The sequence below is a fragment of the Thalassospira australica genome, assembly GCF_044790785.1.
Lineage (GTDB): Bacteria > Pseudomonadota > Alphaproteobacteria > Rhodospirillales > Thalassospiraceae > Thalassospira > Thalassospira australica_A.
On record NZ_CP085258.1, the window covers coordinates 2,608,014 to 2,715,000 of the forward strand.

Annotated in this window: 88 protein-coding genes (2 of these 88 only partly in view); 44 read left to right on the top strand and 44 right to left on the bottom strand. The window is 55.8% G+C overall.

Annotated features, from left to right (window positions below):
- The 13 genes in view from LG297_RS12320 to LG297_RS12380 are tightly spaced (each overlapping or abutting the next) and all read left to right on the top strand, a layout consistent with a single transcriptional unit that may run on beyond the window.
- Nucleotides 1-424 carry the 3' portion of a hypothetical protein gene (locus tag LG297_RS12320; protein ID WP_404420640.1) on the top strand. It extends 176 nt beyond the left edge of the window, so the window shows 424 of its 600 coding nt (coding positions 177-600); the start codon falls outside the window, past its left edge; the stop codon is at nt 422-424.
- Complete coding sequence (locus tag LG297_RS12325) at nt 421-2,109, top strand: AMP-binding protein (protein WP_404420642.1); 1,689 nt, start codon at nt 421-423, stop codon at nt 2,107-2,109. Before LG297_RS12320 ends, LG297_RS12325 begins: the two co-directional genes overlap by 4 nt.
- Entirely contained in the window at nt 2,106-3,794 is a 1,689-nt protein-coding gene (locus LG297_RS12330) for a glycosyltransferase family 2 protein (protein WP_404420644.1), read from the top strand. The genes LG297_RS12325 and LG297_RS12330 overlap by 4 nt, the downstream gene beginning before the upstream one ends.
- Nucleotides 3,787-5,349 (top strand): histidine ammonia-lyase, encoded by a 1,563-nt coding sequence (gene hutH / locus LG297_RS12335; protein WP_404420646.1) that lies wholly within the window; start codon nt 3,787-3,789, stop codon nt 5,347-5,349. The genes LG297_RS12330 and hutH overlap by 8 nt, the downstream gene beginning before the upstream one ends.
- Nucleotides 5,346-5,753 carry a thioesterase family protein gene (locus tag LG297_RS12340; protein WP_085645993.1) on the top strand — a complete coding sequence of 136 codons (408 nt, stop codon included), beginning with the start codon at nt 5,346-5,348 and terminating at the stop codon, nt 5,751-5,753. The genes hutH and LG297_RS12340 overlap by 4 nt, the downstream gene beginning before the upstream one ends.
- A complete protein-coding gene (locus LG297_RS12345; protein ID WP_404420649.1) occupies nt 5,750-6,385 on the top strand; it encodes an outer membrane lipoprotein carrier protein LolA in 636 nt (211 codons plus the stop codon). The genes LG297_RS12340 and LG297_RS12345 overlap by 4 nt, the downstream gene beginning before the upstream one ends.
- On the top strand, nt 6,385-8,706 hold the full coding sequence (locus tag LG297_RS12350) for an MMPL family transporter (protein ID WP_404420651.1): 2,322 nt from the start codon (nt 6,385-6,387) through the stop codon (nt 8,704-8,706). Before LG297_RS12345 ends, LG297_RS12350 begins: the two co-directional genes overlap by 1 nt.
- Complete coding sequence (locus LG297_RS12355; protein ID WP_404420653.1) at nt 8,706-9,944, top strand: NAD(P)/FAD-dependent oxidoreductase; 1,239 nt, start codon at nt 8,706-8,708, stop codon at nt 9,942-9,944. The genes LG297_RS12350 and LG297_RS12355 overlap by 1 nt, the downstream gene beginning before the upstream one ends.
- Nucleotides 9,926-10,591: a DUF3261 domain-containing protein gene (locus LG297_RS12360; RefSeq protein ID WP_404420655.1), complete on the top strand. Its 666-nt coding sequence runs from the start codon at nt 9,926-9,928 to the stop codon at nt 10,589-10,591. The genes LG297_RS12355 and LG297_RS12360 overlap by 19 nt, the downstream gene beginning before the upstream one ends.
- A complete protein-coding gene (locus LG297_RS12365; protein ID WP_404420657.1) occupies nt 10,588-11,817 on the top strand; it encodes a beta-ketoacyl-[acyl-carrier-protein] synthase family protein in 1,230 nt (409 codons plus the stop codon). The genes LG297_RS12360 and LG297_RS12365 overlap by 4 nt, the downstream gene beginning before the upstream one ends.
- Nucleotides 11,814-12,302, top strand: a complete 489-nt coding sequence (locus tag LG297_RS12370; protein ID WP_404420659.1) for a hypothetical protein — start codon at nt 11,814-11,816, stop codon at nt 12,300-12,302. The genes LG297_RS12365 and LG297_RS12370 overlap by 4 nt, the downstream gene beginning before the upstream one ends.
- Nucleotides 12,299-13,024, top strand: a complete 726-nt coding sequence (fabG, locus tag LG297_RS12375; RefSeq protein ID WP_404420661.1) for a 3-oxoacyl-ACP reductase FabG — start codon at nt 12,299-12,301, stop codon at nt 13,022-13,024. Before LG297_RS12370 ends, fabG begins: the two co-directional genes overlap by 4 nt.
- Nucleotides 13,021-14,265 carry a beta-ketoacyl-ACP synthase gene (locus LG297_RS12380; protein ID WP_404420663.1) on the top strand — a complete coding sequence of 415 codons (1,245 nt, stop codon included), beginning with the start codon at nt 13,021-13,023 and terminating at the stop codon, nt 14,263-14,265. Before fabG ends, LG297_RS12380 begins: the two co-directional genes overlap by 4 nt.
- Before the next feature lie 48 nt (nt 14,266-14,313).
- Here the strand turns inward: LG297_RS12380 and LG297_RS12385 are convergent, their stop codons facing one another.
- From LG297_RS12385 to LG297_RS12455, 15 genes are all read right to left on the bottom strand, one after another.
- Nucleotides 14,314-14,724 carry a RidA family protein gene (locus LG297_RS12385; RefSeq protein WP_404420665.1) on the bottom strand — a complete coding sequence of 137 codons (411 nt, stop codon included), beginning with the start codon at nt 14,722-14,724 and terminating at the stop codon, nt 14,314-14,316.
- Nucleotides 14,717-15,148: a thioesterase family protein gene (locus LG297_RS12390; protein WP_247795289.1), complete on the bottom strand. Its 432-nt coding sequence runs from the start codon at nt 15,146-15,148 to the stop codon at nt 14,717-14,719. Before LG297_RS12390 ends, LG297_RS12385 begins: the two co-directional genes overlap by 8 nt.
- Before the next feature lies 1 nt (nt 15,149).
- Nucleotides 15,150-15,839: an ABC transporter ATP-binding protein gene (locus tag LG297_RS12395; protein WP_404420667.1), complete on the bottom strand. Its 690-nt coding sequence runs from the start codon at nt 15,837-15,839 to the stop codon at nt 15,150-15,152.
- 2 nt (nt 15,840-15,841) lie between these two features.
- Nucleotides 15,842-16,591: an ABC transporter ATP-binding protein gene (locus LG297_RS12400; protein ID WP_404420669.1), complete on the bottom strand. Its 750-nt coding sequence runs from the start codon at nt 16,589-16,591 to the stop codon at nt 15,842-15,844.
- Nucleotides 16,584-17,570 carry a branched-chain amino acid ABC transporter permease gene (locus LG297_RS12405; protein WP_404420671.1) on the bottom strand — a complete coding sequence of 329 codons (987 nt, stop codon included), beginning with the start codon at nt 17,568-17,570 and terminating at the stop codon, nt 16,584-16,586. Before LG297_RS12405 ends, LG297_RS12400 begins: the two co-directional genes overlap by 8 nt.
- A 1-nt stretch (nt 17,571) precedes the next feature.
- A complete protein-coding gene (locus LG297_RS12410; protein WP_404420673.1) occupies nt 17,572-18,489 on the bottom strand; it encodes a branched-chain amino acid ABC transporter permease in 918 nt (305 codons plus the stop codon).
- A gap of 95 nt (nt 18,490-18,584) precedes the next feature.
- The gene (locus LG297_RS12415) at nt 18,585-19,724 is read right to left on the bottom strand and encodes an ABC transporter substrate-binding protein (protein WP_097053467.1); all 1,140 of its coding nucleotides are present in this window, start codon (nt 19,722-19,724) and stop codon (nt 18,585-18,587) included.
- Nucleotides 19,725-19,862: 138 nt separating this feature from the next.
- Complete coding sequence (gene kynA, locus LG297_RS12420; protein WP_404420675.1) at nt 19,863-20,732, bottom strand: tryptophan 2,3-dioxygenase; 870 nt, start codon at nt 20,730-20,732, stop codon at nt 19,863-19,865.
- On the bottom strand, nt 20,729-21,922 hold the full coding sequence (gene kynU, locus LG297_RS12425; protein WP_404420677.1) for a kynureninase: 1,194 nt from the start codon (nt 21,920-21,922) through the stop codon (nt 20,729-20,731). The genes kynA and kynU overlap by 4 nt, the downstream gene beginning before the upstream one ends.
- Nucleotides 21,919-23,553 carry an AMP-binding protein gene (locus LG297_RS12430; RefSeq protein WP_404420679.1) on the bottom strand — a complete coding sequence of 545 codons (1,635 nt, stop codon included), beginning with the start codon at nt 23,551-23,553 and terminating at the stop codon, nt 21,919-21,921. The genes kynU and LG297_RS12430 overlap by 4 nt, the downstream gene beginning before the upstream one ends.
- A 19-nt stretch (nt 23,554-23,572) precedes the next feature.
- Entirely contained in the window at nt 23,573-24,742 is a 1,170-nt protein-coding gene (locus tag LG297_RS12435; protein WP_404420681.1) for an acyl-CoA dehydrogenase family protein, read from the bottom strand.
- Entirely contained in the window at nt 24,742-25,554 is an 813-nt protein-coding gene (locus LG297_RS12440; protein ID WP_404420683.1) for an enoyl-CoA hydratase family protein, read from the bottom strand. Before LG297_RS12440 ends, LG297_RS12435 begins: the two co-directional genes overlap by 1 nt.
- Nucleotides 25,547-26,038 carry a MarR family winged helix-turn-helix transcriptional regulator gene (locus LG297_RS12445; RefSeq protein WP_404420685.1) on the bottom strand — a complete coding sequence of 164 codons (492 nt, stop codon included), beginning with the start codon at nt 26,036-26,038 and terminating at the stop codon, nt 25,547-25,549. The genes LG297_RS12440 and LG297_RS12445 overlap by 8 nt, the downstream gene beginning before the upstream one ends.
- Before the next feature lie 2 nt (nt 26,039-26,040).
- Nucleotides 26,041-26,799, bottom strand: coding sequence for an SDR family NAD(P)-dependent oxidoreductase (locus LG297_RS12450; protein ID WP_404420687.1), 759 nt, complete (start codon nt 26,797-26,799; stop codon nt 26,041-26,043).
- A 3-nt stretch (nt 26,800-26,802) separates the two neighbouring features.
- Nucleotides 26,803-29,097, bottom strand: coding sequence for a bifunctional salicylyl-CoA 5-hydroxylase/oxidoreductase (locus tag LG297_RS12455; RefSeq protein WP_404420689.1), 2,295 nt, complete (start codon nt 29,095-29,097; stop codon nt 26,803-26,805).
- Nucleotides 29,098-29,286: 189 nt separating this feature from the next.
- Here LG297_RS12455 and LG297_RS12460 point away from each other — a divergent pair, with 189 nt between their 5' ends.
- The 3 genes from LG297_RS12460 (at nt 29,287) to LG297_RS12470 (ending at nt 32,789) form a co-directional block, all read left to right on the top strand.
- The gene (locus LG297_RS12460) at nt 29,287-29,907 is read left to right on the top strand and encodes an HNH endonuclease (protein ID WP_404420691.1); all 621 of its coding nucleotides are present in this window, start codon (nt 29,287-29,289) and stop codon (nt 29,905-29,907) included.
- Between the two features lie 78 nt (nt 29,908-29,985).
- Entirely contained in the window at nt 29,986-30,822 is an 837-nt protein-coding gene (locus LG297_RS12465; protein WP_404420693.1) for an alpha/beta hydrolase, read from the top strand.
- Complete coding sequence (locus LG297_RS12470; RefSeq protein WP_404420695.1) at nt 30,822-32,789, top strand: 3-hydroxyacyl-CoA dehydrogenase NAD-binding domain-containing protein; 1,968 nt, start codon at nt 30,822-30,824, stop codon at nt 32,787-32,789. Before LG297_RS12465 ends, LG297_RS12470 begins: the two co-directional genes overlap by 1 nt.
- Nucleotides 32,790-33,215: 426 nt before the next feature.
- Here LG297_RS12470 and iolG read toward each other — a convergent pair whose 3' ends face one another.
- From iolG to LG297_RS12515, 9 genes are all read right to left on the bottom strand, one after another.
- Nucleotides 33,216-34,205 (bottom strand): inositol 2-dehydrogenase, encoded by a 990-nt coding sequence (gene iolG, locus LG297_RS12475; RefSeq protein WP_404420697.1) that lies wholly within the window; start codon nt 34,203-34,205, stop codon nt 33,216-33,218.
- Between the two features lie 53 nt (nt 34,206-34,258).
- Nucleotides 34,259-35,062, bottom strand: a complete 804-nt coding sequence (gene iolB / locus LG297_RS12480; protein WP_404420699.1) for a 5-deoxy-glucuronate isomerase — start codon at nt 35,060-35,062, stop codon at nt 34,259-34,261.
- Nucleotides 35,062-35,967 carry a myo-inosose-2 dehydratase gene (gene iolE, locus LG297_RS12485; RefSeq protein WP_404420701.1) on the bottom strand — a complete coding sequence of 302 codons (906 nt, stop codon included), beginning with the start codon at nt 35,965-35,967 and terminating at the stop codon, nt 35,062-35,064. Before iolE ends, iolB begins: the two co-directional genes overlap by 1 nt.
- 4 nt (nt 35,968-35,971) lie before the next feature.
- On the bottom strand, nt 35,972-37,801 hold the full coding sequence (iolD, locus tag LG297_RS12490) for a 3D-(3,5/4)-trihydroxycyclohexane-1,2-dione acylhydrolase (decyclizing) (protein ID WP_404420703.1): 1,830 nt from the start codon (nt 37,799-37,801) through the stop codon (nt 35,972-35,974).
- Nucleotides 37,798-39,711, bottom strand: coding sequence for a 5-dehydro-2-deoxygluconokinase (gene iolC, locus LG297_RS12495; protein WP_404420705.1), 1,914 nt, complete (start codon nt 39,709-39,711; stop codon nt 37,798-37,800). Before iolC ends, iolD begins: the two co-directional genes overlap by 4 nt.
- Nucleotides 39,711-40,490 (bottom strand): ATP-binding cassette domain-containing protein, encoded by a 780-nt coding sequence (locus tag LG297_RS12500; protein WP_404420707.1) that lies wholly within the window; start codon nt 40,488-40,490, stop codon nt 39,711-39,713. Before LG297_RS12500 ends, iolC begins: the two co-directional genes overlap by 1 nt.
- Nucleotides 40,490-41,587, bottom strand: coding sequence for an ABC transporter permease (locus LG297_RS12505; protein ID WP_404420709.1), 1,098 nt, complete (start codon nt 41,585-41,587; stop codon nt 40,490-40,492). Before LG297_RS12505 ends, LG297_RS12500 begins: the two co-directional genes overlap by 1 nt.
- A gap of 75 nt (nt 41,588-41,662) precedes the next feature.
- The gene (locus tag LG297_RS12510; protein ID WP_404420711.1) at nt 41,663-42,604 is read right to left on the bottom strand and encodes a sugar ABC transporter substrate-binding protein; all 942 of its coding nucleotides are present in this window, start codon (nt 42,602-42,604) and stop codon (nt 41,663-41,665) included.
- Nucleotides 42,605-42,800: 196 nt separating this feature from the next.
- Nucleotides 42,801-43,625, bottom strand: a complete 825-nt coding sequence (locus LG297_RS12515; protein ID WP_404420713.1) for a MurR/RpiR family transcriptional regulator — start codon at nt 43,623-43,625, stop codon at nt 42,801-42,803.
- A 109-nt stretch (nt 43,626-43,734) separates the two neighbouring features.
- On the opposite strand from LG297_RS12515, the gene LG297_RS12520 reads away from it, so the two are divergent.
- Nucleotides 43,735-44,862, top strand: coding sequence for a Gfo/Idh/MocA family protein (locus LG297_RS12520; protein WP_404420715.1), 1,128 nt, complete (start codon nt 43,735-43,737; stop codon nt 44,860-44,862).
- Nucleotides 44,863-44,881: 19 nt separating this feature from the next.
- Here the strand turns inward: LG297_RS12520 and LG297_RS12525 are convergent, their stop codons facing one another.
- A complete protein-coding gene (locus LG297_RS12525) occupies nt 44,882-45,862 on the bottom strand; it encodes a helix-turn-helix transcriptional regulator (protein ID WP_404420717.1) in 981 nt (326 codons plus the stop codon).
- Nucleotides 45,863-46,600: 738 nt separating this feature from the next.
- Here LG297_RS12525 and LG297_RS12530 point away from each other — a divergent pair.
- The 3 genes from LG297_RS12530 to LG297_RS12540 all read left to right on the top strand — a co-directional run bounded on the left by LG297_RS12530 (nt 46,601) and on the right by LG297_RS12540 (nt 50,768).
- Nucleotides 46,601-47,875: an SRPBCC family protein gene (locus LG297_RS12530; RefSeq protein WP_404420719.1), complete on the top strand. Its 1,275-nt coding sequence runs from the start codon at nt 46,601-46,603 to the stop codon at nt 47,873-47,875.
- Nucleotides 47,872-48,990, top strand: a complete 1,119-nt coding sequence (locus LG297_RS12535; protein WP_404420721.1) for an FAD-binding oxidoreductase — start codon at nt 47,872-47,874, stop codon at nt 48,988-48,990. The genes LG297_RS12530 and LG297_RS12535 overlap by 4 nt, the downstream gene beginning before the upstream one ends.
- 149 nt (nt 48,991-49,139) lie before the next feature.
- A complete protein-coding gene (locus tag LG297_RS12540) occupies nt 49,140-50,768 on the top strand; it encodes a BCCT family transporter (RefSeq protein ID WP_404420723.1) in 1,629 nt (542 codons plus the stop codon).
- An 89-nt stretch (nt 50,769-50,857) separates the two neighbouring features.
- Here the strand turns inward: LG297_RS12540 and LG297_RS12545 are convergent, their stop codons facing one another.
- Nucleotides 50,858-51,919 (bottom strand): GlxA family transcriptional regulator, encoded by a 1,062-nt coding sequence (locus LG297_RS12545; RefSeq protein WP_404420725.1) that lies wholly within the window; start codon nt 51,917-51,919, stop codon nt 50,858-50,860.
- Between the two features lie 184 nt (nt 51,920-52,103).
- Between LG297_RS12545 and LG297_RS12550 the strand changes: the two genes are divergently transcribed.
- The 4 genes from LG297_RS12550 to LG297_RS12565 all read left to right on the top strand — a co-directional run bounded on the left by LG297_RS12550 (nt 52,104) and on the right by LG297_RS12565 (nt 57,340).
- Nucleotides 52,104-52,853 carry an electron transfer flavoprotein subunit beta/FixA family protein gene (locus LG297_RS12550; protein ID WP_404420727.1) on the top strand — a complete coding sequence of 250 codons (750 nt, stop codon included), beginning with the start codon at nt 52,104-52,106 and terminating at the stop codon, nt 52,851-52,853.
- Nucleotides 52,854-52,870: 17 nt separating this feature from the next.
- Nucleotides 52,871-53,806: an electron transfer flavoprotein subunit alpha/FixB family protein gene (locus LG297_RS12555; protein WP_404420729.1), complete on the top strand. Its 936-nt coding sequence runs from the start codon at nt 52,871-52,873 to the stop codon at nt 53,804-53,806.
- 35 nt (nt 53,807-53,841) lie between these two features.
- Nucleotides 53,842-54,699, top strand: a complete 858-nt coding sequence (gene purU, locus LG297_RS12560; RefSeq protein WP_063092665.1) for a formyltetrahydrofolate deformylase — start codon at nt 53,842-53,844, stop codon at nt 54,697-54,699.
- A 79-nt stretch (nt 54,700-54,778) separates the two neighbouring features.
- Nucleotides 54,779-57,340: an FAD-dependent oxidoreductase gene (locus LG297_RS12565; RefSeq protein WP_404420732.1), complete on the top strand. Its 2,562-nt coding sequence runs from the start codon at nt 54,779-54,781 to the stop codon at nt 57,338-57,340.
- Between the two features lie 87 nt (nt 57,341-57,427).
- On the opposite strand, the gene fdhA is transcribed toward LG297_RS12565, so the two are convergent.
- Complete coding sequence (gene fdhA, locus LG297_RS12570; RefSeq protein WP_404420734.1) at nt 57,428-58,618, bottom strand: formaldehyde dehydrogenase, glutathione-independent; 1,191 nt, start codon at nt 58,616-58,618, stop codon at nt 57,428-57,430.
- Nucleotides 58,619-58,938: 320 nt separating this feature from the next.
- Between fdhA and LG297_RS12575 the strand changes: the two genes are divergently transcribed.
- Complete coding sequence (locus LG297_RS12575; protein WP_404420736.1) at nt 58,939-60,096, top strand: hypothetical protein; 1,158 nt, start codon at nt 58,939-58,941, stop codon at nt 60,094-60,096.
- A 3-nt stretch (nt 60,097-60,099) separates the two neighbouring features.
- Nucleotides 60,100-61,062 carry a hypothetical protein gene (locus LG297_RS12580; protein WP_404420738.1) on the top strand — a complete coding sequence of 321 codons (963 nt, stop codon included), beginning with the start codon at nt 60,100-60,102 and terminating at the stop codon, nt 61,060-61,062.
- Between the two features lie 477 nt (nt 61,063-61,539).
- Here the strand turns inward: LG297_RS12580 and LG297_RS12585 are convergent, their stop codons facing one another.
- A complete protein-coding gene (locus tag LG297_RS12585) occupies nt 61,540-61,947 on the bottom strand; it encodes a hypothetical protein (RefSeq protein ID WP_404420740.1) in 408 nt (135 codons plus the stop codon).
- A gap of 155 nt (nt 61,948-62,102) precedes the next feature.
- On the opposite strand from LG297_RS12585, the gene LG297_RS12590 reads away from it, so the two are divergent.
- From LG297_RS12590 to LG297_RS12605, 4 genes are read left to right on the top strand one after another with little or no spacing between them, the layout of a single operon-like run.
- Nucleotides 62,103-63,356, top strand: a complete 1,254-nt coding sequence (locus LG297_RS12590) for a sarcosine oxidase subunit beta family protein (protein WP_404420742.1) — start codon at nt 62,103-62,105, stop codon at nt 63,354-63,356.
- Nucleotides 63,357-63,367: 11 nt separating this feature from the next.
- Nucleotides 63,368-63,688, top strand: coding sequence for a sarcosine oxidase subunit delta (locus LG297_RS12595; protein ID WP_007089806.1), 321 nt, complete (start codon nt 63,368-63,370; stop codon nt 63,686-63,688).
- The gene (locus LG297_RS12600; RefSeq protein ID WP_404420744.1) at nt 63,685-66,678 is read left to right on the top strand and encodes a sarcosine oxidase subunit alpha; all 2,994 of its coding nucleotides are present in this window, start codon (nt 63,685-63,687) and stop codon (nt 66,676-66,678) included. The genes LG297_RS12595 and LG297_RS12600 overlap by 4 nt, the downstream gene beginning before the upstream one ends.
- Nucleotides 66,679-66,709: 31 nt before the next feature.
- On the top strand, nt 66,710-67,261 hold the full coding sequence (locus LG297_RS12605; protein ID WP_404420746.1) for a sarcosine oxidase subunit gamma: 552 nt from the start codon (nt 66,710-66,712) through the stop codon (nt 67,259-67,261).
- Between the two features lie 317 nt (nt 67,262-67,578).
- On the opposite strand, the gene LG297_RS12610 is transcribed toward LG297_RS12605, so the two are convergent.
- The 7 genes from LG297_RS12610 to LG297_RS12640 all read right to left on the bottom strand — a co-directional run bounded on the left by LG297_RS12610 (nt 67,579) and on the right by LG297_RS12640 (nt 75,986).
- Nucleotides 67,579-68,961: a M20 family metallopeptidase gene (locus tag LG297_RS12610; protein ID WP_404420748.1), complete on the bottom strand. Its 1,383-nt coding sequence runs from the start codon at nt 68,959-68,961 to the stop codon at nt 67,579-67,581.
- 66 nt (nt 68,962-69,027) lie between these two features.
- Nucleotides 69,028-70,614: a gamma-glutamyltransferase gene (locus LG297_RS12615; RefSeq protein WP_404420750.1), complete on the bottom strand. Its 1,587-nt coding sequence runs from the start codon at nt 70,612-70,614 to the stop codon at nt 69,028-69,030.
- The gene (locus LG297_RS12620; protein WP_114110841.1) at nt 70,611-71,576 is read right to left on the bottom strand and encodes an ABC transporter ATP-binding protein; all 966 of its coding nucleotides are present in this window, start codon (nt 71,574-71,576) and stop codon (nt 70,611-70,613) included. The genes LG297_RS12615 and LG297_RS12620 overlap by 4 nt, the downstream gene beginning before the upstream one ends.
- Nucleotides 71,576-72,589 carry an ABC transporter ATP-binding protein gene (locus LG297_RS12625; RefSeq protein ID WP_404420752.1) on the bottom strand — a complete coding sequence of 338 codons (1,014 nt, stop codon included), beginning with the start codon at nt 72,587-72,589 and terminating at the stop codon, nt 71,576-71,578. The genes LG297_RS12620 and LG297_RS12625 overlap by 1 nt, the downstream gene beginning before the upstream one ends.
- Nucleotides 72,590-72,600: 11 nt before the next feature.
- Nucleotides 72,601-73,524 carry an ABC transporter permease gene (locus LG297_RS12630; RefSeq protein ID WP_404420754.1) on the bottom strand — a complete coding sequence of 308 codons (924 nt, stop codon included), beginning with the start codon at nt 73,522-73,524 and terminating at the stop codon, nt 72,601-72,603.
- 1 nt (nt 73,525) lies between these two features.
- Nucleotides 73,526-74,443, bottom strand: coding sequence for an ABC transporter permease (locus LG297_RS12635; protein ID WP_404420756.1), 918 nt, complete (start codon nt 74,441-74,443; stop codon nt 73,526-73,528).
- Between the two features lie 25 nt (nt 74,444-74,468).
- A complete protein-coding gene (locus LG297_RS12640; protein WP_404420758.1) occupies nt 74,469-75,986 on the bottom strand; it encodes an ABC transporter substrate-binding protein in 1,518 nt (505 codons plus the stop codon).
- A gap of 179 nt (nt 75,987-76,165) precedes the next feature.
- On the opposite strand from LG297_RS12640, the gene LG297_RS12645 reads away from it, so the two are divergent.
- Entirely contained in the window at nt 76,166-76,945 is a 780-nt protein-coding gene (locus tag LG297_RS12645; protein WP_404420760.1) for an IclR family transcriptional regulator, read from the top strand.
- A 463-nt stretch (nt 76,946-77,408) separates the two neighbouring features.
- Here the strand turns inward: LG297_RS12645 and LG297_RS12650 are convergent, their stop codons facing one another.
- Nucleotides 77,409-78,575, bottom strand: a complete 1,167-nt coding sequence (locus tag LG297_RS12650; RefSeq protein ID WP_404420762.1) for a mandelate racemase/muconate lactonizing enzyme family protein — start codon at nt 78,573-78,575, stop codon at nt 77,409-77,411.
- A gap of 116 nt (nt 78,576-78,691) precedes the next feature.
- On the opposite strand from LG297_RS12650, the gene LG297_RS12655 reads away from it, so the two are divergent.
- Nucleotides 78,692-79,588 (top strand): LysR family transcriptional regulator, encoded by an 897-nt coding sequence (locus LG297_RS12655; RefSeq protein ID WP_404420764.1) that lies wholly within the window; start codon nt 78,692-78,694, stop codon nt 79,586-79,588.
- 68 nt (nt 79,589-79,656) lie between these two features.
- Here LG297_RS12655 and LG297_RS12660 read toward each other — a convergent pair whose 3' ends face one another.
- The 5 genes from LG297_RS12660 to LG297_RS12680 are packed head-to-tail and all read right to left on the bottom strand — an operon-like array spanning nt 79,657 to nt 86,273.
- Nucleotides 79,657-80,736 carry a tartrate dehydrogenase gene (locus LG297_RS12660; protein WP_404420766.1) on the bottom strand — a complete coding sequence of 360 codons (1,080 nt, stop codon included), beginning with the start codon at nt 80,734-80,736 and terminating at the stop codon, nt 79,657-79,659.
- A gap of 45 nt (nt 80,737-80,781) precedes the next feature.
- Nucleotides 80,782-82,086, bottom strand: coding sequence for a glycerate kinase (locus LG297_RS12665; protein ID WP_404426953.1), 1,305 nt, complete (start codon nt 82,084-82,086; stop codon nt 80,782-80,784).
- Between the two features lie 7 nt (nt 82,087-82,093).
- Entirely contained in the window at nt 82,094-83,170 is a 1,077-nt protein-coding gene (locus LG297_RS12670) for a tartrate dehydrogenase (RefSeq protein ID WP_404420768.1), read from the bottom strand.
- 51 nt (nt 83,171-83,221) lie between these two features.
- Nucleotides 83,222-85,291: a tripartite tricarboxylate transporter permease gene (locus LG297_RS12675; protein WP_404420770.1), complete on the bottom strand. Its 2,070-nt coding sequence runs from the start codon at nt 85,289-85,291 to the stop codon at nt 83,222-83,224.
- 34 nt (nt 85,292-85,325) lie between these two features.
- Entirely contained in the window at nt 85,326-86,273 is a 948-nt protein-coding gene (locus tag LG297_RS12680) for a tripartite tricarboxylate transporter substrate binding protein (protein WP_404420772.1), read from the bottom strand.
- Nucleotides 86,274-86,854: 581 nt separating this feature from the next.
- Between LG297_RS12680 and LG297_RS12685 the strand changes: the two genes are divergently transcribed.
- The 9 genes from LG297_RS12685 to LG297_RS12725 all read left to right on the top strand — a co-directional run bounded on the left by LG297_RS12685 (nt 86,855) and on the right by LG297_RS12725 (nt 98,397).
- A complete protein-coding gene (locus LG297_RS12685; RefSeq protein WP_404420774.1) occupies nt 86,855-87,769 on the top strand; it encodes a LysR family transcriptional regulator in 915 nt (304 codons plus the stop codon).
- A gap of 885 nt (nt 87,770-88,654) precedes the next feature.
- Complete coding sequence (locus tag LG297_RS12690; RefSeq protein WP_404420776.1) at nt 88,655-89,170, top strand: RNA polymerase sigma factor; 516 nt, start codon at nt 88,655-88,657, stop codon at nt 89,168-89,170.
- 94 nt (nt 89,171-89,264) lie between these two features.
- Complete coding sequence (locus tag LG297_RS12695; protein ID WP_404420778.1) at nt 89,265-90,308, top strand: FecR family protein; 1,044 nt, start codon at nt 89,265-89,267, stop codon at nt 90,306-90,308.
- A 347-nt stretch (nt 90,309-90,655) separates the two neighbouring features.
- Nucleotides 90,656-92,950, top strand: a complete 2,295-nt coding sequence (locus LG297_RS12700) for a TonB-dependent siderophore receptor (RefSeq protein ID WP_404420780.1) — start codon at nt 90,656-90,658, stop codon at nt 92,948-92,950.
- Between the two features lie 131 nt (nt 92,951-93,081).
- Nucleotides 93,082-93,846: an ABC transporter ATP-binding protein gene (locus tag LG297_RS12705; protein ID WP_404420782.1), complete on the top strand. Its 765-nt coding sequence runs from the start codon at nt 93,082-93,084 to the stop codon at nt 93,844-93,846.
- A gap of 113 nt (nt 93,847-93,959) precedes the next feature.
- Nucleotides 93,960-94,805, top strand: coding sequence for an ABC transporter substrate-binding protein (locus tag LG297_RS12710; protein ID WP_404420784.1), 846 nt, complete (start codon nt 93,960-93,962; stop codon nt 94,803-94,805).
- Nucleotides 94,806-94,849: 44 nt separating this feature from the next.
- On the top strand, nt 94,850-96,808 hold the full coding sequence (gene fhuB / locus LG297_RS12715; RefSeq protein WP_404420786.1) for a Fe(3+)-hydroxamate ABC transporter permease FhuB: 1,959 nt from the start codon (nt 94,850-94,852) through the stop codon (nt 96,806-96,808).
- On the top strand, nt 96,772-97,590 hold the full coding sequence (gene fhuF, locus LG297_RS12720) for a siderophore-iron reductase FhuF (RefSeq protein ID WP_404420788.1): 819 nt from the start codon (nt 96,772-96,774) through the stop codon (nt 97,588-97,590). The genes fhuB and fhuF overlap by 37 nt, the downstream gene beginning before the upstream one ends.
- A gap of 84 nt (nt 97,591-97,674) precedes the next feature.
- A complete protein-coding gene (locus tag LG297_RS12725; protein ID WP_404420790.1) occupies nt 97,675-98,397 on the top strand; it encodes a sigma-70 family RNA polymerase sigma factor in 723 nt (240 codons plus the stop codon).
- A 71-nt stretch (nt 98,398-98,468) separates the two neighbouring features.
- Here the strand turns inward: LG297_RS12725 and LG297_RS12730 are convergent, their stop codons facing one another.
- A complete protein-coding gene (locus tag LG297_RS12730; RefSeq protein ID WP_404420792.1) occupies nt 98,469-99,779 on the bottom strand; it encodes a lysine N(6)-hydroxylase/L-ornithine N(5)-oxygenase family protein in 1,311 nt (436 codons plus the stop codon).
- A gap of 13 nt (nt 99,780-99,792) precedes the next feature.
- Nucleotides 99,793-102,402 (bottom strand): amino acid adenylation domain-containing protein, encoded by a 2,610-nt coding sequence (locus tag LG297_RS12735; protein WP_404420794.1) that lies wholly within the window; start codon nt 102,400-102,402, stop codon nt 99,793-99,795.
- Nucleotides 102,403-102,708: 306 nt separating this feature from the next.
- Between LG297_RS12735 and LG297_RS12740 the strand changes: the two genes are divergently transcribed.
- From LG297_RS12740 to LG297_RS12750, 3 genes are read left to right on the top strand one after another with little or no spacing between them, the layout of a single operon-like run.
- Nucleotides 102,709-103,791 (top strand): GNAT family N-acetyltransferase, encoded by a 1,083-nt coding sequence (locus LG297_RS12740; protein ID WP_404420796.1) that lies wholly within the window; start codon nt 102,709-102,711, stop codon nt 103,789-103,791.
- Complete coding sequence (locus tag LG297_RS12745; protein WP_404420798.1) at nt 103,791-105,149, top strand: MATE family efflux transporter; 1,359 nt, start codon at nt 103,791-103,793, stop codon at nt 105,147-105,149. The genes LG297_RS12740 and LG297_RS12745 overlap by 1 nt, the downstream gene beginning before the upstream one ends.
- Nucleotides 105,146-106,342, top strand: a complete 1,197-nt coding sequence (locus LG297_RS12750) for an aminotransferase class I/II-fold pyridoxal phosphate-dependent enzyme (RefSeq protein ID WP_404420800.1) — start codon at nt 105,146-105,148, stop codon at nt 106,340-106,342. The genes LG297_RS12745 and LG297_RS12750 overlap by 4 nt, the downstream gene beginning before the upstream one ends.
- Nucleotides 106,343-106,418: 76 nt before the next feature.
- Here LG297_RS12750 and LG297_RS12755 read toward each other — a convergent pair whose 3' ends face one another.
- Nucleotides 106,419-106,987, bottom strand: partial view of a DUF418 domain-containing protein gene (locus LG297_RS12755; RefSeq protein WP_404420802.1) — the 3' portion only. It continues 598 nt past the right edge of the window; the window shows 569 of its 1,167 coding nt (coding positions 599-1,167); its start codon lies off the right edge, out of view — the gene reads right to left on this strand; it ends in the stop codon at nt 106,419-106,421.

Here is a 106,987-nt window from a genome sequence, read left to right on the forward strand (position 1 = left end):
CGCCGCCGGTCTTGCGGTTCTGGTCGCAGGCATCGTTACCATCGGCGGCGTTGCAAGCGAACTTCTCGCCATCCGTTTCTATCCGGTAATCGTCAGCCTGACGATGGGATCGGTCTTTACCGTCACGCTCTTTACCGACAAACCGATGGTCGAACGCCTTGCCCGGATGAGGATGCCCGATCTTGACGATTACTCGATTGCCTATACCCGCAAACTGACCAAAATCTGGATCGGGTTCTTTGTCACCAATGCGCTGATTGCGGGCTGGACGGCGCTTTATGCCAATATGGAAATCTGGACGCTGTATAACGGCCTTATTTCCTACATCCTGATGGGCCTATTGTTCATTGGCGAATGGCCGGTCCGGCGCATGCTCCGTGCCCGCCATGACCGCAAAACCGCAAACGGCACGGAATCCCCATGACCGGCTTTATCGAAAACCTGCATGATCCGCAAAACGCCGCCACCGCCCTTTGCATCGAAGGCGACCGGGTATTTCGCGTTGGCGATCTGCGTGCCGATATCGACCGCCTTTGCCCCACCCTGTCCGCATCTTCGCGCATCGCCATTCATTGCCAGTCGGCCCGTCTGTTCCTGATGGCGATCACCGCGGCATGGCGTGCGGGTGCGACCGTAATTTTCCCGGCAACCGACCGTCCGGCCTACCTTGATGGCATTGTCGATCAGTTCGATCTTTATCTGGATGATGCCGCGATCCTCGAAAGACTTGCCACCGCAACCGCCGCAAACACCTGCTGCAACATGACGCTGCCCGCCGCATCCGATTGCCGCGCGGTGTTCTTTACCTCCGGCTCGACCGGGGATGCCAAACCGATCCCTAAAACACTGGCCCTGATCGAAGCCGAGATCGCCATACAGGAACCGCTTTGGCAACCGCACATCCCGCCGGGCGCGCGCATTGTCGGGCTGGTATCCCATCAGCATATCTATGGCCTGATTTTCCGCATCGTCTGGCCGGTGATGACAGGCCGTGTCTTTACTGCCGATCCCGCCCCCTATTGGGAAATGATGCAGGGCGATATCAATACCGGCGATGTCCTGATCACAAGCCCCGCGCACCTCAAAAACCTGCATCCCGATCTGGCCGGTGTGCCGCGCCCATCCCTGATCTTTTCATCGGGTGGCCCGCTTGACCTTGCCGCCGCGACCGAAACCACTGCCATGCTCGGCACCTGCCCGACCGAAATTTACGGCAGCACCGAAACCGGCGGCATCGCCCATCGCCAGCAGACCGGCGACAACTGCCCGTGGCATCCGCTGCCCGGTGTCGACATTGGTCTGAATGATGCCGGATGCCTGCGCGTGCGCGCCGCCCATATCGCGGGCGATGACTGGTATCAGACCGAAGACATCGCAAAGATCGATAACACAACCGGCACCTTCACCCTGCATGGCCGGGCCGACCGGGTGGTCAAGGTCGAAGGCAAACGCATTTCGCTGGGCGCGGTTGAACGCCATCTGCGCCAAAGCCATCTGGTCGAAGACGCCGTTGCCCTGATCCCCGATGATAATGACCGCCGCCTTGGCGTGGTGGCCGTGCTGTCGCCTGCCGGCCGCGATATGCTCGCCGATATCGGGCGGTTTCGCATGGGCCGCCAACTCCGGCGTGAAATCGCCAAATTCGAAGACGACGCAGCCTTGCCGCAACGCTGGCGCTTTGTCGATCAGCTACCATCCGACAGTCAGGGCAAACGTCCGCTTCATTTGCTGCGTGCCCTTTTTGCCGATATGGAACCTCTAACGCCTGAAATCGTTATACAAAATCGCGATGATGACCGCGTCAATCTGGCGCTGCGCCTGCCCACGGATCTGCTTTATTTCCGTGGCCATTTCCCCGGCATGCCGATCCTGCCCGGTGTCGTGCAACTGCACTGGGCCGTGGATCAGGCCGCAACGCTTTTTGATGTCCCGGTCACCATCGGCGAAGTGACACAACTGAAATACCGAAAGCCGATCAAACCCGGCTCGACCGTGATGCTGGAACTTGATTGCGACCGCGACAGTGCGAAAATCAAATTCCGCTATCATTCCGACGCCGAAGGCGATCACAGCTCCGGTATTCTGAAATGGCGCGAGGCTGCCTCATGAAAATCTGTGCCGTCATCCCGACCCATAACCATCATGACGTCCTGGCTGACGTCGTGTCGCGCATCCGCGAATATGATCTGCCGGTGATCATCATTGATGACGGCTCGAACGCGCAAACGCATGATGTTGTGGCCGCCCTGCATGATCCCGAAAATGGCGTCACATGTCAGCACCTGCCCGAAAATGGCGGCAAGGGGGTTGCGGTAATGGCCGGTCTTGCCCTGGCCGAACGCGCCGGTTTCACCCACGCCATTCAGGTCGATGCCGACGGGCAGCATAATCTTGACCGCATTGCCGAAATGATCCGCATCGCCCGCGAAGATCCCGCCGCCCTCATCACCGGGCTGCCGGTCTATGATGACAGCATCCCGCAAAAACGCCGCATCGGGCGCTGGGTATCCCATGTATGGGTCTGGATCGAAACATTATCCACCCACATCCGCGACAGCATGTGCGGCTTTCGCGTGTACCCGGTTTCCGAAAGCCTCGCCGTCTGGCGCGAAGAAGGCTGCGGCCATAAAATGGATTTCGATACCGAACTGATGGTGCGCCTGTATTGGCGCGGTGTCCCCGTCCGCCATGTCCCGACCGAAGTCACATATCCCGAAAACAACACCTCAAACTTCCGCATGTGGAAGGACAATGTCCTGATCACATGGATGCATACCCGCCTGTTTTTCGGTATGCTGGCCCGCCTGCCCGGCTTCATCGCGCGCGGCGGTCGTTTCGGTCCGAAAACCGGTACGGACCGCAATCAAAGCCACTGGGCGGAAATTGACGAACGCGGCATGTATTGGGGCATCCGGTTCCTTGGCATGGTTTATCGCTATGGCGGGCGCAGGCTTTGCATGGTGGTGATGTTTCCGATCATCGCCTATTTCTTTGCCACAGGGCGGATTGCGCGCCGCGCATCGCAGGATTTCCTGACCCGGATTGCCGCCATCACCAATCAACCCAAACCGGGCCTGCGTGACAGTTTCCGCCATTTCATGAATTTCGGCGAAAGCGCGCTGGATAAAATTGCCGCATGGTCGGGCGAAATGAAGATCGACGATCTGGACCTGCCCGATCACGCCGACAGCCTGTTTGCCTATATCCCGCGCGATCAGGCAGTCATCCTGTTCGTATCCCATTTCGGCAATATCGAACTGGTGCGTGCGATTGCCAGCCGCGACCGCGATTTTCGCGTCAATGTGCTGCTGCATCAAAAAAACGCCGCCCGTTTTGGCCGGGTCTTGCAAAAATTCGCCCCCGAAAGTCAGGTCGATCTGATCGAAGTCACCGATATCGGCCCCGATACCGCGATGCTGCTGCGTGAAAAGGTCGAACGCGGCGAATGGATCGTGATTGCCGCCGACCGCGTTGCCATCGGTGCCCGCGATAAATCGGTACGTGTCCCGTTTCTGGGTGATCCGGCCCCCTTCCCGCAGGGGCCGTTTGTTCTGGCCCATCTGCTGCAATGCCCGGTCTATATGGTTGCGGCATGGCGCAATGGGAAACGCTTTGAAATCGCGTGGGAAAAACTGGCCGATAAAATAACCCTGCCGCGCGCCAATCGTACCGGCAAAATCACCGAATATGCCGAACAATATGCGGGCTGGCTTGAAAAGCTTGTTGTTACAAAACCGCTGCAATGGTTCAATTTCTATGACTTCTGGGCGAATAAAAAGGACGACAATGAATAACAGCCGCACCACTGTCCTGTTTGGCGAGGAAAACCTGCGCATCGAAGATATCGTTGCCCTTGCCGAACAACGTGCCCTGCCCGTCCTGTCATCCGACCCGGAATTCACCACGCGCATTCAGGCCGGGGCCGATTTCCTTGATCGGGAATTGCGTGATCACGGCCATATCTATGGTGTCACCACCGGCTATGGCGATTCCGTATCGCGCCGCGTGCCGCCCGAACTGGTCGCCGAACTGCCGCTGCATCTCAGCCGGTTTCACGGCTGCGGCCTTGGCGATATTCTGGCCCCCGATCAGGCGCGCGCCGTCCTTGCCGTCCGCCTCGCATCCCTTTGTACCGGCTATTCCGGTGTCAGCCTTGATCTTCTGCGTCAGCTTGCCGGATTGCTCGAACATGACATCACCCCCCTGATCCCCGAAGAAGGATCGGTGGGCGCCAGCGGCGATCTGACCCCGCTTTCCTATGTGGCCGCCGCCCTGATCGGCGAACGCGACGTGCTGTATCGCGGCCGGAAAATGACCGCCCTTGATGCGCTTGCATCCTCCGGGTTAACGCCGTTAACGCTGCGCCCCAAGGAAGCCCTGGCGATCATGAATGGCACATCGGTCATGACCGCGATGATGTGTCAGGCGTTCGTGCGTGCTGATTACCTTTGCCGCCTGACCGCACGCATCACAGCACTTGCCTCCATCGGGTTGCTCGGCAATCCCGCCCATTTTGACAAACGCCTGTTTGCCGCCAAACCCCATCCGGGGCAGGCCCGCATTGCCGCCTTTATCGAAACCGACCTTGCCGATCTGGGCACCAATTATGCCCCCGCCCGGTTGCAGGACCGCTATTCGCTGCGCTGTGCACCGCATGTCATCGGCGTTCTGGCCGACATGATGCCGACCTTCCGCGCAACGCTTGAAACCGAACTTAATAGCGCCAATGACAACCCGCTGATCGATGTCGAAGGCGAAACCATCCTGCATGGCGGGCATTTCTATGGCGGCCATGTTGCCTTTGTCGCCGATGGCATGAAAACCCTGATCGCCAATCTGGCCGATCTGATGGACCGGCAGATGGCGCTTCTGGTCGATACCAAGTTCAATCACGGCCTGCCATCGAACCTGTCGGGATCGGATGCCAGCCGCGCCTCGATCAATCACGGGCTCAAGGCCGTGCAGATCGGCGTTTCCGCCTGGACGGCAGAGGCATTGAAAAACACCATGCCCGCCAGCGTCTTCTCCCGTTCGACCGAATGCCACAATCAGGACAAGGTCAGCATGGGAACGATTGCCGCCCGCGATTGCCTGCGCATCCTGCAACTGACCGAACAGGTCGCCGCTGCCAACCTGATTGCCGTCAAACAGGCGATCACGCTGCGCCTTAACAACGGTGACATCAAACCGGAACAGCTTGGCAGCGACATCACCGCCTTCCTTGATGCGCTTGGCAATGACATCCCGTTTATCGCCGAAGACGAGCCACTCGAAGCAACCCTTCGCCTTCTGATCGACCGCATTCAATCGCGTCAATGGGCGCTTTATGGCGGGGGTCTGGCATCATGATCAGTGCATCCGTCACCGAAACGGTGCAATTCTATCACCTTGATCCGATGAATGTCGTCTGGCACGGCAATTACGTGCAGTTCTTTGAAAATGCCCGCTGCGCGCTTCTGGATCGGATCGACTACAATTATCCGCAAATGGATGCGTCGGGCTATGTCTGGCCGGTGGTGGATATGCGGGTCAAATATGTCCGCCCCTGCACCTTCGGGCAAAACATCACGATCACCGCGACGCTCCGCGAATATGAAAACCGGCTTAAAATCGACTATCTGGTCAGCGACAGCAAAACCGGTGAAAAACTGACCAAGGGCTTCACCATTCAGGTCGCGGTCGAAAAATCCAGCGGCGAAATGCTCTATCGCAGCCCCGATTTCTTCATCGAAAAGATGGAGGCCCTTGTTTGATCCCGATCCGCCGCCTGATCGCCCCCCTCGCAACCGCCGCCCTGCTGGCCGCAGGCATGACCGGCACCGCACGGGCGGATAATATTCCGGCCCCCTCCACCATCAATCAGGATCAATATCTCGGCGGTTCCTTCACCATGGACCGCCATCTTGACGGCTTTGAAAAACCGCTCACCTCGAACGGTGATTTCGTTCTGTCCCCGACAAAGGGTCTGGTCTGGCGCACGTTGCAACCCTTCCCCGGCACCACAATCCTTGATGATCACGGCATCACCCGGATCGATGATCAGGGCAACCGCGATGAGTTGGCCCGCGGTGATCAGTTCCGCCAGTTTGTCGAACTGATTTCGGCCGTTCTTGCCGGGAACTGGCAACCGCTTGAACAGCGTTTTGACATCGCCAAAGGCACGACCGAAAGTGACGCATGGCAAGTCAGCCTGACGCCCAAAGACGGCAGCACCATCCAAAGCCAGATCACCAAAATCACCGCCACCGGCACAGATTTTGTCGAAAGCGTTCGACTGGAAAAACCGACCGGCGATCATGATGCCATCACCCTTTCCGATCAGGCATTGCAAACCCTGCCCCTGCCGCCCGAATTTGCCGCTCTTCTGACCGGCGCGGCTCAGTAATGGCGTTGCGCGCAACCCTCTGGGCCATGTGCCTGATCGCGATGGCGGTTTTTACCGCGTGGCAATTGCGCGGCGGTCATACCGGGATTGATGCCGATATCCTGTCCCTGATCGGGCAGGAAAATGCCGACCAAAACGGGCCGCAAAGTGACATCGCCACCGTCCGCCATCTGCTGGCAAATGATGGTCGGCAGGTGATCTTCATGCTTTCGCACGCCAACCGCGACACGCTTGAAACCGCCGCCACTGATTTCGCGGACCGGATCGCCGCCCTTGATGGCACGCAGGGCATCACCCTGCCCGGTCACAACAATGATCGCTTCACCGATCTGATGGCGCTTTATAGCCCGCACGCCAACAGCCTGCTATCCCCGTCTGATCGCGAAAAACTGGCAGATGGCGACGCCGAAACCCTTTATCGCCGCGCCATCCAGAACCTCTATTCCCCGGCAACAACGCTCAGCAGCCAGTCGCTGAAACAGGACCCCTTTGCCCTTCTGCCCGCCTTCCTGTCCGACCTTGGTGCCAAGCTTGGCACCGGCAATGACGTGATCACCCGCGACGGGCAATTTTACCTGCCGGTCATGACAAGCCTGTCGCCCGATCTGCGAAGCTCTGGCAACGATCAGAAATGGGTCGCAGATGCCAATACCGCCCTGCAATCCGTCACCGATGCCACACCCGGCCTGAGCACCGCCAAAACCGGCCAGATATTCTTTGCCGTGGCAGAAGCCACCCGCGCGCAATCCGATGTGCAACGCATCGCCATCATCGCGACCATCGGCGTCCTTGTGATGATCGGGCTGGTGTTCTACTCCCCCATCCCGCTTCTGGCCGCCCTTCTGGTCGTCGGCAGCGGCCTTTTGGCAGGCCTTGCCGCCGTGGTCGCGATCTTTCCGGCGATCCATGCGATTGCGCTGGTGTTTGGCGCGACCATGATCGGCATTTCGGTTGATTATGCCCTGCATTACCTTGTGCTGCGCTCCAATCCCGGATCACCCACGGACCGGCTACGTAAAATCAGACCGGGGCTAAGCCTTGGCCTTCTGACATCCGTGATCGGCTTTGGCGCGCTATCGCTCAGCCCCACCCAATTGCTCTCCCAGATCGCGGTTTATTCCGTCGCCGGTCTGGTGGCGGCCTATTCTTCGGTGCTGTTCCTGTTGCCCCTGATCCCGGCCCGCAATGTCCGGGCGTCCTCGCCGATCCGCAAACTGCATGATGGCTTGCAAGTCGCCCTTGGCAAAACATTTGCCCCGATCCGCGTTCGCCTGATCGCAAGTGCCGCCATCATCGTCACCCTTGCCCTTGCGGCCTTCCTGATCCCCGGCAATAACGATATCCGCCAGTTCGGTCACGGCAATGACGCCCTGATAGCGGACGCCGGTAAAATCGCCGATATCCTTGGCCTTGGCGGCAGCCCCGTCTTCCTCCGCATTGACGGGGATGATCCCCAAGCCCGCCTTGAAACCGGCGAAGCAGTACGCGATGCCCTGACACCACTGATCGCCGATAACCGCCTTGGCGGCATGATCGGCCTGTCCGATCTGATCCCCTCGATTACCCGGCAAACCGAAAACCGCGATCTGGTCACAACCGCGCTTTATGATCGCTTTGGCACGGCCCTGTCCGATCAGTTGCCGGTCACTGTCACCGCACCGGACATGGGTGCCGATTACCTTGTCCCCGATGACACCGCGGCAAGGACATTGCCCGAAATCGCCCGCCTGCATTCCAGCAGATCGGACATCATCCGGCTTCGCAACGCCACCGATATCGATGCCATCCGCAACGCCCTTGCCGATATCCAAAACGTCACCCTGATCAACCCACCCATCGCGATCAGCAACCAGTTTGCCGCCTATCGCCTGTGGGCATGGATTGCCTTGGGGGGCGCACTTTGTGTTGCCGCCATCCTCGCGGTTTTACGCTACGGGCTTCAAACCGGCACTTGCGTTTTTGCCGCCCCCGCCGGGGCGATCCTGTTTGCCGTGATGGGCGGTTATGCCTTTGGTATTACCCAAAGCTTCTTTACCACCATGGCGCTGTTTCTGGTCTTTGCCATCGGGGCGGATTATGTGCTGTTTCTGGCCGAAAGCCGCAACGCAACCCATGATGACGACACGCGCCTTGCGGTGTTGCTGTCGCTGATCAGCAGTGTGCTGGCCTTTGGTCTTCTCGCCACATCATCCGTGCCGCTGGTGCGCGATATCGGATCGGTGATTGCAATCGGCCTGATCGGGGCATGGTTCCTTGCCTTCTGGATGACCGCACCAACACATTATAACGCGCAAACCCGACATAAAAGGGAACAAGAATAGTGAGACCCGATTGCGATATCGCCATCATCGGTGCCGGGCCTGCCGGATCGGTCATTGCCAAATTCCTGCATGATGCCGGCATGGCTGTTACCGTGCTCGAAGCCGAAACTTTCCCGCGCTTCGTGATCGGCGAAAGCCTGCTGCCCAATTGCATGAATGTGCTTGAACGTGCCGGGCTTCTGGATGCGGTCGCCGATGCCGGGTTCCAGTTCAAAAACGGTGCCGTCTTCGAATGCGGCCCCCAATATATGTCGATTGATTTCCGCGAAAATTTCGAACCGTCCGATTGCTGGGGCACCACGTTTCAGGTGAAGCGGGCCCGCTTTGACCAGATTCTGGCAACCGAAACCGCCCGCGCCGGGGTCGATATCCGCTTTGGCCATCGCGTCACATCGGCACATCTTTCCGATGGCGATTGCCGCCTTGGCTTCACCGATGAAAACGGCAATCCCGGCGAACTCCGCGCCGGGTTCGTGGTCGATGCCAGCGGCTATGGCCGCGTCCTTCCCCGGATGCTCGGCCTTGCCCGCCCCGGTAAGTCGATTGAACGCCGCGCACTTTTTACCCACATGCGCGATCACATCATCGATCCCGGCTATGACCGCGAAAAAATCCTGATCACGGTGCATCCGACCCGTCATGAAATCTGGTACTGGCTGATCCCGTTTTCCGATGGCACCGCATCCATCGGCGCGATCTATCCCGATAATGATCCGGCCTTTGCCGGCATGTCTGATCAGGACATTTTCAATCAGTTGATCAACGACACACGTCTCGGAAGCCTGCTTTCCAATGCCGAACCGATCCGCGACCTTAATTCCATCGCCGGATATAGCGCACAATCGGAAAAACTTTTTGGCGATGGTTATGTGCTGCTTGGCAATTCGGCGGGCTTCCTTGATCCGGTCTTTTCATCGGGTGTCACCATCGCCATGCATTCCGCCGAACTGGCCGCCAAGGCCTTGATCGCGCGTCATAATGGCAAGTCTGTTGACTGGAACCTGGATTTCGCCGCCCCGCTGTCAAAGGGGGTCGATACGTTCCGATCCTATGTCGATGCATGGTATGATGGACGGTTACAGACGATTATTTTCAATCAGCCCGATGACGATTCACAACTGAAACGTATGGTCGTATCGATCCTTGCAGGTTATGCATGGAATATGGAAAACCCGCTGGTCGCCAAAACCGAACGCTATCTTGAGATGTTGCACGATCTATGCGCTCCGTCGTCGTAAAAACCCTTGTCGCTGGCATGCTTGCCACAGGTCTGAGCGCCTGTGAAACAATGAACATGCCCGATCTGTCGATGCCCGACTTTTCCCTGCCCGATGTCTTTACATCGGCCCCGGCACAGACCGTGATGCTTGACGAGGGCTATGAATTCACCCTGCCCGAACAGCCATGGACCAATGATGACGCCATCGACGTCACCCAGCAGGTCACGGCAAACTGGCAAACCGCCAACAGCAGCGAAACCGGAACCGGCACCTTTCAGGCCCGCCTGTCCCTTGAACGCGATCACGCCCGCATCGTCATGATCGATGATCTGGGCCGTCGCGCGATTGATATCGACTGGACGCCCGATGCCCTGTCGGTCCAAACCGCAGACTGGCTGCCCGCAACGCTTGATGCCAAACGCATGCTGGCCGATATCGTCATGGTCTATTGGCCGCTCGATATCGTGCGCGATGCCCTGCCGGGCAATATGTCGATCCGCGAAACCATGGGCGAAAGGATGCTTCGCATGGATAACAGTGGCCGCGCCTATGCCCGGATTGAACGCCCGATCCGCGATGTCTGGCAGGGTGTGGCGAAGCTTCGCAATGAACGGTTCGGCTATGCCATCACGATCCAATCGAAACGGACGGAACCGTCATCATGACGCCGGGTTCGCTCTATCTTTCCGCCCTTGGCATCGTATCGGCCCTTGGCAGCGGGATCGATGAAAGCCGCGCGACCCTGTTTGGCAATCGCCCGGCAGACATGATCGCGCGAGATGGCTTCCTGCCCGATCGCACCACGATCCTTGGCACTGTCGCGCATGATCCCGAACCACTGCCAGATCCCCTTGCCCGCCACGATACCCGCAACAACCGCCTGCTTTGGGCCGCAACCCGGCAGATCGAAACCGATATCACCAATCTGATCGCCGATATCGGCCGCGACCGGATCGGTGTCATCATGGGCACCAGCACATCGGGCATCGAAGAAGGCACAAGCGATTACGAAGCCGCCCTTGATGGCGGGGCCTTTCCCGAAACGTTTGTGTATAGCCATCAGGAAATCGGATCACCCGCCGATTTCCTGCGCGATGCCTTTGATCTTGGCGGACCGTCTTACGCAATTTCGACGGCATGTTCATCAAGTGCCAAGGCCTTCGCCGCCGGGGCGCGCCTGATCAATGCCGGGCTGTGCGATGCGGTTCTGGTTGGCGGCGCCGATAGCCTCTGCCGCCTGACCGTGCGCGGTTTTGATGCCCTGCAATCGGTTTCAAACGGCATCTGCAACCCCATGAGCATCAATCGCGACGGCATCAATATCGGCGAAGGGGCCGCGATCTTCATCCTGCGCCGCGATGCGCATCCGGGTGCGGGCGCGATTGAACTTTTGGGGGTCGGTGAAAGCTCCGACGCCCATCATCCCAACGCCCCGCATCCCGATGGCCGGGGGGCCGCCATGGCAATGCAAAACGCGCTGGCAAACGCCAGCCTCACCCCCGCCGACATCGCCTATATCAATCTGCACGGCACCGCGACCCCGCTTAATGACGGCATGGAGGCACGTGCGGTCTGCGATGTTCTCGGCGCCAACGTCCCGGCAAGCTCCACCAAACCGATGACCGGTCATACGCTGGGTGCTGCGGGCGCCATCGAAGCCGCGATGCTGTGGCTATCGCTTTGCGATGCCGCCAATGGTGCGCCCCTGCCGCGTCATATCTGGGACGGTGCATCTGATCCCGAAATTCCCGATATCAATCTGGTGACCAAGCCGGGCACCAGATTGCCACCCGCGGATCGGTTGGCAATGATGAGCAACTCGTTTGCCTTTGGCGGCAGCAACGTCTCGGTCATTCTTGGCCGGGGCTGGAACCGGGGGGACCGCGCATGAATGCGTCTGTAAAACCCGCCTTCCCACCCGTCGAAACACTGGTGCCCCATGCCGCACCCATGCTTCTGATCGACCGCGTTCTGAATGCCGACGCCGAAAGCCTGACGGCAGAGGTCCACATCACCAAGGACAGCCTGTTCTTCACCCCCACGCACGGCGTCCCCGCCTATGTCGGGATCGAATATATCGCACAGTCGGTCGCCGCCTATAGCGGCTGGCGCGCCCAATCGGCGGCCCCCGGCACAGCACCCAAAATCGGTTATCTGCTCGGCACGCGCAAAATGACCATGGCGTGCGATGGCTTTGCCGATGGCGATGTGCTTGTCGTCCATGTGAAAAACATTTTCGAAGACGGCGAAATGGGTGTGTTTGACGGCGAGGTTCGCAAAGGTGACGAAACCCTTGTGACCGCCCGCATCAATGTCTATCAGCCAGACGACACCGCAGAAACCCCAACCAGCAACCAAGAAACGACAAAGCCATGACAGAAACCATTCTGGTAACAGGTGCCAGCAAGGGGATCGGTGCCGCCACCGCGCGCCGTCTTGCAAGGGACGGTTTTGATATCATCGTCCATTATCATTCCGATCAAACCGGTGCCGAAGCCGTCCGTGATGACATCATTGCCCTTGGCCGCAATGCCCGCCTGATCCGGTTCGATATCGCTGACCGCGACGCGACGCGCACCGCAATCGAGGCCGACATTGCCGATCATGGCGCGCCCTATGGTGTGATCCTCAATGCCGGGCTGACCCGCGATGGACCGTTTCCCGCCCTTGAAGACGACGATTGGGATCGGGTTCTGCACACCAATCTGGATGGCTTTTACAATGTGATCAAACCGCTGATCATGCCGATCATTCAACGGCGCAAGGGCGGGCGGATCGTTGCGCTCACCTCCATCGCCGGGATCGCTGGCAATCGCGGGCAGGTCAATTATGCGGCATCAAAGGCCGGGATCATCGGGGCGGTCAAATCACTCGCCCTTGAACTCGCCAAACGCAAAATCACCGTCAATGCCGTCGCCCCCGGCGTGATCGAAACCCAGATGACCGGCGACCTGCCCGCGGACGAGGTCAAGGCGATGATCCCGATGCGCCGTTACGGCACAACGGATGAAGTCGCGGGCACCATCGCATTTCTGTGCAGCCCCGATGCGTCCTACATCACGCGCCAGGTCATCAGTGTGAATGGGGGCATGCTATGAGCAACACCACCTCCACCCGCCGCGTGGTCGTCACCGGCATGGCGGGCATCACCGCCCTTGGTGATAATTGGGAAACCATTTCATCGCGCATGGCGGCGGGTGAAACCGGCATCCGGCGCATGGATGACTGGGATGGCAAATATGATCTGCGCACCCGCCTTGCCGCCCCGGTGCAGGATTTCACGCTCAAGGGCAAATTCAGCCGCAAACAGCTCCGCAGCATGGGCCGTGTTGCCCAGATGTCGGTCGATGCCACCGACAAGGCATTGGAAATGGCGGGTCTGCGTGACGATACCGCGATCCTGCAGGGTGGGCGTCTTGGCATTGCCTATGGCTCATCCTTCGGAAGCACCCCGCCCGTTCTCGGTTTCACCCGCCTGATGGAACATGGCGACAGCAACGCCATCACCGCCACCAGCTACATCCAGATGATGAGCCACACCGCTGCCGTCAATATCGGCGTGCTCTATGGCATTTCCGGGCGCATCATCCCGACCTCGACCGCCTGCACATCGGGCAGCATGGGGATCGGATATGCGTATGAGGCAATCAAATTCGGCATGCAGGATCTGATGATCGCCGGCGGGGCGGAGGAACTCTGCCCCACCATGGTCGCCGTATTCGATACCCTGTTTGCCACCAGTACCAGTAACGACGCCCCGGAACTCTCCCCGCGTCCCTATGATGCAAGGCGCGATGGTCTGGTAATCGGCGAAGGGGCCGGAACGCTTATTCTGGAAGAATATGAACACGCCAAGGCCCGCGGGGCCAAGATTTACGGCGAAATCGTCGGCTTCGCCAGCAATTCCGACGGCGCGCACATCACCCAACCCGCAGCGGACAAAATGGAAGTCGCCCTTCGCCAGTCGCTTGAAAGTGCCGGGCTGTCGCCATCCGATATCGATATCGTCAACGGCCACGGCACCGCCACCGATCATGGCGACCTTGCCGAAAGCAGGGCGACCCGTGCCGTCTTTGACCGCGCCATTCCGATCCACACGCTCAAGGGCCATTTCGGCCATAGCCTCGGCGCATGTGGTGCCATCGAGGCATGGCTTGGCCTTGAAATGATGCGCGAAGGCAAATTTGTCGCCACCGCCAATCTTGAACAGGTCGATCCCGATTGCGCCGAACTTGATTACATCTTTGGCGACGCCAGAAACCTTTCGGCCGAACATATGATGAGCAACAATTTCGCCTTTGGCGGTATCAACACGTCCCTGATCTTCCGGCAAATCTAGGGTTGCCCATCACAACAAAAACCCCGGCATCTGCCGGGGTTTTGCGTTTCAGGCGGCGTTCTTGTCCGCCGGGATCGATGCCGTCGCCTCGATCTCGATCAAGGCCTCGTCTTCGACAAGCGCACTGACGACAACCATCGTCATCGCCGGGAAATTCTTGCCAAGCACCCGGCGATAGGCCTCGCCAACCTCGCGCTGTTTCGCAAGATATTCCTTCTTGTCGACCACATACCATGTCAGCCGCGTCAAATGCTCCGGCCCGCCACCGGCGGCCTCCAGCACATCGACGATATTACGCAACGCCTGTTCCATCTGACCGACGAAATCCTTGGCGACAAAGACCTGATCAGCGTTCCAGCCGATCTGCCCGCCGATATAAAGCGGCACCCCGTCGGCCAGCACGCCATTTGCGTAACCCTTGGGCGGTTTCCATCCGTCTGGCTGAATGATTTTATGCATCTTTTTCTACCATTTCATTGATTTCGTTGTCGATTTTGGCACGCAAATCATCGGGCCACGGCACCGATTTACCGGCACCTCTTCTGGTAAACACCAGCGTCGCTGTCATCGAAAGGCGTTGCTCGTCGCCACAGACAGCCGTGATTTCAAGATCAAGGCTCGACCGCCCCAACCGTTTGGGCACCAGCCGGAATTCAAGCATCTCGCCAAGGCGGCTTGGCGCATTAAACGCAATCTGAAGCCCGGCGGTCGGCACCGCCACCTCGTCCACCCCATGCATCTGTGCAAAGCTGAACCCGATGCGATCCTCGAACCATTCTTCGACCGTCGCATTGATCATTTCGAAATAGCGCGGATAAAAAACGATCCCCGCCGGGTCGCAATGCTGAAACAGGACTTTCTGGGCATAGGTGAATGTCGTCATCTCACACCCCCAGATACCGGTCGGCAAGCTCGTCACTCAGTTCATCCACCGCCCCCGTCCATGCGGTAACGCCCTTTTCGACGACCACATAACGGTCCGCAACACCGGATAATTCCTTCAATGACTTGTCAACGACAAGGATCGACAACCCCGATTGCTTCAACCGGTTGATCGCAGCCCAAATCTCTTGGCGCACCACCGGCGCCAGCCCCTCGGTCGCTTCGTCAAGGATCAGAAGCCTTGGGTTGGTCATCAATGCCCGACCAATGGCAAGCATCTGCTGCTCCCCACCCGAAAGCGTCATCGCCTTCTGGTCGCGCCGCTCGGCAAGCCGTGGGAATAAATCCGCCACCCGGTCAAAATCCCATTCCCCGGCCCGTGCGGCTGCCATCAGGTTTTCCATCACGGTCAATCGGGCAAAGCACCGCCGCCCTTCGGGGACAAGCCCGATGCCAAGGCGTGCGGCCTTGTGCGATGGCAGTTTCGCAAGATCGGTATCGGCAAAGCGGACCTCCCCATCCCGGTGACTCATCATCCGGCAGATGGTCTTGATCGTCGTGGTCTTGCCCATGCCGTTGCGCCCCATAAGTGCAACCGCCTCGCCCTCGTTCACGATCAGATCCACGCCGAACAATGCCTGCGACGCACCATAAAAGGCGGTGATGCCCGATACTTCCATAAGTACGCTCATGATCAGGCCTCCTCCCCCAAGTACGCCCGCTTGACGTCCGCATTCCCGCGAATATCGTCAACCGTGCCGGTCGCAATCACCCGCCCATAGACCAGAACCGAAATCCGGTCGGCCAGCGCAAAAACCGCGTCCATATCATGTTCGACCAGAAGGATCGGCGCTTCTGCCCGCAACCCGTCAAGGAAGCCCGTCAGGCGTTTCGATCCTTCCGGCCCCATGCCCGCCATCGGCTCGTCCAGCAAAAAGGCACGCGGCTTAAGTGCTAACGCCACCGCCATTTCAAGCTGCCTGCGTTCGCCGTGTGAAATGTCGGCCGCCCGCATCTGGGCCCGGTCGGCAAGCCCGACCCGCTCCAGCTGCGCCATCGCCGGTTCAATCAACGACGCATCGCTTAACACCGGCCTGAAAAACCGGAAGATTTTCCCGCTGACCGATTGCTGCGCCAGAACCACGTTCTGAAGCACCGAAAATTCCGGCATAAGCGATGACACCTGAAATGTCCGCGCCAACCCCATGCGGGATCGTTCCACCGCATCCAGATCATTGATATCGCGCCCGGCAAAGCGGATGTCGCCGCTATCGGGTTTGATCTCGCCTGCGATCTGCTTGATCAGGGTGGATTTCCCCGCCCCGTTCGGCCCGATCAGGGCATGGATTTCACCGGGGAAAAGGTCCAGCGACACATTGTCACTCGCCAGCAACGCCCCGAACTGCTTGGTGACATTCGATAGGGAAAGAATGACTTCAGGCATGTTTGCGCTCCCCCGCCAGAAGGCCGATCAGGCCACCGCGTGCAAACAGCACCACCACCAGCAACAGAATACCCAGCGGCAATTGCCAATATTCGAACATGCCGCCCAGAAGATGTTCCAGAATGATGTAAAGTGCCGCCCCGGCAACCGGGCCAAACAGCCGCCCGACCCCGCCAAGAATGACAAACACCATGATTTCGCCCGACATATGCCACGACAGCATCGACGGGCTGACAAACCGGTTCAGATCGGCATAAAGCGCGCCGGCCCATGCGGTAATCATCGCCGAAATCACAAACGCCACCAGCCGCACCCGGAACGGCGCAATGCCAATCGCCATCATCCGCTGGCCATTTTGCCGCGCCCCGTGCAGGGCCAATCCAAACCGCGACCGGATCAGCACCGCCGAAAATGCCAGTGTAATCCCCAGCATTGCCGCGCACAGCCCAAAGAAGCTGATCGGATCAAGCGTGTTCAGGCCCGGAAAGCCGTTGCGCACATAGATCGAAAGCCCGTCTTCCCCGCCATAGGCCGGCCAGGAAATCGCGAAATAATAAATCATCTGCGCAAAGGCCAGCGTGATCATGATGAAATAAACCCCGCTGGTCCGAAGCGTGATCGCCCCGATCAGAAGGGCGACCAGCGCGGATGCGATCAATGCCACGATCCAGATGACAATCATCTGCGTGCTGCCGTTGATTTCAAACGGCGCCGTCATGATCGGCTCGTAATTCAGCGCATGGCTGGCAAGGATACCGGCGGCATAGCCCCCGATCCCGAAAAATGCCGCATGGCCAAACGAGACAAGCCCGCCAAAGCCAAGCGCGATATTAAGCCCGACCCCCGCCATGCCAAGGATCGCAACCTTGGTCGCAAGGGTGATGATAAACGTCTCGCCCGTGATCTGTGCGATCACCGGCACCGCAATCAGCAACGCGGCCAGAACAATATTAAGGATGGTTTCGCGGTTCATGCTCATATCAGGCTTCCGTCCCGAACAAACCGCTTGGCCGCAGGAAAAGCACCAGCGCCATAACGATATAAATCAGCATCGATGCAAGCGCGGACCCAATCGCCGTCGCACTTGCCGGATCGAAAAATGCCTCGAACCCGATGGGCAGCAAAAACCGCCCCATCGTGTCGGTAAAGCCGACCAGTAACGATCCGACAAGCGCGCCCTTGATCGACCCGATCCCGCCAATCACAATCACAACGAATGCAAGGATCAGAACCGGCTCGCCCATGCCGACCTGAACCGATTGCGTCGTGCCGACAAACGCACCCGCCAACCCAGCCAGGGCCGCACCCAGCGCAAAAACAATCGTGTAAAGCCGGTCGATATTGATCCCCAGTGCGGCAATCATTTCACGGTCGGCTTCCCCGGCGCGAATGCGCGTGCCAAGCCGCGTCTTGCCGATCAGGGCAAAAAGACCGGCGGCAACCGCCAGCCCCGCCGCAATAATCGCCAGCCGGAAAACCGGATATTGCGCCCCGCCGGGCAAAACAACCGTGCCCGACAGCATATCGGGAACATTTAAAAACAGCGGGAAGGAGCCGAAAATCCACCGGGTGCCTTCGGAAAAAATAAGAATAAGCGCAAATGTCGCCAGCACCTGGTCAAGGTGATCGCGTTTATAAAGCCTGCGGATCACCAGCATCTCAACCAGCGCCCCGGCAAGCGCGGCTGCCATCAGGCTGGCGACAAGGCCAAGCCAGAACGACCCCGTCCACGCCGCCACCGCCGCGCACGCAAACGCGCCCACCATATAAAGCGACCCGTGCGCCAGATTGATCAGCCCCATGACACCAAAAACAAGCGTCAGACCCGACGCCATCAGAAACAGCATGACCCCCGACTGAAGGCCGTTCAGAAGCTGCTCCAGAAATAAAGAAAACATAAAGGAAAACTCCGTCGCAAGATGGCGGGCATCGGCCCCGGAAACCGGGCACCAATGCCCGCCGAACCTGCCAGTCTATGAAACAGACTTCGTCGTTACATCGCACATTCCGACGCATAGGCATCGGCATGATCGGTCAATGCGGTGCCAACAATCTTGTTGGTCAGCACGTCGCCTTCCTTCACCACTTCACGAACATAAATGTCCTGGATCGGGTGCTGGTTCGGGCCAAAGATGAATTTGCCGCGCACCGAATTGAAATCAGCCGCCCGCAACGCGTCACGGAACGCATCCTTGTCATTGACGTCGGCCTTTTCCATCGCCGACAGCAGCAGGTTGGCCGTATCAAACCCGTATGATGCATAGATCGACGGCAGGCGGTCATATTCCGCCTGGAAGGTCTCGACAAACGCCTTGTTGGTGTCGTTGTCGATGTCTTTGGACCAGTTGGCGGTGTTCTTGATGCCAATTGCCGCATCACCAATCGCGCCAAGGATACCCTGATCAAGCGAGAATGCCGGCCCGATCAGCGGAATATCCACACCCGACTGCGCGTACTGTTTCATGAACGCAATGCCCATGCCGCCCGGCAGGAAGAAGAACACGCTATCCGCACCCGATGCACGGATCTGCGCGATTTCGGCGGCATAGTCGGTCTGACCAAGTTTGGTATAAACCTCGCCCGATACATCCCCCAGATAGAACCGCTTGAACCCGGCGATAGAATCCTTGCCCGCCGGATAGTTCGGGGCCATCACAAAGGTTTTCTCGTAACCGGCACTGGTCGCATAACCGCCTGCGGCTTCATGCAAATTGTCGTTCTGGTACGAAACGCTGAAGTAATTCTTGTTGCAGCCCTTGCCCGCCAATTGCGACGGTGCGGCATTGACCGAAAGATAAAACTTGTCCTGTGCCACCGCCGACGGCACAACCGCCATCGCCAGGTTCGACCAGATAATACCGGTCAGAACATCGACCTTCTCGCTCTGGATCATTTTATCGGCAAGCTGAACCGCGATATCGGGTTTCTGCTGATCGTCCTCGATCACAACCGTCAGGTCCGGGTTGTTCGCCTGCTTGACCGCCAGCATGAAACCATCGCGCGCATCAATGCCAAGCCCCGCACCGCCCCCCGAAAGGGTCGTGATCATGCCCACCTTGACCGGCTCGGCCTGTGCCGCCCCTGCCATCAAAAGCGCAGCCAAAGCTGCAATTGTCGTCTTAGTGCCCTTCATCAAAGCCTCCGTGTTTATATGTTTTTATCTACTCAGCAACACGTTGATCCCGCGACTTTTTCTATCGTCTGTCGTCGCAGTTTTGTGAACCTGATGCCTGCCCCTGATTTTGCAGTGTTCCATCAGGCCCGTCCATCCTCAAAGCGTGGTTCGCACCCGCCAGAGTTCCGGAAACAGTTCAATTTCCAGCATTTTTTTAAGGTAGCTCACCCCGCCGGTCCCCCCGGTCCCACGTTTAAATCCAATAACCCGCTCCACCGTGGTCACATGGTTGAACCGCCAACGCCGGAAATAATCCTCAAAATCCACCAGCTTCTCGGCCAGCTCATAAAGCGGCCAATGCTTTTCAGGCGCGCTGTAAACCCGATGCCACGCCGCAATCACGTCATCATGTGCCGCGTATGGCGCACTGACATCACGCGATAAAACCGCATCGGGCACCGCAATCCCCTCGCGCGCCAAAAGGGCCAGCGCCTCGTCATAAAGGCTGGGCGTTGCCAGTTCGGCGTTGAGCATTTCGGTAATGTCGGTGCGGTGCGCATGCGGGCGCAACATCGCATGGTTACGATTGCCCAGCATGAATTCAATCTGGCGATACTGATATGACTGGAACCCCGACGACGGGCCCAGCGCATCGCGAAACGTCGTATAGTCGCTCGGCGTCATGGTCCGCAAAACGTCCCATGCATTGTTAAGCTGCTCGAATATGCGCGATACCCGTGCGAGCATCTTGAATGCCGGTTGCAGACGCCCTTCGCGGATCGCATCACGGGCCGCCGCAATTTCCCGGATCGCAAGCTTCATCCACAATTCGGATGTCTGATGCTGAATGATAAACAGCAATTCATCCTGCGCATCGGTCAAGGGATGCTGAGCGGTTAATACCGCATCAAGCGCCAGATAATCGCCATACGACATCTGATCGGAAAAATCGGTGCGCGCCCCCTCGGTGCCGGGGTCATCGGGCTGGTTCATCGGGCAGCCGTTATTTTTGGCTTTATCGCTCATGTCACCGCATTCCTTTTGTGGAATTCCGGCTTGCCCCAGGCGCGCGTTTCCATGATCTCGGCCAGAATTCTGACCGCGCCATCAACATCGTTGTTGTCGATATAAAGCGGGGTAAAGCCGAACCGGATGATATCGGGTGCCCTGAAATCGCCAATCACGCCACGCGCGATCAGGGCCTGCATCACCGCATAGCCATCTGCGAATTTAAACGAAACCTGCGATCCGCGCAGGGTCGCATCACGCGGGCTTGCCAGTTCCAGCATCGGGCAGCTTGCCTCGACCCCGGCAATGAACTGTTCGCAAAGCTCAATGCTGCGTTTGCGGATGTCGGCCATCTCGACCTCGTCCCACGCCTTCATTGCTTCTTCCAGAACCGTCATCTGAATGACCGGCGGGGTGCCGACCCGCATCCGCGAAACATCGGGTGCCGGGCTGTATTCAAGGTCAAAGGCAAACGGGGCGGCATGGCCAAGCCACCCCGAAAGCGCCGGGCGCACGGTCTTCGCATGATCGGGCCGCACATAAATAAATGCCGGCGCACCGGGGCCACCATTCAGATACTTGTAAGTACACCCGACCGCAAAATCGGCCTCGCATCCCGCAAGGTCGACCGGAACCGCCCCCGCCGAATGCGCCAGATCCCAGATCACAATCGCGCCCGCGTCATGGGCCATCTTCGTGATCCGTTTCATGTCATACATCCGCCCGGTGCGGTAATCGACATGGGTCAGCATCAGAACCGCCAAGTCTTCGTTGATCAGGCTCTCGACATCTTCCGGGTTTGGCGTCTTAAGGACATGCCCCTTATCAAGGCTTTTGATCAACCCGTCGGCAATATAAAGGTCGGTCGGGAAATTGCCATTGTCCGATACCACCACCTTGCGATCCGGGTTCATTTCAAGCGCGCTGGCAAGCGCCTGATACACCTTGATCGACAATGTATCGCCCATCACCACCGTGCCCGGTGCCGCCCCGATCAGACGCGCGACCAGATCGCCAACACGCTTGGGCTGCTCCATCCACCCGGCATCGTTCCAGCCCCGGATAAGCATCTCGCCCCATTCGTCACTGATCATCGATTTGGCGCGCGCGGCCGCGGTTTTCGGCATCGCGCCCAATGAATTACCGTCAAGGTAAATCACCCCCTCAGGGATATGGAACAAGGCTTTGGTGGCGGCAAAGTCAATCATGCAGACATTTCCTGTTTCAGGCGGAATCGCTGGATTTTTCCAGTCGCGGTTTTCGGCAGTGCGTCGATAAACACAATCGAACGCGGATATTTATAAGGTGCAATCGTCGCCTTGACATGGTCCTGCAAAAGCTTCGCCATTTCGGGTGACGGATTGGCATTCGGCGTCAATACCACATGCGCCTGCACGATATAACCGCGTTCCTCGTCGGCGGCGGCCACCACCGCACATTCCGCCACATCCGGGTGCGAAAGCAACGCCGCCTCGACCTCCGGCCCGGCAATGTTATACCCCGCCGAAACGATCATATCGTCATTGCGCGCGGCAAAATGGAAATAGCCGTCATCATCGACAAAAAACGCATCCCCCGTCAGGTTCCAGCCATCGCGCACATATCCACGCTGCCGATCATCGGCCAGATACCGGCACCCGGTCGGCCCGCGCACTGCAAGCTTGCCAATCGTGCCAACCGGAAGCTCGTTCATCTCGTCATCAACGATTTTCGCCTCATACCCCGTCACCGGGCGCCCGGTGCAGGCCGGATGACTGTCGCCAAACCGGTTGGAAATAAAGATATGCAGCATCTCGGTCGCGCCAATCCCGTCCAGCATCGGCTTGCCGGTCTTTTCCATCCACGCCTTGTAAACCGGGGCTGGCAATGTTTCCCCCGCCGAAACGGCAGCTCGAAGCGACGATAAATCCGCCCCGTCCTCCATCGCCGATAACATCGCCCGATATGCCGTCGGCGCGGTAAAGCACACGGTTGCCTTATAGGTTTCGATAATCTCGATCATGTTGGGCGGTGATGCCTTTTCAAGCAACGTCGCGGTTGCCCCGAACCGAAGCGGGAAAACGGCAAGCCCGCCAAGCCCGAAGGTAAAGGCAAGCGGCGGCGAGCCGACAAACACGTCATCGGGCGTCACGTTAAGCACTTCCTTGGCATAGCCATCGGCAATGATCAGAAGATCACGATGGAAATGCATGGTGGCCTTGGGCTCCCCCGTCGTGCCGGATGTGAAACCCAGCAACGCCACATCATCGCGCCCGGTCTTGACCGCCTCATATTTCACCGATTTGGTCAGTGCGATGCGATCAAGCTCCGCGTCATGATTGGCCGTACCGTCAAAGCCGATCACCTTTTTAAGAAACCTGCTGTCCTTCGCGCACGCCACCAGCTCGTCCATCAGCCGCGTATCACAAAGGGCAAATTCGATCTCGGCCTTGTCAACGATCTTGGCAAGCTCGCCCGACCGCAACATCGGCATGGTATTGACCACAACCGCACCCGCCTTGGTTGCGGCTAACCAGCACGCCACCATCGCCGGATTATTGGCCGACCGGATCAGAACGCGGTTGCCGGGCTTGACCCCATAATCCTCGACCAGCGCATGGGCAATCCGGTTGGTCCAGTCGGACAATTCCTTGTATGTCCGCTGGCGGCCATTGCCGATCAATGCGGTATTGTCACCAAATCCCTGCTCGACCAGCCGGTCGGTCAGCTCGACCCCGGCATTGAGATATTCGGGATACTGAAACTTTTCGAGGTTAAAGACCGGCCAACTTTCGACCGGCGGCAGATTGTCCCTTGCGAACGTATCGCTATGTGCAGTTGGACCCAGAACGTGCGACATGGTTAAGCCCCTGATACAGCTATTTTTGTGCCAGCGTTTGCCGTGCAATGATTATTTTCTGGACGTCTGACGCGCCTTCATAAATCCGAAGGGCGCGAATTTCCCGATACAGCGTTTCAACAATGTGACCACTTCGCACACCATCGCCGCCATGTATTTGTACCGCCTTGTCGATGACGGTTTGGGCATGATCGGTTGAATAAAGTTTTGCCATCGCGGCCTCGCGCGACACCCGCGATGCCCCGCTGTCTTTCAGCCACGCCGCGCGATAGACCAGAAGCGCACTGGCATCGACATCAAGCGCCATGTCGGCCACATGCCCCTGCACCATCTGCAAATCAAAAAGCGGTGCACCAAACAATTCACGGGACTGAACCCGGTTGAGGGTTTCGTCAAGCGCCCGACGGGCAAAGCCCAAGGCAGCGGCGGCAACGGTGGACCGGAACACGTCCAGAACCGACATCGCGATCTTGAACCCTTCACCCGGAAGGCCGATCAGGCTGCTTGCCGGAATGCGGCAATCATCAAATTTCAACCGCGCCAAGGGATGCGGCGCAATGGTTTCCAGCCGCTCGGCAATCGAAAGGCCCGGTGTGTTGGCGGGTACCAGAAACGCCGAAAGCCCCTTGGCCCCGGAGGCCTCGCCGGTCCGCGCAAAGACGCAATAAAAATCGGCAATCCCGCCATTGGAAATCCAGGTTTTCTCGCCATTCAGCACGAAATGGCCGCCGTCCGCCCGCGCCTCAAGCGCGATATTGGCAACATCCGATCCCGATTGCGGTTCGGTCAGGGCAAAGGCGGCAATCGCCTTGCCGGATCGAACCTTGGGCAGGACCCCGGCCCGCTGCGCCCTGGTGCCAAACAGCGAAATCGCCCCGCTGCCAAGCCCCTGCATGGCAAAGGCAAAATCCGCCAGCCCGTCATACCGCGCCAGCGTCTCACGGATCAGGCAAAGCGACCGGACGTCAAGCTTCGCCCCGTCCTGATCGGGGTCACAATCCGGGTCAATCGCGGCATGTTTCAGCCACCCGCCATCATTCAAACGCGCCACAAGGTCACGGCACGCCCCGTCGACATCATGATGATCGATACCATCAAGATTGGCCGCCGCCCACGCATCAAGCCGTGCGGCAAGTTCGCGGTGCCGGTCTTCGAAAAACGGCCAGTCAAGATAGGACGTATCAGCCATCAGTTCCCCTCGAACACCGGTTTTTCCTTGGCGACAAATGCCTTGTAGGCGCGGTTGAAATCCTCGGTCTGCATGCAGATCGCCTGCGCCTGCGCTTCGGCCTCAATCGCCTGTTCGATCCCCATATTCCATTCCTGCGCCAGCATGGTTTTCGTCATCATGTGACCGAAATTCGGGCCTTCGGAAATCCGGGTCGCCAATGCAATCGCCTCGGCCTCCAGAACGTCACCCTCGACCAGCCGGTTAAAGAACCCCCACCGCTCGCCCTCATCTGCACTCATGGAACGCCCGGTATAAAGAAGTTCGGCGGCACGCCCCTGCCCGATGATGCGCGGCAGGATCGCACAGGCCCCCATGTCACAACCCGCAAGCCCGACACGGGTAAACAGGAACGCGGTTTTGGATGCCGGGGTCGCAATGCGCAAATCCGACGCCATGGCAATGATCGCCCCCGCACCGACGCAAATGCCATCGACGGCTGCAATCACCGGTTTGCCACAGCCAATGATCGCCTTGACCAGATCGCCGGTCATGCGGGTAAATTCCAAAAGCCCCTTCATGTCCTTGTCGATCAGCGGGCCGATAATGTCGTGCACGTCCCCGCCCGAACAGAAATTGCCGCCGTTCGATCCAAACACCACCGCCTTGATATCATCGGCATAAACCAGATCGCGGAACGTATCGCGAAGCTCGGCATAGCTCTCGAACGTCAGCGGGTTTTTGCGTTCCGGCCGATCCAGCGAAATGACCGCAACATCGCCTTCCATGCGCCAGTTGAAATGCTTTGGCGTGATGTTTGCCATCTTAGTCATGGTGCGCCTCGTTATGATGATAAACAGTCCGAAGAATACGGATCAGGGCATCGGCATCACTGGCCGACAGATCGGAAAACAGCTCGGAAACCCAGCCTTCATGCACAAGGGCCCGCTCGGCAAAATCCTTTTCGCCCGCTTCCGTCAGGCGCACGATCGATGCCCGGCGATCATTTTCGACCGGCACGCGCACCAGCATCCCCTCGGTCACCAGCCGGTCGACAATCCCGGTGACATTGCCGTTTGAAACCATCAACGCGCTTGAAAGCTCGCTCATGCGCATCCCGTCACGGGACCGGTAAAGCGCTGCCATCACGTCAAAGCGCGGCAGGGTGGACCCGAATTCAAGGCGCATCTTCTCGCGAAGTTCGCCCTCGATCTTGCGCGACACTCTAAGGATTTGCAGCCATGCCCGCAGGCGCGCCTTTGAAATATCCGATGTTTCGTTTGGCGGCATATCGGGGTCGCGGACTGTCTTATCCATATTCATATCTCTCCTCCCGATACCGAAATCGCCTGCCCGGTGATCGATGCGGCCTGGCGGCTTGCCAGCCACATGACGGTCTCGGCAACTTCTTCGGGCTGGATGAACCGGTTCTGCGGATTGATCTTCGCAAGGCTTGCGCGCGCGTCTTCCGCACTCATGCCGGTTTTCGCAACGATATTGGCAACCGACTGCGCAAGCATCGGCGTTTCCATGAAACCGGGACACACCGCATTGACCGTGATCGGCGTCGATGCAAGCTCGGTCGCAAGGCTTTTGACAAGCCCGATGACCGCATGTTTTGCCGCGCAATAGGCGGTGACATAGGCATAACCCTTAAGCCCCGCCGTCGATGCAATCGAAATCAACCGCCCCGGCTTGGCGCGGTCCATCACGTTCAACCCCTCGCGGAACGTCAAAAACGTGCCCGTCAGGTTCACATCCATCGTGCGCTTCCAAAGGTCGATGGATGTCTTGCCAAACGGTGCGCTTTCGGCCATGCCCGCATTGGCAATCACCAGATCGGGCGCGCCGATCACATCGCAAAATGTGCCAAACATCGCGCGCACCGATGCCTCGTCCGTCACATCGGCTTGTATCGCGGTGATACCCGGATGTTTTGCCACCTCGGCCAGCATCTCGGCACGGCGGCCTGATACCGCGACCTTCACCCCGGCATCGGCCAGCATACGGGCCATCACGGCCCCCACACCCGACCCGCCGCCGGTAATCAATGCTGTGCTGATGGCAAGGTTTCCCATGGGTCACACCTTCCCGGTCATGACGTCGGACCGTTCCGCCAGACGCCTCATCTGATCCCGCCCGGCATGGTATGGCTCCGGCCAGTTTTCCGTCCGGTTGCCAAGCGTTGCCGCCGCATGCAGCGTCCAGTACGGATCGGCCAGATGCGGCCGCGCAAGGCACACAAGGTCCGCCCGTCCCGCCATCAGGATCGAATTGACGTGATCGGGTTCGTAAATATTGCCAACCGCCATCGTTGCCATATGCGCCTCGTTGCGGATGCGGTCGGAAAACGGCGTCTGGAACATGCGGCCATAGACGGGCCGTGCGGCCTTGGTCGTCTGACCTGCCGACACGTCACAGATATCAACATCATGGGCCTGCAACATCCGGGCGATCTCGACCGCTTCTTCGGGTGTCACGCCCTCATCCCCGACCCAGTCATTGGCCGAAATACGCACCGATAACGGCTTGTGCGCGGGCCATGCGGCACGCACTGCATCAATCACTTCCAACGGATAACGCATCCGGTTTTCAAGCGACCCGCCATATTCATCCGCCCGCACATTGCTGACCGGGCTGATGAAGGATGACAGAAGATAACCATGCGCTGCATGGACCTCGATCATGTCAAAGCCCGCCCGATCCGCCATTTCGGCGGCTGCGACGAACTGATCGCGCACCATATCCATATCATCACGCGTCATCGGTTTTGGCGTCTGGTTGCGGTCCGACCACGCAATGTCGGATGCCGACATGATCGGCCAGTTACCGGATTTCAGCGGCGCATCCATTTCCTCCCAACCCAGTTGGGTCGAACCCTTGCGCCCGGAATGACCGATCTGCGCACAGATTTTGGCATCCGTTTCGGAATGGACGAAATCAACAATCCGTTTCCATGCCGCCTCGTGCGACGGCGCGTAAAAACCGGGGCAGCCCGGCGTGATGCGTCCCGTGTCGGACACACAGGTCATTTCGGTATAAACCAGCCCCGCACCACCCTTGGCCCGCTCCGCATAATGCACCAGATGCCAATCGGTCGGGCAGCCATCCACCGCCTTGTATTGCGCCATCGGCGACACCACGATGCGGTTTTTCAGTTTCATGTCACGCAATGTAAACGGCACGAACATCGGGTGACGGACTTCGTCATTGGCGGGAATGCCCGCCTTGCGCTGGAACCATCCTTCGGCATCCTTAAGCCACTTGGCATCGCGCATCCGAAGGTTCTCATGGCTGATGCGCTGCGATCGGGTCAGAAGGGAATAGGTAAACTGCACCGGGTCGAAATGGAAATACCGCTCGATCTCCTCGAACCATTCCATCGAATTGCGTGCGGCTGATTGCAGGCGCAAAACCTCCAACCGGCGTTCGTCTTCATATTTGGCAAAGGCGGATGGCAGGTCGGCCTCGGAATGCAGGTAATTGGCAAGCCCGATGGCACTTTCAAGGGCCAGTTTGGTGCCCGATCCGATGGAAAAATGCGCGGTCGCCGCCGCATCACCCATAAGGACGATATTCTCATGCGACCATGTTTTGCACAGAACCCGGGGGAAGCTCAGCCACGCCGAACCACGCACATGATGCGCATTGCTGATAAGCGCATGACCACCAAGGTGATCCTTGAAGATTTCCTCGCAGGTGGCAATCGACTCTTCCTTGGTCATGTCGCCGAAACCATAGGCTTCCCAGGTCGCTTGCGAACATTCGACAATAAAGGTCGCGGTCTTGTCATCAAACTGATAGGCGTGCGCCCAGACCCATCCCTTCTCGGTTTCCTCGAAAATAAAGGTAAAGGCATCATCGAATTTCTGATGCGTGCCCAGCCAGACAAACTTGCATTTCCGGGTATCGATATCGGGCTGGAAGGTGCCTGCAAATTCGCTGCGGGTTTTGGAATTAAGCCCGTCGGATGCGACGACAAGGTCGAATTCCCTGGCATAATGCGCCGCACTTTCGGCCTCGGTCTCGAACCGAAGATCAACGCCCAGTTCACGTGCGCGCTGCTGTAACAGGATCAAAAGCTGCTTGCGCCCGATGCCGCAAAAACCATGCCCGGTCGATACGGTTTTTTCGCCGCGATACAGAACCGCAACATCATCCCAGTATGAAAAATGCGCCCGGATCGCCTCGGCACTTTTGGCATCATTCTGCGCAAGATTGGTCAGCGTCTCGTCCGACAGGACAACCCCCCAGCCAAACGTGTCATCGGGCTTGTTGCGCTCGATCACCACGACCTCATGGCCGGGATCGCGCAATTTCATCGAAATCGCAAAATAAAGCCCCGCAGGACCGCCACCCAAACAAGCTATTCTCACCTGATTTTCCCTTCTTGATATGGGGGTCTTTGCCCCGGTTGTTTTGGGAAACTCCAAAAACGGTACGCCTGCCCGACATTTATTTCAAGCATAAAATATTTGGGTTTGAAATATCTCGATTTTCCCCTAGAATCCCCGAAACAAGACGATGCAAGTTGCTTCAAGCAAGCCAACAACAAGGTATCTCTGATGTCCGACCTGCGGTCATGTTTCCGCGAACCAATCCCTGAAATTGCGATAGCGGCTCAGTATTTGGATGCTGCGGTAACCGCGCATCTAAAGGGGGAACATGAACAGGCTGCAACTCTGATCAAACGATCAGATATGCCGATCATCCGGGACTGGACGGAATCAATCTGGGGCAAGAACAGCCCCTACGTTTCCTATAGCGGGATTTCTGGCGCAGCACCTGTTTTGACCAAAGAACAGCGGGTCGTGGCCCGAATGCCAAATGCGTTGGAAAAGAAATATCTCCATGAACGGGACGCTTTCCATTGCCGCTTTTGCGGCATTCCCGTCATTCGCAAAGAAGTCCGTGCGAAATTGGCAAGTCTCTACCCGGAATCATTGAAATGGGGCCGGAAAAACACCGAACAACACGCCGCATTTCAAGCGATGTGGCTTCAGTATGATCACGTGATTCCCCACGCAAGGGGCGGCAACAACGACCTCGATAATCTGGTGATTACGTGCGCACCATGTAACTTTGGGCGGATGAATTTTCTGACCGAAGAAGTCGGGCTCCTTGATCCCAGAACCAGAGAACCTTTGCGTAGCTCTTGGGACGGGCTGGAACGATTGATGACGTGATTCGATACTGAAGGGCCTAACGAAGTCTATTGCGGGCTGAAACAGAAACCCGCACTCCAAAAAAGGGACGATAAAAAAATGATCACCAACTGGGACGACGCATACGCCAATGGCGACCATATCAGGGGTGCGGCGGAATTTCCCGGCATGTGGGCCGAACTGGCATCGGCCTTCCGCGATGAAATGGCGGCGTCAGGCCGGGCGGAACTCGATATTGCCTATGGCAATGCCGCGCGCGAAAGATACGACCTGTTCCTGCCCGAAGGCAGCCCAAAGGGCACGGTCGTTTTCGTGCATGGCGGCTATTGGAAGGCATTTGATAAATCGACATGGTCGCATCTGGCACGCGGGGCGGTTGCGCGCGGCTGGGCGGTCTGTCTGCCAAGCTATACTTTGGCCCCCGATGCCCGCCTGTCGTACATCACCCGACAGATCGGGGCGGCGATTGATCATGTTGCCAATCGCATTTCAGGCCCGATCCACCTGACCGGCCATTCGGCGGGCGGTCATCTGGTCAGCCGGATGAATTGCGCCTCCTCGCCCCTGTCAGCGGCAACGCAGGCACGCATCAAAAACACCGTATCAATAAGCGGCCTGCACGATCTGCGCCCGCTTCTGAAAACCGCGATGAATGATGTTCTGAAACTCGACGAAGACGAAGCAATCGCCGAAAGTGCGGCGCTGACCCGCCCGCATCTGCCATGTTCGATTACCTGCTGGGTGGGCGCGGATGAGAGGCCGGAGTTTATCCGCCAGAACGACCTTCTTGCCAATATCTGGACCGGGCTAGGTGCTGCGACCCGCGTGGTCGAGGCCCCCGGCAAACACCATTTCGACGTCATCGCCGATCTGGCCGATCCGGATTCCGATCTGGTCGCCTGCCTGCTGCATCCGATCGAGCCGGAGGACGCATAATGTCCACAATATCCCCCGTCAGCCTCTCAACCGAAAACGACATCGCGATCATCACGATTGATCACCCGCCGATCAACGCCACCAGCCATGCCGTCCGTCTGGGAATCTGGAATGCACTCGATGAGATCAACCGCGATGATGCCATCCGTGCTGCGATCCTGATCTGCGCCGGATCAACCTTTATCGCCGGTGCCGATGTCACCGAATTTGGCAAACCGCCAATCGATCCGATCCTGCCCGATCTGATCCTGAAACTCGAACAATCGACCAAGCCGCTGATTGCCGCCATTCACGGCAATGCCCTTGGCGGCGGGCTTGAGGTTGCGCTCGGCTGTCATTACCGCATCGCGACGGCGACGGCCAAATTGGGCCTGCCCGAGGTTAATCTTGGCCTGATTCCTGGTGCCGGTGGCACCGTGCGCTTGCCCCGCCTGATCGCGGTTGAAAACGCGATCACCATGATCACCGGCGGCAAACCGGTCACGGCCACCACCGCCCATGATTTCGGCCTGATCGACGAAATTGCGGATGGTGATTTGCGGATCGCCGCAATCGCCTTGGCCGAGCGGATCAAAAGTGATCCCTGCCCGGCCGCCCTGATTGACCGCGCCCCGGTCAATGCCCCGGACACCGATGGATGGGATGCCCTGATTGCCGGGATCGGCAAAAAGGCCCGTGGGCAGGATGCCCCCGTGATTGCCGCCCAAACCATTCGGGCCGCCGTCACCGGCGGTGCCCAAACCGCCCTTGGGATCGAACGCGAAAACTTCATTCGCCTTCGCGACAGTGACCAGTCAAAGGCGCTGCGCCATATTTTCTTTGCCGAACGATCGGTTGCCAAGCTGCCCGAACTGGCCGGGGTCGATCCCCGCCCCGTTGCCGAAATCGGCGTCATTGGCGGCGGCATCATGGGGGCCGGGATTGCTACCGCCGCCCTTCTGGCCGGCTATGCCGTGGTGATGATCGAACGCGATGACGATGCCTGTGAACGCGGCATCGCCAATGTCCGCCATCATCTCGGCGGGTCGCTCAAACGCGGCATCATCAGCCAGTCCCGCCATGATCAGCTTCTGGGCGATCTCGTCAGCAGCACGGATTACGCCGCCCTTGCCGATTGCGATCTGGTGATCGAGGCCGTGTTCGAGGACATAGGCGTCAAGCACGACGTGTTTGCCAAACTCTCCGCCCATTGCAAACCCGATGCGGTGCTGGCGTCCAACACCTCCTATCTCGACATCGACGCGATTGCGACTGCCTGCACCCATCCCGAACGGGTGATCGGCCTGCATTTCTTCTCCCCGGCGCATGTGATGAAATTGCTCGAAGTCGTCCGCACCCGCTTGGCAAGCCCCTCCTCACTGGCAACCGCCCTTGCCTTTGCCAAACGGCTGGGCAAGATCGCGGTCCCCTGCGGGGTCTGTGATGGCTTCATCGGTAACCGGATCATGTCGGCCTATCGCAAACACTGCGAATACATGCTCGAAGACGGATCTCTCCCGTCTGAGATTGACCGCGCCATGACCAATTTCGGCTTCCCGATGGGCCTGTTTGCCATGCAGGACATGGCCGGGCTTGAAATCTCATGGGCCACGCGCAAACGCCTGGCACCCACCCGCGCCCCCAATGAACGATATGTCGCCCTTGGCGATTATCTCTGTGAAATGGGCCGTTTCGGGCGCAAGAATGGCCTTGGATGGTATCGCTATGATGAACATGGCAAAGCTTTCCCTGATCCTGTTGTCGATGAACTGGTGATCGCTGAATCGGCGAAAAAGGGCATCAAACGCCGCCCGTTTTCCGAAACCGAAATCATCGAAACCATCCTCTCTGCCATGCAGGCAGAAGGCGAAAAAATCCTGGCCGAAGGCATCGCGCACAGCCCCGATGCCATCGATGTCGTGATGGTCAACGGCTATGGCTTCCCCCGTCACAAGGGCGGGCCGATGTTCCTCAAAAACACCGCCTGAATGCCCAAAATCCGGGGCTTTCACGGCCCCGGAAAGGCATCCGAACCCGGCCCTTCTCCCACATCACTCCGACCCGCGACCCGGCACAAGCCGGGCGCAACTCGGGCATAAAGCCACCCAAATGACGCTCAACTGGCGCTCAAACAGCCCGCAAACCGGGCGCAACTCTCCCGCTTGGCCGTCTTTGACTGCTTTTGACTGCCGTTTGTCCCCCGCTTGACCGCCAGCAAGACGGCCAAAATCGCCGCCCGTGGCCATAATACCGACCCGACGAACCGCCAATCTGGCTGTCCGCCGCATACCGCCAAAACAAAAACGCCCGCCGGGAAATTCCCGACGGGCGCAATTCTGGTGTTGATTTGTCCTGTATAGCAGACCAAAAAGAACAAATCAAGAACTTTTTGACGTGGTCGGCAATTTTTTTGCTTACCCGACCAGAACTTCCTTGCCACTCGCAAGCGATTCAAGCGCCGCATCGGCCAGAATCAAGGCTTTCAGGCCATCCGCACCGCTGGGATAGTTGCTGGTTTTACCCGCCACCACATCACAGAACGTCGTAAGCTCGATCCGATAGGCATCGGCATAACGCGACATGAAGAAATCCATCAACGGTTCGGCAGTATAGCCCGCCCCGTTCGCCACCGTAACCGACGTGGTGCGATGGTTTCCGGCCTCGACAAGGCCCTTTGAGCCATGCACTTCGATGCGCTGGTCATAGCCATATGTCGCACGGCGCGAATTGGTAATCACCGCCATCCGTCCGCTTTTGGTCCGAAGCGTCGCCGCAGCACTATCGACATCCCCCGTCGCCTTGATCGCCGGATCGGTCAGGACCGCACCGGTCGCATAGACCGACACGATTTCCTCGCCCAGAAGGAACCGCGCCATATCAAGGTCATGGATCATCATGTCGCGGAAAAGCCCGCCCGACCGTTTGATATAATCGACCGGCGGGGCGGACGGATCACGCGATGTGATCTGAACCATTTCAACATCGCCAATCGCGCCCGCGTCAATTTCGGCGCGAAGGCGGGCAAAACTGGGGTCAAAACGGCGGTTGAACCCGACCATCAGAACCGCGCCGGTTTCCTCGACCACCTTCAGGCAATCGCGCACCCGCCCGGCATCCAGATCAATCGGCTTTTCACAGAAAATCGCCTTGCCCGCACGCGCGGCCAGTTCGATCTGATCGGCATGAAGGTCGGTCGGGGTCGCAATGATAACGGCGTGAATATCGCCATCCGCCATGATTTCCTCGACCGTCGCACGGGTGGCCCCGGTCAGGGCAATGGCATTTTCCGCCGCGGCATCGACCGGGTCGAAAACCTTGGCGATTTTGGCATTTGGCAGGGCCTGAACGGCTTTGGCGTGGGTGATGCCGATACGGCCAGCACCAAGAAGTCCGATATTAAGCATGTCTGACATCCTGAAAGGACAAATGTTGCGAAGATGGGAATACGGAAAACGGGTTATTTGCTGTCGCGCTGGAAAATCCAGTCATGATCGGGATGGTTCTGGAACCGCCATTTGCGCATCGGCCCGGCCATGACATTCAGATAATACATCTCATAGCCATAAGGACTGCCGCACGGGTGATGCCCCTTGGGCACCAGCACCACATCGCCGTCCGAAACCGCCATGGTTTCGTCAAGCTCCCCATCCTCGGTAAACACCCGCTGGAAACCAAAACCTTGTTTGGGATTCAAACGGTGATAATAGGTTTCCTCAAGATAGGTCATGTCGGGATAATTATCCTCGTCATGGCGGTGCGGCGGATAGCTTGACCAGTTGCCGGACGGCGTGAAAACCTCGGTCACAAGCAGACTGTCGGCAATATCCTTTTCCTCCATCGCAATCGGATGGATGTATCGCGTATTGGCGCCCTTGCCGCGTTCGACCATCTCGATATCGCTGATCACGCGCGCCGGATAATTGCCCTTGCACGGCGCGGTGCAGACCGCCAAAACGCAATCGGTTGTCGCCTTGGCATTCCAATCGGTATCGTTGGGCGCATAAACACAGGCTGGCGGGATACGTTCAAACACGCTCATGCGTTTGCCCAGTTCCCCGAAATTCTGGTCCCCCACCGCGATTTCCGCCTTGCCTTCGACAAGCACCAAAATCACCTCGCGGTCGCCCGTCGGCTCGGCTGCTGTTTCACCCGCTTTCAGATGATAAAGCCCGAACCCGACATAGCCCCAATTGGCACTTTGGGCGGTAATGTCATGGACCTTTCCACGGGTCCCCGACGGTTTTCTCAGCAGATCGGCCATCAGGCTTCTCCCTTATCCAGTCGGGTTTTCTGCGCCATCGCACGAAGCGCCTTAAGCCCCATCGATTGATATTTGAACGGGTTGCGCACGACCGGGTCCTGTTCGGCCTCGATCACCAGCCAGCCGGAATAACCATGCTCGGCCGCGATTTTCAAAACCGGTTCGAAATCAACAATGCCTTCCTCGTCACCGGGCACGGTAAACACCCCGCGCCGCACCCCTTCAAGGAAGCTCAGATGCTGATTGCGCACCTGCTCGGCGATTTTCGGACGCACATTCTTGCAATGGATGTGGGCAACCCGATCCATATAACGGGTTGCCAGTTCTTCGGGATTTGCCCCGCCAAACCATGCATGCCCGGTATCAAGCAACAAATGCGTTTTCGGGCCGGTATGGGCCATGAAGGCATGAATTTCATCGGTCGTTTCAACAATCGTGCCCATATGGTGGTGATACACCAATGTGACACCCTGATCGGCGCAATAGGCGGCAATCGCCTCGACGTCCGCGCCAAATTTCGCCCATTTATCCGCTGGCAAAACCGGGCTTTCGGACAATGGTGCATTGTCATTGCCGTGAATCGCATTGCTGGTTTCGCACACGATGCACACCTTGCATCCCATGGCTTTCAGCAAATCCAGATGCGGCTGGATCGCCTTTTTCTCGTCCTCGACCGAATGGGTCAGAAGGTTAAGCGAATGCCAGCCCGACACGAATTTAAGCCCGTTGGGATCAAGCTTGGCCTTCAGTGCCGCCGGTTCGGTCGGCATCTTGTGGCCTTTTTCAATCCCGTCAAAACCGATTTCACCTGCTTCGGACAAACAGGTTTCAAGGCTGATTTCAGCACCCAGCGTCTGATCATCGTCATTGGACCAGGCAATCGGGTTTGTGCCGTAAAGGATCATTTTCTCAATCTCCGGGGCGCTGCGCCTTAAGCGCGGTTTCGTATTTCTTGCGTGCTTCGTTCACCGTTGGCCGCACCGAAACTTCGGGCACGGCAACATCCCACCAATGGCCACCTTCATCGGTGCTTGGCAGGGGATCGGTATCAATGACAATGGCGTAGGATCGGTCGGCCTTGTGTGCGCGTTCCATCGCCGCTTCCAGTTCGCTGATCGACGATACCTTTTCGGCAATCGCCCCCATCGATCCGGCATGGGCGGTGAAATCAATCGCGGACGGCACCACATGGCGTGCGGTATCCAGAAGGTTGTTGAAACTTTCCCCACCCGTTGCCATCTGCAACCGGTTGATACAGCCATAACCACGGTTATCAAGGATCACGGTGATGATCTTGTGGCCCAGCATCACACTGGTCGCCAGTTCGGAATTCATCATCATATATGATCCGTCACCGACCATCACCACGACCTCGCGATCCGGCTGTGCCATCTTGACCCCAAGCCCACCGGCAATTTCATATCCCATGCAGGAAAAGCCGTATTCAACGTGATAACCGTTGGGTTTTGCCGCCTTCCAAAGCTTGTGCAGCTCGCCGGGCAGACCACCCGCCGCACAGACGACAATCGCATCGTCATCGACACTGCGCTGAACCGCACCAATCACCTGCGCATCGGTCGGCAGGGCATTGCCCGTCGGCGTTGCCGTCACCTTGTCCACCGCCGCAATCCAGTCGGATTTAAGCTTGGCATCGATCACCGGTGCCCGGTAATCGCCCAGCATTTTGCCAATCTCGGCCAATGTCACCCTGGCATCACCCGTCACCGCAATCGCATTATGTTTGGCCGCGTCATAGGCCGCGACATTGATCGACAGGATGCGCCGATCCGGATGCTTGAACAGGGCCCAGCTTCCGGTGGTGAAATCCTGCAACCGTGTGCCAACCGCAATGATCAGGTCGGCATTTTCGGCAATCGCATTGGCACTGCTTGCCCCCGTAACCCCAATGGAACCAAGGTTAAGCTCATCATCCCACGGCATGGCGGATTTACCCGCCTGCGTTTCCCCGACCGGGATATTGTGACGATGGGCAAACTCGGCCAGAGCATCGCACGCCCCCGCGTAATGCACCCCGCCACCGGCAATGATCATTGGCTGTTTGGCCGCCTTGATTGCGGCAACCGCTGCGTCAAGCTGATCCAGATCGGCGCGCGGGCGCTTGGTTTTCCAGATTTTGGTCTCAAAGAAACTTTCGGGCCAGTCAAAGGCTTCTGCCTGCACATCCTGACAGAATGCCAATGTCACCGGGCCGCAATCGGCCGGATCGGTCAGGGTCGCCATCGCACGCGGCAGGGCGGTCAAAAGCTGCTCGGCGCGCATGATGCGGTCAAAATAACGGCTGACCGGTTTGAAACAATCATTGGCCGAAATCGTGCCATCACCGAAATCCTCGACCTGCTGCAACACCGGATCGGGTGCGCGATTGGCAAACACATCACCGGGCACAAACAGAACCGGCAGACGGTTGACATGCGCCAATGCGGCGGCCGTGACCATATTGGTCGCCCCCGGCCCGATTGATGTCGTGACCGTCATGGCACGTTTGCGGTTCGATGCCTTGGCGTACGCAATGGCGGCATGGGCCATGCCCTGCTCGTTATGGCCGCGCCATGTCGGGAAATCATCGCCGATGCCGTGCAATGCCTCGCCCATTCCGGCGACATTGCCATGACCGAAAATCGCCCAGCACCCGCCGAAAAACGGTACACCGTCTTCGTTCTGCTGTTTGCTTAAATACCGCACCATGGCTTGGGCGGCGGTTAATCGAACGGTTTTCATGCCGCTCCTCCCGATTTTTTGCGCGCCGCATCCCATGTGGTGCAAAGCGCGCGATATTTTTCCGCCATCTGTGTAACGGCTGTTTGGTCGTCAATGTTACCCGCAAGCCAGTCGCGCGCAACTCCGGCAAAGATCGTCCGCCCGACAGCAAACCCCTTGACCATGTCATGCCTGGCGGCAACTTCAAAACTTGCCACCAACTCGGCTTCCGGCGCTTCAAGGCCCAGAACGACGATGCCCCGGCAATAAGGATCATGGCGCGCAATCATGTCACAGGCATGACGCCATGCCCCGTCCGATTTCATCGGCTCCAGCTTCCACCAATCGGGATAAACCCCGATTTCATAGAACCGCTCGATGATTTTCGCCGTCGTCTGATCATCACAGGCCGCAACCTTCGACGGGATGATTTCCAAAAGGAATTCCAATCGGTTGGCCCGCGCCCCATCGGCCAGTCGCTTGATGGTTTCTTCCTGATCGGCCTTCATCGCCGCGTCATCATCGGGGTGATAGAAACACAGCACCTTCACCACATGCTCGACCGGCCATTCCGCAAGCTTGCTGCCGATATCAGGACCAATTTCCAATCGCAACGGACGCGATCCCGGCAATTCAACCGGCCGCCCGATCCAAAGCCCGGTGCCAGCCGCGGCATAAAGCGCATCGCGCCCCAGTCGCGGATCACACAAAATCCCATAACCGGGCCTGTCACCCGCCACATCGCGCACCGAACGCAGGCAAAGCTCCTTGAACGGCCCGATCCGGTCATGTGAAACCCCGACCTCATCGGCCAGATCTTCAAGCTGCATCCGGTGATCGAACGCAAAAACCCGCATTTCCGGCCAATCACCCATCCGGTTGGTTGACCAATGGATTTGCTCCAGCGCCGCATCATGACGCAGCGACGGGTTCTTGATCCCCCGCTCAAAGAAGAACTGCAATTCTTCCCAACTCGGATAGGCCGGCGTACAGCCATGCCGCGACACCGCAAATGCCCCGCAGGCATTGGCATATTTAAGTGACGTTTCCCAATCCTGATCGGTCAGCCACCCCTTGAGCAGCCCCGACATAAACCCGTCGCCCGCCCCCAGAACATTAAACACCTCAACCGGGAAACCGGGGCCGGAAATACCGTCATCAAGGCTTGCACCGATCTTGCCGGTAAAGGCAACCGCCCCCATCGGCCCGCGTTTGCACACTAACGTCGCATGCGACGTAACCCGCACATTTTCAAGTGCCTCAAGCGTATCGGTGGTGCCACCGGCAATGTGAAATTCTTCCTCGGTCCCGACAATCAGGTCAAACAGATGCAGGGTCGATTGCAATTCCTTGGTGACCTTGTCCGATGCAATGAACCGGTTTTCACCATCCCCATGCCCCGACAATCCCCAAAGATTGGGCCGGTAATCGATATCCAGCGCCGTTTTGGCCCCGTTTTCCCGCGCCAGTTTCAATGCCTTCAAAACCGCGGCCCGGGTGCGCGGATGCGATAAATGCGTCCCCGTCACCGTCACACAACGCGCATCGGCGATCAGGTCCGGGTCAATATCATCCTCGCACAGCGCCATATCGGCACAGTTTTCCCGATAGAAAATCAATGGAAACTGTTCCTGATCGCGCACGCCGAGAAGGACCAAAGCGGTCAGACGTTCCGGATCGGTGATAACACCACGGACATCAACACCCTCGGCAATCAGTTGTTCGCGGATGAAACGCCCCATATGTTCATCACCGACCCGGGTAATCAGGGCCGATTTCAGGCCAAGCCTTGCGGTGCCGCACGCCATATTGGTCGGCGATCCGCCGATATATTTGTTAAAGGATGCCATATCCTCAAGGCGGCCGCCGATCTGCGCGCCATAAAGATCGACCGACGATCTTCCGATGGTAATGACATCAAGCTTTTTCATCAGATCGTCCCCCCAAGCGACCCTTCAAGCTCGGCCAGCTCCTGACCGCCCGCCATCAGATCCTGCAATTCTTCGGGTTTGATTTCGCCCCGCTTTGCCGTGCCATGCGTCTGGCCACGGTTCAGCACCGTGAAACGGTCGCCCACCGCCATGGCATGGCGCACGTTATGGGTAATGAAAATCACACCGATCCCCGATTTCCGCACCCGGTCGATGGTCGCCAGAACATTCGAGGTTTGGCGCACCCCAAGGGCGGATGTCGGTTCATCGAGAATCAGGACCTTGGCCCCGAAATAAACCGCGCGCGCAATCGCCACCGTCTGCCGCTCGCCTCCCGACAGGGTGCCGACTGCCTGTTCCGGCTCGCGCAGGTTAATTCCCATGCGCGCCATTTCATTCATGGTCACCGAATTGGCCTGATCGAAATCGATCCATTTGAACGGGCCAAACCCCTTGCGCGGTTCGCGCCCCATCCAGAAATTGCGCGTCACCGACATCAACGGGATCATCGCCAGATCCTGATAAACCGTGGCAATGCCGTTTTCCATGGCATCACGCGGGCTGTCGAATGTGATTTCCTTGCCGCTGACCTTCATCGTGCCCTTGGTCGGTTTATGCACACCCGACATGGTTTTGATAAAGGTCGATTTGCCCGCACCGTTATCGCCCAGAAGACAATGACATTCGCCTTCCATCACATCGAACGACACCCCGCCCAACGCGATCACCGGACCAAAATGCTTTTCGATATTGTTCATTTCAATCAATGGCGTGCTCATCACCGTTCTCCCGTGATCATGCGGCGGATATAGGTGTTCATGATGACGGCAAGGATCAGGATACCGCCCAGGAACACACGGAACAGCGAACTTTCAGCCCCGGCAAAAAACAGCCCCTGCTGAACCACACCGAAAATCAGCGCGCCAAGTGCTGCCCCGATGATCGACCCGTATCCACCGGTCAAAAGCGCACCGCCAATCACCACACAGATGATCGCTTCAAACTCTTTCAAAAGCCCGCGGTCGGCGGCGGCCGAACCGAATTCCATCACCTGACAGGTGGCGAAAACCGTGGCACAGAACGCGGTAAACATGAACATCAGGATTTTGACCCGATTGACCGGAACCCCGACATAACGTGCTGCCTGGGCATCCCCGCCGGATGCGAAAATCCAGTTGCCAAACCGGGTTTTGGTCAAAAGCCAGTGCCCGAAAATCACCAGAACCACCGCCCAGACAACCAGCATCGGCAGGCCTTCAACCACCGGCTGCCCGGCGCGCGAACCACGCGTAAAGGTATCGATCAGGCCAAGATCGGCAAACCACTGGAACAGCCCCTTGAAAATCACCCCGCCAAACAGAAACGCCAGCGGATCGCCCTCTGCGGCCTCCTTGACGCCACCGATAATCGTCTGGCGCGTCGTCAGGATCGATAACCAGATGGTCAGACCGCGCAGGATATAAAGAAACGCAAGTGTGACGATAAAGCTTGGCAATCCGGTCCTGATCACAAGGAACCCGTTTAGCGCGCCAAGTGCGACACAAACGACAAAGGCCGCAATGATCGACAGCCACACCGGCCATCCCATATGCACCGACAGGATGGCAATCACCACCCCGGCAAAACCGATCATCGATCCGACCGACAGATCAAATTCGCCGGCAATCATCAAAAGACAGGCGCCAACGGCGATAATGGCAAACTGGGCAGAAACCACGCCCCAGTTCTGGACCCCTTCGGGCGAGAACATGCCGCTATCGCCCGCGATCATAAAGAAGAAAACAAAGACCAGGATCGTGCCGCAAATAGCACCCAGTTCCGGCCGGATCATGGCACGTCGAAGGGTTGAGACTTGCTTGAGCCGCTCGTCCGTCATGACATCACTCTTTTATCTGGCAGGTGGGTTTTGCCAGGGGGCGGCACGCTGCCGGCCCCCTGACGGGAGGAATGCTTAACGGAATTCGCCAGCGTATTTTTCAACAAGCGCGATATTGTCCTTGGTGATAAAACCGGGACCGGAATTGATGTTGCCGGACGGCAGAACACCATATCGTGCATAGTTGGTCAGGATCACGACCGGCAGATACCCCTGAAGGTAGGGCTGCTGGTCGATGGCGAAGTCGATCTCGTCGTTTTTGATCGCCTCGGCAATTTCACCCGAAAGGTCGAACGTGCCGAATATGACCTCGCCGGCAAGACCGGCATCGCGAACAGCCGCCAATGTCGGATGGGCCGAATTCGGGCCAAGTGTCAGGATCGCATCGACATCCTCGTTCGAATTAAGATACGCCGCGACCTTGTTCTTGACTTCCGACGGGTCCATGCCGCTATCGATCATCTGGTTGCCAAGCTCAACCCCCAACGCATCGGCAAAACCACGGCAACGTTCAACCGATGCCGGATTGGTAATATAATGGTTTACACAGACAAAGGATTTCGCCCCCTCGGCGGCGGCCCGTTTGCCTGCCCCGAAACCGGCATCATATTCCGGCTGGCCAACATGCATCAGCGCGCCCAACTCGGCGGACTGTTCCACCGTACCCGAATTAATCGTAATCACCGGAATACCGCGATCAACCGCATCCATGATCGGGCCTTTAAGAACGTCGAAATCGGCGATGGTAACAATGATGCCATCCGGGTTGGTGGCCGCTGCCTGCTCGACAATGCGCGCCATATCGGCCAGGTCGCCGGTCGGCGGGTTGCGGTAATCAACCGTGACTTCCATCTGGTCACCGGCAACCTTGATGGCATTCTTGATGGTGTTCCACCAGCTGTCCGAGTCCGGCGCATGGCTGATCAGAACGAATTTCTCGTCTTCTGCCGAAGCAGTCCCGGCAAATCCGGCAAAGGCAATGGCAGCGGCCGCAATTGCGGTCAAAGTCTTCTTCATCGTTAGCCTCCCTAGTGGCTTTGAAACGGGGCCGCATTTTGCGCCCCGATGCGTCGACTGAATGTTCAGTGAACGGTCCGGCCTGTGATTTCTTAAGGCGTCACTTTTTACCGGGCCTCGCTTGCGGGGTGCAGGAACCCCGAATGCGATGAATGGAATTTTTATTCCATTTTTATTTTGATGCAACAAATTTTTTCTATTGCGCAGCCTGATCGCGCTTGGCCCCGATCGCCACCGCCAGCGAAATCGCCAGCGAAAGCGTGGCTGACAGCGCCCTGAACGCCCCGACATCAACCTCGGACACCGCAAGGGTCAAGGCGTCAATCCGGCGCAAGGGGCTGGTCATCGTATCGGTAATCGCGACAACCGGGTTGCCGAGTCCCCTTGCATAGGCCGCCAGATCGATGGTTTCCTGCGAATAGGGTGCAAAGGTAATGGCAACCATCACATCGCCCTTGCGAATGGCGTGACGCGGGTTAAGTTTCCCCACCCCGTCATGCAAAACCGCCGGAATATCCATCTTTTCAAAGGCATAGGATAAATAACTGGCCACCGGAAAGGCGCGCCTGAACCCGACAATATGGATCATCGGGGCCGCGGCCAGAACATTGACCGCGTCCTCAAGCAGGACCGGATCAATCGACGATGCCAGATTTTCCAATGACAACCGCCCGGCCTCGACAAATTCGGCCAAAAGCGCACTGGGGCTATCGGCCCCGCTGGCCCGCAGATTTTCAAGACGCGTCGCGTAATCCGGCCATTTCTGGGCATAGGTTTCGCGAAACATCTTCTGCATTTCCGAAAAACCTGAAAAGCCCAGCAACTGGCAAAACCGCATAAAGGCCGATGGTTGTACCCCCGCCCCGGCGGACAGTTCCGCCACGGTTGAAACGGCAATACGGTCGGTATTCTGAGCGACGAATTCTGCGCATTGCCTCAATCTTTTGGGCATTGCTTCGGATATTTCCGCAAGGCGGTGGTTGAATTCTTCAAGCGAGACCGGCGCGGTTTGGTCCGTCATGGCGTACGGGTTTCCTGTTTTTGTTTTTGCTTGACGCTGGATGCATTCCATGATCATCCATCTTATAGAATAAAAATTCTATTTTGATATCGGCAGGGAGTCCAGCGAAATGGCATCTATCGGAATTGGCCTGATCGGCACCGGTTTCATGGGCAAGGCACATGCCCTTGCATTTGGCGCGGTTCGCGCGGTGATGGGTGATGTCCCTGATGTCCGGCTTGAACTGCTCTGCGATACCCCGGCGGACAAGGCGCAAACCATGGCCGATCAGTTCGGCTTCGCACGCGCCACCGATGACTGGAAGGCCCTGATCGCCGATCCCTCGGTCGATATCGTGTCGATCACCACTCCCAACATGCTGCATTTCGACATGGCACTGGCCGCAATTGCCGCGGGCAAGCATGTTTACTGTGAAAAACCGCTGGCCTTGACGCTTGATCAGGCCCGCGCGATGCGCGATGCCGCGCGTAAGGCCGGGGTCAAAACCATGGTCGGCTATAACTATATCAAAAATCCTGCCTTCACCCATGCCTGCAAACTGGTCCGTGAAGGTACGATTGGCGATATCGTGCATTTCCGTGGCTGGGTGGACGAAGATTATCAGGCCAATCCCGAACTGCCCTGGACCTGGCGCAGCACCCTTGCCGATGCCGGGTTGGGTGCGCTTGGCGATATGGGATGCCATCTGGTATCGATGACTTATGGCCTTGTCGGCCCGATCAACAGCCTGATTGCCGATATGCAGACCGTCCACGATACCCGTCCGCTGGCCGATGGATCGGGCCGGGCCAGGGTCGAAAACGAAGACACCGCAACCGCCCTTGTCCGCTTTGCCAATGGCGCACAGGGCAGCATCTCGACCTCCCGCTCCGCGTGGGGCCGCAAAAACCGGTTGGCGTGGGAAGTCCACGGCACAAAGGGCATGCTGTGCTTTGATCAGGAACGGCTGAACGAATTGCAGCTTTACCGCAATGACGGCCCGACCGCCAAACAGGGCTTCACCACCATCCTGACCGGCCCGGAACATCCGCCTTACGGCAATTTCTGCCCGGCACCGGGCCATCAGCTTGGCTTTAACGACCTCAAGGTCATCGAAGCCGCCGCCCTTCTGCGCGCCATCCGCGACAATCACGCCGCCTATCCGGGCTTTGACGATGCCTTTGAATTCGAAAAAGTCATCCACGCAGTTGCCCTGTCGGCCCGCGAGGAACGGCGCGTAACGGTTGCCGATCTTTAGGCTAATATCAAAATGATACTCAGTGCCTGCGACGCAGGGTTTCGGAGGGCAAAACGCCGAATTGCTTTGCATAGGTTTGGGAAAAACGCCCCAGGTGAATGAAACCCCACTTTATGGCGATCTCGGCCACGGTCATGCCATCCCCGGCATTGATCAGATCAAGATGGGTTTTTGCCAATCTGACGTTTCGCAGATAGGCCATCGGCGCCATGCCATAGGTCTCGTTAAAGGCGATCTGAAGCGTGCGATAGCTGCACCCGGCATGGCTTACCAGTTTTTCCAGTGTGATCGACCTGTCGGCATATTCGTGGATATAGTCCCGCGCCCGTTTAACATAATGCGGGACCGCCCTTGATGCTGTCTGGTATTTCAGCAGATCGGAAAACGAATTGGGCAGTTGCATCAGGATATTGATCAACAGCATGTCACGCAGGCTATCAAGAAGAATGGCATTGTCGAGGTCAACCAACGGCCCGTCTAGGGCATGCGCGATATAATGCAGGGTATCGCGAACATAGCGGCCGCCGACGGTTTTAAAATCGATACCGGTTCCGAATTTCAGATCGATCATCAGGGCCGCATCGCCAATCAGGGCATGCACCTGTTGTCTCAACAGGCGCACCGGTAACTCCATGCCGAGACAGGCAAAGTTCTCTTCATAGGCAACCAACGGCAATCGCATATCGCGGATCAGGCCCCTGTCCAAAGACAGATCGAATTCCTGTCCGCGGTGATGAACCTTGCCGCCACCGTTTGTCACGGCCAGCAAAAACAGGGAATTGTTTTCACTTTCCGGTGTTTCAATTTGAACCCGGACATCCCCGAACGACGCATAAAGAAGGTTTAGATCGCTGAAACACGCGGTATGGATCACGGTATCCATGGATACACCGGAACCGATGATATCGAACTGGTCTATCGCATTGAGGTTTGACAACAAATCCCGTGTCTCGCCCTGATCACGAGAAGCAAAAACCAGATGATTTTCAAGGTATGACACCGTGCCTATTCCGGAACCCGAAATGACGCGACAGAAATCCGGTAATCGAACACCCCGTTCCCCTCAATTACGCGCCCTGATTAAACAGGCGCTCTCTATATTCGCATGTTATTCGAACAAATTGAAAGAACAAAGCAATTGATACGCCGGGATGGCCGTCCCACGGTGCTTGGGTTGCTTACCGAATGCGTCCTGCGCAATCGATGAGGCTGGTATCGTTTTCGCCGTGTCAAAGCCTTGCAACAGAAGCCTCAGGAGCAATGTTACACTATTGCGTCGCAATTTTACTGTGTGATTGCCTCAAGGTTCCTGCCTCCCGCCTTCCAATTCGAAATAGATTTTGAAATCTTTTTAATCGCTCGTTGTTCATCAAGAGCGAATGAAGAGCAGGTTACCTGCCGCATGAAAAGAGGGAGACTTTGGGTGCAATTGACAGCACGCGCCATGCCCGAGACAGACTGCCCATGCGTGGCGGTTCGTCTTGCCAGCGCCCGTTCCCCTGTTGTTGACAGAACGGGATGGGTCGGAATGCGCCAGCGGGCCCGGTTTTCACACGCGTTTCTTTCGTCTGATTCTTTCTGTGACAAGCGCCCGATTCAGGCCCCTGATGGTGTCAGACAACAGAAAACCGCTGCATTTTGTTCCCTTGCACCCAAGACAGGTCCATCATTCACTCATTCCGCAAGGACCGACAAAGTCCTTCTCCCGTGACACCCCTCATAAGTTGAGGTACCGATCATGCGTTTTTCTTCTGACATACAAGAACTCGTGTCGCGCCGCGAGAAAGGCAACAGCCTTGAAGCGCCGTTTTACAATGCCCCGGAAATCCTTGATCTGGATGTCGAGGTCATTTTCAACCAGCACTGGATTTTCGTCGCTGTCGAGCCGGAACTGCCCGAGCCGGGTGACTGCATCACGGTTGAGGTTGGCCGCGCGTCGATCCTGCTTTTGCGTGGCGACGATATGGAAATTCGCGCCTTTCACAATGTATGTCGCCACCGCGGGGCAAAGCTGATCGACGAACGGGCCACCACCATCGGCAATATCGTCTGCCGCTATCATGGCTGGACCTATAACGAAGACGGCGATCTGATCCTGGCCGAACATATGGGTGCGGACTTCGATAAAAGCTGTCACGGGCTCAAGACCGTCCATATCCGTTCCATCGCCGGGCTGATTTTCATCTGCCTTGCGGACAAGGCCCCCGCAGATATTGATGAAATGGCGCGTGTAATGGTGCCCTATCTGGCCCCCCACGACATTGCCAACTGCAAGGTTGCCTATACCTCCGACCTGATCGAGGAAGGCAACTGGAAGCTGACGATGGAGAACAATCGCGAATGTTATCATTGCGAGGCCAATCATCCGCAACTAACCGTGCCGCTTTCCGAATTCGGTTTTGGCTTTTCCCCCGACGAAGTCGATGAACGCCGGTCGGAAGACGTCAAAAAATACACCACTGCGGTCGAAAATGATCATAAACGCTGGGAATCTTGCGGGTTGCCATCCGCCGAAGAAGACCATCTGTCAAACATCACGGGTTTTCGAACCATGCGCCTGCCCCTGATGTGGGAAGGGGAATCCCAGACGCTGGACACCAAGGTTGCGTCAAAAAGGCTGCTTGGAAAATTTACCGACCCGAAACTCGGAGGTTTGAGTTTCTGGACCCATCCGAATTCCTGGCACCATTTCATGAGCGACCATATCGTCACCTTCTCGGTCCTGCCGCTGTCGGCAAACCGCACGCTGGTCCGCACCGTTTGGCTTGTGCACAAAGACGCCATCGAGGGCGAGGATTACAACCTCGATAACCTTACACAGGTCTGGAAGATGACAAACCAGCAGGATGCCGATCTGGTGCGCATTGCCCAGCTTGGCAGCGAACAACCGGCATATGCGCCCGGTCCCTATTCCAGATTTACCGAGCCGCATGTCGAAGCATTCTGTGACTGGTATATCGGGCGGATGCAGGAGCATTTGAACGCCGCCAAATCTGAAATGGCAGCCAAATGACCCAAAGCAACCAGTCCGGAGCCATATCAAAGGCAGACGAGAAGTTTACGGAGGCAACCCGCATACCGTTGTGGGACCCTGAACAGGACGATGTGCTTGTCTGTCGGCAGGTTCGACAGGAAACACACGACGTAAAGACATTTGTCTTTTCGGCACGCGAACCGCGCGCGTTCCGGTTCTATCCGGGGCAATACATGACGTTTGAACTTCCGGTCGAAGGCATGGTCACGCGCAGTTACACGATTTCGGGCTCGGCCGCCCGGCCCTACCGGATCGAAATCACGGTCAAACGTGTGCCCGGTGGTCCCGGTTCGAACTGGTTGCATGACTATATGATGCCGGGCAAGGAAGTGAATGTTTCCGGCCCGTTCGGTGAATTCACCACCGATGCAACAGGCGAGGAAAAACTTCTGTTCATTTCGGCAGGCAGCGGCATCACGCCGATGATGTCGATTACGCGCACGGCCTGCGATCTGTCCGAACCGTCGGATTTGTGTTTCATCCATGCCGCACGAACCCCGTCGGACATCATTTTCCACAAGGAATTGTCGCTTCTTGCCGCCCAGAACCCGGGGCTGAAACTTGCCTTCACCTGCAGTACGGCGGCGGCCCATCACAGCTGGAGCGGTTATACAGGCCGTTTCAACATTCAGATGCTCTCCCTGATGTTGCCCGACTTCAGAGAACGCAAGGTGTTTTGCTGTGGCCCCGCCCCCTTCATGGAAGGTGTACGCAACATGTTGCGCGATGCCGGTTGCGACATGGAGAAATACTACGAGGAAAGCTTCGACTTCGGCGCTGAAACGGCAGGAACGTTCGAAGAACCGGTCGCAGCACCCGAAATAAGCGATCAGACTTTCCGGGTGAGCTTTACCAAGACCGGCCATGTTGTCGAATGCGGAGCGGGCATGACGGTCCTGTCAGCAGCGCGCGAGGCGGGCATTTTGCCGATGTCCTCTTGTCAGCGCGGGATTTGCGGCACCTGCAAATCAAAGCTGATTTCAGGTGAAGTCGATATGCAACACGGTGGCGGTATCCGCCAGCGCGAGATTGACCAAGGCAAGATTCTGATTTGCTGCTCGACCCCGCTTTCGGATGTCGAAGTCGAACTTTAATTCTAACGCCCAAATCTTCCCGCCATATGCACCAACCAGGCCGTGCTTTCCTGGTTGACGTGTGTGGCACATCCAAAACCAAAAGAAAGGTCCACAAAAGGATCTCTCCTGACGGAATTTTTTCGCAGGTTCATCACAGGAGAAGCTTCATGAGTGACATAAATAAACCGGTGGAAGAAACACCACCAGACGGCCAAATCGACACAGATTACAATATTGGTCAGGACAATATCGAAGGCCATCTCGGCCCGATCGGGTTTGACATTCACAACCCTGTTTTTGCAGTATCCGCCCTGACCGTTATCGCGTTCGTAGCCTACACACTGTTACTGCCAGATCAGGCAAATTCTGTTTTCAGCCTGCTGTTTTCCGAAGTCACCCAGGGCTTCGACTGGTTCTTTATCGGTGCTGCCGATATTTTCGTGATCCTTTGCCTTGTCGTCGTGCTTAGCCCCTATGGCAAAGTGCGGCTTGGCGGAAAGGACGCGACACCTGATTTCAGCTATCTAAGCTGGTTCTCCATGCTGTTTGCGGCCGGTATGGGCATCGGGCTTATGTTCTATGGTGTTTCGGAACCGCTAAGCCATTTTTCATCATCGCTGGGCGGCACCGCCGTGGGGGCGGATGGCATTCGCACCGACTGGGCCCCGCTGGGTGCCGCCGCCACGCAGGAAGAAGCCGTTCGCCTGGGTATGGCCGCATCGATTTTCCACTGGGCACTTCACCCTTGGGCGATTTATGCCATCGTTGCACTCAGCCTTGCCCTGTTTAGCTATAACAAGGGTCTGCCGCTGACCATCCGTTCCGCGTTCTATCCGATTTTCGGGGAACGGGTTTGGGGATGGCCGGGGCATATCATTGATATTCTTGCTGTTTTTGCGACACTTTTTGGTCTTGCCACCTCGCTTGGTCTTGGTGCGGTTCAGGCAAATTCCGGCTTTAACAAGCTGTTCGGAATGCCCATCGACACCACATGGCAGGTTATTCTGATTGTCGGCATCACCGCGATTGCCCTTTTCTCGGTCGTTCGCGGTCTGGAAGCCGGTGTCAAGATGCTGTCGGAAATCAATATGGGGATTGCTTTCCTGCTGTTCCTGTTCGTGCTTGTCGCCGGACCGACTTTGCTTCTGGCGACCGATGTCTTTGATTTCCTTGGGGCATATCTTCAATACCTTCCGGCCCTGTCAAACCCGGTTGGCCGCGAAGATGTCAACTTCATGCAGGGCTGGACCTCGTTCTATTGGGCATGGTGGATTTCCTGGTCGCCGTTTGTCGGCATGTTCATCGCCCGCGTCAGCCGTGGCCGTACCGTGCGTGAATTCATCATCAGCGTGTTGCTGATCCCGTCACTGGTCTGTGTGCTCTGGATGTCGATCTTTGGCGGTTCCGCCATCAGCCAGGTCGTTCGTGACGGCTACACCGCCGTTCAGGAAGCCGACCTTCCGGTGCAGCTCTTCACCATGCTTGATGCCCTGCCGCTGGCGTCAATCACGTCCTTTATCGGGATCGTGCTTGTCATCGTTTTCTTTGTCACGTCCTCGGATTCCGGGTCGCTGGTCATTGATACGATTGCAGCCGGTGGCAAGGTTGATGCCCCGATGCCGCAACGCGTCTTCTGGTGTGTATTCGAAGGTCTGGTCGCAATCGTCCTGCTGCTCTCGGCGGGTGGTCTGAAATCACTGCAATCCATGGTGATTTCAACAGGATTGCCCTTTACCATAGTGCTGCTTGTGATGTGCGTTGCCATCTGGCGCGGACTTGCCAGCGAACCGCGCTGATCACGGTCTTTGATCACTGAAAAACGCCGCCCGGAAGGCTGATCTTCCGGGCGGCGTTTTCGTGTTCTGTCTGGTTTTTAACGCACCAGTTATGCGTCAACCAAAGCCGGTTCTGCACCCGCCACCGGGCGCCGCAATTCCTGTGGCGTGCAACCATACCGGCGCCGGAACATCCGGCTTAGATGCGATGAGTCGCAAAATCCGCAATCCACCGCCACCTGCGCCACCGACTTCTGGCTTTTCTCCATCAGGTGATGGGCCATATCAAGCCGGATATTGAGGAACGCGACCTGCGGCGATGTATCAAGCGACAGGCGGAAATGGCGTTCAATCTGGCGTTTGCTGTTGCCCATCCTGCGCGCGATTTCCTGCACCGAAATCGGTGTGTCGATATTCTGCTGCATGATCAGCAAAGCCCGCTGCACAATCGGGTCCTGCGTTTTCAGATCAAGCGGAATACCCGGCTGCGGCTTTTCCGCCTGCAACGCATCATCAATAATCATGATATGCAGGCTTTTGCTGGCCTGTGCGCGCCCGACATGCTTGTCCACCAGATAGGCCGCCAGATGCGCCGAACTGACCCCGCCCGAACAGGTCAGCCGATCCCGGTCGACGACAAAAATCTGATCGGCCACCGGATCAAGTCCCTCGAACTGTTCGATGAAATCGGAATGATGGAACCAGCTAACGCAACAGCGATACCCGTCAAGCAACCCCGCCCGGTGCAACAGGAACGCACCCGTGCATATCCCGACAAGCGGAATACCGGCCTCCGCCGCCTCGTGCAAAAACTTGTGATAGGCCGAACCAAGATTGGGCGTTTCTTCCATAAGCCCGCCGACCACCACGATATAATTGAACCGCCTTGGATCGCCGAGCCGTTCCTTGGGCTGAACGATAATGCCGCTGCTTGATGGCACCGGGTCCATGGTGTCGGAAACAACCGTCCAGTTGCACAGGATCGGTCGGCTGCGATCCCCTTCATCCGCCGCCAGTCGCAGCACATCGACAAAATTGGCAAACGCACAAAGCGTAAACCGCTTCGCCAGAATGAACCCGACCGAAAGTCGTGGCTTTTCGTGGCCCGATTTGCCCGCACCAGTGACGTTCGCAAGACGCCCCGCTTTAGCGCTCTGAGATCCGGAATACATGGCCCTAGACCCTCCGATGCAGACAAGGTTGCTGTCTTTGTCGTAGCGATAATCCCGCTTTGACGCAAACATTCTATTTTCCGGCGCAAAAATTCGCCAAGCTATTTTTCAATAATATCAATAACCCGATTTCGTGGTCAAAAAACGACATTGCGGAACCGGGGCCTCTTCAGGAAGGAAGAAAATGAAGGTTCTCGTACCTGTAAAGCGGGTTGTTGATTACAACGTCAAAATCCGCGTGAAGGCAGACGGCACTGGCGTTGATCTTGCCAATGTCAAAATGTCGATGAACCCGTTCGACGAAATTGCCATCGAAGAAGCCGTGCGCCTGAAAGAAGCCGGCAAGGCCGACGAAGTCATCGCCGTTTCCATCGGCCCGGCACAGGCGCAGGAAACCCTGCGCACGGCCTTGGCGATGGGCGCGGACCGCGCCATCCTGATCACGGTTGATGGCCCAGTGGAACCACTTGGCGTTGCCAAACTGCTCAAAGGTGTTGCCGAGGCCGAAAATCCAGACCTCGTCATCCTTGGCAAACAAGCGATTGACGATGACGCCAATCAGACCGGCCAGATGCTGGCCGCCCTGCTCGGCTGGTCGCAGGCAACCTTTGCCTCCGAACTTGACCTTGGCGATACCACCGCCAAAGTCACCCGCGAAGTCGATGGCGGCCTGCAGGCCATCGAAGTCACCCTGCCCGCCATTGTGACTGCCGATCTTCGCCTGAACGAACCGCGCTATGCGTCGCTTCCCAACATCATGAAGGCCAAGAAAAAGCCACTGGAAACCAAAACGCCTGATGATTTCGGCGTCACAATTTCCCCGCGTCTGCGCGTGATCCGGGTCGAAGAACCCGCCGGGCGCAAGGCCGGGATCAGGGTCGCTTGTGTGACCGATCTGATCGAAAAGCTCAAAGCCGAAGCAGGCGTCATCTGAACCGGGCGGAGATAAAAATGGCCATTCTTCTTTTTGCAGAACACGACAATCAATCCCTGTCCGATCAGACCGCCAAGGCACTCAGTGCTGCATCCCTGATTGGTGGCGATATCGATATTCTGGTCGCCGGAAAAAATGCGAATTCGGTGGCCGATGCGGCGGCAAAACTTTCGGGCATTCGCAAGGTGCTGCTTGCCGAAAGCGACGCCCTTGAACACCGCCTTGCCGAACCGACCGCCGCCCTGATTGTCAATCTTTCAGGCGATTACGACACCATCCTCGCGCCAGCCACCACCACGGGCAAAAACGTGCTACCCCGCGTTGCCGCCCTTCTTGACGTCATGCAGGTTTCCGACGTGATCGAAGTCGTATCACCCGATACCTTCAAACGTCCGATCTATGCCGGCAACGCGATTGAAACCGTGCAGACGACCGATGCGACAAAAATCCTCACAATCCGCACCACAAGCTTTGCCGCCGCCAATGGCGATAACGCCCCGGCCCCGATCAAAACCATCGACGCAGGGTCAGACTGCACCGGTCTTTCGACCTTCCTTGAAAACATCCTGTCGAAAAATGATCGCCCGGAACTCGGTTCCGCCAAAATCATCGTATCGGGTGGCCGCGCCCTTGGTTCCGCCGAAAAGTTCCAGCAGGTCATGACACCGGTTGCCGACAAACTCGGCGCTGCCATCGGCGCATCCCGTGCCGCCGTGGATGCAGGTTATGCATCGAATGATTTGCAGGTCGGCCAGACCGGCAAGGTCGTCGCCCCCGACCTTTACATCGCATGTGGCATTTCAGGTGCCATTCAGCACCTTGCGGGCATGAAGGATTCCAAAATCATCGTTGCGATCAATACCGACGAAGATGCCCCAATCTTCCAGGTCGCGGATTATGGCATTGTGGGTGATCTGTTCGACATTCTTCCCGAACTGGAGCGTCAGCTCTGACACGCTAAACACCCCTTTGAAACGGAGCACATCCAGTGAGCGAACATTCCTATACCCTGCGTATCGCCTGTGACGACCAGCCGGGCATTGTCGCAACCGTCGCCTCTGCCCTGGCATCGCGCGGGGCCAATATCATTGAATCCAACCAGTTCTGGGACCGTCAAACCAACCAGTTCTTTTTGCGCATCGCCACCAGCACACCGGAAAATGTCAGCAAGGCCGAAATCGAACTGATGCTGAACCCGGCGGTTGACCGCTTCAATATGAAGCTCAAGATCGATGATCTGTCCCGCCGCCCCAAGATCATCATCATGGTTTCCAAATTCGATCATGCGATGCTGCATCTGCTCTATCAGATCAAGGTCGGCTGGCTTGATGCCGAGGTCGCCGCCATCGTCTCGAACCACGAAGACGCGCGCAAAATCGCCGATCAGGAAGGCATCCCCTTCCATTACTGGCCGGTGAACAAGGAAAACAAGATCGAACAGGAAGCCAAACTTGCCGATCTGATCAAGGAAACCAAATCCGAGCTGGTCGTCCTTGCCCGCTATATGCAGGTCCTGACCAACGATCTTTCAAGCCAGTTTTATGGCATGATCATCAATATTCACCACTCGTTCCTGCCGTCCTTCAAGGGCGCCAAACCCTATCATCAGGCCTATGAACGCGGTGTGAAACTGATTGGTGCAACCGCGCACTATGTCACACCGGACCTCGACGAAGGCCCGATCATCGAACAGGAAACCGAACGCGTCAGCCACGCCATGTCGGCCGAGGATTTCGTCGCCACCGGGCGCGATATCGAAGCCCGCGTTCTGGCCCGTGGTGTCAAATATCACCTCGAAGGCCGCGTGATGCTGAACAAGAACCGCACCGTAGTCTTCACTCAATAATTCTTCACCCAATTATACCGCCAAAAATTCCGCCGCCGCCGACAGCAGATAACCATCGCAATAAGAAGGAAAGAGAGAAATGGCCGCATTTCCGAACAGGGCAAAAGTCGTTATCGTCGGCGTCGGCGGTATTGTCGGTGCATCGGTATCGCATCATCTGATCGAAAATGGCTGGGACGATATTGTCGGCATCGACAAATCCGGCATCCCGACCGATATCGGCTCGACCGCGCATGCGTCCGATTTCTGCTTTGCGACAAGCCATGATCTGCTGTCCTGCTGGACGACGATGTATTCCATCGATTTCTATGAAAAGATGGGGCATTACGCCCGCATCGGCGGGATCGAGGTCGCCCGCGTTGGCGATGATGCCCGCATGGCGGAACTCAAACGCCGCGTTGATTCCGGCAAGGCATTCGGCACCAACGCCAAAATCATTACCGCTGCCGAGGCCAAGGAAAAATTCCCCCTTCTCGAAGAAGACCAGATTCAGGGGGCCATGTGGGACCCGGATGCCGGCCTTGTCATTCCGCGCTCGCAAACCGTGGCGGGCAAGCTGATCGATCAGGGTGTCGCAAGCAACAAGCTCAAGATTTTCGCCAACACATCCGCCCTTGAACTGATCACGGAAAATGGCCGCATTACGGGTGTTAAAACCGAACGCGGCACAATCCATGCCGATTATGTTGTCGTCTGTGCCGGTCTTTGGGGCCGCCTGATTGCCGAAATGGCCGGCGAAGACCTGCCGGTGATGCCGGTTGACCATCCGCTGACCTTCTTTGGGCCCTATAACGAATTTGCCGGTACCGGTGTTGAAATCGGTATGCCGCTTCTGCGCGATCAGGGCAACTCGGCCTATATGCGCGATACCGGCGATCCCAAAAGTACCGAGGGCGGCCAGATCGAATGGGGCTATTACTACGAAGAAAACCCGCGTCTGGTCCATCCGCGCGAAATCCTTGAAAAGGATCAGGCACGCCTGTCCCCCTCGCAGCGCGATCTTGAACTCGAAGACGTCATCGAACCGCTTGAACGCGCCATGGAACTGACCCCGATCCTGACCGAACTTGGCTTTAACGAAAGCCATTCCTTCAACGGTCTTCTGCAAACCTCGGCTGATGGTGGCCCTTCGATGGGCGAAAGCCAGAAGCTGCGTGGCCTTTGGTATGCGGTCGGCATCTGGATCAAGGACGGACCGGGCATGGGCAAACTGATTGCCGACTGGATGACCCATGGCCGCACCCATGTTGATCATCATGCGATTGATTTCGCGCGCTTCAATGAATTCCAGCTTGACGAAAAATACATTTACGACCGCTGCTGGGAAACTGCGAAAAAGATCTATAACCCGCCCGTTCACCCGCGCGAGCCATTTTCAAAAGCCCGCGGCATTCGCCGCTCCCCCTTCTATGAACGCGAAGTCGAACTTGGCGGCTATTTCATGGAACTGGGCGGCTGGGAACGCGCGCACGGTTATGCCGCCAACGAACATCTGCTTGAAAAATATGCCGACCGGGTGCCGGTGCGTGAAAACGAATGGGATACCCGCCATTTCTGGCGCGTTTCCAACGCCGAACAGCTCGCCATGAGTGACGATTGCGGCATCATCAACCTGTCTCACTTCCACATGACCGATATCGAAGGCCCGGATCATGTCGAACTCATGGAATGGCTCTGTGCGGCCAAAATCGGCGGGGATGCCAATATCGGCAAGGGTATCTATACCCACATGCTCGATGACGAGGGCATGGTGCGTGCCGACTTCACCGTCTTCCGCATGGCCGATCGCTGCCGTCTGGTCAATGGGGCGGATGCCGGCCCGCGTGACCTGATCTATATGCGCCGCATGGCACAGGATAAGGGCTGGGACGTTACCATCACCGACGTCACCGAAAAATTCACCACCATCGGTATCTGGGGTCCGAACGCACGTGAAAACCTCAAAAAGGTTGTCGCCGCCCCCGAAGAACTCGATATCGAAAACTTCCCGTTTGCCGCCATCCGCCAGATCAGCATTGCGGGTAAAACCGTCACCGCGTTCCGCATTTCCTATGTCGGGGAACAGGGGTGGGAGCTTCATATGCGCTACGAAGACGGTCTTGCCGTCTGGGATGCACTGCGCGGCATTGGCGTGATGGCGGTTGGTGTGGAAACCTACGCCAACTCGCGCCGTCTGGAAAAATCACTGCGCCTGCAAAACGCCGATCTGCATACGCAATATAACCTGATCGAAGCCGCCCTTGCCCGCCCCAAGGTCAAAGAGGCCGATTTCCGTGGCAAGGCAAAGCATGTCGAATATCGCGAACGCGATCATCAACCGGCCATGCTCTGCACCCTCGTCATGACCGACAACATTGATGCCAATGGGGTGGCGCGCTACCCGGTCGGCAATCTGCCGGTCATGGACCCGGACACCGGCAAAACCCTGATTGATGACCTTGGCCGTCGCTCTTATACGACCTCCATCGCATTTGGCCCCAGCATCGGCAAAAACATCGCCCTTGCCTATCTGCCGTGGGACTATTGCCAGGAAGGCCGCAAACTGACCATGTCGTATTTTGACGAGATTTACCCGGTCGAGGTCGTCGGCATCGGCTACAAGCCGCTTTACGACCCGGAAAACCTCAAACCGCGCAGCTAATCATCGGCGCAAGCGCGCAAAAAAGAACGGGAGCCACTGCTGGCTCCCGTTTTTCGTTTCGGCTTCAATCAATTCCAAGCCTCGCGACTAGCTGGCCTTCGCCAGAACATCATGCGGATCAAGCACGAATTTCTTGGCCGCCCCCTGATCAAAGCTTTCATAACCCTTCGCCGCATCATCAAGCGAGATCACCTGCGCATTGACGATATCGGCGATCTTCAGGCGGTCATGCAGGATCGCCTGCATCAGTTGACGGTTATATTTGATCACCGGCGTCTGCCCGGTATGGAACGACTGCGCCTTGGCCCAGCCCAACCCGAACCGCAGCGACAGGCTACCCTGCTTGGCCGCATCATCGACCGCACCGGGATCTTCCGTCACATAAAGCCCCGGAATGCCGATGGAACCCGCCGCACGGGTGATTTCCATCATCTGGTTAAGAACAATCGCTGGCTGCTCGCCGCCGCTATGCCCGCGGGCTTCAAACCCGACCGCATCGATGGCGCTGTCCACTTCGGGGCTTCCGGTAATCTCGGCAATCATTTCGCCCAGACGATCACTTTGCGACAGATCGACCGCCTCAAAGCCCATCTTTGATGCATGTGCCAGACGTTCCTTGTTGAAATCACCCACCATCACCACGGCGGCCCCCAGGATACGCGCCGACGCAGCCGCTGCCATCCCGACCGGCCCGGCACCGGCAACATAAACGATGGACCCGACACCAACACCTGCCTGCACCGCACCGTGGAAGCCGGTCGGCAGAATGTCGGACAGCATCGTCAGGTCGCGGATTTTATCCATCGCCTGTTCGCGGTCGGGGAATTTCAGAAGGTTGAAATCGGCGTAGGGCACCATGACATAACGCGCCTGCCCACCGATCCAACCACCCATATCGACATAGCCATAGGCACCCCCGGCCCGCGCCGGGTTCACCGTCAGGCACACACCGGTATCCTGCGACTTGCAGCACCGGCACCGCCCGCAGGCAACATTGAACGGGACCGATACGATATCCCCGATCTCAAGCTGCTCGACGTCGCTGCCTTTCTCGATGATCTCGCCGGTGATTTCATGCCCCAGAACCAGCCCCGGCTCCGCGGTCGTGCGGCCGCGCACCATATGCTGGTCCGATCCGCAAATGTTGGTACTGATCACTTTCAGAATGACGGCATGGTCAAGCTTCCGGCCATTGGGCGATGCCATCACCGGATCGGCAATGTCACGAACCTCGACCTTGCCGGGCCCGACATACACCACACCTCTGTTGCTGCTCATCTGCTTCCTCCTCCGATTATGTGACGCCGGAATTACTTCCCGACCTTCCATTCCAATCAGCAGGCTCCTGCCCGGAAAACAGAGGACAAAAACCATCCTTTGATTGCAATTGCAGAGAGTAGCAAAACCCGGAGGATATGGACTGAACGAATACGACGAATGGAGAGTACCATTGCGCATGGGGGAGGATGTGATGGCGCTGCAAGGGCGCGATGTTAACCGTCGTTTTTTTTGGGCACCTACACACGCTTAAGTTTATGTCTTCGTGCTCCTAGTATGCGATATTGGATGTTCGTATTATATTTCGCACCGAGCTTGAAATGATCTTCGAAGACAAAGTCCGAGAGTCGACAGAAGCCAGACGCCACATGGAATCAAGCTACGAATTTTTGGATAGGTCTGGTCGTGCAGAATTCGAACAAGTTCGCAATTTGCTTAATAGTTGGATTGAATTATTCCCGCCAGAAGAACGAGATGAGTTGGTTGCTAGGATTCGTAGCAATGACGAAAGACACTTCAACTCTACCACTTTCGAGATGTTGTTGTTCGCCATTTTTACAAACCTTGGATGCCAAATTGAAGTCCACCCACGCCTCCCAAACGACAGAGCTTCGCGACCTGACTTTTTGGTCACCTATCCTGACGGCCAAAGATTATATGTAGAAGCTGTTCTTGCCTCTGAATTTAGCGAAACTGAAGTCGCAGCGCGAAGGCGCACCTCAGTGTTACTTGACGCACTCGATGGTTTGGATTCACCGAATTTCTCCATTGGTTTTACCTCTCGCGGGCACCCTGATCGGCCACCTTCCGGTAAAAAATTGAAACGTGCGATCAGCGATTGGTTGGCTCGCCTCAACCCTGACGCAGTGTCTGAAGAAATTGACAACGGACAGCCATTTCCCAAGATGGTTTGGGAAGATGATGGATGGCGGATTGAAATAAATGCCTTTCCCAAGCGCGCAGAAAAGCGTGGCCTAGGCACAAGATCGGTTGGCGCTATCTCCACTGGGGTCCGGTTTGCTAGCACTTGGAAGGCAATTCGCGATGCCGTTCGCCATAAAGGAGGGAAGTATGGAGACTTGGACCTTCCCCTTCTTATCGCTGTAAATGTCGAAACAATATCCGTTGACCGCATAGATGAAATGCAGGCTCTGTTTGGCAAAGAGACATTCGTATTTGACCAAAATAATCTTGACGCAGAACCTAGAATGCAACGCGAGCCTAATGGCGCTTGGGTTGGTCCACGAGGCCTTCAAAATACACGTGTCAGCGGCGTATGGATTTTTGAGAACGCTTTGCCTTGGAACTTAGCTTCTCGAAGAGCTGTAATTTATCATCATCCAGAACCCAGACAATCTTTGCCGCTACAACTTCGAGACTTTGATCATGCCCTCGCTGAAAACGGACGCGTTACGTGGGCAAGGGGCATAACAATTCGCGATGCACTCCAACTTTCGGAAAATTGGCCAGAGGGATGATCAATGATCGAAAATCTTCCATCGGCAGAGGAATTAGAAGAAACGGCGTTGAGAATTCACTTTGATGCTTGGCATCGGACGATTGGTCTAATATTCGATTTCTCGGAGGCTTATCAGCTTGAAAAAGGGGAGGAACCTGAAAGTTCTGATGACTATCAGGAAGAATGGCTAGAGTATCTGCTAGGTTCCCAAGCCGAGATGGGAGCTATTTGCTCATCAATACAGCATTCTGCGGAATTGAGGTTGAAATCCATAATTTGTACTGTGAGCCCGTTCCTTCTGTTACTGAACAACTCAGTTCCATTGAAAGGAGGTCAGACCTCCCTTGATTTCGCAAGTCTGCGAACGATTGATTCTGTTGATTTACCAAATGCAGTAAGAACGTTGAGTGATTTCCCTCTTAGCAACGCCTTTGACCTGCATTTTAATGAGTTACGCAGACGCCGAAATCAACTAACCCATCTTGGCGTGCACCAAAACAATTTAACCCCTAATAACTTAATTCAATTCATGAACACCCAATATAACTTCCTCTGGCCAGATGGTCGTTGGTTATATCGGCGAACTATATTTGATGGAAATAGCGCACGCCGCTTTTTTAATGATCACCGCTATGCATCTGTTGAAACGGATGTCATGATAGAGCTTGCGACGAGTATACCTCGCATCGCAAATGTCGATTTTAAGAAGATGTTTGGCTTCAAGAAAAGCGCCATGAATATTTATTGCCCCAATTGTATGGGTTTGCGGGCGACTAAATGGCATTCAGGAGGCCACCCAACTGCTGTACAAACTGGCTCAAAAAGTGCCACCTGTTTGATGTGTGAGCAAAGTTTGGTTTTAGAAGATATTGCGCAAGAATACACAAAGTGTGACAGTTGTGAAACTTCAATGCTGGTGATATCGACCACGACAGATGCCGACTCACTGTGCTCCAGTTGCGGTGAAGTATTAGATCCGAGTTGAACTTGGTAACCTCTGTAGCCTGTGCTCGGACTATCGACTATGCTCGACCGTCGGCTCAAAGTCCTTTCTCAGACTGACGCTGCAGCATGATGCCTCAACCGATGATCTTCACCCGTCAGGACCATGACCATGGAATCCGGGCCGCCGCCAGCCGATGACGGATGCGACGACAGAGCACACCACCCAAAACCGGACTTCCGGCAACCGATGAAGCCCCGACAAACCTCGGGCCTCCACCATCCTCGCCAACTGACCACCTCGGGCTCACCGCCTGCTCCCATCACCTCCGGCCATCACGGCATTTCCCGCAACCGATGAAGCCCGGACGCATCTCGGGCGTCTGCTATCCTCACTCTCCGACGGCCTTCGGGCCCACACCCGCTCCGGTCACTTTCGGCAATGGCGGCACTTTCCGCTAACCGCCGAGGTCCGGACACACTTCGGGCGCACGGCCCCCACTGGTCCACCATCGACGGGTCACAGATCACCGCTGCCCGCTGCTGCCATTGCTGCCGCTCCCGGCAAATTTAACGCCCCCTCCTCAACAAGACGCACCTCTCCCGTCATGACAAATGACCGGGTTAATTCTCTTAGTCCTAGAGCAGAATGCCCCCGTAATGGCTCCGCCATCCGCCAACCCATATCCTGCGAATTACCGCGCCGCCCTGTCTGTTTCTTTGCAGCTGCATCCTGATCACCTCTTTTATCCGGCCCCAAACGCAAAAACCCGCAGAGCCTACAAGGCCTTGCGGGTTTTGGTCCGGGTGCATTTTTCCCGTTGATTTTTCTCTTATGCCATAAACAAAAGAACAAATCAAGAACTTTTTGAAAAAACTTTATATGCGGCAAAAAGGGAGAGCGGATCACTGTCAGGGCCGGGATCAAACCGCCCCCGAACGTGCAACCTGTCGCAGCACCAGTGGGCTCTACCTTTCCGGATGGTGAATATGTACAACAGATATGACGCAAATATCCAATCGCGACGTCGCAAACTGACATCTAATGATGCAAATTCATGACACCAAGTGGAGCCACCTCCCATGACGCATTTTTCTGCTTTGTCGCTGTTAAAGAATGCTCTTACAGGACAAAAGAACTGGCAGGCGCAATGGCCCGACAGCCAACCAAAGGCAGAATATGACGTCGTCATTGTCGGTGCCGGCGGGCACGGGCTTGGTGCGGCCTACTATCTGGCCAAGGAACATGGCATCACCAATGTCGCCGTGATCGACAAGGGCTGGCTTGGGGGCGGCAATACCGGGCGTAACACCACGATCATCCGGTCGAACTACCTTTATGATGAAAGTGCGCGGCTTTATGACCATGCCGTTGATCTTTGGGAAGGGCTTAGCCAGGATCTGAATTACAACGTCATGTTTTCGCGCCGCGGCGTTCTGATGCTCGCACATAATGTTCATGACGTTCAATCGTTTCAGCGCCACATCCATTCCAACCGCCTGAACGGTGTCGATAACCGCTGGCTCTCCGCCCACGAAGCCAAGGAATTCTGTCCGCCGCTGAATATCTCGCCCAACGCACGCTATCCGGTCGTCGGTGCCGCCCTTCAGATGCGTGCCGGAACCGCCCGCCATGATGCGGTTGCGTGGGGTTATGCGCGCGGGGCATCGCAACGCGGTGTCGACATTATCCAGAACTGCCCGGTCACCGCGATCCGCCGCGGGCCGGATGGCGCGGTCGAAGGCGTTGAAACCGCCAAGGGCTTTATCCGTGCCAAAAAAGTCGCGGTTTCGGCTGCCGGTCATACAAGTGTCGTGATGGAAACCGCCGGTGTGCGCATGCCCCTTGAAAGCTATCCGCTTCAGGCACTGGTGTCCGAACCGGTTAAGCCGATCTTCCCCTGTGTCGTCATGTCCAACACCGTCCATGCCTATATCAGCCAGTCGGACAAGGGCGAACTCGTGATCGGATCGGGCACCGATCAATATACCAGTTATTCCCAGCGCGGCGGCCTGCCGCTGATCGAACATACGGTTGCCGCCATCTGCGAGATTTTCCCGATCTTCAACCGCATGCGGATGCTGCGCAAATGGGGCGGTATTGTGGATGTGACCCCGGATCGCTCCCCGATCCTTGGCATGACCCCGGTACCCGGCCTTTACGTCAATTGCGGCTGGGGTACGGGCGGGTTCAAGGCCACACCGGGTGCCGCCCATACGCTTGCATGGACGGTTGCCAAGGGCACCCCGCATGACATCAACGCCCCCTTCACGCTGGACCGTTTCCGGACCGGCCGTCTGATTGACGAAGCGGCCGCAGCCGCCGTCGCACACTGAGGAGAACCAACATGCTTCTCATCCATTGCCCCTATTGCGATGAAACGCTGCCGGAACTGGAATTCACCTATGGCGGCGAAGCCCATATCGCGCGTCCGGCAAATCCGGCGGACAAAACCGATGATGAATGGCGCGATTTCCTGTTCATCCGCACCAATGTCAAGGGACCGCATTTTGAACGCTGGCGTCATGCCCATGGCTGTGGCCGGTTTTTCAACGCGGTGCGTGACACCGTTTCGGACCGGTTCCTGACGACATACAAGGCGGGCGATGCGCGCCCTGACCTTGCTGTTTTGCTTGAAGATGCCGCAAAGAAGGAGCCTTCGAAATGACCGCTTTCCGCGTTCCGGGGCGTGGCCGGGTCCTTCACAATCGGCCGGTTTCATTCACCTTTGATGGCGATACCTATCAGGGGCTGGAGGGCGACACGGTCGCATCCGCGCTCATCGCCAATGGCGTTCACCTGATGGGGCGTTCGTTCAAATATCATCGCCCGCGCGGCCCGATTGCCGCAGGCTCGGAAGAACCGAATGCCCTGATCGGAACACGCCGCGGCAAGGGACAATTTGAGCCCAACACACGCGCAACCGTGCAGGAAATCTGGAACGGGCTTGAAACCAGCAGCCAGAACAAATATCCCAGCCTGAAATTTGATATCGGCGCGATCAATGACCGCCTTTACATGCTGTTTTCCGCCGGGTTCTATTACAAGACCTTCATGTGGCCGCGCTCCTTCTGGGACAAGGTTTACGAACCGTTCATCCGGGCGGCTGCCGGTCTTGGCGTCTCGCCGACCGAACCCGATCCTGACAAGTACGCATCGCGTTATCTGCATACCGATATTCTGGTTGTCGGTGCCGGTCCTGCGGGCCTTGCCGCCGCACGTGCGGCAGCCGAATCCGGGCTTCGCGTCACGCTGGTCGATGAAAATGCCGAACCGGGCGGAACGATTTTAAGCGAACCACAGGCAAAAATTGACGGCAAACCGGCATGGGATTGGCTGGAGGCCGAGCTTGATGCCCTGACCGACCTTGGCGTGCGGATCATGACCCGCACAACAGCCATTGGCTATTACCATCAGAACATGATCGGCCTGTGTCAGAAACTGACCGATCATCTGGAAAAACCGGCCGACGGGGCCCCGCGGGAACGCATGTGGCGGGTGCGCGCCAAACAGGTCATTCTGGCGCAGGGTGCGCTTGAAAAACCGCTGGTATTTGATGGCAATGATCGTCCGGGCGTGATGCTGGCCGGATCGGCACAAACCTATCTGAACCGCTATGGCGTGCGTGTCGGAAACAATGCCGTCATCGTCACCAGCCATGACAGCGCATGGTATGCCGCCTTTGATCTGGCATCGGCCGGAACGAAGATCGAGGCCATTGTCGACACCCGCCCCGCCCCGAATGCCGACCTTGTCAAACAGGCGGCCGCACGCGGGATCACGGTCTTTGCCGGTTATACCGCAACCGGCACCTCGGGCCGGCTGCGCATCAAATCGGTGCGCATCAACAAGGTTGAAAACGGCCGGGTTATGGCCGCACAGACACTGGCCTGCGACAGCCTTCTGGTTTGCGGGGGCTGGACCCCGTCGCTCCATCTGTTTTCCCACACCAAGGGATCGCTAAAATGGGATGACCAAAGCCAGACCTTCCTCCCCGACCGCATTACCGAGGATTGCCAGATCGCCGGTGCCGGGCGTGGGCTTTGGGGGATCGAAGCCGCGCTTAATGACGGGGCCGCGATGGGCGCTGCCGCGGCCAGGGCGCTTGGCAAAACCGCCACAGTCAAAACGCTTTCGGTTGCCGATGATCGCCCCGGTACGGGTGCCAGCCACACCGAACTTCCGACCGACCTTGACGCCGGCAAGGCCCGCGCCTTTGTCGATTATCAGAACGATGTGACGGCCAAGGATTTGCGCCTTGCCGTGCGCGAAGGCATGCGTTCGATCGAGCATGTCAAACGCTATACTACCAATGGCATGGCAACCGATCAGGGCAAGATGTCAAACATCAACGGCCTGAACATTGCCGCCGATGCCCTTGGCAAGAAACAGCCCGAAGTTGGCCTGACCACGTTCCGCCCGCCCTATACCCCGACGACGTTCGGGGCGTTTGTCGGCTATCACAAGGGCGATCATTTCGAAGTCACCCGCAAAACCCCCATCGATAGCTGGGCCGAAGAAAATGGTGCGGTGTTCGAGCCGGTCAGCCTGTGGCGTCGTGCGTGGTATTTCCCCAAGGACGGCGAGGATATGGACGCCGCCGTGCGCCGCGAATGCCGCGAAACGCGCAAATCGCTTGGCATGTTTGACGCATCCACCCTTGGCAAGATCGAGGTGGTCGGCCCCGATGCGGTTGAATTCATGAACCGCATGTATACCAACCCCTGGACCAAACTTGCCCCCGGCCGTACCCGTTATGGTCTTTTGCTGGGCGATGACGGCTATATCCGCGATGACGGCGTGATTGGCCGTCTGACTGATGACCGTTTTCACATCACCACCACCACCGGCGGGGCGGCGCGTGTCCTGAACATGATGGAAGATTACCTTCAGACGGAATGGCCGGATCTGAAAGTCTGGCTGACTTCGACCACCGAACAATGGGCAACCATTGCGCTGAACGGTCCGAATGCGCGCAATCTTCTGGCACCGTTTGTCGAAGGGCTCGATATTTCCGACGAAGCCTTCCCGCATATGTCGATTGCCGAATGCTCGGTTGCCGGTTTCCCGGCCCGCCTGTTCCGCGTCAGCTTCACCGGCGAACTTGGATTTGAGGTCAATGTCCCGGCCCGTCATGGCCGCGCCCTTTGGGAAATGCTGTTCGCGGCGGGTCAGAAATACGATATCTGCCCCTATGGCACCGAAACCATGCATGTCCTGCGTGCCGAAAAGGGCTTCATCATTGTCGGCCAGGATACCGACGGAACCGTGACGCCTTATGACGCGGGGGCCGGATGGGCAGTTGGCAAAAACAAGCCCGACTTTGTCGGGATGCGGGCCCTTAACCGGCCGGACCTGACGGCAGAGGGCCGCAAACAGCTTGTCGGGCTTCTGACCGATGATGGCATATCGAAGCTTGAAGAAGGCGCGCAGATTGTCCTTGATCCGAACCAGCCGATCCCGATGAAGATGGTCGGCCATGTGACATCGTCCTATCACAGCGAGGCCGCAGGTCGCCCGATTGCCCTTGCCCTGATCGAAGGCGGCCACGGCAAGACCGGCGAAACGGTTTATATCCCGATGCCGGACCGGACGATCAAGGCCACCATCACCGGCACGGTCTTTTACGACCCTGAAAATGCGCGGCTTAAACTTTAAATCCCGACGTCATAGAAGCGGAGATAACGCAATGACTGCACATATCGACCTGTCCAAAGCCGGGATACTGGCCGAAAGCGCCGCCGTGCGTGTAGCACTTCTGCCCCCTGTCGCCCGCTTTTCACTTCGGGCCGCAACGCCCGAACAAAAGGCCCTGTCAAAGGCGCTTGGCGCGCCCCTCCCGGCCAAAATCGGTCAGTGCGGGCGCAAAGGGGATATTGAAATCATATGCCTTGGCCCGGACGAATGGACGATCCTGGCCCCCGAAGATCAGGCCGCGACGATCACCGATGCCTGTGCGGCGATCTATGCCAAAACCCCGCACAGCCTGACGGAAATTTCCGACCGCGAAGTGACCCTGCATATCACCGGACCAAAGGCCAGTGACCTTATCACCATCGGCTGCCCGCGCGACCTTGATCAGCTACCGGTCGGCGAAGCCCGCCGCACGGTTTTTGACGGTGTGTCGGCGGTTCTCTGGCGGGATGGCGAACAGGATTACCGCCTTGATCTTTGGCGTTCCTTTGCCCCGCATGTCATCGCACTTCTGGAAACGGGATGCGCTGAACTGGCGGGCGAATAACGCGATGCCCCTATATGTGCAGAATCCTTCTTGGCTGATTTTGTGCCAAGCCCCCCTTAGCCCTGATAAATCCTGCAACGACCGCCTCGTAAAGGCGGCGCGCCCAGCTCATTGGCTCGGCATCAATCTGCAAGGTGCCGCGCCGTATCATGGGAAAGTCTCCCTGAACCGGGGTGGCTCAAGATTTATCTGAGCCTCCGCATCCTGACGTTTCCTCGATTAGCTTGGATACTCTCCCGTAGACTGAGATCGATCACTCAGGTCAAGAAATCGCAACGAACTGTCTAATCGTGACGACAGTTTCCATAATCTATATTTTATGCCGTGTCGCCGATATCCCAGAACACACCAGCCATCATTTGCAGTGCCTCGCGGCTGAGGCTTTGCAGGATGTGTTCATTCGGCGCATGCTGTGAACATGACGCATAGGAATGCGGCACCCAGACCGTCGGAAGGTTCAGGATATACGCAAATGTATCATTGGGCAGCGACCCGCCAAGATTGGGCAGGATTGCCGGTTTGGTTCCGGTGGTCTTGATGATTGAATCGCGTACACGCGTGACCCACGGATGGGAAGGGTCAAGCCGGGTTGCCCGGAAGAACCCCTTTGCCGAGGGAATGATTTCAACGTCCGTAAAGCCATGTTTATCAAGGTGGCGGCGCAAGGCTGGTAAAATGTCATCCGGATCCGTGCCGACCACATAACGCAACTGGCAATGCGCAATGGCTTCAGGCGCAATGGCATTGACCGGTTTTTCCGGGTTTCCGGCCTTTGCCGCAAGTACCGCAAAGCTGTTCCAGCCATAAACCTTTTCCGCCAGTGACAGGTTTTCCTCGCCCCAGTCAGGGTTGATTGTCGGCCCGGTTTCGGGTTGGGTGATTGCGCAATCCTTAAGGGCTTCCCGGACTTCGTCATTCAGGCTGTCGGGTCGCCATTCCGGCACCTGAATCTGTCCTCGACGATCAACGATGGATGCAATCGCGTGCGAAAGAACAATCATCGGGTCTTTCAGCAAACCGCCCCAGTTTCCCGAATGATGCCCGCCGTCGCGATATTTAAGCGACAGGGCAAAATTGATCGCCCCGCGTGACCCCATGAACATGGTCGGGCGTTCGGCACTCAGGCGCGGACCGTCCGATGCAATCAGGACATCGGCGGCAAACAGATCGCGATAATTGGTAAACAGTTCGGCAAGCCCGGGCGAGCCCGCCTCTTCGCCCATTTCGATGATGACCTTGCAGTTAAAGCCCAAGGCGCCGCGGGTCTGAATGACCGACCGCAGGGCCGCCAGATTAATGCAATGCTGCACTTTGTTATCCGCCGTACCACGCCCGTAAACCCGGTCACCTTCGATCACCAGCTTGAAAGGTTCAAGGCCCTCGCGCCATTCGCCTTCCTGTGCCAAAATCACATCACCATGCCCATAGGTCAGGATGGTCGGCAAATCGTTACCTTCGTGGCGTTCGGCAAACAGGAACGGACCGAAACCGGGTTTGGGATTATCGATGATGCGGGTTTCAAATCCCATATCGCGCACCATCGGAACAATCACATCGGTAAGATAGCCATAAAGCGCTTCGAGATTATCCGGCTTCTGGCTTTCGGTTTTCTGTTCGACCATTCGACGCAGTTCGTCGATGAACTGCCCATCCTCGAAATACCGGGTGACATTTTCAATAGCATCAGCACGCGTTGACATTGATTGATCCTTGTTATTTCCGATAAGCCATCCAATTCCCAAAGGAACGACGGAGCATTTTGTGTTTCACGAACCATCCCGGTTTTCCGCCACCGCATCGCCCCAGGGCGACATGATTTCGGTCATGCCCTGATTGATGTTCCCCTGCCGAAGAACCCCCGCCGGGCAGGCAAAGGCATAGGGGAAAGCGGTCCGGCGCGTGGTCACGCAACGATGGCGTTCCCCAAGGGCCGCAATGATATCGGGAGAAAGACTTTGATCGATGATCACCGTATCGCCGCCGCTGAAATCGACCCGCGCCTGATGAAAGGCATCTTCGAGGGTCATATCGAAATCCATCAGGCAGGATGTCAGTTGCAGAATGGCCGGCAAAATCTTGCGCCCGCCGGATGCCCCGATGGCAAAACGCTTATCCTTGTGCTGACCAATTGCCGGGCAGACATTCATCAAACACCGTTTGTCGGGTGCTAACGAGTTTGGCCGTCCCGGTTCTGGATCGAACCACAGGATCCCGTTATTCATCAAAAGCCCGCTTCCGGGCAGCACGACCTTGGATCCGAAAATGGACAGCAATGTCTGGGTCACCGCGACCATGTTGCCATGTCGATCCGTCACACTGAAATGTGTGGTGCAGGCGGGGGCGCGACTGTCATCAACGTCGCCCATATCACGCAACCGGCGTTCATAGGCCGCCTTAAGCGCATCGACATAGGCCGCATAGGCATCAGCCCCCGGCGACGTCCCCTCAAAATTCTGATGCGACAGGATTTCCAGACATTCCGCAAGGTTTTCACCCGCCGTCATCGCAGCCGGCGTATAGACCGTCCCCCCGCGATAGGATGTCGCCAGCGGATCAGCCAGAACAGCCTGATAGGACTTCATGTCATCAAGCGACAAACATCCCCCGGCGTCCCTGACATCGGCAACGATTTCCGCCGCAAGATCACCTTCGTAAAACTCACGCGCACCTTTATCGGCAATGCGTTGCAGGGTGGCCGCCATCTGGTCAAGATTGATCCGCTTGTCCGAAAGGGCCGTCCATCCGGCAATAGTCGGCCATTGCCCGTCTTCCAGAAAGGTCTCCGCCGCGGTCGGATTTTTGGCAAGTTCGCGGGTACTGGCCGCAATGATAAGGGCGGCATACCAGTCAACAGATAGCCCACCTGATGCAAGCTTTGCCGCAGGCGATACAAGATCACGCCACGGCATGGTTCCGAACCGGTCAAAGGCAAGCCCCATACCGGCAACGGTGCCGGGTACTGCAATCGCTGTTGCGCCAATCTGGTTACGATCCCCGACGACCCGCGCCCATGGGAACAGGTCACCCGCAACGCCTTCGCCCGATAACGGATAATCCGCAACATCAAGCCCGGTGGGGGAACGCATCCCAAAGGTAATGCTATAGGTCCGGTCTTCGTCCGCACGATAGATCATCATCGCACCGCCACCGGCCGGGCCGCTCATCCAGGGTTCGACCACCCCCATGGCAAAGGATGTGGCAATCGCGGCGTCAATGGCATCGCCACCGGCGGCAAGAATGTCTGCCCCGACCTGGGCGCCTAGCTTATGCTGGGCTGCGACCACCCCACCATTTTCGACGGTGACGACGTTTTTACGGACCGACTGCATGTTGGAAAAATTGTCGCGGATCATTGAACCGCCCCTTCGACCAGATGACATTCAACCCGCTTGCCCTGATGCAGGGTCGCCACCGGGGCCTTGGTCGAACAGATATCAATCGCGCGCGGGCAGCGCGGATGGAAATGGCATCCACTGGGCGGGTTGATCGGATTGGGGAATACGGCACCCAATTGCGTATCGGGAACCCCAAGGGACGGGTCCGGCGTCAGAACGGATTCCAGCAACGCATTGGTATAAGGATGATCCGGACCGGCAAACAGCGAAGACGCGTCTGCTTCCTCGACGATACGACCCAGATACATGACCGCCACCCTTGTTGCCAGATGTTCGACCACCGCAAGGTTATGGCTGATGAACAGATAGGTCAGCCCGAATTCATTGCGCAAATCCGACAGCAGATTAAGGATTTGCGACTGAACCGATACATCAAGGGCCGACGTCGGTTCATCGCAGATCACGATCTCAGGTCGCATGATCAGGGCGCGCGCAATCGCCACACGTTGACGTTGCCCGCCCGAAAGCTGGCTTGGATAACTGCGCAAAACCCTTTTGGGCAAACCGACAACATCAAGAATATCGGCGGTCTGTTTATCCCAGTCACGCGGGTCGCCGACCTTGTGCACCCGCAAGGGCAACGAGATGATATCGCCAATGGTCTTGCGCGGGTTCAGCGATGAATAGGGATCCTGGAAAATCGGCTGGATACGGCGCGCCAGATAGGATCTGTCATGGCTGGTGATGTCTTCGCCATCGACCAGAACCCGGCCCTGTGTTGGCGTTTCCAGCCCCAGCAAAATACGCGCAAGGGTACTTTTGCCACAACCGGATTCCCCGACAAGGCCAAGGACTTCGCCCTTTTGCAGTTTCAGCGTCAGTTCATCAACCGCACGAAGATCCTTGCGTTTGCCAAAGATGCCCTGCTTGATCGAAAAAATCTTCGAGACATTCTCAAGTTCAAGAACCGGAACGGACATTATGCTTCCCCCGATTTTGGCTGGTTCATCGACAGGGATGCAGACCTGTCATAATCGTGAACACAGCGATAAAGATGCCCGGCGGGTGAAATCCGGGCCGGTATATCGGACGCACATTGCGCGGTTGCCTCGTCACAGCGGCTTCGGAAAGCACAGCCAACCACATCACCGATAAGAGACGGCACAATACCGGGGATCGAGCCCAGATGTTCGCCAACCGCGGTTTTGCCCGGCACCGGAATGCAGTTCAGCAACCCACGGGTATAGGGGTGCTTTGGTGCATTAAAGACTTTGGCTGCGCTCCCGGCTTCGACCATTTCACCGGCATACATGATGGCAACCTTGTCCGCGATGCGTGCCACCACCCCCAGATCATGGGTGATCAGGATCATCGCCATGTTCAATTCACGTTGCAGATCCTTAAGCAGGCGCAATATCTGGGCCTGAATGGTGACATCCAGCGCGGTTGTCGGTTCATCGGCAATGATCAGATCGGGTTCCCCCATCAGGGCCATGGCAATCATCACGCGTTGGCGCAGACCGCCTGAAAGCTGGTGGGGATATTGTTTCATGCGATTGGACGCCGCCGTGATCCCGACCTTTCCAAGAAGTTCAATGGCCCGATCACGCGCAACCGACTTTGGCACCTTTCGATGAAGCAGCAGGGCTTCGGTCAGTTGATCCCCGATGGTGTAGGCCGGGTTAAGCGAGGTCATCGGTTCCTGAAAGATCATCGAAATCCGGTTGCCACGCAATTTACGCATGTCACGATTGGAGGCCGTTTGCAGATCGATCCCGGCAAAATCAAGGACCTGTGCCGAACGTTTCGCCTGCTTGGGCAGAAGTCCCATGATCGCAAGCGAGGTCAGGGATTTGCCGCTGCCTGATTCACCAACAACACACAAGGTTTCCCCGCGCTTTACATCGAAATCAATGCCGCGCACGGCATGCAGCGTTCCGGCCGCCAGCGGGATATCGACCGTAAGGCCGCGAACAGAAAGAATGTTTTCCATGCTGATGGCCCCTAATTGCGGTTTTCAGGTGCGGAAACGTCGCGAAGACCGTCGCCCAGCAGATTGATCGCCAGAACAAGGATGAACAGCGCGACACCGGGAATGGCAATCATCCATGGCTGGAACAGAAGCATCTGTTTGCCTTCCGAGACCATCAAGCCCCACGAAGGAGTTGGCGGCTGCACCCCGAGACCAAGGAACGACAGGGCCGCTTCAAGCAAAATGGCATGCGCCATTTCAAGCGTCACAATCACAATCAGACTGTTTGCAATGTTCGGCATGATTTCGCTAAATAGGATGCGTTTGGTCGAGCAGCCGATTGCCTTGGCTGCCGTGACATATTCCATTGAGCGCAATTGCAGGGTGGCTGACCGCATCACAACCGCGAACCGGTCCCAAAGCAAAAGGCCAAGAACCGTAATCACGACCTGAAGCGAACCGCCAAACAGCGCAACCACCGCCAGCGCAACCAGAACCACAGGCATCGCAAGACGCACATTGATCAGAAAGGTGACACAGGCATCAACACGTCCGCCAAAATAACCGGCGGCAACACCCATACTGGTGCCGATAATGCCGGAAATCAGGGCCGCAATCGCCCCGATGGCCAATGAAATACGTGCGCCATAAAGCAGGCGCGACAGATAATCCCGCCCAAGATGATCGGTTCCAAAGATGTTATCCCAACTGCCTTTCGCATCCCAGACGGGCGGGACCATCCGGTGCGTCAAATCCTGATGATACGGGTCATAAGGGGCAAGAAGTGGCGCAAAAAGCGCCATCAGGAAGATGGTCAGAAGCACAATGGCACCAAACATCAGCCCCTTGTGACCAAGGACTTTGGTCAGCAGAACCTGTCGTGGTGTAGGGCCGCTCAGGACTGCAGCTTCAACCTTGGGCGCCACTGTGTTGATGGTTTCGGTCGTGTTGGTCATGTCAGCCCACCCTCATGCGCGGATCAAGCCACGCATTCAACAAATCCGACAGGAAGGTGAAGACGATATAGAACATCGAAAACACCAGAATCAGGGCCTGAACGGTAGGCAAATCATTACGCCCGATAGACTCCCATGCCAGATAGCCCGCCCCATGCAGGGCAAAGATCGACTCAACAACAATTGATCCTCCCAGCATGAAGCCCATCTGCACGGCGGCCAGACTGACAACCGGGATGATCGCATTGCGAAGGGCATGCTTGAACATGACCCGGAATTCACCGGCACCCTTGGCGCGCGCGGTACGGACATAATCCGCACCCAGCACGTCAAGCATCCCGGCACGGGTCAGGCGCATGATGGCGGGCATCGCGTAATAGCCCAGCACAATGGTAGGCATCACAAAGTTCTGCCAGCTGTCCGAACCGGAAGGCGGCAGAAGGCGAAGCTTGATACTGAACAGGACAATCAGGACCAGGCCAAACCAGAAACTGGGCATGGCCTGCCCCATGACCGAAAGGAACAGGGCAATCCGGTCAATAATGCTATTGGGGCGAACGGCGGCGGCAACACCCAAAGGCACAGCCGTCAGAAGCGCAAAGGAGATTCCGCATACGCCAAGCAACATCGTGACGGACAGGCGTTCGGCAACCAATTGTGATACCGGCAGCTTGAAGTAATAACTTGTACCGAAATCCCCCCTGATCGCATTGAACATCCATTCGCCATACTGAACGACCCATGGTCGATCAAAGCCGTAATATCTCCTTACAGCTTCGATATCATCGGCATTTGCCGTTTCACCCGCAATAGCCGCCGCAGGATCCCCCGAAAGATAGAGAAGCGCGAAGCTGAGCATGGAGACGGCAAGCGTCACCAGCAAGGCCAAGCCAAGCCTTTTTAACGTATATACCAACACCGTTCTGAACCCCTGATCCGGAGGATTATTTCCAGTTCATCTGGAAGAAGCGCGGAATAGCATCCGTGGTCGGTGCATATTCCAGATCCTTGGTGAACACGTAGTTCGAATTATAGGAGAACAACGGCAACCAATAAGCTTCATCCGCGATACGCTTCAGGGCTTTGGCATAGTATTCCTTGCGCTCCTCGGGATCGACAGAACTGTCGGCAACATCCAGCCATTCCTTGATCTGCTCGTCTTGTGCAGTATCAAGATTGCCAAGTTTGAAATACTGGCTGACGATCGCCGACGCATCATTGATCGAATAGGATCCCCATGTCTGGAACGACATCGGGACGTCGCCCTTCATGTTCAGTTCACGCAGTGCCGAATATTGCAAAAGCTTGAAATTGCTTTTGATACCGACCGCTTCGAGATAGCCCAGCATGGCTTCGGCATATTCGCGATCACGATAGGCATAAAAGTCAATTTCCAACCCGTCCGGATAGCCGGCTTCGGCAAGAAGCTGTTTGGCTTTTTCAGGGTCATAGTCATAGACCGCGACGTCCTGTGCGCAACCAAACTGGGACGGGAAGCACGCCGAATTGACGACACGGGACTTGCCCTTGAGCATCGATGCAACGATGGCTTCGCGGTCAATGGCATGCGAAATTGCCTGACGCACAAGCTTGTTGGTGAACGGGTTGCCTTCACCGCTGCGACCGGCGGCATCAAATTGCAGATAACCGATGCGCATGGTGCTTTCGTTGGCAACCGTGAATTCCCCCATCGCGCCAAGGCTTTCGGCCTGATCTGGCGGCACCTGCCATATCCAGTCCAGACCGCCACTGAACAGTTCGGCGGCCTGCGTGTTGAAATCGGGAATGGTGCGGATATCAAGGCGACCGATATTGGCCTGCCCCTTCGGGCTGTCCTTGTGATAATTTTCGTACTTCTCCAGCACGAAATGCTTGCCCGGCTCGACCGAAACAACCTTGTAAGGACCGGTCCCTACCGGATTAAGTCCCATGCCGGTCGGGCCGGCTTCGGCGTAATATTCGTTGGGGTAAATCGAGACCGGCCCGGCAAGATATTCAATCGCTGCCGGGAATGGCGCTTTCAGATGAATGCGGACCTTGAACTGGTCAAGCTTTTCAGCACTTTCCATCCAGTTGACGTTGCGCTGGGTTTTCACCCCGTTCTTTTCGTCCGCAACCCAGTTCACGGTCGCGACCACATCGTCAGCATCAAAAGGCTCACCATTGTGGAAGGTAACGCCCTGGCGAAGATTGAATTCAAGGGTTTCGTCATCAACCCATTGCCAGTCCGTCGCCAGATTGCCCTGATACTCGCCGGTATAAGGATCCCGATAAACCAGTCCGTCCCAGATCGAGCGTTGCAGGATGACGCCTTCACGCGCCGAGTTGAAATAACTGTCGACATTCTCAAGTTCTTTGGAGAACGCGACATTGAGGGTATCGTCAGCTTTGTTGGCAGCAGCTGTTCCAGCAGCGGCCATGGCGAGGGCAAAGATTCCAGCCCCCTTAAGGATCTGTTTCATTATAGCCTCCTGATATGAATGCCCCGCTTCACAATATTTGCGGCAAGACACATTAGATGTATTTAAAACACCTTGTATTATATTGTAATACAGCGTACTGTATATAACTACGATAAGGCAACTGGAAGCAGCATGTCAACCAGCACGTTTGCCATTAAAAAAAACGAGGAAATGCGACCATGACGGATGCCAAAGCCCGGCAGCAGGACACCCTTTTTGTCACCTCCCTTGAAAAAGGCATGCGGATACTTGAAGCCTTTTCCGAAGATAAAACGGAACTTGGCCTGGCCGACCTTGTAAAGGTTACCGGTCTTGAAAAGAGTGCGGCACAACGATATGCCAACACGCTATACGAGCTTGGATATCTGGAAAAAAATCCGGAAACCCGCCGGTTTCGGCCATCCGTCAAATATCTGGAAATGGCGTACAGTTATCTGTGGGCCGATTATCTGGCACAGCTGGCAATGCCACGCCTGATCGACCTGAGCCGCCAGACCTCACAAACCATCAACATGGCCGAACCAATCGGAACCGACATTATTTATGTCGTGCGCATGCCCAACCACCGCACCAATTTCGGGGCTTCGGCGATTGGCAGACGGGTACCTGCACTTGTCGCCTCTTCCGGGCGTGTCATCCTGAGCCGCCAGTCGGATCAGGCTATCCGTGACGCGGTAAGCAATTGGCCAACCCGGCAATACACCCAGAGAACAACGATGGATCGTGGCGCCATACTCGACAATATCCTGATGGCACGCGAAAAGGGATATTGCACCACACAGGGGCAGGTTTTACCCGATGAAGTCAACGTTGCCGCCCCGATCTGCAGCATTGACGGAATACCGGTTGGCGCCATCCACTGTTCTCTGCCGTCGATCCGCTGGACCATCGAACGTGCAGAAGCGGAAATTGCCCCGCTTGTTGTTGAAGCTGCCCAATCTATTGTGCCATCAAGATAAAATGACCCGACCTTTCGCAATCAGGTGCTGGTGCAGTTGAGTCCAATCCCTGTCATGGCATCTAAAATTCAGAAATTCTGAGATTTTATATTGCCAGGAACACAACACCCCGCCTGGCTTTCGCCGGGCGGGGTGTTGTGTTTTAGGGCATTGTCATATCTCGCAAAGGATCGAGTTATAACAGAAGTGGTTGCGGGGACATGCAATTAACTACGCCCTTTTACCCTCTCAGATGACCTATGACCCTGACTTAAGTTTGGATCAGCGTTCAACCTAGATTTACACGCAACTAATCGCAAATCCAAACGGCACACAGCCCTTCATAGCAATATACTATGTGAATATATTCAAGCAGCATTCGATGCAGGTCGCCGCACGATAGATAGTTCGCAACGCCCCTTCGAAGATTAATCGGTTGCTGCAGATATAAATTCGGCAAATTACCTAAAGGGAGCTTTCAACCTTAAGCAGCAACTTCCCGCATAACTTTGATTAACGCCGATTTTTCTTCGAAACCAACGCCGGGAATTTCGGGCAACCCGACATACTCATCTTCGACCGCAATACCATCGGCAAAACCGCCGAAAGGCTGAAAGACATCGGGGTAGCTTTCATTCCCACCCAGATGCAGCCCTGCTGCAATATTCAATGACATCTGATGTCCGCCATGCGGCACCACCCGACGAGATGACCAGCCAAGGTCTTTCATGACATCAAGCGTTCGCAAATATTCAACAAGCCCGTATGAAAGCGCACAATCGAACTGTACCCAATCGCGATCCGGGCGCATGCCGCCATGGCGCAGCAAATTGCGCGCATCCTGATGGGAAAACAGGTTTTCGCCAGTTGCCATTGCACCCTCGTAATGGTCGGCCAACTCCGCCTGCAGTGCGTAATCCAGCGGATCGCCAGCCTCTTCGTACCAGAACAGGCCATACGGCTTCAGTGCCTTTGCATAGGCCACTGCAGTTTCCAGATCGAACCGACCATTGGCATCAACAGCCAGATATTGCCCATCCCCGACAATGTCTAGAACGGCATCAATACGGCGCAGGTCTTCATCAAGGGATGCCGCACCGATCTTCATTTTCACGACCTTGTAACCACGATCAAGATAGCTTCGCATTTCATCCTGAAGCTGTTTGTGATCCTTGCCCGGATAGTAATAACCACCTGCGGCATAGACCCAGACCTTCTTGTCTGCAACACCACCGTGATAGCGATCCGCCAGCAATTTCCAAAGCGGCACACCGGCGATTTTCGCCACTGCATCCCAAACCGCCATATCAATGGTCCCGACCGCGACCGAACGTTCACCATGCCCCCCGGGTTTTTCGTTGGTCATCAGTGTTTTCCAGATCGCAAACGGATCAAGATTATCATTTTCCCGGTCGATCAGGCTTTCGGGAACGGCTTCAAGCACACGGTTGATAAAACGGTCGCGCATCAGCGCACCCTGCCCATAACGGCCATTGGAATTAAATCCGTAACCGATTACCGGCTTGCCGTCGCGAATGACATCGGTCACCACCGCAACGACTGAACAGGTCATCTTGGAAAAATCGATATAGGCATTGGCAATCGGCGACGCGATTGATGCGGTCTTTTCACGGATATCAACAATGCGCATGACGGCTTTCATCCCTGTATGGTGGGTTTTGTTTGAATAGCTTGATAATACAGTTTGCAATCGGGGCAAAACCAATGCCAATCTGGTCTTTGGTTATACCGAAACGGCATTACAAAATGGAACTTCGCTGGCTTGAAGATTATCTGGCGCTCGCCGAAACACTGAACTTTTCGCGGGCATCGGAAATGCGTCACATCACGCAACCCGCGTTCAGCCGCCGCATACGGGCGCTTGAGGATTGGGTTGGCACGCCGCTATTTTCAAGAACCACCCACGTCGTTACCTTAACTCCGGCAGGAGAACATTTTCGTATTCATGCCGAAGCATTGGTAAGGCAATCCCATCAGTTGCGCCGCGACACACATGAAATCGGCCAAAGCACAAAATCCGGACTGACTTTTGCCGCCACCCACGCGCTGTCCTTTACCTTCTTTCCCGGCTGGGTCAGAAGGTTTGACGATATGCTGACAATGGGAACATTCAACCTTGTGTCGGATAGTCTGGAACGGTGCGAACAATTCATGCTGCGCGGCGATGCGCAATTTCTGCTGTGCCATTATCATCCCGCCATGGGAAGCGCGCTTGATGATACCGGCTTTGTCCGTATCAAGATCGGGCAGGATATCCTGATCCCGATGTCTACCGCCGCCCCGGATGGCACGGCCAAATGGCAACCCGATCGCGATACCAACATTCCCTGGCTGGCTTACAGCACGCAATCGGGGCTTGGCCGCATAGTTGCTGCCGAAGAAGCCCCAAAACATGCAAAGCTCGGATCAAAGGCCGGGTTTACATCGCATCTGGCCGCAACCTTGTTATCGATGGTCAAAGCAGGTGCGGGGATCGCCTGGCTACCCCGAACGCTTGCCGCATCGGAACTGGAGGATGGCAGCCTTGTTCCGTTTGGCGGACCGGATTTGCAAATTCCGGTTGATATTTGCCTTTTCCGCCCGAAAGCACGGCAAAAGCCCCTGGTCGAAAAGTTCTGGGAAAATGTCTTGGAAAAGGACTGAATGCGTCAAAGGAATGACCTGCCGGCACCCCCAGGCGCCAGCAGGTCATTGGACCGGCGTCAGGCGAATTACAGTGTCAGGACCGCATCCGCAATTGCCTTGCCGCAGGTAACAGTATCTGCCTTGCCCTTAAGGTCCCCGGTCCGCAGATTTTCATCAACCAGCACCGTTTCGATAGCCCTCATAATCCCGTCATGGGCATCCTTGTGACCAAGATGTTCAAGCATCATCGCACCGGCCCAGATTGTGCCAATCGGGTTGGCGATCCCCTTGCCTGCAATATCGGGGGCGGAACCATGAACCGGCTCGAACAGCGACGGGAATTTACGTTCCGGGTTGATGTTGCCTGACGGCGCAATACCGATGGTCCCGGTACAGGCAGGTCCTAGATCAGACAGGATGTCGCCAAACAGATTGGATGCCACCACCACATCAAAACGATCCGGGTTCAGGACAAAATGGGCGGTCAGGATATCGATATGGTATTTATCCCAGCTGATATCGGGATAGTTTTTTGCCATTTCGACAACCCGTTCATCCCAATAGGGCATGGTAATTGAAATACCATTCGATTTTGTTGCCGATGTCAGCCGTTTACGTGGGCGTTTCTGTGCCAGATCGAAGGCATACTTCAGGATACGGTCGACCCCGATGCGTGACATGACCGTTTCCTGCACGACAATCTCGCGATCCGTATCCGGATACATTTTCCCGCCGATCGAAGAATATTCACCTTCGGTGTTTTCGCGCACGACATAGAAATCGATGTCACCGGGCTTTCGCCCGACCAGCGGCGAGGGAACACCGGGCATCAGACGCGCCGGACGCAGACTGACGTACTGGTCGAAATCACGGCGAAACTGAATCAGTGACCCCCAAAGAGAAATATGGTCAGGCACCGTATCGGGCCAGCCAACAGCCCCAAAAAAGATCGCGTCATGATTGCCGACCTGCTCTTTCCAGTTGTCCGGCATCATCTGGCCATGCCTGCGGTAATAATCGCAGGACGAAAAATCGAAATGATCGAAATGCAGGTCAATCCCGAATTTCTTGCTTGCGGCTTCGAGGACGCGCACACCTTCGGGCATGACTTCGGTCCCGATGCCATCTCCCGGAATGACCGCAATTTTTTGTGTTCTATTCGACATAAGCGTTTCCTTGATCATCGTTTATCTGTCAGCAGTTTCATCTGTTCAACCGGTTACAAGTACCGCACGGAAATCGTTAACATTGGTCAGGGTCGGGCCGGTGACGATGCTGTCGCCAAGTCGTTCGAAAAAACCATGCCCGTCATTTTGCGCAAGGACGTCGCCAATACGGATCCCCAATGATTTCGCCCGTGACAGGGTGCCTGGCGCGATAAAGGCACCGGCAATTTCTTCGATCCCGTCAATACCGTCGGTATCTCCTGCAACGGCATGAATTCCGGCTTCGCCATTCAGCATTGCCGCAAGCGACAGCAGAAATTCCACATTGCGCCCGCCTCGGCCGTTGCCACGCACCGTCACGGTTGTCTCCCCGCCTGATAACATCACGCATGGAACGGTAAAAGGTTGCCCGTAACGGACCACCTGACGGGCGATACCCCCGATTACACGCCCGACATCGCGAGCTTCGCCCTCTATGGCATCTCCAAGGAGATGGGCAGAAACTCCATGTTCTCGCGCAACCCGTGCCGCTGCCTCCAGAGCCATTTGTGGGGTCGCAATTAACCTGGTCTCGGCCCTTGCCAGACGCTGATTCCCCGGCTTTACGGTTTCGCCTTCACCCGATAGCAAAAGATCGCGAACATGCCCCGGCATATCGATGTCATAACGCGTAAGGATCGCCAAGGCATCAGCACAACTTGTCGGATCTGCAACAGTCGGCCCGGATGCGATATCCAGCGGATCATCCCCGGGCACATCAGAAATCGCCAGCGTCACCAGACGGGCCGGATAGCAGGCCGCCGCCAACCGCCCGCCCTTGATTGCCGAAAGATGGCGGCGTACGCAATTCATCTCGCTGATATTTGCGCCCGATTTCAAAAGCGCGCGTGAAATATCCTGCTTCTCCGGCAATGTTACCGGCGATAACGGGTCAACCATCAAGGCCGATCCGCCCCCCGAAATCAGGCAGATCACCAGATCATTCTCGCTTAGCCCCGAAACGAGTTTCCGAATACGCCTTGACGCATCAACACCGGCGACATCCGGAACCGGATGGCCTGCTTCGATGACGGTGATTTTTTCCGTCGGCACGGCGTGACCATAACGGGTCACGACAATACCTTCGAGCGGCCCGGCCCAATGTGCCTCAACCGCACGGGCCATTTTGGCAGCCGCCTTGCCTGCGCCAATCACGATCGTACGCCCGTCTTGCGGCGGGGCAGGCAAAAAACGCGGAACGCAATGATCCGGATCCGCGGCACGGATGGCCGCATCAAACATTTCACCAAGCAGGGCACGTGCCCTGGCATCGTTGAAAATACCGGACATTGTACGTTCCGCCATTGTCATGCCCCGATCAACGATTGTCGCCATGAATGGCCGCAATCACGGCATCGGTCACCTGACGTGTCGTCGCCTTGCCGCCAAGATCAGGCGTATGCAGCAACGGATCGGCTGTAACGCGTTCCACAGCACGCATCAGACGCGCCGACGCTGCCACCTCGCCCAGATGGTCAAGCATCATGACCGCACTCCAGAAAGTCGCCACCGGGTTGGCAACCCCTTTGCCGGTGATGTCGAAAGCCGAACCATGGATCGGCTCGAACATCGAGGGGAACTTTCCTTCGGGATTAAGGTTTGCCGTTGGCGCAATACCAAGCGACCCGGCCAGCGCCGCTGCAAGGTCCGACAGAATATCGGCATGCAGGTTTGTTGCAACGATGGTATCAAGCGTTTCGGGACGCAGGGTCATGCGCATTGTCATGGCATCGACCAGCATCTTGTCCCATTGCACATCGGGATATTCTGCGGCAACTTCGGCGGCGATTTCATCCCACATGACCATGCCATTGCGCTGGGCATTTGATTTGGTAACCACCGTCAGTTGCCTGCGCTTGCGTGACCGTGCCAGATCAAAGGCAAACCGCATGATACGCGTGACACCCGCCCGGGTGAAAATCGAAACTTCGGTTGCAACCTCTTCGGGCAGCCCGACATGCGAACGCCCCCCCTGTCCGGCATATTCGCCTTCAGAATTTTCACGGACGATCACCCAGTCAAGCTCGCTTTGTTTCACATTGCGAAGCGGGCTTTCGATCCCCGGCAGAATGCGGGTTGGCCGAACATTGGCGTATTGGTCAAATGGCTGACAAATCGCAAGCCTCAAGCCCCAAAGCGTCACATGGTCCGGTACATCCGGAGCGCCGACAGCACCGAAATAGATGGCATCATGGTTCCGTATCTGCTCGCGCCCGTCAGCTGGCATCATGACACCATGTTTCTTGTAATAGTCCGACCCCCAGTCGAAGCTATCGAACATCATTTTGAACCCGCCATCGCGCTTTGCCAGCACGTCAAGAACTTCGACACCGGCCGCAACAACCTCTTTACCGATCCCGTCGCCCGGGATGGCAGCAATACGATAAGTCTTCATGATCAGTCTCTTGGTTAGCAGTTAACTTTGAAAATTCAGGCTCGTATGCCCCTAGAACAGCAATCCCGCTGGCATGCGAATCAACAAGACATCCGCCATCAGCCAATACAGGCCGGTCACGATTGCAAATCCTGCGAGTGTTTCGACGATAATGCGTTTGGCAGGCATGTCTTCGTAACAGGACACCCTGGCCAGCGACAGAAAGGCCAGAATGGCCGCCACCCAGAAACCGGTCAGCGGAATGGCCACGACCCAAAAGCCCATCACAACAATCAGGGCAATACGCCGCGAAACCGATTCACCTGCCTGATCTCCACTCTTTGCACCTGCAGGTTTACGCAACAGGTTCATGGCAAAAAGGACAATCGAAAACACAATCAGCGCGGCACAGATCGTTATCGGAAAGACTGAACCCAACGGGGACATTTCCGATGTCTGCGTGATGGCCCAAACAGCCATCAGCACCAACAGAACAACAATCCCCATACCTGCGGTGTCGCGTGGCTTTGCAATGACACCTTTCAGGTGTGCCACCGGATTGATCACAGGCTCCGACAGGGCCGCTTCATCGGCTTTTGCTGTCTCACCGTCCGTTTCGGCATAATTTTTTGCCGCAGCAACCGCGCGCTTGCGGGCTCTCTCCTTGCGATTGCCAAACAGCACCGGGTAAAGCAGCGTGAACGCCGCCAATGTAACAATGGCAAGGCTGATTGGACGGCCAAAGAACATGCCGGCAATATTGCTGGTCGCATTCCCGATCAGATAGGACTGAACAAACCCCTGTTCGGCAATCTGACCCAGCACAAGGCCCAGCACGATGGGCGAAGGTGCAAAACCGTACCGGTTCAAAATCCAGCCAATGACCCCCAGCGCCAGCATCATCTGAACATCATGCAGGTTGCTGTGGATCGCAAAACTGCCAACGACCGTCAGAAAGGCAATGGTCGGAACCAGAACGGTCTTGGGGATCGAGGCAATCGACTTATAGGCATAACGCCCGATCAAAAGCCCTGCGGGCAACATCAGTGCGGTTGCAATCAGCAACCCGAAGATAAAAGTGTAAACAATCTCGCCCTGCTGCGCGAAAAGGGTCGGGCCGATCTTGATACCCTGTACCAGCAATGCACCGAGGATCACCGCGTCGGGTGGCGTACCGGGGATACCCAGCACCAGTGTGGGAATAAACCCGCCGCCCACTGTGGCGTTGTTTGCCGATTCAGTCGCGATAATACCGTCCGGCGCCCCGTTACCGAATTCTTCCGGCGTTTTCGACGAACGGCGCGCCTCGGAATAGGAAACCAGCCCTGCTATCGATCCACCAGCACCCGGCAAGATACCGATAATGGTTCCGATAACGGAACTGCGAATGACGTTGAACTTGCTTTTCCAGGCAATCCCGAACGCTTCGAACAAACGAATGCCGCGGTTCCCCTGCTCTACTTTCAGATGCGGATCAGGCGTTGCCACCAGATCAATCAGAACCGGAATGCAATACAGGCCGATCAGTGCGGAAACGATATCGAACCCGCCCAAAAGCATCTGGGTATCCATCGTAAAGCGGATATCGCCCCCAACAACAGCCACGCCAACCATCGCCAGCATCAGACCGATACAGCCACCGATAAGCCCCTTAAGCGTATTACCGACCGATAACGCCGAAATCAGGGTCAGGCCAAATATTGCCAGCCAGAAATATTCCGGCGGACCGAACGCCAGCGCCACCTTTGCCAATGGCGGCGACAGCAACAGCAGGAATATCCCGCCAACCAGACCGCCGAAAACCGAGGCAAGCGTGGCAAGAGTTATGGCAAGGTTGCCATCGCCGCGCTTGGCCATCGGGAAGCCGTCAAAGGTTGTTGCAATCGCAGACGGGGTGCCCGGTGTATTGACCAGAATCGCGGCGAAGGCACCACCATAGATGGCGCCGGTATAGATCGCACCGAGCGCAATCAACCCGGTCGCCGGGTCCATTGTGAAAGTAAATGGGACCAGAACGGCCACCGCCATGGTTGCCGACAATCCCGGCAGGGCACCAATAATGGTACCAAGTACAACGCCGCCAAGCGCCATCAGGATATTAAGCGGCGTCAGCGCGCTGAGAAAATAGCCAAGCAATTCCATGGCGATGGACTTTCCTTTCCCTTCCGGTTACGGATTAACGATTGGCAATACCAAGCTTTTCGCCAATTGCACGGTATTCGGCCTTCTTCTCGGCCATGAATTCCGGCATTTCCTCATAGGGAATATCGGTCAGCACGAAACCGGCATCTTCCATCTGTTTGATGAATGCCGGGTCTGCGTTGATCTCGCCGATAATATCGGAAAGTTTCTTGCGAATATCCTCCGGGGTCGAAGCAGGAACAGCAATACCGCGATAAGCACCGCCCACAAGATCGATACCGAGTTCCTTGAAAGTCGGAACATCCGGGAATGCCTTCACACGTTCGTCCGCAGCAACGGCAAGCATGCGCATACCCTCGCTATTGTTCACGCCCGACGTGACATAGTTGAAACCGGCGGTCGTCTGACTGCCCAGGATCGCCGTCACGGCCGGACCGGTACCGCTGAACGGAACATAGGTGGTAGTTACGCCGGCCAGTTCGTCGAACTGTTCCTTGGCAATGTGATTCGAGGAATTCGAACCCGAACCGGAGAATGTCACAACTCCCGGATTGGCCTTGGCATGTTCGATCAACTGCTGAAGATCCTGAAACTCGCTGTCAGCCGGGACAAAAACCGCATCCGGAGTGTAATGGAAGAAATAGACATGCGTCAGGTCATCGGTTTCATATCCGACATCCTTTTCCATGGGCTGCAGGATCGTGTGCGGCAGGTTGGTACCCATGATCGTATAGCCGTCGGCTTCCATACCGTTAAGCTGCGACCAAGCCTGCGCCCCGCCAGCGCCGGCCATATACTGGATTACGGCTTGCTGACCGGTCAGTTTTTCAAAGAAAGGTTGCTGAAAACGCGCGGAAATGTCGGACTCGCCACCCGCATTGAACGCAATGATATAGTTGATCGTTTTTTCCGGATATTCTGCAAAAGCTGGCGTGGCAAAGAATGACGCAGCAACCGCAGCCGCAATAGCAAACTTACGCATTGATATTCCTCCCGTATGGTTTGGATCACCAGTTTTTCTATGAACCGGTGCCGGAAAGGCAAAACAGGAAATTCCCTGTCAGCATTCCGGTCATTTTCCCTGATATCTGAACCGGGCGGTTGAGATGCTCGCTGTAGGACACAAGCTGCTTTGTTGTTCGATGAATTGCCCGCCAGACACAAGAAGTGTAGATTTTTTATTAAACGTGACTAATGCCAATCTGGCCTTTGGTTATACCAAAACGGCATTACAAGATGGCGTTTTGCCAACTTGGGGATCATCTGCCGATGGCCAAAAATGACACCGCAACTGCAAGAGCAAACTTACGCATTGATATTCCTCCCGTATAATTTGGATCACCGGCTTTTCTGTGAACCGTCGCCAGAAAGGCAAAACAGGAAGCTCCCTGTCAGCATTCCGGTATTTTCCCTGATGTCTGAACCGGGCATTGCCATGCTTGCTGTAGGATGCAAGCTGTTTTGTTGTTCGATGAATTGCTCGCCAGACACATGAAGTGTAGATTTTTTATTCAATCAGTATAATTTCTGATTTCTCATTTCATTATGTCGCGGAGGTTAATAATGACAACCGATAGCGATCTGGGTTTTTTCGTTCTGCTGGCACGGAAGGGAAATTTATCCGCGGCCGCTCTTGAACTGAACCTGTCCCCACCGGCAGTCAGCAAACGACTGGCCAAGCTTGAAGACAGGCTTGGTGTAAGGTTGATGAACCGTACAACGCGCCGCATCAGCCTCACCAGCGAAGGCGAGGCCTATTTCCAAAGCGCCATTCAGATCATGCGCGATATTGAAGAACTGGAACAACGCGTTTCCAATGCCCGCGAAACGCCCAGCGGACTATTGCGCATCAATGCAACCTTTGGCTTCGGGCGTGAATATGTCGCGCCGGTAATATCGGAATTCTCCCACCTCTATCCCGAAGTGGAAGTACAGCTGGTCCTGAGTGACGCCCCTCTGAACATGGTGGAAGAAGGTTTTGACCTGACAATCCGGTTCGGGGGAATGCCGAACTCCCGGCTGCGCGCGCGCAAACTGCTCCGCAACCGGCGGTTTTTATGTGCGGCTCCCGACTATCTTGATCGATATGGTACGCCGAAACGTCTCTCAGACCTTTCAGTACATAACTGCATTATTTTGCGCCAGTACAACGAAAGCTATGATTTGTGGAAGCTGCAACGCGGGCAGGAATCAGAAACCATCAGGGTCCACGGCACGCTCAGCAGCAATGACGGGGAAATTGCCCTAAGCTGGGTCCTTGCTGGCCACGGCATCATGATGCGTTCCGAATGGGATATCGCCCGGCATGTCAAAGCTGACAAGCTACGACTTGTGCTCCCTCAATACGCACAAGTTGATGCGGACATTTATGCAGTCTACCCCGAACGTCACAATCTTTCGGCAAAAGTCAGAATATTCATCGACTTCCTGCACAGGAAATTGCTCGAAGGCTCAAGCGTTGGCTTTGATCAACCCTGAAATGTTCCCCATCCCGGCTTTGATGACCCCGTCAGAATAACCGCCCCGATATCACGATCATCCGACAACCACCGAGGCCCGGACACACCTTGGGCGTCTGCCATCCTCGCCAACAGACGGCCTTCGGGCCCACGACCCGCTCCGGTCACTTTCGGCAATGGCGGCCTTCCCGCAACCGATGGAGCCCGGACACACTTCGGGCGCATGGTCCCCACCGGCTCACCGTCGACGGGCCACAGCTCAATGCTGCCCCCTGCTGCCATTGCTGCCGCTCCCGGCAGATTTAACGCTCCCTCCTCGATAAGACGCACCTCTCCCGTCATGACAAATGACCGGGTTAGCCCTCTTAGTCCCCTTACAAAATGCCCCCGTAATGGCTCCGCCATCCACCGATCAATATCCTGCGGAGTACCCCGCCGTTCTGTCTGTATCTTTGCCGCCGCATCCTGATCACCTCTTTCATCTGGCCCCAAACGCAAAAACCCGCAGAGCCTACAAGGCTTTGCGGGTTTCGGTCTGGGCGCTTTTGTCCCGTTGATTTTTCTCTTATGTCATAAACAAAAGAACAAATCAAGAACTTTCTGAAAAATATGAAAACTTTATATACGCGCCAAGGGCTACCCCCAATTCGCACGCCTGAAATTGACGATCGAAATCTGGTTCCTCATAGGAAAGGAAATTATCGTATAGCAGGGTTTGAGTGATCAGGAATGAAGAAGTTATTGCTCGGTTTTTCTGATTAACGGTCGGGGATCGATCACCTGAACACTTAATTGACGGCATATTTTACCTTCTTTGCATCGTAGCGCAGAATATTTTAATTGCGAATGATTATTATTTTTGATAACTCAGCACATATCCGGTCATTACAGTCAGGTTCCCGGTTTGGCAATAACCGACATCAAAACGCTGTTCCTTTCCCATCAAAGGGAATTGCAGATTTATCTCACTCGCCTGTTACGCGACGCCGATATTGCTGTGGATTTGACCCAGGAGACATTCCTGCGGGTTACTGAACATGCCCGGCAGAATAAATCGAATGATGTGACGCATGTACGCTCCTACCTGTATCGGGTGGCCCACAATCTTGCCGTGGACCATGTTCGTGCACAAAAGCGTAACCCCGTGAATCGGGCTGATGACAGCAATCTGGGAACGATCCCCCATAATGCTCCCTCGCCAGAACAAATTGTCGGCGATCAATCTGAACTTGATTTCGTGCGACGTGCCCTTGATGAACTTCCCGAAAAGACGCGCAATATCTTTGTGTTGGTGCGCGTAGAAGGGCTTACCTATCATCAGGCTGCGAAGAGACTTGGTATTTCCGACAGTTCGGTCCAAAAGCATATTGCCCGTGCCATTACCCACGTCATGGCACGGCTGGGCAAGAAAGGTACGTGATCTGGTGCAAAAATTTTTAGCCTTTTCTTGTACTCTGAACGTCCTACAGTTATGGACCAAATGAAACAGCGGTTTTCGGGCGTGGATCAGTAACGTGAATCAAACGCAACAAACAAAGGAAAGCATTGATCTTTGTGCAGCCAACTGGGTTGCGCGGATGATTGACGGCGGCCTGAATGATGCAGAACACGAAGCTCTTGATGCCTGGCTTGCACAATCCCGTTCCCACCAGCAAGCATTCGCCGATGCCAATCACGCACTTGCGATGATGGATGCCAGTCTGTTTTCTGACGGCGTAAATGCGGCGCAAAGCTCTATGCATGAGGCAGACAGGCAGAACACGCAAATCCGGCCATTTACGGTAATTACAGGCAAAGGCCAAAAAACGCCTCGCACAGGTATCGGAAAATGGGCCGCGATTGCGATGGCAGCCTGTCTGCTCATCGCACTGTTTTCCGGCAGGGTGCTGATGGGTGATCCGGCTTTGGTCTGGGGGGCAGATTATCATACTGCACCAGGCGAAATCAGGACGGTCACCCTCGACGATGGCAGCAAGATAACACTTGGTCCCAATAGTGCCATTGACGTCAAGTTCAGTGAACAGGAACGACGGATCGAAATTTTGACCGGCCTCGTCGACTTTCAGGCAGTTCCGATGGAGAATGCCGGTGATCGTCCCTTCGTCGTGTCCACCGGCGACGGTATCGCACGCGCTTTAGGGACCCGTTTTGTCGTCGACAAATTCGATGATTATGCGTCGGTCTCCGTATTGCAACACAGCGTGAAAGTCAGCCTGACAAACGGCGCGTCCCCCACAAAATCGCTCGTTCTGAGCCCCAATGAGGCTGTCAGATACAGCCGATATTCACTTGAAGATATCTATCCCTTCAATTCAGACCGCGTTCTGAGCTGGCAAAAGGGCAAGCTGATCTTCGACCGGGTTACCTTGCGTGAAGTGGTTGCCGAGTTTTCCCGCTATCAGCATGGAAAAATCCTGATCGCCAATGAAGCCGTTGCACGGAAGCTTGTCAGCGGTGTTTTCGACATGAGCGATCCACAAATCGGACTGGATCTGATTGCGACAGAGCTCTCCATCCGCAAGGTTTCCATCACACCGCTGCTGACATTCCTTTACTAAATCGGACACCCAGTCTTCCCGAAAAGCCGCATTTCGGCCATTTTTCGACCTTCTCCCTGAAGAAAATCAAAAAAATAGAAATTTATCTTACTGAATCAGAATGCAAATCCCGTCTCACCTAACATCAGCAAATGCAAATCATTTGCGTTATTAAGAAAATATCGAAGATGGGGGTCTGCATAATGCAGGTAAATAAAGCCGGCAAAGCCCGGTTGGCAAAAGGTTTGGCATATCAGTTGATATGTGGTGCAAGTTTGTTTGCACTTGCTGCCGGGTTGATCGTTACGGGGGTTCCAGCCACGGCGAAAGCACAACAGGACAATACGTCGGTAAGCAGTGCAACACCGATGGAATTTTCAATCCCGTCACAGGACCTTAATCAGGCGCTGTTGACTTTTGCCGATCAGGCAAATTTGCAATTGTTCTACGATCTGGACCGTGTCGACGGTTTGCAAAGTTCGGAACTGGAAGGCAGTTACACGCCTTCTGATGCACTTAAAGTCCTGCTGCTGGGTAGCGGCATCACCTATCGGTTCACGGGCGAGAGCACTGTTTCCCTGTCAAAGATGGAAACTTCCGATGTTGATGCGTCGACGGTTGTTGATCCGGTCTATGTCGAAGCAAATGCACAAAGTTCAAGCGAACTGGCGCATGGTTACGTCGCAACGACCAGCAGTTCGGGAACCAAAACCAGCACTCCCCTGATCGAAACCGCCAAAAGCATTTCGGTCGTGACCGAGCGGGAAATTGAAGACCGCGCAGTCGCCAGCATTGAGGATGCAGTCGCCTATGCCGCAGGTGTCGTAACCAATAATTACGGCTATGATCCACGCTTCGATCAGGTCTATGTCCGTGGCTATCCGGTTCATATCTATGGCGATTATCGTGACGGCCTGCGGCAGATGACAGGTGTTTACGCAACCTTCAGAACCGAACCTTATAGCCTTGAACAGCTTGAGGTCGTGAAGGGACCAACGGCGGCACTATATGGTCAGACGACACCCGGCGGCTTGCTAAATAGCGTCACCAAACGCCCGCACAAAGATGCCAAAAACAACGTCTATGGACGTTTCACCGACACGGAATCCTATGAAGGCGGTTTCGACTACAATCTGGATATCAGCGAGAATGGCGAATGGGCTTCGCGATTTGTCGGCATGGCGCGTTATGGCGAAACAAGCAATGACATCCAGGATGATCGCCAGATGTTCTCGCCAACCATTCGCTGGCAACCCAATGAGAACACGGACCTGACCGTTTATACCCTTTTACAACATGACGAAACCGATGCATCTGCGACATTGCTGAACCTGAATGGCGAAGTCCTTGACTATCGTACCAGTGACGCGGATTACGACTATCAGAAACAGGATCAGCTTCAGGTCGGATACGATCTGACTCATGACCTGAACAATGCACCGATCACCTTGGCGCAAAAAGCACGGTTCGGCTATTTTGACCTCACGGCCCGCTATCTCACCGGGGGCGTTGCCGGGGCTGGCTGGAATCCTTCTGACGCCAACGAATATCGACGCGTGGCGCAGGCCGTCCAGGAAACGCTCTGGAGCGCACAGGTCGACAATCAGGCAATTACCAGCTTTGAAACCGGAGAGGTTTCTCATGAATTGCTGACCGGTCTGGATTTAATGTACTCGAAATCCGATTATCGATTTGGTTCAAGTGCGGTGCTGAGCGACTACAGCTTCTATCTTGATGACCCAAACAGATCGATTTCCGGCAGCACGCCTGCCTACACGACATTGGATGATGTTACTTATAACCAGACAGGCGTCTATGTTCAGGATCAGCTGGAATACGGAAACTGGCATTTCAATGGTGGCGTTCGTTTTGACTATGCAGAGCGCAAACGCATCAGCCGCCTGACAAATACCGGCTCAACAGACTACAACACCGCAACGACTTTTAATGCCAGCGCACTTTACGCGTTCGATAACGGTGTATCGCCCTATGTCAGTTGGGGCACTTCATTCCTGCCAAGTACCAGTCAGGATATCGACGGCAAGATGCTCACCCCGACCGAAGGTGAACAATATGAAGTTGGCGTCAAATACGAACCAATCGGGTTCGATAGTTTAGTCACCGTATCTGCCTATCGGCTGACCGAGGATAATGTTGCCCGCTATGCAGGCTACAGTGCCACAATTGGTTCGTATTATGAGCCTATCGGCAAGCTTGAATCTCGCGGGCTTGAAATCGAAGGCAAGGCAAATATGACCGAAAGCCTGAGCCTTGTTGCAAACTTTGCCTATAACAATGCCAAGATCGTCAAAGGCTCCTACCGTGGCAACACCCCTCTCGTAACGCCGGAAAAAACCGCATCGACATGGGTGGATTACACTTTCCATAACGGACCACTTAGTGGCTTGGGACTTGGAGCTGGCGTTCGCTACATCGACTCAAGCTATGCCAACTATACCAACACCAGCAAGAACAAGTCTTACACACTGCTTGATGCCGCAATTCGATATGACTTCGGTGCAGTCAGCGACAAGCTTGAAGGCCTGACACTCGCCATCAACGGCACCAACCTTGCCGACAACAAAGCCGACATTTGCAACAACGGATACTGCTACCAGAACGAAGGGCAGACCATTGCGGCAACATTAAAATACGACTGGTAACCACGCATCCCGGGGCGCAATACCGCGCCCCGGGTCCGTTTTCCGCAATCCGCGTCCAACGCGGATTTTCTGCGTTTCCAAGAAACTGGTTCATCGCCATGGATTTATCTGATCGCCCCGCCGTTCTTGCCATGCAGGACGCCCATTTCCAAACAGCGGAGGGCTCAATCCTTCTTAAGGAAGTCTCCGTCACATTCCGGGCGCACAGCCTAACCGCGATTGTAGGCCATAACGGCTCTGGCAAATCCACGGCCCTTAAAATGCTGGCTGGGCTGAATAAACCGTCGGGGGGTAGAATCACTCTTTATGGTGAAGACATTGCAAGCTTTGACACACGCGGATCTGCAAAAAATGTCGCCTATCTGGCACAGGATCCCGGCGACGGCGCAGATTATACCGTCGAGGAACTGGTCGCTCTGGGACGATATCCCTGGCACGGACCATTTGGGCGATTAAAGGATCACGACAAACGGGCAATCGAACGTGCCATTGCTCTGACCGGGCTGGAACCATTACGTCAACGTGCCGTCTGCACCCTGTCTGGTGGAGAACGGCAACGTGCATGGATCGCAGTCACACTGGCCCAGCAAGCACCTTGTCTGCTTCTCGACGAGCCAATTTCAGCACTCGACCTTGCTCATCAATATGAAATCCTTCTTTTGCTTGAAGAACTCAGCAAGCAAGATGGTTTATGCATCATCGCCGTTTTGCACGATATCAATCTGGCTGCGCGCTTTGCCGATCAAATCGTTGCCTTGAAAGATGGCCATCTGATTGCGGATGGCCCCCCTCGAACCATTATGCAACCCGACATGCTGCGCGACATTTTCGGCATCGACATGCTTGTCCAGCCCCATCCAACCAATGGGCATCCTCTTGCCTTGGCCAATGTGTGACGGGACGAATTTCAATGCATAAACCAATCCCTTTATATTCACGCCGATCATTCCTGCGCCTTGTCACGCAGGCATCAATTATATCAGGGTGCGGTTACGCTTTATCCGGCCTGATGGCAAATACAACATCAGCGGCAATTCCCAAACGCATCGTGATCGCAGACGGCGCAATCAGCGAAACCGCACTGGCAATGGGGATTGTTCCCATAGCTATGGCCGATATTCCGGGTTATCGGGTATGGGTGCAGGAACCGGCAGTTCCGGACAGGGTCATTAACCTTGGCGCACGTTTTCAGCCAAACCTAGAACGTCTGGCACAGCTTAAACCTGATCTGATCCTGACCAGCAGCTTCTATGCCAATCAATATGCCAGCCTGCGTGATCTGGCACCGATTGAGAAGATCGACATTTACAGCAACAGCAAAACCCCGCTTTCAAATGCAATTGCCGCAGCACGCAAAATTGCCGACGTCACCGGTCACCCGACCGCCGCCGATAGACTGGTTGCGGAAACAACCGCGCGGATTGAACATGCTGCCCGACAACTTTCAACACCAAAAGCCCGTTCGGTATTGATTACAAGCATGCTGTCACCCCGACACATGCGCGTATTTGGCCGAAACAGCCTGATGCAGGATGTTATTGCGCAACTCCCCATCCAGAATGCCTGGACTGGTCCAACCAATCATTGGGGGTTTGCGACCGTTTCGATTGATCAGATCGCGCAATATACCGATGCCGCAATGATTGCCATCGAACCGGTGCCTGACAATGTTGATCGGGCAATTGATCACAGTCCCATTCTTTCCGAACTTTCACCGATCAAACGCTACGGGCTGATCAAAATGCCCCCGATTGCAACATTTGGTGGTCTGTTTGCCGCGGGTCGTTTTGCCGACTTGCTGGCAAAGTCGCTTACCCAAGCCACGCCGGAGAATGCCGAGGCGACATCATCATGACAACAACATTGCGTAACCACCCCGCATATCTGGGCGCCATACCGATGACGATTTTTATTGCAGCTTTGCTGCTAAGCGCCCTTTCACTGCATATCGAAACGGGAAGCCTGAACCCTGCAATAATTTTCGATCTTGCATCTGCGTCGGGTACACAATCCTTGTTGCTAACCCATGGCTGGGTGCCAAGGTTTTTGATCTCCCTTGTCGCCGGTGCAGGTTTGGCGACGGCCGGTGCACTGTTTCAGCACACCCTCAAAAACCCATTGGCGTCACCGTCCACACTTGGCCTTGCTGGTGGGGCAAAACTGTTTCTGACACTGGCAACACTGTATGTTCCCGGCGCACTTGTCATTGGCCACGATATCATTGCCCTGCTGGGTGCTTTAGTGGTCGGTATGTTGGTTTTTGCCTTGGCCCGACGTAGCGGTTTCTCGCCGTTGGTGGTGATCCTGACGGGTATGATCATTGGGCTTTATTGCGGGGCTGTGACCACCGCCCTTGCAATCATTCATCATGAATGGCTCAAAAGCCTGTTTATCTGGGGCAGTGGTGATCTTACTCAGGATGGCTGGTACATTTTGAATCCGCTGACCATCAAAGTCACAATCGGGATGGTCGTTGCAATCATGCTGGCCCGCCCGCTTGAGATGCTGAACCTGAATGATCATCAGGCAACGGCCCTTGGTGCATCACCGGCCCGACTGCGTATGCTGAGCCTTCTGATCGGCTGCTGGCTGACGGCAGTTACCGTTGCTGCCGTTGGTATTGTTGGCTTTGTTGGCTTGGCTGGTCCCGCGATCACACGCATGATCGGTATAAGACGCCTGCGCCACAAACTGATCGCATCTGCACTGTTTGGAGCTCTACTGCTTTGTGCCGCCGACCAAGGAGTTCAGGTCCTTTCGGGTCATATCGGAACTCTTGTTCCTGTAGGGGCTTTGACCGGTGTTTTCGGTGGGCCATTACTGATTATTCTCATAAGGCAACTACGTGCCAATTCCCCACCATCACGCAGCACAACAGTGATCCGGGCGAAGGACAGGGGCCGCCTGCAAAGTAGAATCCTCCTTGGAACACTTGTACTACTGGCCATCACGGGTGCGATACTCATCGGACGTGACGTAAATGGCTTCTGGCAGATTCAATGGGAAAATGATCTCCAAACTGTCTGGCCGTGGCGCGGACCCCGCATACTCGGTGCGTTGGCGGCAGGGACCATGCTGGCCATTGCCGGAACCGTTTTGCAACGCATGACAGCAAACCCGATGGCCAGCCCCGAAAGTCTGGGCGTCAGTGCCGGGGCGGCAATTGGCATGATCGCCATCATCTTTGCGATTGATGCACCATCTACATGGCTTCAGATTGCCGGGGCCGCAATTGGCGCATTCATGACACTGGTTGCGATTTTTGTCCTGACGCGGAAATCGGGATATGCACCGGAGCGCATTCTCATTGCCGGAATTGCGATCGGTGCATTATTTGATGGTTTCATTGCCTTTCTGATGGCAGGTGGCGATCCACGTGCCACACGCCTTCTGGCTTGGAGTTCGGGGTCCACTTACGGGTTGGGCTTTGACCGTGCCACTATTCTTGCAATCGTTGCTGTTGCTGCCCTGCCAATCCTGCCTGCGCTTGCACGCTGGCTTAATCTCTTTCCGCTAGGTCCCGTCACCACAAAGTCGCTGGGTGTGGACTTGTCAGTGTCGCGTGGCAGCATGTTGCTGTTCGCAGCCATTCTGACGGCCGCGGCAACATTACTGGTGGGGCCGCTCAGCTTTGCCGGCTTGATTGCCCCACATCTTGCGCGATTAGCCGGGTTCCGCCACGCGCTTTCACATGGCATCGGAGCTGCGTTTATCGGTGCGGCCCTGATGGTGAATGCCGACTGGCTTGGAAGGATGTTGTTCTTTCCGTGGGAAATACCTGCTGGCCTGATGGCTGCGATCATTGCCGGACCGGTTCTGGTTTGGCTTCTTATGCGTATCGGACAAACCTCATCATGATGTCAGCCCCCCACAATCAATCGAACCTGCCGCCGCGGCAGCCCTCCATCAACGGGACAGAAAGCAAACTGCTTTCAGAAATCAAGGCTCAGGTTTTTCAGGGACCCTATCAGGGGTTCGGCGAACGTCATCACGTTACTGCCGGCGCCAAGGCCGGTATTGACTGTTTTGATTTGCATGATCCCGAATGCCTTTCTCCGCTGCTGGATCACTATTGCAAGATGAAGTATCCCAATGATGATCGCCGGGCAGCAGTTTCCATGTGGTCGCAGTGGTATTTTGGGCTTCTTCTATCGCCTATGCTGGTCATGGGTGCCTGGGGTGAAGTTGTATTGCCGTTTCAGGCCGGCTTTGTCAGCATGAAGTCAGATGACGTCAATTGCCCGGTGGGGTTTGAATTAACCGACAGGCACGTTCGCCAAACGGTCACCGATCCTGTGACACCTTGTCCATGGGCACATTTTGATGATTTGATATCCATGCATCTCTCCCCCCTGATCACCTCGCTTTCGACCTCATCAAAGGTTTCCCCCAAGGTATTCTGGTCAAATGTTGGGGTGGTAATTGCCTATGTCGAAAAACACGTTCTCAAAGACAGCCGTATCTCGCTTGTGCCGCTGATCAGTGATGCAAAACGCCCCGACGGTATGCGCAACCCTCTGGCAAATCCATACAGCACCAAACAATCAGAAGATGGCAGCCTTTCCAGGCGTGTCTGTTGCCTGCGATATTTGCTCACCAGTGTCGAAATCTGTCCAACCTGCCCACTCGCAAAACTTTAGAAATTCGACAAGTACCCCGCATGACTGCTTTCACCGTCTGGAAATGCAGTTTTCCTTACTGAAAGTGATCAAGAAACCCGTCTCATGAATGAGGAGACGGGTTTGGCGTACCATCAGAGTGCCATCAAGCCCTGCTCAAAAACAAAAGATGTATCGACCTCACGGAGAGTGCGAAGCCACGTCCCGATTTTGCAAGTGACTATTAATTTCACTCACGAGCAAGCCAATGGAGACTATTGGAAAATGCACCTATCAAACCGACTTGAGCCGAAATCCTTTGAGCACAAACAGAGACACGAACTGCTGATCAAAACCCGGGACATTGAAGGAAAGCTGCGTCGCATTGCCCAATCCATCGTCAAATGCCCACATCTTGCAGATGATATTGTTCAGGATACCTATGCCAAACTTCTAACCATACAGATTGACGAGGAAGTCTCCACACCAAGCGCATTTATCACCCGCATTGTACGCAACATGGCCATTGACAAGGTTCGTCAGATGACATTTGAACGCCGCCTGTTTTCAGGCAGTGACCAAACCGAGTTCTGCCCGGCAGGTACTGCCAATTGTCCGGAAGCACGATTAAGCGGATGTCAGGCCCTGCGCGTCATTGAACACACCTTGCAGGAACTGCCGCCCCATGTTCGCAATGCTTTTTATCGCCACCGTGTCGATGGGTATGCGCAAAACGTCATTGCCAGGGATATCGGCGTTTCAAAGGCATCTGTCTGCGCCTATATTCATCTGGCCGATCAAAGTTGTCGCAAGGCCCTGCAAAATGCCGAACTGGTGCGTCCCGCCTGATTGGTAAGGAGGATCGGCGGCCGGGATAAAAAAATTTATCCCGGCCGCTTGCCATCAATTATCACACCATACTATCCCCACGCCTGAACCACAGCACCATCTGCCACGTGCGTCCCATCCGCAACCCAATCAACAATTGGCCGGTTTTGATCGAGATCGAACACATTCTGCCCCATCAGTGCATTGACGATCTTCGCACTGCGCCATGCCATCAGGCTTAGCTGTGGTTCAAAGATTCCCAGATCAATACGCCCGGCATTTTGAACGAAGATGCTACGATCAGCCGGGCCATCCCAACAGGCACGAAAATCCGCATCAAGCCGGTAGGCACCAGACACACCTTCTTCAAGACGTGCACGCAATGGTGCCATGAATTCCGGCAAGGCCGTTTCATATCCTGTTGCAAGGATCAGTGCATCGACATGGAAGAATTCAACATCCTGATTAAGGCCGTTGCGCGCCGCTATCCTGAAATCTTCCCCATCATGCTGAACCTGAAAGACCTCACGTTGCGGCAACAATCGCGCAATGACATTACCCTCATCAAGATATCTTTGCCGATAGATCAGTTGATAGATCGACTTCAATGTCGAAAGCGAAGCCCCGTCACTTGCCAGCTTCTGGCGCGACATAAGCTCCTGCTTGCGGCTATCGTGCAAGCTGGCAAAGATATCAGCATATCCGGGGGTAAAATATTCATTCACAAACGGCGTATCATCAAGTGGCTCAAAATTATCCCGCCGCGATAGCCAAAGGACTTCTTCCACATTCCCGTCATTTCCGCCAAGCAGATACTCCACAAGCTCCGCCCCGCTCTGACCTCCGCCGATTACCGCGACCCGTTTGCCATGCAAATCAGGCAATCGCGATTTTGCCTGGCTTGTATGGAAACATTTCTCAACCGGCAGATGACGTGCCCAACCGGGCACAAAAGCAGGCTTTCCGATGCCAATTGCAAGATTGCGCGTCACATAGGTGCCATTGTCTGAACGCACCTGGAAGTCATTGCCGTCAAATTCGACTTCCCGCACCGCATTATTGAACTCAAGCCCGTCAAGATGATCCGCAACCCATTTCAGATAGGCTGCAAACTCCCGGCGTGGTACGGCTACAAAATCGGCATTCATGAAATCAAGCATACGTTTCTGGCTGACCATATAGGACAGAAACGACCATTTGCTTGTCGGGTTGGTAAGGGTCACAAGATCCTTCAGGAAGGATGTCTGAAGTTCAACCCCCGGCAGCATCATGTCGGGATGCCAGGTAAACTCGGCCTTTTGTTCCAGAAATGCAGATTTCACATTGCGAACGTCATCAAGTTGTGCCGCAAGACTAAGGTTGAAAGGACCAATCCCAATCCCGACCAGATCCAGCTTATCCATCTTCTGAGTCCTTCTAATTGCCTGAAAATTCGGAGCTGACTGTCTGCTCAAACGCACGTTGCAAACGTCGTCCAAACAGTCTGTGAAATGCAGGGTCGCCAATGATGGTTAAATGGTCTGTGCCAGGAATGTGTTCTGGTTGCTCGGCCCGACGTGACAGGGCCTGCCAGTCAATGAGATCAAGGTCCCGACTTACGGTATCACCTGCCAGCCAGGATGCGATTGGTGCGTCATAGGGAAGAAGTTCATGGCGCCGAAAGACAAGGGCATTATCAATCAGCACCCAAAAAGTGTGCTCCCGTGTCCCAATTCCCGGCCCGTCTGTTGGCAAGCCGAACTCGCTTTTGCCAACGAAATGAACAAACTGAGCATAGGCAAGCTCATCCATCAGCGCCAAAAGGCGTTCCCATTCCTCGCGCATTGCCGTTTGCTGCAGCCATTGGCGAATGCGGCTTTCGATCTCGGCACGCTCCCCCGGTTGGAATTTTGGCCGGGCATTCAGATCAAAATCATCATCCATGTCACAAACATCGACCATGCCGATCAGACGCAGATCAATATCGCTGCCCAACATCCGGGCCGCTTCATAGGCAAGCAAGCCTCCCCATGACCAGCCGAGAAATGCACAGGATCGCCCTTTTGCCTCACGATGTACGATCTCGGCATAGCGTGCGCTAATATCTGATACAGAAACGTCAAGTTCCTGACTGCCTGAAAGCGAATGGCACATGAACCCCACAGCCGATTGATCCGCACCAAGGCTTTTAACCAGTTTCATATATTCACGCGTGCTGACCAGAAGCCCCGGAAAACAATAAAGAACGGGCTGCTCTGGCCTGCCTTTCTGCAAATGCACAATGTCTGCACCCGGTTTGCATTCCGGTTCAAAAAGCGCAGTCAAAAAGGTTCGGACTGTGGGGAAATTGAAAAGATCGGTGATTTCAGCATTTCTATCCGGGAACTGTTCACGAATTTTTCCCAGCACCCGAAGAGCGGTGATCGAGTTTCCCCCGATTTCAAAAAAATTATCGCTAACGCCAATGTCATCAAGTCCCAATGCCGATTTCCAGATCGCAAGCACAGCGATCTCATCATCATTTGCAGGAAGCGTTATCGTACCTTCCCGACGTGGCAGAGGAAGCTGTCCCTTGTCGACCTTGTGATTGGCATTAAGCGGAAGCATCGTCATCTCAATGATGTAACCGGGCACCATTGAACTTGGTAAAAGCTGCTGCAAGCGCGCGCGAACTGAGCGGGTATCAACCGATGCACCTGATCGCGGAACCACATAGGCAATCAGTTCAAGCCGGGATGCAACATTCGCTGCGATAACCACACAGTTGGCGACATCATCGAAACCACGCAGGATCGTTTCAATTTCCGCTGGTTCAATCCGATGACCGCGGATTTTGACCTGATCATCGACACGCCCGGCAAACTGGATCATGCCGTCTGGCAAGAAACGCCCCAAATCACCGGTGCGATACATCCGCGCGTCATCGGCAAGCGCAAATTTGTCATAAACAAAAAGGCTGTCGGTCTTTTCCGGCAAATTGTTATAGCCGCGTGCCACACAATATCCACCAAGATGGATTTCACCGATCTCGCCATCGGCAACCGGATTGCCATCACCGTCAAGGATATAGGCCCAACGATCACCAACCGGACGCCCGATCGGGGCGGTCACTGTCTCACAAAGCTGATCCTGATTAACCCGCCATAACATTGGGGTCATCACCGTTTCGGTCGGGCCGTAACCATTGATCAGATAGCGTGAATTGATCGCACGAGCGATGCGATTGAAGGTTTCTTTTGGCATTGCCTCGCCACCAAAAGAACAAAGCGTCAGATCAAGTGTCTGTTCCTTTTCTCGTAACCAGCCGGCCAATTCATGAACGTAGCTTGTCGGAAACGATGCATGCGTAACGCCGTGATTGCGGATCGCACCGACCGTGTCTTCGGGTGTCCAGAGAAGCTGATCTGGCAACAGAATGCTACCCCCGGCCATCAGCGGGACAATCCATCGTTCGTGGCCACCGTCCGAAGAAAAAGGAAGAAATGGAAGTTCCCGTGATGTTTCATCCATAAGATAGAGCGGACCAGTCGCGTTCAGATGATCAACGAGAGGACCATGATCAACCATCACGCCCTTTGGCTTTCCTGTCGAACCAGATGTGTAGATGACATAGGCTAATTGATCTGCGCTTGGTGTTGCAGCTTCAAACCGGACTTCCTCTGTCCCGACATCTTCAACCAGAACGGCTTCAAGATCATGGTTGCCCAAGCTTGCCAAACTATCGCGGCTGGTTACGGCGAAGCGCGCACCGCAATCAGATAGCACATGCCGGTTGCGGGTTGCGGGATGCTGTGGGTCCACCGGAACAAACGCACCACCTGACTTCCAGACCCCCAGAATGGCCGCAATCGCCATCGCCGACTTCGGCAAAACAACAACAACAACGTCACCACCCCCAACACCCCTTGCCACAAGCGCATGTGCAATCGCGTCCGAGGTTTGCTTCAAACGTTTGCGCGACCAGTCATCGTTCGTCGCCAGAATGACTGTCCGGTCCGGATCGCTTTGGCAAAAACGGTCAATGACTTCATGTGGATACCCCGTCATGGGCCAAGGGGCCTCTGCCCAAGGTAATCCATTCGCGATCAAGTGCGGGGCTGACTTGGAAAAGGGCTTTGTAGCCAAATCAAAAGAAGCGGCAGATACCGCCTGAGAACCGTTCATGGTCGTCTCCATGCTGACAAAGCAATTATTGCATTTGCAGGGGAGACGATCCGTTGGGATGTAAATTCAGTTTTTTCTGCACGCAAACGCAAAAAAGATCACTGAACTTCCTGTCCTCTCACTCGTCCGGACTAGAGCAAGATAATCGGCCCCGATGGGCTGGTACCATGGAAAAAAGGAGTTCCGGACATGAATGTCATGACACAAGAAAGCCCAACACAATCCTCAATGAAAACATTTCAGGTCAAACACTTCCAGCAGGGGGGCAGGCGGCATTCCGTAGTCGAAGGTGGGCACCTGCACCTGTCTGGCGAAAACGAGAATCACGACTTTTATTTTACACTGACATCAAATCAGATCGTCCTTGATGATATCGCCAGTATGACTTTATGTGTTCTTGACCAATATGGTTTGGCTGCTTTGGCCGAGGCGCTTTTTGCCGTTCATCCTGCACGCTATGAAATCCGTCTTCCCAATCAACTTGATCCTGACTGGCTTAGCCAGATGGCCCGAAGTGGATTGATTACTCACACTGCAGGCGACAATACCATCTATTCAGGTGACCTATACCAACTGTCTCTTAACTGGCTGGGGCACCCTGAAAGGAATAGCTTTCCGCTACGCTACACCTCAACGAATGGCCGTCGCCATCCGCTTCGTCGGCCAAGCGCACACCAGACGCTCTATTCCCGCCATATTCCATGGATCAATAAAACGATCCGTTTTGAACGAGCTGATCCAACGCGCCACCTTGGGTATTTCCATAAATGGATGAATGACCCACGCGTAGATGTTTTCTGGGAAGAATCTGGCACGGAAGCAAAGCATCAGGCCTTCCTTGAAAACCGGCTGAATGATCCACGGACGGAACCACTTATCGGATTTTTTGATGATGCACCTTTCGGGTATTTCGAACTCTATTGGGCCCAGGAAGACCGGCTGGGCGAACACTACACGGCGGAGGATTTTGATCGTGGCTGGCATGTTGCAATCGGCGAGGAAGCCTTTCGCGGCAAGGAATACCTTACAGCGTGGTTGCCATCACTGATGCATTATATGTTCCTTGATGATCCTCGCACCCAGCGGATCGTTGGCGAGCCCGACGCTGGTCATGATCAGCAAATCCGCAATCTTTTACGTTCAGGTTTTGCCGGTCTCAAACAGGTTCGCTTCCCGCACAAGACATCTCTTTTGGTGATGCTACTGCGTGAACGGTTCTTTGATGACCGCCTTTATGTTCCGGACTTTGTTCGTAACGAGGATATATCCTGATGCGCAAACGTGAACTTCCGGACCTGAATGATCCTGCGATCATGCGTTTGATCCTGCGACTGGCCTTGCCTTCTGTGGCGGGGCTTTCGATCAATGCGATAAATCAGGTCGTCGATGCCTTTTTTGTCTCGCATTATGCGCTCAGTGCCATGGCTGGCGTAACGCTCTCCATCCCGTGCTTCATGCTTGTCGGTGCCATTGGCCATGGATTGGGTATCACGGCCTCAACCGAAATTGGTCGCGCACTTGGTCACGGAAATGCAAATAATGCAACCCGTGCGGCTTCACTCGCATTGGCGCTGGCGATCATATTCGGGATTGTCGTTGCGGCCCTGATCTTCCTCTTTCATGTTCCGATCCTGCATATCCTTGGTGCAAGCGGCAATGTCTTTGGTGAAGCTGCTATCTATATGCGCATCCTTGGTGCCTGTGCCGTCCTTGTACTTTTGCAGATCGTATGTGATTTCATTGCAATCGGCGAAGGCAACAGCCGGTTCTCCATGTACACCCTGATCGGATCATTTGGTCTGAACATGACCTTGGATCCGGTCCTGATTTTCGGTTTTGACATGGGCGTTGCCGGTGCAGCCTGGGCAACCGTTATCTCACAGATCGCTGCCCTTGGGGCATATCTCTATTACTTCCGGAAACGTCTGGGCCGTGTGTACCCAGCGTTATCGGCTCTTCGTCAACTGAAATGGCGGCCTGCCCTTTATCCTTTCGCAAAGCTCGGCATACCGGCTAGCTCGACGACTGTACTTGCATCCGTTTGCTTTGCCATTTTGATGCAGGCGGCAAACGTTCATGGAACCGAGGATGAACTGGCCGGACTGGCCATTTCTCTTCGCATCGTGCTGCTGGCAATCCTGCCAATCATCGGCTTTTGCCTTGGAGCACAACCGATCCTGAGTTATGCGGCCGGTGCCTATAATCAAAATCGCTTTGATGCCGTTTTCAAAGGGATCGTTCTTTATTGCACCGGTTTTTCGTTAAGCTGTGCCCTTATTGCATTTCTGTTTGGTGATCTACTGATCACTACATTTGTTGATCGTGCAGATCTTGTCGAATTTGGAGGGCATCTGCTTGATATTCTCGCCATCCAGATCGCCTGCATCGGGATTTACCAACCAATGGTGTCGCGGTTTCAGGCCGCCAACAATGCCCGGCACGCCGCGATGGTAAGCATGGCCCCACAAGGTTACATCCAGATCCCACTCGCCATCCTTTTACCAATGGCCGTCGGGTTTGATGGAATTGTCATGGCACCGGCACTTGCCGCTGTGCTGACGACCCTGCTTGCGGTTTTCCTTACCTTTTCGGGGCTCAGATCACTTCCCATCAAGGAGCTTTCATCATGAATGAACTGCCCGTAAAACCATTGAGTATACATCAGGGCGAAACACGGCATTTGGGTACGCATGACCCAAACTATGAACGACATTTCCGTGCTGTTTCTCAACCGATTTATCAAACATCCCTTTTCGCATTTCGTGATTTTGACGACATGGCAAATGCCTATGCCGGGAATCCGGGTGGACCAATCTATGCCCGTGGCGACAACCCGACTGTCATGGCGTTCGAGCGCGAAATCGCCAAGCTGGAGAATACCGAAGCCTCCCGGGCGTTTGCCAGTGGGATGGGTGCTATCAGCGCAACGGTCATGGCTCTTGTTGCGCCAGGTGATCGAATTGTGACTGTCCATAATGTCTATTCGGATGCCTATCGCCTGTTTGAAACGATGCTCAGGCCAATGGGGGTCAAGATTGACTATGTCGATGGCAAAGATACCGATGCCGTTATTGCCGCTATTACGGATGCAAGGTTACTGTTTCTGGAAAGCCCGACATCGCTCACCTTCGAGTTACAGGACCTTGAAAAACTCGCTACTGCTGCCAGAACAAACGATGTCATTACGGTCATTGATAATTCTTGGGCGACACCTGTTTTTCAAAAACCTGCGGATCACGGCATTGACCTTGTCATTCATGCCGCATCAAAATTCCTGTCAGGGCATAGCGATACCGTTGCAGGCGTTGTTACAGGACGACAATCATTGATCGACCGTATCAATGCATCGACCTTCCCCTATCTTGGTGCAAAGCTTGCCCCGTTTGAAGCATGGCTTCTTTTGCGTGGGCTTGATACCCTCGAACTGCGCATGCAAAGGCACGCCCTGAACGGAGAATATCTGGCCAGAAATCTTGCCGTGCATCCACAGGTTTCATCCGTGCTTTATTCCGGTTTCAGTGACCACCCCGGAAGTAAAACCCTGCACGGTCATTCCAGCCTGTTTTCGATCATTCTTGATGACGCCGTTGATATCCGGACTTTTAGCAACGCACTTCGAATATTTCGCCTGGGTGTCAGTTGGGGCGGCCCTGAAAGCCTTGTCGTGCCTGCGGCTGCAGTACTTCATCAGAAATACGATGTCAGCGCGTTCCGTCACTTCAAACTCAACCCGCAACTTGTCCGCCTCTACGGCGGGCTTGAGAACCCCGAAGACCTGCTTGCCGACCTCAAACAGGCAATTGCCGTCGGTCTGAAACGGTAGACGCAGGCTTTTCGGAACGACCAAAAGAAAGGGCGCCAAGACGGCGCCCTTTTCGTTCTTTGCCAAACAGACAGAACTAACTGCTGCTCACCGAGACCTCAATCCGTCGCGATCCGGGTCGGGCCAACAACGCCAATATCCGTTCAAGCGGGCCACGCGATGCCACCCTGAACCAGATTTGAGCAAACAGAACCCATCCCAGATACATCGCCAATGAAATCCACAGGCAATCGATCAAACTGACCTGATTGTGCAGTCCGGCACCATATCCGAAAAACACAATCCCCATAACCAGCGACATGCCAAGATAGATGGTCAGTGACATACGCCCTGCCGGCGCAATGAATGATGTCAAACCGGCACATGATTTCGACATGAAGGCCCGCATCGCCAGCGATACCAGCACAAGAGACAGCAGCACAGCGAACAACGGGCGCAAAATCAGGGTCATCATAAAGAAGCGTTCTGGCTCTGCTGATGCTGGCAAGGCAGCCAACACGCCATAAACCGCGCTACCCAGAATTGCCGGGATGATCGCAAACGATGCAATCAAGCGCAACCTGGCAATCAGAACATCAAATCCAAGTGCATCACAATATCGCGCTGCTGCCAACCCGCCGCACATCGCTGCCGCCACCAACAGGT

What these genes read in the sequence shown, in the direction of transcription:
- LG297_RS12645 (WP_404420760.1), top strand. Translation starts at nt 76,166, where the DNA reads ATGACGGATGCCAAAGCCCGGCAGCAGGACACCCTTTTTGTCACCTCC.
- LG297_RS12670 (WP_404420768.1), bottom strand. Translation starts at nt 83,170, where the DNA reads ATGAAGACTTATCGTATTGCTGCCATCCCGGGCGACGGGATCGGTAAA.
- LG297_RS12725 (WP_404420790.1), top strand. Translation starts at nt 97,675, where the DNA reads ATGAATGAGGAGACGGGTTTGGCGTACCATCAGAGTGCCATCAAGCCC.
- LG297_RS12410 (WP_404420673.1), bottom strand. Translation starts at nt 18,489, where the DNA reads ATGTTTTCTTTATTTCTGGAGCAGCTTCTGAACGGCCTTCAGTCGGGG.
- LG297_RS12430 (WP_404420679.1), bottom strand. Translation starts at nt 23,553, where the DNA reads ATGTCGCACGTTCTGGGTCCAACTGCACATAGCGATACGTTCGCAAGG.
- LG297_RS12435 (WP_404420681.1), bottom strand. Translation starts at nt 24,742, where the DNA reads ATGGCTGATACGTCCTATCTTGACTGGCCGTTTTTCGAAGACCGGCAC.
- LG297_RS12580 (WP_404420738.1), top strand. Translation starts at nt 60,100, where the DNA reads ATGATCGAAAATCTTCCATCGGCAGAGGAATTAGAAGAAACGGCGTTG.
- LG297_RS12630 (WP_404420754.1), bottom strand. Translation starts at nt 73,524, where the DNA reads ATGACCAACACGACCGAAACCATCAACACAGTGGCGCCCAAGGTTGAA.
- LG297_RS12405 (WP_404420671.1), bottom strand. Translation starts at nt 17,570, where the DNA reads ATGAGCATGAACCGCGAAACCATCCTTAATATTGTTCTGGCCGCGTTG.
- LG297_RS12615 (WP_404420750.1), bottom strand. Translation starts at nt 70,614, where the DNA reads ATGATCCGCGACAATTTTTCCAACATGCAGTCGGTCCGTAAAAACGTC.
- hutH (WP_404420646.1), top strand. Translation starts at nt 3,787, where the DNA reads ATGAATAACAGCCGCACCACTGTCCTGTTTGGCGAGGAAAACCTGCGC.
- LG297_RS12750 (WP_404420800.1), top strand. Translation starts at nt 105,146, where the DNA reads ATGAATGAACTGCCCGTAAAACCATTGAGTATACATCAGGGCGAAACA.
- LG297_RS12530 (WP_404420719.1), top strand. Translation starts at nt 46,601, where the DNA reads ATGCGTTTTTCTTCTGACATACAAGAACTCGTGTCGCGCCGCGAGAAA.
- LG297_RS12665 (WP_404426953.1), bottom strand. Translation starts at nt 82,086, where the DNA reads ATGACAATGGCGGAACGTACAATGTCCGGTATTTTCAACGATGCCAGG.
- LG297_RS12595 (WP_007089806.1), top strand. Translation starts at nt 63,368, where the DNA reads ATGCTTCTCATCCATTGCCCCTATTGCGATGAAACGCTGCCGGAACTG.
- LG297_RS12400 (WP_404420669.1), bottom strand. Translation starts at nt 16,591, where the DNA reads ATGCCTGAAGTCATTCTTTCCCTATCGAATGTCACCAAGCAGTTCGGG.
- LG297_RS12660 (WP_404420766.1), bottom strand. Translation starts at nt 80,736, where the DNA reads ATGTCGAATAGAACACAAAAAATTGCGGTCATTCCGGGAGATGGCATC.
- LG297_RS12470 (WP_404420695.1), top strand. Translation starts at nt 30,822, where the DNA reads ATGTCCACAATATCCCCCGTCAGCCTCTCAACCGAAAACGACATCGCG.
- iolG (WP_404420697.1), bottom strand. Translation starts at nt 34,205, where the DNA reads ATGCTTAATATCGGACTTCTTGGTGCTGGCCGTATCGGCATCACCCAC.
- LG297_RS12370 (WP_404420659.1), top strand. Translation starts at nt 11,814, where the DNA reads ATGAATGCGTCTGTAAAACCCGCCTTCCCACCCGTCGAAACACTGGTG.
- LG297_RS12440 (WP_404420683.1), bottom strand. Translation starts at nt 25,554, where the DNA reads ATGACTAAGATGGCAAACATCACGCCAAAGCATTTCAACTGGCGCATG.
- LG297_RS12640 (WP_404420758.1), bottom strand. Translation starts at nt 75,986, where the DNA reads ATGAAACAGATCCTTAAGGGGGCTGGAATCTTTGCCCTCGCCATGGCC.
- LG297_RS12590 (WP_404420742.1), top strand. Translation starts at nt 62,103, where the DNA reads ATGACGCATTTTTCTGCTTTGTCGCTGTTAAAGAATGCTCTTACAGGA.
- LG297_RS12600 (WP_404420744.1), top strand. Translation starts at nt 63,685, where the DNA reads ATGACCGCTTTCCGCGTTCCGGGGCGTGGCCGGGTCCTTCACAATCGG.
- iolE (WP_404420701.1), bottom strand. Translation starts at nt 35,967, where the DNA reads ATGATCCTTTACGGCACAAACCCGATTGCCTGGTCCAATGACGATGAT.
- LG297_RS12450 (WP_404420687.1), bottom strand. Translation starts at nt 26,799, where the DNA reads ATGGGAAACCTTGCCATCAGCACAGCATTGATTACCGGCGGCGGGTCG.
- LG297_RS12565 (WP_404420732.1), top strand. Translation starts at nt 54,779, where the DNA reads ATGGCCGCATTTCCGAACAGGGCAAAAGTCGTTATCGTCGGCGTCGGC.
- LG297_RS12610 (WP_404420748.1), bottom strand. Translation starts at nt 68,961, where the DNA reads ATGTCAACGCGTGCTGATGCTATTGAAAATGTCACCCGGTATTTCGAG.
- LG297_RS12555 (WP_404420729.1), top strand. Translation starts at nt 52,871, where the DNA reads ATGGCCATTCTTCTTTTTGCAGAACACGACAATCAATCCCTGTCCGAT.
- fabG (WP_404420661.1), top strand. Translation starts at nt 12,299, where the DNA reads ATGACAGAAACCATTCTGGTAACAGGTGCCAGCAAGGGGATCGGTGCC.
- LG297_RS12505 (WP_404420709.1), bottom strand. Translation starts at nt 41,587, where the DNA reads ATGACGGACGAGCGGCTCAAGCAAGTCTCAACCCTTCGACGTGCCATG.
- LG297_RS12605 (WP_404420746.1), top strand. Translation starts at nt 66,710, where the DNA reads ATGACTGCACATATCGACCTGTCCAAAGCCGGGATACTGGCCGAAAGC.
- LG297_RS12650 (WP_404420762.1), bottom strand. Translation starts at nt 78,575, where the DNA reads ATGCGCATTGTTGATATCCGTGAAAAGACCGCATCAATCGCGTCGCCG.
- fdhA (WP_404420734.1), bottom strand. Translation starts at nt 58,618, where the DNA reads ATGAGCAGCAACAGAGGTGTGGTGTATGTCGGGCCCGGCAAGGTCGAG.
- LG297_RS12540 (WP_404420723.1), top strand. Translation starts at nt 49,140, where the DNA reads ATGAGTGACATAAATAAACCGGTGGAAGAAACACCACCAGACGGCCAA.
- LG297_RS12415 (WP_097053467.1), bottom strand. Translation starts at nt 19,724, where the DNA reads ATGAAGGGCACTAAGACGACAATTGCAGCTTTGGCTGCGCTTTTGATG.
- LG297_RS12700 (WP_404420780.1), top strand. Translation starts at nt 90,656, where the DNA reads ATGGAATTTTCAATCCCGTCACAGGACCTTAATCAGGCGCTGTTGACT.
- kynA (WP_404420675.1), bottom strand. Translation starts at nt 20,732, where the DNA reads ATGAGCGATAAAGCCAAAAATAACGGCTGCCCGATGAACCAGCCCGAT.
- LG297_RS12545 (WP_404420725.1), bottom strand. Translation starts at nt 51,919, where the DNA reads ATGTATTCCGGATCTCAGAGCGCTAAAGCGGGGCGTCTTGCGAACGTC.
- LG297_RS12365 (WP_404420657.1), top strand. Translation starts at nt 10,588, where the DNA reads ATGACGCCGGGTTCGCTCTATCTTTCCGCCCTTGGCATCGTATCGGCC.
- LG297_RS12620 (WP_114110841.1), bottom strand. Translation starts at nt 71,576, where the DNA reads ATGTCCGTTCCGGTTCTTGAACTTGAGAATGTCTCGAAGATTTTTTCG.
- LG297_RS12735 (WP_404420794.1), bottom strand. Translation starts at nt 102,402, where the DNA reads ATGACGGGGTATCCACATGAAGTCATTGACCGTTTTTGCCAAAGCGAT.
- LG297_RS12625 (WP_404420752.1), bottom strand. Translation starts at nt 72,589, where the DNA reads ATGGAAAACATTCTTTCTGTTCGCGGCCTTACGGTCGATATCCCGCTG.
- LG297_RS12515 (WP_404420713.1), bottom strand. Translation starts at nt 43,625, where the DNA reads ATGACGGACCAAACCGCGCCGGTCTCGCTTGAAGAATTCAACCACCGC.
- iolD (WP_404420703.1), bottom strand. Translation starts at nt 37,801, where the DNA reads ATGAAAACCGTTCGATTAACCGCCGCCCAAGCCATGGTGCGGTATTTA.
- LG297_RS12655 (WP_404420764.1), top strand. Translation starts at nt 78,692, where the DNA reads ATGGAACTTCGCTGGCTTGAAGATTATCTGGCGCTCGCCGAAACACTG.
- LG297_RS12510 (WP_404420711.1), bottom strand. Translation starts at nt 42,604, where the DNA reads ATGAAGAAGACTTTGACCGCAATTGCGGCCGCTGCCATTGCCTTTGCC.
- kynU (WP_404420677.1), bottom strand. Translation starts at nt 21,922, where the DNA reads ATGATTGACTTTGCCGCCACCAAAGCCTTGTTCCATATCCCTGAGGGG.
- LG297_RS12675 (WP_404420770.1), bottom strand. Translation starts at nt 85,291, where the DNA reads ATGGAATTGCTTGGCTATTTTCTCAGCGCGCTGACGCCGCTTAATATC.
- LG297_RS12500 (WP_404420707.1), bottom strand. Translation starts at nt 40,490, where the DNA reads ATGAGCACGCCATTGATTGAAATGAACAATATCGAAAAGCATTTTGGT.
- LG297_RS12350 (WP_404420651.1), top strand. Translation starts at nt 6,385, where the DNA reads ATGGCGTTGCGCGCAACCCTCTGGGCCATGTGCCTGATCGCGATGGCG.
- LG297_RS12710 (WP_404420784.1), top strand. Translation starts at nt 93,960, where the DNA reads ATGGCAAATACAACATCAGCGGCAATTCCCAAACGCATCGTGATCGCA.
- LG297_RS12360 (WP_404420655.1), top strand. Translation starts at nt 9,926, where the DNA reads ATGCGCTCCGTCGTCGTAAAAACCCTTGTCGCTGGCATGCTTGCCACA.
- LG297_RS12575 (WP_404420736.1), top strand. Translation starts at nt 58,939, where the DNA reads ATGATCTTCGAAGACAAAGTCCGAGAGTCGACAGAAGCCAGACGCCAC.
- fhuB (WP_404420786.1), top strand. Translation starts at nt 94,850, where the DNA reads ATGACGATTTTTATTGCAGCTTTGCTGCTAAGCGCCCTTTCACTGCAT.
- LG297_RS12465 (WP_404420693.1), top strand. Translation starts at nt 29,986, where the DNA reads ATGATCACCAACTGGGACGACGCATACGCCAATGGCGACCATATCAGG.
- LG297_RS12705 (WP_404420782.1), top strand. Translation starts at nt 93,082, where the DNA reads ATGCAGGACGCCCATTTCCAAACAGCGGAGGGCTCAATCCTTCTTAAG.
- iolB (WP_404420699.1), bottom strand. Translation starts at nt 35,062, where the DNA reads ATGGCCGATCTGCTGAGAAAACCGTCGGGGACCCGTGGAAAGGTCCAT.
- LG297_RS12730 (WP_404420792.1), bottom strand. Translation starts at nt 99,779, where the DNA reads ATGGATAAGCTGGATCTGGTCGGGATTGGGATTGGTCCTTTCAACCTT.
- LG297_RS12740 (WP_404420796.1), top strand. Translation starts at nt 102,709, where the DNA reads ATGAATGTCATGACACAAGAAAGCCCAACACAATCCTCAATGAAAACA.
- iolC (WP_404420705.1), bottom strand. Translation starts at nt 39,711, where the DNA reads ATGAAAAAGCTTGATGTCATTACCATCGGAAGATCGTCGGTCGATCTT.
- LG297_RS12520 (WP_404420715.1), top strand. Translation starts at nt 43,735, where the DNA reads ATGGCATCTATCGGAATTGGCCTGATCGGCACCGGTTTCATGGGCAAG.
- LG297_RS12745 (WP_404420798.1), top strand. Translation starts at nt 103,791, where the DNA reads ATGCGCAAACGTGAACTTCCGGACCTGAATGATCCTGCGATCATGCGT.
- LG297_RS12340 (WP_085645993.1), top strand. Translation starts at nt 5,346, where the DNA reads ATGATCAGTGCATCCGTCACCGAAACGGTGCAATTCTATCACCTTGAT.
- LG297_RS12330 (WP_404420644.1), top strand. Translation starts at nt 2,106, where the DNA reads ATGAAAATCTGTGCCGTCATCCCGACCCATAACCATCATGACGTCCTG.
- LG297_RS12550 (WP_404420727.1), top strand. Translation starts at nt 52,104, where the DNA reads ATGAAGGTTCTCGTACCTGTAAAGCGGGTTGTTGATTACAACGTCAAA.
- LG297_RS12385 (WP_404420665.1), bottom strand. Translation starts at nt 14,724, where the DNA reads ATGCATAAAATCATTCAGCCAGACGGATGGAAACCGCCCAAGGGTTAC.
- LG297_RS12445 (WP_404420685.1), bottom strand. Translation starts at nt 26,038, where the DNA reads ATGGATAAGACAGTCCGCGACCCCGATATGCCGCCAAACGAAACATCG.
- LG297_RS12680 (WP_404420772.1), bottom strand. Translation starts at nt 86,273, where the DNA reads ATGCGTAAGTTTGCTATTGCGGCTGCGGTTGCTGCGTCATTCTTTGCC.
- LG297_RS12395 (WP_404420667.1), bottom strand. Translation starts at nt 15,839, where the DNA reads ATGAGCGTACTTATGGAAGTATCGGGCATCACCGCCTTTTATGGTGCG.
- LG297_RS12380 (WP_404420663.1), top strand. Translation starts at nt 13,021, where the DNA reads ATGAGCAACACCACCTCCACCCGCCGCGTGGTCGTCACCGGCATGGCG.
- LG297_RS12535 (WP_404420721.1), top strand. Translation starts at nt 47,872, where the DNA reads ATGACCCAAAGCAACCAGTCCGGAGCCATATCAAAGGCAGACGAGAAG.
- LG297_RS12460 (WP_404420691.1), top strand. Translation starts at nt 29,287, where the DNA reads ATGTCCGACCTGCGGTCATGTTTCCGCGAACCAATCCCTGAAATTGCG.
- LG297_RS12325 (WP_404420642.1), top strand. Translation starts at nt 421, where the DNA reads ATGACCGGCTTTATCGAAAACCTGCATGATCCGCAAAACGCCGCCACC.
- LG297_RS12390 (WP_247795289.1), bottom strand. Translation starts at nt 15,148, where the DNA reads ATGACGACATTCACCTATGCCCAGAAAGTCCTGTTTCAGCATTGCGAC.
- LG297_RS12685 (WP_404420774.1), top strand. Translation starts at nt 86,855, where the DNA reads ATGACAACCGATAGCGATCTGGGTTTTTTCGTTCTGCTGGCACGGAAG.